Source organism: Streptomyces sp. NPDC054866, assembly GCF_053610745.1.
The window spans coordinates 119,548-221,684 of record NZ_JBSGZA010000006.1 but is presented as its reverse complement, the minus strand read 5'-3'; the positions used below and the strand labels follow the sequence as shown (position 1 = coordinate 221,684).

Below are 102,137 nucleotides of genomic sequence, written 5' to 3'. Positions count from 1 at the left end.
TTTTAACACCACAACCCCCTCCTTCTTCATATTTCTGCTTTACCCTCTTACCCGTCGTCGCCGCGGTGGGGGGGCGCCCCCCCGGCTCCCCCCCGCCGGCCCGCCCCCATCTGCGTAGACAGAGCTAGCACTTCACCTGCGGGTGCGTCGTGGCTGGTCGCGCAGTTTCCCGCGCCCCTTCGGGGCGCCCCCAGCCCTTCACCTGCTCAACTGCTTGAACTTCCGCACCGCCAGCGGCAGGAACAGCAGCGAGATCACCACCGGCCACACCATCGCCATCAGCACCGCGTTCTGCTCGACCCAACTCGCCCCGCCCGCCCCGGGGTTGCCGAACAGTTCGCGGGCCGCCGTGCCCGTGGAGGAGACCGGGTTCCAGGCTGCGATCGGTGCGAGCCAGTCCGGCATCAGGGACGGTGCGACGAAGACGCTGGAGATCATGGTGAGCGGGAAGGCGACCGCGTAGAGCCCGCCGGCCGCCTCCGGTGTCGGCACCACGAGGCCCAGGAAGACGCCCACCCAGATCAGGCTGAACCGCAGGAGCAGCAGCAGCGCGAAGGCGGCCAGGGTCTCGGGCAGTCCCGCGCTGGAACGCCAGCCGATGGCGAGCGCGGTGAGCGCGAGGATCGTCAGCTCGGCGCAGGCCACGATGAGGTCGGCGAGTCCGCGCCCAGCGGCCACCGCCGATGGCGCCATCGGCATCGAGCGGAAGCGGTCGATGACGCCCTTGGTGGAGTCCGTGACGACCGCCATCGCGGTGTTCATGAAGCCGAAGGCCATGGTCATCACGAACATGCCGGGCATCAGGAACTGCTTGTAGTCGCCGTCCTCGCCCCCGCCGGGCACCTTCATCGCCTCGCCGAAGACGAATCCGTACAGGAGCACGGAGATGATCGGGAAGCCAAGCTGCCAGGCGATGGTGACGGGCTGGCGCTGGAAGTGGGTGAGGTAGCGGCGGGTGACGTTCCAGGTGTCGGCGAGCGCCCAGTAGAGGCGCCCGCGCGGGGCGTCGGCGGGCAGGGGGTCCGAAGTCAGTACGGCGCTCATGCCGCGGCTCCCGTCTTCTCGTCGATCTTCTCGTCGATGTCGGCGGCCGCTTGCCCGGCCGCGTCGTCCGTCTCGCACTCCGTGCGGTGTCCCGTCAGGCGCAGGAACACGTCGTCGAGGCTCGGCCTGCGCAGTCCGATGTCCTCCACCGCGACGCCCTGGTCCTGCAAGGTCCGCGCGACGTCCGTCAGGGCGCCGACCCGGTCGGTCACGGCCGCCTGGACGCGCCGCTCCAGGTCGATGGCCTCGGGCACACCATCGGCGACCCGGGCGACGGCCCGCAGAGCCGCCGGGAGGTCGGCGGCCTCGCGCACCACGACCTCCAGATAGCTGCCGCCCACCGTGTTCTTCAGGCCGTCCGGGGTGTCGTCGGCGATGGCGCGGCCCTGGTCGATGACGGTGATCCGGGAGGCCAGCTTGTCGGCCTCCTCCAGATACTGGGTGGTGAGCAGGACGGTCGTGCCGTCCGCGACCAACTTCCGTACGGTGTCCCAGACTTCGAGGCGGCTGCGCGGGTCGAGCCCGGTGGTGGGCTCGTCCAGGAAGAGGACGGCGGGCGAGAGGATCATCGAGGCGGCGAGGTCGAGCCTGCGCCGCATGCCGCCGCTGTACTGGCCCGCGCCCTTGCCGGCCGCGTCCACCAGGTCGAACTGCTCCAGGAGTTCCTGGGCGCGCCGCGCGGCCCGCTTGCCGCCGAGGTGGAAGAGGCGGCCGAACATCTCCAGGTTCTGCCGTCCTGTGAGGATCTCGTCGACCGCCGCGTACTGGCCGGTCAGGCCGATGCGACTGCGCACGACATCCGACTGGCGCACGACGTCGGCGCCGGCGACCTCGGCGCGGCCGCCGTCGAGCCGCACCAGTGTCGAGAGGATGCGCACGGCGGTGGTCTTGCCCGCGCCGTTCGGGCCGAGCAGTCCGTGCACCGTGCCGCGCTCCACGTGCAGATCGAAGGCGTCCAGGGCCTTCTTCTCGCCGTAGCGCTTGTCGAGCCCCTCGGCCCGCACCGCGTATTCGTTCGTCTCGCTCACTGCTGCCCCTCCAGCCCTTCCGGTCCCCGTCGTCCGAACCCATCTGGGTACGCCGTACTCAATAGAGAGTACACCGTACTCAATTTTTCGGGTACACCGTACCCAATTACTGATCCGGCGATTAGGCTGAGCGTCATGACGAGCACGAACGGCAGCGACACCCAGCGCACCGGCAGCGACATCGCCCGCAGCCTGGAGCTGCTCTGGGGCGAGGGCGAACGCCCCACGCGGGGCCCCAAGCCCGGACTCACCCTGGACCGGATCGTCACCGAGGCGGTGCGCCTCGCGGACGCCGAGGGGCTCACGGCGGTCTCGATGCGCCGCCTGTCCACGGAGCTCGGCACCGGCACGATGTCCCTGTACCGCTACGTCCCGGGCAAGGGCGAGCTCCTCGACCTGATGCTGGACCGGGTGTACATGCCGGCCGCCGACGCCGAGCCCCCGAGCGGCGGCTGGCGCGAGGCCGTGGAGACGTACGCCCGCGAGACCCTCGTCCTCTACCGCGCGCACCCCTGGCTGCTCCAGGTGAACCAGGCCCGCCCGGTGCTCGGCCCCGGCTCGGTGGGCGGCCTTGAGCTGACCCTGGCCGGCATCAAGTCGATGGGCCTGACCGACCCCGAGCTGATCGGCGTGATCGTCATGATCGAGGGGTACGTCACCGGGGTCGCCCGCACGCAGGTACACGAGGTCGAGGCGGTGAAGAAGAGCGGCCTGACGGACCAGGCGTTCTGGGAGGCGCAGACCCCGACCCTCGGCCGGATCATGAGCAGCGGCCGCTACCCCCACCTCGCCGGGCTCTCCGACGACGCGTTCGGCTCGCAGTTCGACCACTTCGAGTTCGGCCTGCAACGCCTGCTCGACGGCCTGGACGTGCTTGTGGCCCGGCGCGAGGCGGAGAACTCCTCCGACCGGAAGGCATGACAAAGCAGGCGATCAGTGTCTTGATGGACGGATGACGCAGACACCCGCGAGCCCTGCGAACCCCGGAGCGAGCGCCGCGCTCGCCCCCTTCGTGAAGCAGTACACCGTCCTGCTCACGAGCCGGAAGAAGGACGGTACGAGCGTGGGCACGCCCGTCAACATCGCCGTCGAGGGCGACCACGCGTACGTGCGCACCTACGCCACGGCCTGGAAGGCCAAGCGCATGCGCCGCTACCCCGAGATCGAGATCGCCCCGTCGACGGTGCGCGGCGTACCGACCGGACCCGCGGTCAAGGCGCGGGTGCGGCTCCTCGATCAGGGCGGCGAGGAGAACAAACACGCGGCGAAGCTGATGCGGCGCAAGCACCCGGTGCTGCATGGGGTGTTCGTCCCGCTCACGCACAAGGTGAAGCGGGACAAGACGCTGCATTACGAGGTGCGGGTACTGGGCGAGCAACCCGAGTAGCAACGGGTGCTTGCACCGCATCAGCCCGCACCGCTACTTCCGGCGGAACACCCGCTTCAGGCCGAAGAAGGCGGCGAGCACGACAGCGGCGGCCAGCGCGCCCACCTTGAGGTCGCCGTCGAGCCCGGAGCCCCCGTCGCCGCCCGCCTCGCCCGAACTGCCGCTGCCGGACGAGGAGTTGTGGCCGCCGCCCGCGCCCTCGACCTCGACGGGCTCGACGTCGCCCTGCGAGCCTTCGGTGCCGTACATGAGGGTCGTCCCGTCCAGGGTGTACGTCGCGGACTCGCCCTGCCGTTGCAACGGGACGCTCAGCCGCCCCTCGCGCTCGGGCTTCTGGCCCTCGCCCTTCCACGTGTACGAGACCCCACCGAGATAGCCCCGCAGCGCGAGCTGCTTCCCGTCGGGCGAGAAGGCGCCGTCCGTTGTCCAGAGCCCGGTGTCGCCGAGCCGCTTGAAGACGTTGACCCCGGAGGCGGACATCTGCTCGGGCCCTTCGTACAGGCCGCCGCCCTCCTCCTTCTTGTCGGCGATGTAGATCCTGCCGGTCTTCGGGTGCACCATCAGCGCCTCGGCGTCGCGCGCCCCGTCCTCGTAGTTCACCGTGTACTGGGTGGCGCGGACGGTCTGGTCGGCCAGCTTCTTCGGCTCGGGCAGCTTGTAGATCCACACGTGGGACCAGGTGCCGCCGAGGTTGTCGCCGATGTCGCCGACGTAGATGTTGCCGTCGCTGCCGACGGAGACGGCCTCCACGTCGCGGGGGCTTCCGACGCCGGTCATGGTGACGGTGGCGACGGTCTTGCCCGTCCTGCCGTCCACCGCGTAGAGCAGGGCCCCGTTCTTGTCCTGGTCGTTGTGCGTCCAGTAGACGCCCGGGTGGGCGCGGGATGCGGCGAGGCCGCTCGACTCGATGATGCGGGGGTCCTTGATGGTGAACCCGTCGTGGCTGTCGTCGGCGGCGGCAGGGCCGGAGACACTCAGCAGGACCAGGCACCCGGCGGCGACGGCACCCATCGAAGAACGCAGTGAACGCATGGGCCAAGCCTGCCACCCCGGCGCCGGGGGGCGGACGTCTCCCGGGTGTTGAGCCTCACATCGCAGGCCGGGGCGTTGATCCGCGATGATGAGCGGATGCTCAGGTTCATGTTCGTCGGCGACTCGATGACGATCGGCAGCGCGGGGGAACACACCTGGCGCTACCGGATGTGGCAGCACTTGCGGGCCTCGCTCGGCGAGCGGGACTTCGCCGTGGTGGGCCCGCGCCGCGCGCTGCACGACAAGGCCTCCGGCGAACCCGTCTCGTACGCCTATGCCGGTATGGACCCGGACTTCCCCCGCCACCACTTCGCGGGCTGGGGCGAGGGCTGGCTGCACATGGCGCCGCAGATGGCGGACGCGGTGCGGCAGGACCGCCCCGACGTGCTCCTGATCTCCCTCGGCCTGATCGACCTGGGCTTCTACACGAACGCGGAACAGACGGCGGAGAACGTACGCCGCTGCATCGCGGAGGCCCGCTCGGTGAACCCGCGCGTCCGCCTCGTCCTGCTCCCCGTGATCCCGAACATCCGCGCCCGCACGGACGCCCCGTTCGCCGCGGAGGTGGCGCGCTTCAACGTGCTCCTCGCCAAGGCGGTGGCGGACCTCGACACGGGTGCGTCGCCGCTGCTCCTGGCCTCGACACCGCCGTCGTACGACATCGACGGCGACACGTACGACGGGACGCACCCCAACGCGAGCGGCGAGCACAAGCTGGCGGCGGCGTTCGCCGACGCGATGCACCAGGCGTGGGGTCTCGGGGCGCCGTACGAGACGGCGCCCCCGCCCCTGACTCCGACTCCGACTCCGACTCTGAACGAGCTGTCGGCTATCGGCTGAAGTTGGCCTTCAGGGCCTTGAGCCCGGCGATGTCCCACTTCGTGTACTGCCCGGCGTACTTGTCGGCGCGGGCGTCAGTGCCGCCCCTGCCCCGCGCGTGGCCCCCGTTGGGGGAGCACATGACCGGGGTGTCCTTGTAGCGGTTGGTGACGCATTCGTAAGGGTCGGCGGTGTGGTTGGCGTCCGAGCCGTCCACGTTCGGATGGTCGAGTCCTATCGAGTGCCCGACCTCATGGCTCACCAGGTTCGAGATGAGCGTGGGGTGGATCGACCAGTCGCCCGGCTTCCAGTACTCGCTGTCGACCCATATCCACCCGCCCCACGCGCTCTTGTTGCTGCTCGCCGTGCAGGGGAAGGCCTGGGAGAAGCCCGGCTTGTTGCCCGGCTTGAAGGGCCGGTACTTCAGCCCCACCGTGATGGTGTGACGCGGGGTGGTGGTGCAGGCCTTCTGCTCGGGGTGATAGCCACTGGCCACCGTGAACTTGGTCCCGGTGATCGAGGTCAGCTGCGCGGCGGTGTCCTTCAACTGCGCCCGCAGCTTGGCCTCGGCCTTCTTCGTCTGCGCGGCGGTGAGCTTGGTGGCCGCCGCGTTGGGCTTCACGATCTTGATCACGTACGGCTCGGGGCTGAGGGACTGGATCCCGCGGCCGGACAGAATCCGCCACCCGGTGCCCTTGTAGACGTCCCCCGCGGCATACGCCGGATTGCTCAACGCCACGAGACCCGCGGCGGCGGCAAGCACACCGAAGGAACGGGCGATCTTTTTCATGGTCATGAACGGCATGATCGCGGAAGGCGCCAACACATCCCCAACGGGGGTGCGCCGCCCGGCGATACGGCATGATCGCCCCATGAACTACCAGGAGCGCAGGCTCCAGCGAGTCGTCTGGACCTACACGGGCTTCACCATCATCGGCATCGCCGTCGGCTTCGGCTTCGCCGTCCTGCTCGGCTTCGGGGACACCGCCCGGTCCGTCTCCGTGGGCGCGTGCGCCATCCTCGGCGTCGGCGCCGCGGTGGCGTATCTGCTCCGATCGGCGGACTGACGGGGCTCGGACCGTATCCCTTCGGCTGCCGCGTCAAGACGGAAGACGGATGCCCGCCCCACGGCCGTCTTCCTAGCGTTCAGGCATGACGGTCGAGAGCACTGACGAAGCGCCGCCCCGGTCCGCACGAACCGCGCCCCGCCGCGCGGGCGTACTCCCCGGCGAACGGGCCCTCGCGCCCGACCTCGCCCGCGGGCTCATGCTGCTGTTCATCGTGCTGTCCAACACCGCGTTCCACCTGACGGCGGCCCGGCACGGACCTTCCGGATGGCAGCCGGTGGACGGCGGATGGGCCGACCACGCAGTGCAGTTCGCCATGATCATCACGCTTGACCTGCGCGTCTATCCGCTCTTCGCGTTCCTCTTCGGGTACGGGATGATGCAGCTGTTCCTGCGGCAGAGGGCCGCGGGAACCTCGGAGCGCGACGCCGTGCGGCTGCTGCGCCGGCGCAGTCTCTGCCTGATCGTCATCGGGCTGCTGCACTCCACGCTGTTGATGGCCGGGGACATCGTCGGCTTCTACGGACTCCTCAGCCTCGCCCTGGGCTGGCTCTTCCTGCGGCGCGGTGACCGCGCGCTGAAGTGGTGGATCTGGATCGCCACCGCGCAGTTCGTGCTGCTTGCCGCCGAGCCCCTCGTATCGGCGGCGCTGGCGGGCGAGTTGGGCACGCTGGGCGACGCGGGCGCGGAACCCGGGGCGGACGCGTACGCGGCGGGCGAGGGCAACTGGCTGACGGCGGCGGGCACTCGCTTCATGACCGGCCTGTTCGTCACCTTCGCCGCGGCGCCGCTGTCGCTGGTGGGCGGCGCGTACGTCATCTTCCTGCTCGGCTTCTGGGCCGCGCGCAGGGGTGTGCTCGAAGAGCCGGGGCGCCACCTGCCCCTCCTGCGGTGGACCGCGGTGATCGGCATCGCGGTGGGGTGGCTCGGCGCGCTGCCCGCGGCGCTCGCCCACGTCGGGGCGATCACCGTGCCGGACGACGCGCAGAGCGAGGGCGGGGCGCTGACCCTGCTGCGGGACGCCACGGGGAACGCGGCGGGTCTCGGGTATGTGGCGGCCGTGGCGCTGTTCGTGGAGTGGTGGACGAGGCGGGGGTCCCGCCGGGGGACGAGGGTCACGGCGGTCGCCGCCGTCTCGGCCATCTCCGCCGTGGGCAAGCGCTCCCTCTCCTGCTACCTCGCCCACTCCCTGATCTTCGCCCCGGTCCTCGCCGCCTGGGGGCTCGGCCTCGGCGAGCATCTGACGAGCGCGACCATGGCGCTGTTCGCGGTGGGGGTGTGGCTGGTGACGGTCGCGGGGGCGTACGCGATGGAACGGGCGGGCCTGCGGGGGCCGGTGGAGGTGGCGCTGCGGCGGGTCATGTACCGCTCGCCCTCCTCCTCCCGTGCCACCAGCGGCCCCATCACATAGCCCCCGTCACGTCACGTGGCGCGGGTCAGGCGGTTCGCCAGGGTCGACATCGTGTACGTACCGATGCCGAGGACGACTTCGAGGGCGTTCCGCTCCGTGTAGCCGTGGGCGAGGAACGCCTTCAGGTCGTCGTCCCCCACGCCGCCCGCGGTGGCGAGCACCTCCAGCGTGAACTGCCTGATGGCCTCCAGCCGTTCGTCGTCCAGCGCCTCCCCCTGGCGCAGGGCGGCGATCAGCTCCGTGCTCGCGCCCAGCTTGCGCAGCTTGGCGGTGTGCATGGTCACGCAGATGTGGCAGTCGTTGCGTACGGCGATGGTCATGATGACGGTTTCCCGTGCCACGGGCTCCAGCGTCGACTGCCCGAAGGAAGCGCTCAACTCCAGGAAGCCGTTGAGCAGTTCGGGCGACTCGGCGAGCAGCGCCACCGCGCTGGGTGTCTTCCCGAAGGCGGCGGCCGTGCGCTCCATCGCGGCGCGGGACTCTGCCGGTGCGGTCTCCACGGTGTGCTCGGTGAACAAGAGGTACCCCCTACGATGGACAACGTGGTTGACGATAAGAAGGTAAACCAGGTTGTCGAACAAAGCAAGGGCGAACAGAGCGAGGGCGAGCCGCCGGAGAGCGACAGCGACGGGCCCGGCTTCGAGCTGCCGCTGCTCCTCTTCGCCGGGTTCCGCACCCTGATCGACCGGCTCCACGCCGAGCTGGCCCGCCAGGGCCACCCGGACGCCCGCCCGGCCCACGGCTTCGCGATGCAGGCGATCGGCTTGCGGGGCGCGAGCGCCAGCGACGTGGGCCGCCGCCTCGGCGTCTCCAAGCAGGCCGCGGGCAAGACCATCGACCGCCTCATCACCCTCGGCTACGCGGAACGCACCGACGACCCCGCCGACGCCCGCCGCAAGCTGGTCCGCCTCACCCCGCACGGCATCGACGCGTTGCGGCGCTCGGCGGCGATCTTCGACGAGCTGCGGGCGGAGTGGGCGCGGCAGCTTGGCGCGGGGCGCCTTCACGCGATGGAGGACGACCTGCGCGCCGTCGTACCGCCGGACGCGTTCCGCCTTGACGCGGCGGGCTGGCTGGGCGGCTCGTGACCTTGTCTCCGTGCGTATCGTTGTACTGCGCGGCTGCACTCGACCGGGGGCGGCCGGGGAGGAGCGCCACGATGACCGTCGTAGAGACCGACAGGATCGCCATGGCCGACGACAACGCCAAGAGCTTGGACGCATGGTTCGAGTTGATCGAGCGGATGGTCCCCGAGGGAATCAAGGCAGAAGTTGTCGAGGGGGCTGTCTCGATGGTGCCGCAGCGGAATGTGCACTGGCAGATCATCCGGAGAATCCTCTACGCGCTGGACGACAGGTTCAGCCGGGATGTGCTGGCGATGACGGACGTACGCATCGACTTCCCCGGCTACCAGAACGGCTTCTGCCCAGACATGGCGAAGTTCCGCGACGGAGCGGGAGTAGACGAAGAAGGGCGCTGGCGCCACGAGGACGTGGAGTTCATCGCCGAGGTCATTTCCCGAGGCACCGGAATGAACGACTACGGCCCGAAGAAGGCCACCTACGCTGAAGCCGGTGTCCCCGTCTACCTCATCGCCGATCCCTACCAGGGCCGGTGCCACGTCTACACCAACCCCAAGGACGGCGAGTACCTCACTGAGGCGAGGTCCGACTTCGGCGACGACGTCGACCTGACCGGCACCATCATCGACCTCACCCTCAAGACCGCCGAGTTCCCCCGCGACTGACCCGACTCCCCTTGCCTAGAGCCCACTCCAAGCCGTTGGCTGAGTACCCATGAAGTACACGCAGCTGGGACGCACAGGACTCAAGGTCAGTCGACTCGTGCTCGGGACCATGAACTTCGGGCCACTGACGAACGAGCCCGACAGCCACACGATCATGGACGCCGCGCTCGACGCGGGCATCAACTACTTCGACACCGCCAATGTCTACGGGTGGGACGAGAACAAGGGCCGCACCGAGGAAATCCTCGGCACGTGGTTCACGCAGGGCGGCGACCGGCGCGACAAGACCGTCCTCGCCACCAAGATGTACGGGAACATGGCCCTCGACGGAAAGCCGGCGTGGCCCAACCACGACCTGCTCTCGGCGGTCAACATCCGCCGGTCCGTAGAGGCATCGCTAAAGCGGCTGCAGACCGACTACATCGACATCTACCAGTTCCACCACATCGACCGCCGCACTCCCTTCGAGGAGATCTGGCAGGCCATCGACGTCCTCATCACCCAGGGCAAGATCCTCTACGCGGGTTCGTCGAACTTCCCCGGATACAAGATCGCCCAGGCCAACGAGATCGCTTCGCGGCGCGGCAGCTACGGCCTCGTCAGCGAGCAGTGCCTCTACAACCTCGCCCAGCGCAGCGCCGAGATGGAGGTGATCCCGGCCGCCCAGGACTACGGCCTGGGAGTCATCCCGTGGTCGCCGCTGCACAGCGGACTGCTCGGCGGCGTACTGAAGAAGGAGGGCGAGGGCAAGCGCCGCGCCAGTGGACGGGCCGCCCAGGATCTCGCGAAGCCCGAGGTGCGCGCGCAGGTCCAGGCGTACGAGGACCTGCTCGACAAGCACGGCCTCGCGCCGGGCGAGGTGGCGCTGGCCTGGCTGCTCACGCGGCCCGGCGTGACCGGGCCGATCGTCGGGCCGCGTACGCCTGAGCAGCTCACCAGCGCGCTGCGCGCCGTCGAGCTCGAACTCTCGGGTGAGCTGCTCGACGCCCTGGACGAGATCTTCCCGGGGCCGGGGCCGTCGCCGGAGTCCTTCGCCTGGTAGCAGGCGACACCTGACGGGCAGCGGCTCTACGCGGCCGCGGTCATCGCCTCACTGGCCGACCGCGGCCGCCACGGCCACCACGACGAACATCACTACGAGCACACCGGCCATGATCCGGTTCCTGGTTTTCGGGTCCACGTAGTCGAGGTTAACCGGCTCCGCCCAGCGGCCATCGACCGACCACCTCATAGCGGGGCCGCTCCCCCGGCACCCCGCTCACGGGCAGGTTGCTCCGTACGAGGGTCAGCTCGGCCACGGTCCACTCCGTGCCCGCGAAGTCCGCGAGGGCGTCGGCGTACGGGCGCAGGGACGGCTCTCCGTGGCCGCGGGCCAGCGTCAGGTGCGGGCGGTAGTGGCGGTGGTCCTCCATGGTGATGCCGGACTTGCGGGCCGCGGCGTCCGCCCTTCGGGCGAGGAGGCGGAGGGTGTCCGTGTCGCCGCGGGCCCCTGCCCATAGGGCTCGGTCGCCGAAGTGGCCGCCGGCGTGGAGGGCGAGGGGGAAGGGGGGTGTGTGCTTCGCCCCTCGGGACAGCCGCTCGGACAGCTCCGGGACGGTGGCGTCCTCTACCTCGGACATGAAGGCGAGGGTGAAGTGCCAGCTTTCGCGGCGCGTCCAGCGGAGGGCTTCGGCGCCCGGCAGGGACTTCAACTTCTCCACTGCGTGGGCCAGTTCGTCGGCTGCGGCGGGGGGTGGCAGGAGGGCCGCGAAGAGTCTCATGGGGTGAGTGTCCCGCCTCCGGCGGTTCTTTCCCCAACCCCGCCCCTTCCCGAAAACCCGCTCGGCGCGGGGGCCTTGCTTGCCCTCATCACCGGCTTCGCCGAGTTCGTCCTCAAACGCCGGACGGGCTGGAAATCCAGCCCCTCCGGCGTTTGAGGAGCGGGGTCTGGGGCGGAGCCCCAGTTTCGGGAAGGGGCGGGGTGGGGGAGAGAAAGCCGCATGGACAGCCACATAACCATCCGCCCCGCCGGCCCCGCCGACATCCCCACCGTCCTCGCCCTCTTCGACGAAGCCGTCGCCTGGCTCGTCTCGCAAGGCCGCACCGGGCAGTGGGGCGACAAACCCTGGTCGACGAACCCCAAAACCATCGCCCTGGTCGAGAAGTATCTGACCACCGGCTCCGCCTGGATCGCGGAGATCGGCGGGCAGCCGGTCGGCACGCTCACCCTGACCGATGGACCGGGGTCGTACATCGCGCCCGTGGACGAACCGGAGCGGTACATCCATCTCCTGGCCTCCCGGCACGGCACGGGCGCGGGCGCCGCCCTCCTCGCGCACGCGGCGGAAGAAACCCGGAGACAGGGGATCTCCCTGCTCCGGGTCGACTGTTACGCCGGCGGTGACGGCAAGCTCGTCGCGTTCTACGAGCGCAACGGCTTCACGCGGACCGAGGCCTTCGTCGAGCAGGACGGCACCTGGCCGGGCCAGATCCTGGCCCGGCGGGTGTAGCCGAACAGGAGACAGCTCACGCCGCCGTCGCCAGCTGCTCCCGCGGCACGAACTGCACGTGCTGCTGCCCGCGCCGCAGATCCACCTTGAGCCGCAGGTTCGCGGCGCGGGCCAGCATCAGGCCGACGCCCACCGCGGCCACGGCGCATATGAGGCCACCGGCGGCCATGCTGACGCGCACCCCGTACGCGTCGGCGAGCCAGCCGAAGAGCGGGCCGCCCAGGGGCGTGCCGCCGGTGAAGACCATCATGAAGAGGGACATGACCCGGCCCCGCATCTCCGGGTCCGTGGCCATCTGGACCGAGGAGTTGGCGGTGACGTTCACCGTCAGGCCGAGGATGCCGATCGGGACGATCAGCGCGACGAACATCCAGAGGTCGGGCGCGAAGGCCGCCACGATCTGCAGCACTCCGAAGGCGATCGCCGCCCCGGCGAGCAGCCGAAGGCGTGAAGTCCCTCGCCGCGCCGCGAGCAGCGCGCCGGCCAATGAGCCGATCGCCATCAGCGTGTTGAAGAGGCCGTACATCCCCACGCCGCCGTGGAAGATGTCGTCCGCGAAGGCGCTCAGCCAGATCGGGAAGTTGAACCCGAAGGTGCCGATGAAGCCGACGAGGACGATCGGCCAGATCAGCTCGGGGTGCTTGGAGACGTAGTTCAGGCCTTCCCTCAGCTGTCCCTTGCCGCGCGGCTTGCGCGGGGTGGGGTGCAGCTCGCGGGTGCGCATCAGCATCAGGCCGGTGAGCGGCGCGAGGAAGGACAGGCCGTTGGCGAGGAACGCCCAGCCGGGGCCGACGGCGGCGGTGAGGCCACTGGCCACCGCGGGGCCGATGAGGCGTGCGGACTGGAAGTTCGCCGAGTTCAGCGAGACGGCGTTGCGGACCTGGTCGGGTCCGACCATCTCGGACACGAAGGACTGCCGGGTCGGGTTGTCGACGACCGTGACGAGGCCCGTGAAGAAGGCCGCGAGGTAGACGTGCCAGACCTGGACGTTGCCGCTCAGGGTGAGCGCGGCCAGGAACAGGCCGCTGATGCTCATCGCGCCCTGGGTGCAGAAGAGCAGCTTCCGCTTGGCGAAGCGGTCGGCGATGACGCCGCCGTACAGACCGAACAGAAGCATCGGCAGGAACTGCATCGCGGTGGTGATGCCGACCGCGGCCGAGGATCCCGTGAGGCTCAGGACGAGCCAGTCCTGGGTGATGCGGGCCATCCACGTGCCGGTGTTGGAGACAACGGCGCCGGAGGCGAAGAGCCGGTAGTTGCGGATCTTCAGCGAGCTGAACATCGACGACTTCGCGGCAGGGGTCTTGTCGAGGGTGGTTGGTGCGGGGGCGGAGTCTGCTCCGGATCCCGTACTCAAAGTGCGTTCGCCTCCTTGGCGTCGTACGGCTCACGGCGGGTGGGCCGGCGTGAGTACTGCTTGCTGCTACAAGAACTGCCTACTGCTTACAGGTGCGCGAGCTTCTCCAGGACTGGCGCCGCGGCGCGCAGTCGCTCCCACTCGTCCTCGTCGAGGTGCTCGGCCAGAGTGGCCAGCCAGGCGTTCCGCTTGCGGCGGCTCTCCTCGAGCATGGCCTCGGCCGTCTCCGTCTGGGTCACCACCTTCTGGCGGCGGTCCTCGGGATGCGGCTGGAGCCGGACGAGACCCTTGGCTTCGAGCAGCGCGACGATGCGCGTCATCGACGGCGGCTGCACGTGTTCCTTGCGGGCCAGCTCACCGGGGGTGGCGTGGCCGCAGCGGGCGAGGGTGCCGAGCACCGACATCTCGGTCGGGCTCAGCGACTCGTCGACCCGCTGGTGCTTGAGTCGACGGGACAGGCGCATCACGGCGGAGCGCAGGGAGTTCACGGCGGCGGCGTCGTCACCATGGGAGAGGTCCGGCATGTTCGTTAGAGTAACTCATTACTCTAACTAAAGACCACCTGAATTCCCGTGCCAGGGGTCACAGAACCCTTTCGTCACCCATATGAGTGAGGCGACTTCGGAAAGCGAGACACGGGCCGCGGGACGCCAGGGACCCTGTCACGCATGGGATCGACAGTGCTCAGCCTGCGGATAGACGGTGAGCTGCTCGACCGGCTCAAGCAGCACGCCGCCAAAAGGGGAATGAGCGTCCAGGACTACGTCGCCGGGACGCTCACTCGCATTGACTTCGACGAACGCTTCCAGAGCGCCGTCGAGGAGACAGAGAAGTTCTACGGGGCGGCCTGACGGCCGCCCCACCGAGGCTTACGTGAGACCCAGCGCCGGCATCAGGTAGTAGAAGGCGAAGACGGCCGAGACTGCGTACATCGCGACCGGCACCTCACGCCCACGGCCCGCGGCCAGCCTCAGCGCGGTGAAGCTGATGAAGCCGATGCCGATGCCGTTCGTGATCGAGTACGTGAACGGCATCATCAGCATCGTCAGGAACGCCGGGATCGCGATGGTGAAGTCGCTCCAGTCGATCTGGCCGATCGACCCGGACAGGATCAGGAAGCCGACCGCGAGCAGCGCGGGCGTGGCCGCCTGGGACGGGACCATCGTCGCGATGGGCGTGAGGAACAGCGCCACCGCGAAGAGGCCGCCGGTGACGATGTTGGCGAAGCCCGTACGCGCGCCTTCGCCGACGCCCGCTGTGGACTCCACGAAGCAGGTGGTGGCCGACGAGGACGAGGCGCCGCCGGCGGCGACCGCGATGCCGTCGACGAACAGGACCTTGTTCATGCCCGGCATGTTGCCGTCCGCGTCGGTCAGCTTGGCCTCGTCGCTGATGCCCATGATCGTGCCCATGGCATCGAAGAAACAGGACAGGAGCACGGTGAAGACGAAGAGGATGCCGGTGAGCAGGCCGACCTTCTCGAAGCCGCCGAACAGGCTGATCTGACCGACGAGCCCGAAGTCCGGTGTGGCGACCGGGTTGCCCGGCCACTCGGGCGTCGTCAGGCCCCAGGAGGGGATCGTCGCGACGGAGTTGATGATCATCGCGACGAGCGTCATGACGACGATGCTGATGAGGATCGCGCCGGGCACCTTGCGGACGAGCAGGCAGAGCGTGAGCAGCGCGCCGAGGGCGAAGATCAGGACGGGCCAGCCGTTGAGGTGTCCGTCGGCGCCCAGCTGCAGCGGGACCGTGGTGTGCGCGGCGTCCGGCATGCGCGAGACGAAGCCGGAGTCGACGAGGCCGATCAGCATGATGAAGAGGCCGATGCCGATCGCGATGCCCTTGCGCAGGCCGAGCGGCACGGCGTTCATCACGCGTTCCCGCAGGCCGGTCGCCACGAGGAGCATCACGACGAAGCCCGCGAGGACGACCATGCCCATCGCGTCGGGCCACGACATGCGGGGCGCGAGCTGGAGGGCGACCACGGTGTTCACGCCCAGGCCCGCGGCGAGCGCGATCGGGACGTTGCCGATGACGCCCATCAGGAGCGTGGTGAAGGCGGCGGTCAGCACGGTCGCGGTGACCAGCTGCTTGTTGTCGAGCTGGTGCCCGTACATGTCCTTCGCGCTGCCCAGGATGATCGGGTTGAGCACGATGATGTAGGCCATCGCGAAGAAGGTGGCGAAGCCGCCGCGGACCTCCCTGGCCAGGGTCGAGCCCCGTTCGCTGATCTTGAAGAAGCCGTCGATGCCACCCTGCGGGGGCTTCGGCGGCTCGTTGTTGGCGTCGACCGGGGCGGTGGCCGAGGAAGGCATGGGGGACCTCGTGGACTCAGAGAAGGGGGAGATCGTTGAGCGACGGCCGTTGATCGATTTGTTTTTTCTTACGAAAACAACCAGCCATTCACGAACCGTTTCAGTATGAATACATGAGGGGGAAATCGCTATCTCCGCGCGTAGACCCGTGCCGCACCTGGGCGCACCGGCCCCTTCCTGCCGCCGCCCCGGCGGCTCGTAAGCTATGGACATGGAGAAGTGGACCCCAAAGCACGACGCGCCGGAGCCCCTGGAGGGCCCCGTCGTCGCCACCATCACGGGCGGCACGATCCTCTGGTTCGTCCTCTTCCTGGTGCAGCTGCCGTTCTACGGCTGGTTCGACGACCGCGACGCCACCTGGTGGGTGTGGACCTGCCTGGCCGGCGCGGGCCTCGGCCTGATCGGCATCTGGTACGTGCGGGGCCGCGACGCCGCGCTGAAGCGGGACGCGGAGCGCAAGGCGGCAGCCGCCTCGGAGTGACACGCCCCGCCGGCGGATCCGTACGTACAACCACGGGAGTGTCCGTGTCCTACCGTGGTCGGATCTTTGGGCCACTCAAGGGGTGAAGCCCCCGCCCCGCCCGTACCGTCGATGCCATGACGCATATCGACGCGGGCGCCGAACTCGACCCGGTCCACCCGGCGGCACCACCCACCGGACGCGCGACGGGTCTGAGTGCCGCCGAGGTCGCAGAGCGGGTCGCACGCGGCGAGGTCAACGACGTACCCATCCGCAGTTCCCGGTCCGCCACCGAGATCGTCCGGGCGAACGTCTTCACCCGCTTCAACGCGATCATCGGCGTGCTCTGGGTGATCATGCTCTTCGTCGCGCCGATCCAGGACTCCCTCTTCGGCTTCGTGATCGTCGCCAACACCGGCATCGGCATCATCCAGGAGCTGCGCGCCAAGAAGACCCTGGACGGACTCGCGGTCATCGGCGAGGCCAAACCGACCGTGCGGCGCGACGGCGTGGCGGCCGAGCTCTCCACCTCCGAGATCGTCCTCGGCGACCTGGTCGAGCTGGGCCCTGGCGACAAGATCGTCGTGGACGGCGAGGCGGTCGAGACCGACAGCCTGGAGGTCGACGAGTCGCTCCTGACCGGTGAGGCCGACCCGGTCATCAAGAAACCCGGCGACAAGATGATGTCGGGCTCCTTCGTGGTCGCGGGCGGCGGCGCGTTCACCGCGACGAAGGTCGGCCGCGAGGCGTACGCGGCGCAGCTCGCCGAGGAGGCGAGCCGCTTCACGCTCGTCCACTCCGAGCTGCGCTCCGGCATCTCGACGATCCTCAAGTACGTGACGTGGCTGATGGTCCCGACCTCGATCGGCCTCATCATCAGCCAGCTCGTCGTCAAGGACGACAACTTCAAGGAGTCCATCGCCTACACCGTGGGCGGGATCGTCCCCATGATCCCGGAGGGACTCGTGCTCCTCACGTCGGTCGCCTTCGCGATCGGCGTCATCCGGCTCGGCCGCAAGCAGTGCCTCGTGCAGGAACTCCCCGCGATCGAGGGCCTGGCCCGCGTCGACACGGTCTGCCTCGACAAGACCGGCACCCTCACCGAGGGCGGCATGGACGTCACCGAACTGCGCCCGCTGAACGGCACGGACGAGGCGTACGTACGGAAAGTCCTCGGCGCCCTCGGCGAGTCCGACCCCCGGCCGAACGCGTCGCTCCAGGCGATCATCGACGCCTACCCCGACAGCGAGGAATGGCGCTGCACCGAGTCGCTGCCCTTCTCCTCGGCCCGCAAGTACAGCGGCGCCTCCTTCAGCGAGGGCGGCGGCGAGACCTCGACGTGGCTGCTCGGCGCCCCCGACGTCCTCCTCCCCGAAGGCGACCCGTCCCTCACCGACATCGAGGACCTCAACCAACAGGGCCTGCGCGTCCTGCTGCTCGCCCGCGCCGCCGGTGAACTGGACGACGCCGAGGTGGCCGCCGGAGCCGAGGCCACCGCCCTGGTGGTCCTGGAGCAACGGCTGCGCCCGGACGCGGCCGACACCCTGCGGTACTTCGAGGAGCAGGACGTCAGCGCCAAGGTCATCTCCGGCGACAACGCGGTGTCCGTGGGCGCGGTCGCCGGGAAGCTGAACCTGCCGGGCGCGGAGAACACCGTGGACGCCCGCAAGCTGCCCGCGGAACAGGGCGAGATGGCCGAGGCCCTGGACGCCAACTCCGTCTTCGGCCGTGTCACCCCGCAGCAGAAGCGCGACATGGTGGGCGCCCTCCAGTCACGCGGGCACACGGTCGCCATGACGGGCGACGGCGTGAACGACGTCCTCGCCCTGAAGGACGCCGACATCGGCGTCTCCATGGGCTCGGGATCGGAGGCGACGCGGGCGGTGGCCCAGATCGTGCTCCTGAACAACAGCTTCGCGACGCTGCCCTCGGTGGTCGCGGAGGGCCGCCGGGTCATCGGCAACATCACGCGGGTCGCGACGCTGTTCCTGGTGAAGACCGTCTACTCGGTCGTCATCGCGCTGCTCGTGGTCTGCTCGCAGGTGGAGTACTTGTTCCTGCCACGCCACTTGACGCTGCTCTCGACCCTGACGATCGGCGTCCCGGCCTTCTTCCTCGCCCTCGCGCCCAACAAGGAGCGGGCCAAGCCCCACTTCGTACGAAGGGTCATGCGGTACGCGATCCCGGGCGGGGTCGTCGCGGGCGCGGCGACGTTCTGCACGTATCTGCTCGCCCGGAGCCACTACTCGGGCGCGGGAGCGCGGGAAGCCGAGACCAGCGCGGCCACGCTGGCGCTGTTCCTGATCGCCATGTGGGTCCTCGCGATCATCGCCCGCCCCTACACGTGGTGGCGGCTCGGCCTGATCGGCGCGATGGGTCTCGGCTTCCTGCTGGTGCTGACCGTGCCGTGGCTTCAGGACTTCTTCCAGCTGAAGCTGGTCGGCACGACGATGCCGTGGGCGGCGGTCGCGATCGCGGCGGTGGCCTCACTGGTCATCGAGGTCATCTTCCGCTGGGTGGACCGCCGCTTTCCGGCGTAGGTATTTAGTTGACGTCGACGAAGTCGCTGGTCGACGTGACGGCCGGGGTGGTGGACGTACCAGCGAAGACGTAGCGGTAGTAGCCGTCCGCGGAGGCGGTCACGGTCGTCTTCAGCGCGCCGCTGGAGCCGGACGTGATCGTCTTGAGGGTGGTGTAGGAGGCCGCGCCCTTCTTCTTGTACTGGAGCTTCACGGACTGCTGGGTGTAGCCCGCGTACTTGGAGGTCTCCCAGTTGGCGCGGGTCAGGGCGCCGGTGACCGTGAGGGTCTTGCCCTTCTTGACCGGCTCCGGGGAGGCGTTGGTGGTGAGGCGGGCGTTGCGCTGGACGCGGGCGTCCGAGGTCATGGTGTCCGTGGTGGCGGAGTCACCGTCGTTGGCACCAGCGGTGGCCCAGACCTTCCACTTGCCGGCCAGGATGTTGCTGTAGAGGTCGGCCTGCGGGTCGGCTATGACGCTGACCGTGCAGGTGGAGGTGGTCGCGGAGACGACCGTGCACTTGCCCTCGAGGTCGTCCGGGATGAGGGCGCCGTCGATGCCGGTCTCGCTGTTGAAGTCCGTGCCGTGCCACAGGAAGGCACTGCCGCCCGCGATGCCCTCGGGGTCGGTCGCGGTGACGGCGATGGTGAACTTCTTCTTCTCGGTGGTGCCGAGCACGATGTCCTTGCCGCCGTTGACGGTGACCTTCGTGATCTTGGTGTCGCCGATGACCTCGTCGGACGGGGCGTTGGCGACGAAAGGCGCGAGCTTCGGGCCGTTCGGCTCGTCGGCCGCCTGGGCGACGGGAACGACGAGAGCGGACAGAGCCAGGGTGCCGGTCAGTGCGGCCACGGTGGCACGGATGCGCATGTGTTTCCCCAGTTGGGAGGGGGCTCCGCGGTGCGTTTGCGGCTTTCACGCGGAGCCCGGTGATCTAGGAGTCTGTTGACTCGGAAGATCAGACCCGCGACCGGGGCTTCTGGTTGTACGGGAAGTGAATATTGTGTGACCGAGTTCTGGAGGGCAGGATTCCACCGCAACGGCCCGGGCCCCGAAGGGGCGCGGGGAACTGCGCGGCCAGCCCCCGCGAGCCCGCGGACGAGTCAGTCGAACCAGCGGTCCCGCTCCAGCTCCTCCGTGCGGGAGGGGTCTTCGAGCAGCGCCGCGACCTCGAAGCGCCGCGGCCACTGGCCCGCCGCCCAGGCGAGACCAGCCGCGACGCCCTCCAGCGTGGCGGCGTGGACCGTGCCGTCCGGCATCCGGCGCCAGTCGAGCTCGACGCCGCCCGCGATCAGTTCCTCGTGCTCGACGTACGTCTCCGGGGTGGCCGGACCGAGCAGCGTACGGACCGACTCCGGCACCGGATGCTCTTCGCCATCGCCCGCGGGCTCCACCGCCGCCGTCTCGCTCAGCCTGCGCACCTGGAACAGCTCGGACAGGTCACTGGCCTTGCGGGGCTCCACCGGCAGCAGCGCCACGCCTCCGGTCAGCGGCAGCAGGTCGGGGGCGTCGGCGACGACCGCGTCCGCCACGTCGACGACCACGACCTCACCGTCCACGACGGCCCGCACCTCGTCCGGCAGGGTCACCTGCTCCGGGTCAAGATCGGCCAGGGCGCCGTACAGCGCGTGCAGTTGGGCCGCTGAAACGGTCCTCTCCGGGTCCGCGAGCCGGTCGAGCAGCTCGGCCGCGCCGCCGGGCTCCTCCAGGAGTGCGGCGACCGACGTACGGACGCCGAGCGCGCGAAGCACCTGCTCGTCGTCGAAACCGGCGGCGTCCGCGGCGTCGTAGAGCCCTTCGAGCAGCGGGTCGCCGCCCGAGGCCCGCAGACCGGCGGGACGTCGGCCGCCGAGGACGGGATTCCCGCGCAGCCACCACGCCGTGTACGACCGGACGCTCTCCGTCGTGCCGTCCGGGAGCAGGATCCGCAGCGGCTGCGTCAGGGCGTCCCGCAGCGGCGGGCGCGAGAGCATCGCCAGGGCCTGCGGCCAGCAGTCCTCGTCGACCAGATCCAGATCCCGTACGGCGATGATCTCGGTGGCGACCGGCGGGACGGGAGTCTCCGGCAGCCGGTCGAGGGTGTCCTCGCACCACACGTCGACCGCGTCGAGCAGCCCCGCGTCGTCGGGCTCGGCGAAGTCGCCCTCGCGCGGCTCCAGTTCATCGGGGTCGAGTACGACGTCGGTGGCGCGGACAAGGGCGAAGGTGGCGAGCACACCGCATGCGGCGAGGGGCTGCTCGCCCCAGCGCTCGGCGAGATCGGCGTCCACCGTGGCGAGTTCGTCCTCGCGCATGACCTGGGCGAAGGGGCTGCCGGGAAGGACGAGTTCACCGGCGGGAGCGAGGTCGCCCTCCTCGTCGGGGAGGGCGAGCGCGCCGAGCCAGGGCTCGTCGCCGGGCGCGAGGTTCGCCTCGCGGACGAGCGAGAGCACGATGTCCGCCAGTTCGTCGGCGTCCGGGGCGTCCTCGTCCCACGTGTCGTCGTCGAGGGACGCGGCGACGGCGGCGCGGACCTGCGGGGTCGTCAGGACGGCGCGGGGCGTGGCGGGCAGGGCGCCGAGCTTCTCCAGGAGGGGATGCACGGCGTCGGGGTGCGCGACCTTCAGGCCGAGGCGGACGAGGGCGGCGGGGTCGCTGTCGTCGCCGGTGACGGGCAGGAGGACCTGGCGGGGCCCGATGGTGGTACGTCCGTCGGCGAGGGGTACGGGAAGCCCGGTGAGCCGGTCGGGATCGACACCGGCGAGGGTGTCGTACAGCCTGTGCCACCACCCCGGCTCCCGCTCAAGACCCGCGAGGCGGTCGATGGCCTCGGTCAGCGGGACACGGGCGACCCCGAGGGTACGGAGCTCGGCACGCCGCTCAAGTCCCGCGGGCAGCAGACTCGGCAGCACATCGGCGAGCACGCGTACGGTGTCGGCTCCCGCGCCCTCCACAACCTCAGCGTCACGCGGTCGCAGCGCGACGGGGACCGTCCACTCGGGTACGTCGGGGTCCTCTTGGGGAACGGCCTCCACGGCGGGCGGCAGGAAGGCGGTGCGGGGCAGCCGGTCGAGGATGGCCTGGCGCAGGGCGCCGTCGAGCTCGCTCTTGCCGAGCGGGCCGGGGACGAGGCTGATGATGCCTTCGCCGACGGGCCGCCAGTCGGCGAGGAGTTCGGCGTACGCGTCGGCCGCGCGCTCCACGAGGAAGCCCGTGAGGGGGCCGGGCGCGGCGTGCCGCCGGGTGGTGTCGAGCGGGAACGAGGCGATGAGCAGGGCGGGCACCCCGAGCGGCTCGTCACTGGGGGTCGGCGCGTGCAGGACGGGGGCGCTACGGGGTGCTTGCGGGGCGCCTTCGCGGTCGGTGGGGACGGCCCACGTGACGGACCAGTGGGGCCGCAGCCGCTCTTCGACGGGCCGGTCGGCGAGGAGGCCCTGTTCCAGGGGCCCCTGGTGGCTGACGGTGCGCCAGCGGGTGGCGCCGTCGCGGCTGTCGGCGACGTCCACGTAGCCGGGTTCGGCGGTGCGGCGGAGGGTGCGGGGGGCTTGGTCGCCGACCTGGACCGTCACTTCCTCAAGGCCGGGGAGGGCGAGGAGGAGAGCGTCGTCGATGCCGTCGAGGAGCCGTACGACGAGGTCCTCGGCGGCGGCGTCGCGCAGGGGCAGGATGACGACGGTGTCGTACCCCTCCGGGGCGGTCCCTTCGGCAGCGAAGGGCAGCCGCAGCAGAGGAACGTGCCCGTCGCGCCTACGGATTTCATCCCCGAGCCCGGGGCTGAAACGGGCGGTGTCGGCGGCGAGTTCGCGCGCCTCGCTCAGGGACCAGCGGACGCCGCCGGTACGCCCCACGAGGGCGGGCTCGTCGGAGACGGCGAGTACGGCGGCGAAGCCGACGCCGAAGCGGCCGACGGCACCGTTGTTCTGCTCCTCGCGCTTGGCGGAGGCGCGGAGGGTGGAAAGTGACTCGACTCCGGTGGCGTCGAGGGGGGCGCCGTTGTTGGCGGCGGCGAGTACGCCGTCCCGGAGGGTGAGGGCGAGGCGTCCCGGGGCCCCGGCGCGGGCCGCGGCATCAGCGGCATTCTGGGCGAGCTCGACGATCAGCCGGTCCCGGTAGCCGCCGAGGGCGAGGTCCTCCTCGGCGTTGGCGTCCTCCCGGAACCGGGCCGGACTCGCCGCCCAGGCGTCGAGGACTCCCCGGCGGAGCCGTGCCGTGCCGAACGGGTCAGTACCCTCGGCCGCCGGCCGCACGGTCTTGCTCACGGTGTCGTCTCCCTCGCTCGGTTCGCGGGGCGAACGGTACCGCGTCCCGCCTTCCCCCCGACGCCCGGCGACCCCCTACCTGGCCGGGCACCACCGCTCCTGCGGGTCGCTTTGCGGGGGTGCGACGCGTACGCCACGAGTGGCCTGACGGCAACCTTCCCCGCGCTCCGCGCGGGATCTTGCCCGCCCACCCGCCCGATTACCCCGCGTGGCGGGGAAAGCGCATCACCTGCAACCCGGTGGTCGTCTTACCCGCGCTTCGCGCGGGCATCTCCCGCCCACCCACCCGATTACCCCGCAGCTCACCCCTGCCGGGCAAACGGGCGGGTGGGCGGGGGGAAATCCGCGCGCAGCGCGGGAAGAACGACCACCGGGCCGCACGCCAGGGGCAGGCCCCCGCACCACGGGGCAATCGGGTGGGTGGGTGGGGAGAGCCGCGCGCAGCGCGGGAAAGAACGACCCCAGCCGGCCCCGCCCGTAGGCGCAGCCCCGGCCACGGGGCAAGCCCCCTCCGCCCCCCCAGCGGGAGCTCAGGAGTGGCCGAGTTCTTCCGCCGCCGCCTCCAACGGCACCGAACCCGAGTCAGGGGCGGGCCGCAGCGGGAGGACGTCCACCCTGGTCTCGTCGAGGACGGGCGCGGCCGGCCGCGGCGGCTTCGGCATCACGGCCGCCTCGGAGTGACCCCCGCAGCCGTACGCCAGAGACACCACGTGCCCGTCCGCAGGACCGAACTCATTCGCGCACACACCGAACGCCTGCCCGAGCGATCCGCCGATCGGGGCAAGGAAGCCACAGCTGACGCAGGACGCGGGCGCCGCCTGCGCCATCGCCGTCTTCGCGCCGTGCGACTCCTCCCAGCGGTCGGCCGCGGCATGCAGACCGTAACGGGACAGGACACGCGCCCGGCGCATGCCGAGCTCGTCCGCGAGCGCCGCGATGGAGCCACGCGCCGGAGCCGCCGGCAGCTCGGCGGGCGACCCCGCCGTCACTTCCGCGTCCTCCGCCTCGACCAGCTCCGCCATCTCCTCCGAGAACACGGAGTTCGGCGGCGGCTCCTCCTCGCCCGAGTAACCGGGCTCCAGGCGCAGATCCTCCGCGTCCGTGGGGAGCAAGTCCCCCGGGCCCATGTCACCGGGGCGCAGCCGCTCGCTCCACGGCACCCACTCGGGGGCGAGCAGTGCGTCCGGGCCGGGAAGCAGCACCGTCTCGTCGAGCGTGACGACCTTGGCGCGCGAGGCGCGGGCCACCGTCACGGCCCAGCGCCAGCCCCGGTAGCCGAACTCCTTGCACTCGAACAGGTGCGTGACGACGCGGTCGCCCTCGACCACGACCTCGACATGCTCACCGACCACACCGGGCGCGGCGGCCTCCTCGGCCGCGTCCCGGGCGAGTCCCACCGCCTCGGCGCACAGGCGGTCGGGAGTACGCGGGGTACGCGGGGTACGGCTTCGCGTTGTCGCTGCGCTCACAGGTATCGCTTCTCCATTACGCCGTCTCACGAGTGCGCCACCCATACGCGGGAGTGCGGACGGAGCGGACCGGAGGGCCGCGTCGACGTCCGCGCCCGAACGTCCTCGGGCGCACCTACGTCATCCATTCTGCGGGATGACCGAGAGGCGCGCGGCCAAGAACAACCGCCGCAGGCGCGCTACGCACGCTACCTTCTCCTGGCCCCTGGGCCTACACCGGCGTGCCCGCCCCCCGCGGCCGGGCCCGGCCGCGCTGCCGCTCCGCGGCGGATTTTTCCCGCCCACCCACCCGATTACCCCGCGTACCCCGCTGTCGATGCGCACTAGCCCGGCCCAATAGAGGGCACTATGACGGGGTGGCTGCCGCAAGGTCGTCGTCCCATGGGATCAGCGGACGGGGTTCGGTGCTGAACCGGGCCGCCCGCTGGGTCGGCCGCGCCCTGCACCTGCCCTTCACCGGCACGGCCCGCGGCATCCGCAAGGCCACGCACGCGCACGGCGCGGGCGAGTCGGGGCTCGGCAAGCTCATCGAACTGCACGCCGTGAACGGCGCGGGCGACGTCATGATCACCATCGCGCTCGCCTCCACCGTCTTCTTCTCCGTGCCGACGGACGAGGCGCGCGGCCGTGTCGCCCTCTATCTCGCCATCACCATGGCGCCCTTCACCCTCCTCGCCCCCGTCATCGGCCCCCTCCTGGACCGCCTCCCGCACGGCCGCCGCTACGCCATGGCCGCAGCGATGCTGGCCCGCGCCCTCCTGGCCCTGCTGCTGTCCGAAGCGGTGATCACCGGGAGCCTGGAGCTCTATCCGGCCGCGCTCGGCGTCCTGGTCGCGTCCAAGGCGTACGGAGTCGTACGGAGCGCCGTGGTGCCCCGGCTGCTACCCAAGGGGTTCTCCCTGGTCAAAGCCAATTCCAGAGTCACGCTCGGGGGTCTGCTCGCCACCGGGATCGCGGCTCCGATCGGCGCGGGGCTCCAGGCGCTCGGACCACGCTGGCCGCTGTACGGCGCCTTCGTGATCTTCATCGTCGGGATGTTCCTGTCCATGTCTCTGCCGCCCAAGGTCGACTCGGCGAAGGGCGAGCACAAGGCGCTGCTCGCGGCCGACGAGGAGCACCTGCATCTGCACGCGCGCGCCGAAGCCGCGGCGGACACCTCCAAGAAGCGGCGCCTCGGACTGCGTACGGTCGGGCCCGCCGTCACGCACGCCCTCACCGCCAACGCCTCGCTGCGCTGTCTCTCCGGCTTCCTCATCTTCTTCCTCGCCTTCCTGCTGCGCGAGGAACCTCTCGGCGGCCAGAGCGCCGCGGTGTCCCTGGGGATAGTGGGTGTCGCCGCCGGAGTGGGCAACGCGCTCGGCACGGCCGTCGGCGCCGGGCTGAGATCACGGGCGCCCGAAGTCATCATCGTGACCGTCGTCGCCGTCGTCCTCGGCGTGGCGATCACCGCGGCGGTGTTCTTCGGGGCGATCGGCGTCGCCTGCCTCGGCGCGGTGGCGGGCTTCGCGCAGGCCATGTCGAAGCTCTCCCTGGACGCGCTGATCCAGCGGGACGTACCGGAAGAAGTGCGGACCTCCGCCTTCGCCCGCTCGGAGACCATCCTTCAGATGGCGTGGGTGGTGGGCGGCGGGGTCGGCATGGCCCTGCCGCTGATCGGGTCACTTGGGCTCGCGGTGGCCGCGGGGATCGTCGCCGTCGGCTGGCTGACGACCGCGCGGGGCCTGCTCTCGGCGGCCCGGCAGGGCGGGAAGCGCCGCTCGCGGGTGGCGTGAGCCCGGTAAATCGACGGGTGCGGCACGCCGCGACCCCCACGTGGCGGGACGGCACGGGGTGCCCGATAGCCTTCGCCCATGACCTCCCTGCTCCGCGGCGGAGCCGCACACGTTCTCAGCTCGGCACGCCGTCGCCGTTCCGTGGCCGCCCTTGGCGCTGTCTCCGCCGGACTTCTCGTCCTGTCGGCCTGCGACAAGCCGACGCCGCTCGCCACCATCACGGTCGGCAGCAACTCGGTGAACTCCGAGGCCTCCTGCTACAACGACGGCGAGGAGCTCAAGCAGTCCCAGCTGCAGGGCTGCCTCAAGGACACGGACGTCAAGTCCATCAAGGTCGACCCCGACGAGAAGGTCCGCTTCGGCGTCGACCCCGAGGTCGCCGAGAAGGGCTGGACGCTCCTGATGAACGGTCAGCCGCTCACCGAGGCCAGCAAGAAGACGTACGTCGTCATCCCCGGCAGCGTCTTCTTCAACCAGCAGTACGGCGGCGGCGCCAACGCCACCACCGTCAGCCTGCTCGAAGGCGGCAAGGGCTCGTCGGCCAAGGCGACCGGCCTGTGGTCGTTCAAGCTCAAGAAGGACGCCTGACCCGCGGCTCGATGCTCCCCCTCCGCGTGCTGGTAGCCACCGCGGTCCCCGCCGAACGGGACGCGGTGGCCGACCGGCTGCCTCCGTACGCCGACGCCATCGCCGTCGGTGTCGGCCCCGCGGCCGCCGCGGCGCACACGGCGGCCGCCCTCGCGCGCGCCCCGTACGACCTGGTGATCTCCGCCGGGATCGGTGGCGGCTTCCAGCCCGACGCGCCCCTCGGCTCCGTCGTGCTCGCCGACGAGATCACCGTGGCGGATCTGGGTGCCGAGACGCCCGACGGCTTCCTGCCCGTCACCGAACTCGGGTTCGGTGCCGTCACCCACAGGCCGCCGTCTTCCCTCGTACGGGACCTTGCCGCCGCCTGTGGCGCTCTCACCGGCACCGTCCTGACCGTCTCCACCGTGACCGGCACCGCCGAGCGCGCCGCCGAGCTGCGCCGACGCCACCCGCGGGCCCTCGCGGAGGCGATGGAGGGATTCGGGGTGGCCGAGGCCGCCGCCGCGTACGCACTTCCCGTCCTGGAGATACGCGCGGTCTCCAACGCCGTCGGGCCGCGGGACCGCGGTGCCTGGCGGATCGGCGAGGCTCTGGGCGCGCTGGGTGGCGCGTTCGGGAAATTCGCGCCCGTACTGGAGAGTTGGAAACGGCATGACTGAATCGCCCGCGCAGGACGCACCCGACGCGAACGCCCTCCGGATCGCTTACTCCCCCTGCCCGAACGACACGTTCGTCTTCGACGCCTGGGCCCACGGCCGCGTTCCCGGCGCGCCCGCGCTCGATGTGACGTTCGCCGACATCGACATCACCAACGGCATGGCCGAGCGCGGTGAGTTCGACGTACTGAAGGTGTCGTACGCCGTGCTGCCCTACGTCCTCGACGAGTACGCGCTGCTGCCGTGCGGCGGCGCGCTCGGGCGCGGCTGCGGGCCGCTGGTGCTGACCCGTGAGGCCGGGGTCGACCTCACCGGGAAGACGGTGGCCGTACCGAGCGAGAAGTCCACGGCGTACCTGCTGTTCCGGCTCTGGGCCGCGGACACCCTTGCCGACGGCGTGGGCGAGATCGTGGTGCTGCCCTTCGACCAGATCATGCCCGCGGTGCGGGACGGCAAGGTCGACGCGGGGCTCGTCATCCACGAGGCACGCTTCACGTACCAGAACTACGGGCTCAACTGCCTCGCCGACATGGGCGAGCACTGGGAGCGGACGACGGGCCTGCCCATCCCGCTGGGCGCGATCATCGCCAAGCGGTCACTGGGGGAAGAGCGCCTGCTGCGGCTCGCGGACGCGGTCCGTACCTCGGTGCGGATGGCCTGGGACGACCCGGAGGCCTCGCGCCCCTACGTCCAGGAGCACGCGCAGGAGATGGATCCGGCCGTCGCCGACCAGCACATCGGCCTGTACGTGAACGAATTCACGGCCGATCTCGGCGAGAACGGCTACGCGGCGATCCGCGGACTCCTGACGCGCGCCGCGGCGGAGGGGCTCGTTCCGCCCCTCGCGCCCACGGCGCTCACCTACGCCTGAGAACTACACGTCCAGCTACACGTCCAGCTGGTCCGCGACCGCCCGCAGCAAGCCCGCGATCTTCGCGCCCGACGCCTTGTCGGGGTAGCGGCCCTTCTCCAGCATCGGCGTGATGTTCTCGAGGAGGGTCGTCAAGTCCTGGACGATGGACGCCAGTTCGTCCGGCTTGCGCCGCTGCGCGGCCGCGACGGACGGCGTCGGGTCGAGGATCGTCACCGACAGCGCCTGGTCACCGCGCTGGCCCGCGACGACGCCGAACTCCACGCGCTGGCCGGGCTTGAGTGTGTCGACACCTGAGGGCAGTACGGAGGAGTGCACGAAGACGTCGCCGCCGTCATCGCGGGAGAGAAAGCCGAAGCCCTTCTCGCTGTTGAACCACTTGACCTTGCCGGTAGGCACCTGAAGTCCTCGTCCTCGTACTTGTCGTCGTACGCGTCTATGCCGCGGAAAACGGCTCTGGATAGCACTACAGCGGGTCGCCCGACCCGCCAGCACCAAGACTATTGGTCCGGAGGCCGGTGACAAGACGTCCCCGGATTCTTCCTTCGCGCTGGGAACTACCCTGGTGGGGTGCGTGACAAAACCCAAACGAATTCCGCCGGACCGGGCGATGGCCTCGTCCGTACCGGAGCGATCGTCTTCTTCGTCGGAGCCGTGGCCACTCTGGTCACGGTGGCCCCGCTGTTCCTCGGCACCGACCCCTTCCCGTCCATCGCGTACGCGGTGTGCATGCTGATGGGCGTCGGATTCCTCATCGCCGTGGCGGGAGTGCTGCGCGGTATCGCCGTGCAACGCCGCCAGGCCAAATCCGCGGCTACCTGACGGCGCCGCCCGCGGCGCCCGCGACGTGACCGTCGAGCCAGGCGGGGAACTCCGTCAGGTCACCGAGCACGACATCCGCGCCCGCCGCGCGCAGTTCCGCTGCGTCGCACGGCCCGGTCGCCACCGCGACGGACAGCGCGCCCGCCGTACGCGCGCCGCGTACATCACCGGTGTGGTCACCGACGTACACCGCCGCGTCGTGCTCGCGCAGTGCCTCCGCCTTGGCCTCGGCCCACAGCCAGCCGATCACCGCGTCCGCCTCGATGCCGAGGTGCGCCAGGTGGAGCTTCGCGTTCGGCTCGTGCTTGGCGGTCACCACGATCGCCCGGCCACCGTGTGAGCGGACCGCGGCGACCGCCTCACGGGCGCCGGACATCGCGAGCGTGGGGGCGATGGCGTATGTGGGATAGATCTCACGGTAACGGTCGCCCATCTCCTGGATCTGCTCCGCGGGGAACCAGTTGCGCAGCTCCTCCTCCAGGGGCGGGCCGAGCCGGGTGATGGCGAGATCGGCGTCTATGTACGTTCCGGTCTCGGCGGAGAGCGCCAGATAGGCCTCTTTGATGCCGGGGCGGGAGTCGATCAGGGTCATGTCGAGGTCGAAGCCGACCGTCAGGGCGCGTGAGGTCATGAGGCCATTGTGCAGAGGCCTGACCGGCGGGTGACCGGCGCTGAGGTCACCCTTACTCTTAGCCAAGCCTTACCAAGCTTCGCCGTTCAGCCCCTACCGATCCGAAACGAGCTCAGCCGATGCGTGTGCCAGCCAGACGCGCTGTCGCGATGACGGCGGCCGTCGTGGCCCTGCTGCTCGCGGTCCTGCTCAGCCTCTCCGTCGGCGCCCGTGCCATCGCGCCGTCCGCCGTCATCGACGCCCTGCTGCACGGCGGGCACAGCGACGCCGCCGAGGTCATCCGCGAGATGCGGGTGCCGCGCACGCTCATCGGCCTGATGGTCGGCGCCGCGCTCGCGCTCGCCGGCACGGTCCTCCAGGGCATCACCCGCAACCCCATCGCCGACCCCGGCATCCTCGGCGTCAGCCAGGGCGCCTCGGTGGGTGTGGTCATGGCGATCGCGTTCGCGGGCGTCCACACGCTGACCGGATACGTCTGGTACGCCTTCGTCGGCGCGGGCATCGCGTCCGTCGCGGTGTACGCGATCGCCGCGAGCGGACGGGGCGGGGCGACCCCGGTGAAGCTCGCCCTCGGCGGCGCCGCCATCAATGCCTTGCTGGTGTCCGTGACCACCGGGATCCTCACCACCAAGGCCTCCGCCCTGGACGAGTTCCGCTTCTGGCAGGTGGGTTCGCTCTCCGGGCGCGACGCGGAGATCGCCGGGCAGATCTGGCCGTTCCTCCTGGTGGGGCTCGTACTCGTGCTGTCCGTGGCGCGCGGGCTCGACGCGCTCGCCCTCGGCGAGGACGTGGCCAAGGGGCTCGGGCAGAAGGTCGCGACCGTGCGGATCGTCGGAGGGCTCGGGGCGACCGTGCTCACGGGGGCGGGCGTGGCGGCTGCCGGGCCCATCGCCTTCATCGGCCTCGCTGTCCCGCACATCGCTCGCGCGATCGTGGGGAGTGGGCATCGCTGGGTGCTGCCCATGGCCGCGGTTCTCGGGCCGGTGATGCTGCTCGTCTCCGACACCGTGGGGCGGGTGATCTTTCCGCCGAGTGAAGTGCCTGCCGGGGTGATGACCGCGCTCATCGGGGTGCCGTTCCTTGTGACGCTGGTGCGCCGGAAGGCGGTGGCGGCGTGACCTCGGTATCTCCCACCCACCCACTGCCCGGCGTCCGACCCGCCGGGTACGCGGTGGTGCGGTTCGGGAAGGCTGCCTTCCTGGTCCACCGGCGTGCGGCCGTAGCCGCGGTCGGGCTCGCGCTGCTCCTGGTGGCCAGCTGCCTCGCGTACCTCTGCATAGGCGAGTCCTTCGTACCGCCCGCCGAAGCCCTGAAGGTCGTCTTCGGGCAGCCGTCGCCGGACGAGCTGGTCGTGGGAACGCTGCGCGAACCCCGCCTGGTCGTCGGACTCCTCGTCGGCGCCGCCTTCGGTGTCGCGGGCGGGCTCATCCAGACCGTCGCCCGCAACCCCCTGGCCAGCCCCGACATCATCGGCATCAGCCAGGGCGCGAGCGCCCTGACGGTCGGGGCGATGACCCTCGGGGTCACCTCCGCCACCGTCCTGCCGTACCTCTCGGTGCTCGGTGGCGTCGCCGCGGCCGCCCTCGTGTACGTCTTCGCCTGGCGCGGCGGCCTGCACGCGACCCGCTTCGTGCTCATCGGCATCGGCTTCGCGATCGCCCTGCGCTCCATCACCACGCTCTTCATGACCAAGGGCGACTATCTCGTCGCCCAGCAGGCGCAGATCTGGATGACGGGCTCCCTCAACGGGCGCGGCTGGACGGAGGCGACACCGCTCGCCCTGACCCTGCTCGTCCTGCTCCCGTTCGTGTTCTGGGCCGCCCGCGCCCAGCGCTCGGTGACCATGGACGACGACACGGCGACCGCGCTCGGGGCGCGCCTCGGTCACGTACGCCTCGGTCTCGTGCTGCTCGGCGTCGTCCTCGCATCCGTGGCGACCGGCGCCGCCGGGCCCGTCGACTTCGTGGCACTGCTCGCCCCGCAGATCGCCCGCCGCCTCACCCGCACCGCGCAGATCCCGCTGCTCTGCTCGGCGCTGATCGGCGCGCTGATCCTCGTCCTCGCCGACCTCCTTGCCCGGCGTCTCTTCTCGCCCACCGAACTGCCGGTCGGCGTCCTCACGGCGGCCGTCGGAGCCCCGTACCTGATCTGGCTGATCGTGAGAAGCCACAGCGTCCGCAGCCGTTCCGTCCGCAATGGAGGCACCTCGTGACCGCCGCCCGCCTCAGCGCCCGCGAGCTGACCCTCGCCTACGAGGACCGCGAAGTCGTGCACGAGCTCGAACTCGCGGTCCCCGACGGCAAGGTCACCGTCATCGTCGGCCCCAACGCGTGCGGAAAGTCGACCACCCTGCGCGCGCTCGGCCGCCTCCTCAAGCCCAGGAGCGGCGCGGTCCTGCTCGACGGCGACGCGCTCGCCAAGCTGCCGACCAAGAAGATCGCCCAGCAGATCGGGCTGCTCCCGCAGACGCCCGTCGCGCCCGAGGCGATCACCGTCGCCGACCTCGTCGCGCGCGGGCGCCAGCCGCATCAGCACTGGTGGCAGCAGTGGTCCGACGAGGACGAGCGGGCCGTGACGGAGGCGATGGAGCGTACCGACGTCGCCGCGCTCGCCGAGCGGTCCGTGGACGAGCTTTCGGGCGGCCAGCGCCAGCGGGTGTGGATCGCGATGGCCATCGCTCAGGAGACGGACATCCTGCTCCTGGACGAGCCGACGACGTATCTCGACATCTCGCACCAGGTCGAAGTGCTCGATCTGGTGCGCCAGTTGGCCGCCGACGGGCCGGACGGCGAGCGCGGCAGGACCGTGGTCGTCGTGCTGCACGACCTCAACCAGGCCGCCCGGTACGCCGATCACCTCGTCGCCATGAAGACGGGCCGGATCGTCGCCGAGGGCGCGCCGGCCGACGTCGTCACCGAGGATCTCGTACGCGAGGTGTTCGGTCTGGAGTGTGTGGTGGTGCCGGATCCGGTGACCGGGTCGCCCCTGGTCGTGCCCGGGGCTCCGTGGGCCGCCGAATCGAACTCGAAATCCTCGTCCGATCGAAAGGTGGCCCAGAAGCCATGACCGTGACCGTGACCACCAGGACCAACTCCGCGAACCGCCGCCGCGCCCTCGCCGCCGGGGCGCTCGCCCTCAGCGGGGCGCTCGCGCTCTCTGCCTGCGGCTCGTCGGACTCCTCCGACGACTCCGGCTCGGGTTCCGGTAAGACGCACGTCGTCAAGACCGCCATGGGCGACGTGAAGGTCCCGGTCGCCCCGAAGCGTGTCGTCGTCCTCGACACGGCCGAACTGGACTCCGCGATCACGCTGGGCGTGAAGCCGGTGGGCTCCACGCACGTCGAGGCGTCGTCGGGCTTCCCGAGCTACCTGCCCAAGGACAAGGTCAGCGGCATCAAGGACGTCGGCGAGATGCTGAATCCGAACATGGAGGCCATCGCGGCCCTCGATCCGGACGTCATCCTCACCAGCAAGATCCGGCACGCCGCGAAGTACGAGCAGCTCAAGCAGATCGCGCCGACCGTGATGACGGAGAACACCGGCCACCCCTGGAAGGAGAACTTCCAGGTCCACGCCGACGCGCTGGGCAAGAAGGCCGAGGCGAAGAAGGTCGTCTCCGCGTACGACGCCCATGCCGAGAAGGTCACCACCGCGGTCGGCGGCCCGGCGAAGGCCAAGGCGACGGAGGTCAACGTCGTGCGCTTCGTGGAGGGCGCGGACATCCGCATCTACGGCGAGCAGACGTACATCGCCACGCTCCTCAAGGACGTCGGTCTTGGCCGCCCGGCCATCGCGGCCAAGGCCAAGGACGGCTTCTCGTACGACGTGTCGCCCGAGAAGATCGACCTCGCGGACGCGGATGTCATCTTCCGTTCCACGTACGGCGATCCGAAGAAGTCCAAGCAGACGCAGACCGTCGGCAGCAGCCTGTGGAAGAACATGGGCGCGGTGAAGAAGGGCAACGTCCACACCGTCGACGACGAGCTGTGGATCCAGGGCATCGGCTACACGGCGGCGAACAAGATCCTGGACGAGATGCAGAAGTCCCTGACGAAGAAGTAGCCGCGGCTCCGGGGGCTTCCGGGCCGCGGCTGTCGGTGTGGCGGTGGCTACTTGGGGTCGGCGTTGAACTTCGAGGTCGACCAGAAGTAGCCGAGCACGGTCAGTCCCAGGCACCAGCCGATGGTCAGCCATCCGTTGTTTCCGATCTCGCTGCCCAGGAGCAGGCCGCGCAGGGTTTCGATGGCGGGGGTGAAGGGCTGGTACTCGGCGATCGGCTGGAACCAGCCCGGCATTGACCCGACGGGGACGAAGGCGCTGGAGAAGAGGGGCAGCAGGATCATCGGCATGGCGTTGTTGCCCGCGGCTTCGGCGTTCGGGCTGACCAGGCCCATGCCGACGGCGACCCAGGTGAGCGCCATGGCGAAGAGGACGAGCACTCCGAACGCGGCCAGCCATTCCAGGACGGTGGCGTCGGTGGAGCGGAAGCCGATGGCGACGCCGATGCCGCCGACGAGGACCACGCTGGCGACCGACTGCAGGACGCTGCCGATGACGTGTCCGACGAGTACGGAACTGCGATGGATGGCCATGGTGCGGAAGCGGGCGATGATGCCTTCGCTCATGTCGGTGGAGACCGAGACGGCGGTGCCGACTACGGTGCCGCCGATGGTCATCAGCAGGATGCCCGGGACGATGTAGGCGATGTAGTCGGCGCGGTCCGCGCCGCCTCCGCCGATCCCGGCGCTCATCACGTCGCCGAAGATGTAGACGAAGAGCAGCAGGAGCATGACCGGGGTGAGCAGCAGGTTCAGGGTCATCGACGGGTAGCGGCGGGCGTGCAGGAGATTACGTCGCAGCATCGTGGACGAGTCGCGGACGGCGAGGGAGAGGGAGCTCATCGGACGTTCTCCTTGGGCTGGTTGGGGACGTGGGCGTCGCTGCCGGTCAGGGCGAAGAAGACGTCGTCGAGGTCGGGGGTGTGCACGGTCAGTTCGTCGGCCTCGATGTCGGCGGAGTCGAGCCAGTCGAGGATGGAGCGGAGCTCGCGCTGGGTGCCGTCGCTGGGGATCTGGAGCGACAGGGCTTCGTCGTCGCGGGTGACTTCGTGCAGCGCCGCGGCGGCCGACTGATAGGCGGTCGGGTCGGTGAAGCGGAGGCGTACGTGGCCTCCGGGGATGGCCCGCTTGAGTTCTTCGGCGGTGCCTTCGGCGGCGATCTTGCCGTCGTTCAACACGGCGATGCGGTCGGCGAGTTCGTCGGCTTCTTCCAAGTACTGGGTGGTGAGGAAGACGGTGACGCCGTCGGCGACGAGTTCGCGGATGATGCCCCACATGTTGTGCCGTGAGCGGGGGTCGAGGCCGGTGGTGGGTTCGTCGAGGAAGATGATCCGCGGGTTGCCGACCAGGGTCATGGCGATGTCCAGGCGGCGCTTCATGCCGCCGGAGTAGGTGGAGGCGGGCTTCTTGGCGGCCTCGGTGAGGTCGAAGCGTTCGAGGAGTTCGGCGGTGACTCGTCGGCCTTCCTGCTTGGGCAGGTGGTGCAGGTCGGCCATGAGGAGCATGTTCTCCTCGCCGGTGATCAGGCCGTCGACGGCGGAGAACTGACCGGTGACACCGATCGCGGCACGCACGGCCTGCGGGTTGGCGGCCAGGTCGTGACCGCCGACGTGCAGGTCTCCGCCGTCGGCGGTGATGAGCGTGGAGAGGATCTTCACGGCGGTGGTCTTGCCGGCGCCGTTCGGGCCGAGCAGGGAAAAGACCGTTCCTTCGGGGACGGCCAGGTCGATGCCGTCGAGGACGGTCTTGTCGCCGTAGGACTTGCGCAGCCCGGTCGCCGCGATGGCGGGATTCTTCATGGTGGGTGTGCTCCTCAGGGTCTGCGGGGGGGGTCGGATGCCGCGGGGGTCAGATGCTGCGGGCGGTGATGTCCCCGTAGGCGGTGGTCGCGTGGATGTTCAGGTCGGCGGCGACGCCGTCGGCGTTCTGGAGCGTGTTGCGGATCCGGCCGTACGAGGTGCCCGCGTCCAGGGAGGCGGAGACTCCGCGGGCGGCGCCGACCGAGATCTCGCCGGACTCGGTCCGCAGGGTGACCTGGCCGTGCACGGCCTCGGCGATGTGGAGGTCGCCCTTCTGCGTACTGATCTCCGCGGGGCCGCCCAGGCGGCCGACCGAGACGTCACCGGCCTGGAGGGAGAGGCGGGCGCTGGCGGTCTCGTCGAGCTTGACCGTGCCCTGCGCGCCCTCGAAGACGACGTCGCCGAGCCGTCCGACCCCCCGGAAGTCGGCGCTGGCGGCCTTCGCCTCGACGCGGGAGCCGGCGGGCAGCTGGACGGTCACCTCCACGGATCCGGAGCCGCTGCCGAGGACCCGGTTCTTCGCCGGGGCGGCCTCGATCCGCAGGACACCGTCGGCGTACTCGACCGTGGTCTCCTCCGCCGCCGTCACGTCGCGGCCCTTCGAGGCGTTCGCGGGCCGGACCTCGACCGCGGTGTCGGCACGGTCGGCGGCGATGAACCGGATGTGTCCCGCGGGGATGTCGAGGACGGCGGAGACCGGGGCGGGGGTGTCGAAGTTCTGCATCGTGCTCTCCTTCAGGTCGTTCAGGTCGTTGTTTCTGACATGAGAAAAGCTACGTTGCGTTCACAGCCTCGGCAACATACTAGTTGCGCTAGATATGAGTACTGGCTGGTCATAGGCAGTTAATCGTTGCAACGCTCCTGAAAGTAATGCAACAACAGCCATGCGCTCGTTGCAATAGATTGAGAGTGAACGCTAAGGTGAGGGCATCCGAGGAGTACGAAGGAGATCGCGATGCCGGGCGGCAGACTCACTCAGCAGGAACGTCAGCAGATCGCGCTGGGGCTGGCCGAAGGCCTTGCCTACGCGGAGATCGCCAGACGTCTCGACCGTCCGACCTCGACGATCACGCGTGAGGTGATGCGGAACGGCGGCCCCACCGCCTACCGCGCCGACCTCGCCCACCGCGCCACCGAACGCCGCACCCACCGCCGCAGGCAGACCGCGCCCCGGGAGGCGGACGCGGCCCCGCAGCCTCACGGGCGCGACGCCGAGGCCGTGCGCGAGTTCGAGGAGACGCTGACGACCGTCTTCATGCAGTCGGGAATGCCCAAGATGATGGCCCGGGTGCATGCCTGCCTCTGCACCACCGACACGGGCAGCCTCACCGCGTCCGAACTCGTCCAGCGACTCCAGGTCAGCCCGGCGTCCATCTCCAAGGCGATCACGTTCCTCGACGGCCAGGGCCTCATCCGCCGGGAACGCGACGAACGCCGCCGCGAGCGCTACGTCGTGGACGACGACATCTGGTACCAGTCGATGATCGCCAGCGCCCGCTCCACCGCCCAGGTCGTGGAGACCGCACGGCAGGGCGTCGGCATCCTCGGGCCCGGCACCCCGGCCGCCACCCGCCTCGAGAACATCGCCCGCTTCCTCGACTTCGTCAGCGAGAGCCTCGCCCGCGCCGCGGACCAGGCCCGCGAGATCCTCCACGCGAAACCCGAGGCGGCGGCGGGCGACACCGCGGAGCCGGATTCAGACCGCGACTAGGCCGCCCTTCACGGCCGTTGCCGCTGCGATCTCCACAACAGGTAGAGCGCGGAGGCGACGGCCGCGCCGCGTACCACCCACGGCCAGGTCTCGGCCATCGCGTCGCTCATGTGACCTTCGGGGATGTGGTCGCCCCAGCGGCCTTCGTTCCTGCCCCACAGCCAGGTGATCCCGGCGGCCACGGAAAGCCCCGGCAGACCGATGACGGCCCACTTCGCCTCGGCGCGGCTGAGCCTGCGCGAGGCGTAGGCGAGGAGCCAGCCGCCGCCCAGGGCAAGCCAGTTGCCGAGGATGGCGCCGACGGTGAGGAGGGCCGCGGCGAGCAGGAGGAGGGGGTTGGTGAAGCGGGGGGTGGTGGGGGCGACGGATGCGGTGGCGGGGCGGCGGAGGCGGAGGCGGCGCCGGGGGGCGGGGTGGCCGTCATCGACGTCTTCCTCGTCGACGTCCTCGTCGACGTCGAAGTCCTCTTCCTCGCCCTCGTTCTCTTGCTCTTGCTCTTCCTTTTCGAGGCGCTTCTTCGGCGGGGGCTTGAGGATCTCCGGGATTTCTACGCCGCCGGTGAAGCCCGGCACGGTGTCGGCGAGGCCGAAGGGGCTGCTGTCCACTCGCCACCAGTCGGGCTCGGAGCCGCTCTCACCGAGCTCGTCCGTGCCGGCGAGGTGCGGCGGGGAGGGCAGGTCCTCCTGGGGCGGGTCCGGTTCCTCCGCTGCTGCGGGGCGGGGCCGGGGGCGGGGGCGGGGGCGGGGGATCACGCGGCGCGGGCGTTTGGGGCGTTCCTTCGGCTCCGCTGTGCGCTGGGTGGGGACGGCGGGGCGGGGCTCGGCCGTCTCCTGTACGTCACCGGAGCCTGCGGCTTCGACGAGTTCTTCGGGGGTGCCGAGGCGGTCGAGGATGCGGCGTATCGCGGCCGGGGTTTCGGCCGTGGTCTTCGCCCGGCTGCGGTCGATCTGGTTCCGCAGGTCGGAGACCAGGCGCATGCGGGTGCCTGACGGCAGCTGGCGTTGCTGGGCCAGGTCGCCGACGCGGCTCAGATAGTCGTAGACGAGCTGATCGCTCTCGATCCCCACGAAGTCCCCTCCGGGGCGGCCGCGTTGGCTGACCGCCCGTTGTACCCGGTGGGTCGACGGTATCGCGTCCCCCGGGCTCGGGGAGGCCCGAGGGCCACAGCCACCCGCAGCGTTCCCTGAACGAACAAGCTTTCCCGCCCACCCACCCGATTGCCCCGCAGCGACCAGCGAACATCCGCAGACGGCCACGCACGCGAGGGGACGTGCCGGTATGTCTGCCCGGAGCACGGCTCCCGAAGGCTCCGGAGCCGAAGTAGCCCCACGGCCACCGGACGATAGCGAGGACGGACATACCGGCGCGGCCCCGCACCCACAGACGAACCGTTGCCGTGCCCCGGACGCACCCGCAGTCGGCAGCGCACGCGAGGGGACGTGCCGGTATGTCTGCCCGGAGCACGGCTCCCGGAGGCTCCGGAGCCGAAGTAGCTACGCGGCCACCGGACGATAGCGAGGACGGACATACCGGCGCGGCCCCGCACCCACACACGGACCGGACCCGCAGCGCACCACGCACCCGCAGTCGGGAACGCACCGCACCCACCCACGGCCAGCACCGCACCCGCCCCCCCGGCCCACACCCACAGACACCAGGAACCCCCAGCCCCGCCTCCCAACCCGCTACCGTGGCCCTGATGAGCACCGACGAGCAGCCCCAGCGCCCAGCGGACAGCCCCCGGTCCCTCGCCGAGGCACTCCGGTCCCGTGACGACGCGTCCCTCGGTGCGCTGCTCCACGCACGCCCCGATCTGCTCACGCCCGTCCCGAACGACCTCACCCAGCTCGCCACCCGCGCAGCCACCCGCGCCTCCGTCGTCCGTGCCCTGGAGCGGCTCGACCGGTTCGCCCAGCAGGTCGCCGAGGCACTCGCCGTGGCTCCGGAACCCGCCACGTACGACGAGCTCCACGCCCTCGTCGCCGGAGACGAGGGTGGCGACGCCTCCGCCACCACCGCTCTCACCGCCGCCCTCGCCACCCTCCGCGAGCAAGCCCTGATCTGGGGCTCCGACGACCGCCTCCGTCTGGTCCGCACCGCACGCGAACTCCTCGCCCCCGCCCCGCAGTACCCCTCCCCCACCGGCCTCGGCCCGACCGTCGCCGAGGCCACCGCGGGCATGTCGCCGAACCGTATGCAGGACATCGTGGCGGCGGCCGGGCTGCCGTCCACGCACGACGCCGTCTCCGCGGTCCGCTCGCTCACCGAACTCTTCACCGACCGCACGCGGATGTCCGCGCTCCTCGACGAGGCGCCGACCGAATCCGTCGAGGTGCTGTCGCGGCTCGTCTGGGGGCCGCCGTACGGTCAGGTCACCGCCGATCCGGCCCGCCACCTGCGCTGGCTCCTGGACCGGGGGCTCCTGCTCCCCACCGCGCCCGGCACCGTCGTACTCCCCCGCGAGGCGGCCCTGCACCTGCGCGCCGGCCGCGCCCACCGGGTGCTCGAACCGGCGCCGCCCGCCGTCGAGCCGCTGCGCGAACACCGTCCACAGGCTGTGGACGCGGCGGCGGCGAGCCAGGCGTACATGGCGCTCGACACGGTCGAGGAGCTCCTGAAGGACTGGGACGAGGGCGGCCCCACCGTGCTGCGCGCGGGCGGCCTCAGCGTGCGCGACCTGAAGCGGACGGCGGTGGCCCTCGACGTACCGGAGCCGGTGGCGGCGTTCTGGGTCGAACTGGCCTACGCGGCGGGCCTGGTGGCGTCGGACGGCGAGGCGGACGAGCGGTACGCGGCGACGCCCGCCTACGACGACTGGCAGGAGCTGCCCCCCGCCGAGCGCTGGTCGGTCCTCGCCACGGCCTGGCTGACGGCGACCCGCACGGCGGGCCTGATCGGCGGCCGTGACGGCAAGGACCGCACACTGTCGGCGCTCGGCCCGCACCTGGACCGCTCGTCGGCGCCGGAGATCCGCCGCCGGGTGCTCACGCTCCTCACCACCCTGCCGGACGGCGCGAGCCCCACCCCCGAGTCGATCCTCGCGCGCCTGCGGTGGGAGCGCCCGCCGCGCGGCAGCTCGTCTTCCGGCACATCGCCCAGCCACACCGCACCCCTGGAGCTGCGGGCCCGCATCGCCCAATGGACGCTGAACGAGGCGGAGTTGCTCGGTGTCACCGGGCGCGGGGCACTGTCCGCGCACGGACGGGCACTGCTCGGCTCCGAGAGCGAGGAGACCCCGGCAGGGACGGGCGCCCACCCCTCCCCCGCCGAACTCGCCGCCTCCGGCGCCCGCGCCGCCAGGCTCCTCGCCCCGCTGCTCCCCGAACCGCTCGACCACGTCCTGCTGCAGGCCGACCTCACGGCCGTGGCCCCCGGCCCGCTGGAGCGCCCTCTCGCCGAGACCCTCTCCGTGCTCGCCGACGTCGAGTCGAAGGGCGGCGCGACGGTGTACCGGTTCACGCCAGGCTCCGTGCGGCGGGCGCTCGACGCGGGGAAGTCCGCGTCCGACCTGCACGCTTTCCTGGCCTCGCACTCCCGCACACCGGTACCGCAGCCGCTCGCGTACCTCATCGACGACGTGGCCCGTAAACACGGCCACCTGCGGATCGGCGCCGCGTCCGCGTACGTACGCTGCGACGACGAGGCCCTGCTGAACGAGATCCTCGCCGACAAGCGCTCCCAGAGCCTGCGCCTGCGCCGCCTCGCACCGACCGTGCTCGCCGCGCAGGCCGACCCCGGGGCGCTCCTCGAAGGCCTGCGCGGGATGGGCTTCGCGCCCGCCGCGGAGAGCGCCGAGGGCGACGTACTGATCACGCGGGCGCACGCCCACCGCTCGCCGCCCCGCACCAAGCCGGAGCCGGTCCACGACGGGCCGCCGCTGCCCGACACCACCCTGATCGGCGCGGCCGTACGCGCCATCCGCGCCGGCGACCTGGCATCGACCGCACCCCGCAAGGCGACCCCGGAGAAGGGCGACGCGCTGCCCCGCACCACGGCGGCCGAGACCCTCGCCACCATGCAGGCCGCGGTCCTGACCGGCGAGGCGCTGTGGATCGGCTACGTCAACGCCGAGGGCTCGGCAAGCCAGCGCGTGATCGCCCCGATCCGCGTGGAGGGCGGCTTCGTCACGGCGTACGACCACACGGCGGACGAGGTCAAGACGTACCCCCTGCATCGGGTCACGGGCGTCGCGGAGCTGGCGGACGACTGAGGGCGGCCCCCGGGCTGTGACATAGGCGGGCCCGTGGGCCGGACCGTATGCGCGCGCCATGCGGCACACTGGACGTTTGGCTTACCGAAAGGGTGCGCGCGTGAATGGTCCCCTGATCGTCCAGTCGGACAAGACTCTCCTGCTCGAGGTCGACCACGAGCAGGCGGAGGCCTGCCGCCGTGTCATCGCGCCCTTCGCGGAGCTGGAACGTGCTCCCGAGCACATCCACACCTACCGCGTGACGCCGCTCGGGCTGTGGAACGCCCGTGCCGCGGGGCACGACGCCGAGCAGGTCGTGGACGCCCTGGTGGAGTTCTCCCGCTATCCCGTGCCGCACGCGCTGCTCGTGGACATCGCCGAGACGATGGCGCGCTACGGCCGGCTCACGCTGTCGAAGCACCCCACGCACGGCCTCGTCCTGACCACCACCGACCGGCCGGTCCTGGAAGAGATCCTGCGCTCCAAGAAGGTGCAGCCGCTGGTCGGGGACCGGGTCGACGCGGACACCGTCGTGGTCCACCCCTCCGAGCGCGGGCAGATCAAGCAGACCCTCCTGAAGCTGGGCTGGCCCGCCGAGGACCTCGCCGGGTACGTCGACGGCGAGGCGCACCGTATCGACCTCGCGGAGGACGGGTGGGCGCTGCGGCCGTACCAGAAGCAGGCGGTCGAGGGGTTCTGGCACGGCGGCAGCGGTGTGGTCGTGCTGCCGTGCGGTGCGGGAAAGACGCTGGTCGGGGCGGGTGCCATGGCCGAGGCCAAGGCGACGACGCTGATCCTGGTGACCAACACGGTCTCCGCGCGGCAGTGGAAGAGCGAGCTGATCAAGCGGACCTCCCTCACCGAGGAGGAGATCGGCGAGTACAGCGGGACCCGGAAGGAGATCCGGCCCGTCACCATCGCCACGTACCAAGTGCTGACGACGAAGCGGAAGGGTGTCTATCCGCACCTGGAGCTCTTCGACTCCCGTGACTGGGGGCTCATCGTCTACGACGAGGTGCACCTGCTGCCCGCCCCCGTCTTCAAGTTCACCGCCGACCTCCAGGCCCGGCGGCGGCTCGGCCTGACGGCCACGCTGGTGCGGGAGGACGGCCGCGAGTCGGACGTCTTTTCGCTGATCGGCCCCAAGCGGTTCGACGCTCCGTGGAAGGAGATCGAGGCGCAGGGGTACATCGCGCCCGCGGACTGTGTCGAGGTGCGGGTCAATCTCACGGACTCGGAGCGCCTCGCGTACGCGACGGCCGAGGCCGAGGAGAAATACCGCTTCTGCGCCACCACCGCCACGAAGCGGAAGGTGACGGAGGCGCTGGTGCGCAAGCACGCCGGTGAGCAGACCCTCGTCATCGGCCAGTACATCGACCAACTGGACGAGCTGGGCGAGCACTTGGACGCGCCGGTCATCAAGGGCGAGACGACGAACGCGCAGCGCGAGAAGCTGTTCGGCGCGTTCCGGGAGGGCGAGATCTCCGTCCTCGTCGTCTCGAAGGTCGCGAACTTCTCGATCGACCTGCCCGAGGCTACGGTCGCGATCCAGGTGTCGGGGACGTTCGGCTCCCGGCAGGAGGAGGCACAGCGGCTCGGTCGCGTGCTGCGTCCGAAGGCCGACGGTCATGAGGCCCGCTTCTACTCCGTGGTGGCCCGGGACACCATCGACCAGGACTTCGCGGCGCACCGGCAGCGGTTCCTCGCGGAGCAGGGGTACGCGTACCGGATCGTGGACGCGGACGAGCTGCTGGCCGACAACTGAGGACCAGGGCTGCGGCCAGCAGGGGGTAGGGCGAGGCCAACGGCTGTTGCCAGTGAGGGAGTTGCAGGTCCAGGGCGCCCTGGTGGGGGACCAGCCACAGGGTGCGGGCCGTGAAGAGGGTCGCCACCGCCGCGGTCAGGCGGGGGCGGCCCTCCGCCACGAGCAGGGTCACGAGCGGTACGCACCAGATCCAGTGGTGGGACCAGCTGATGGGCGAGACCAGGAGCGCGGTGGCGGCGGTGAGGAGTACTCCGCGGGGTTCGCTGGGGCTACGGGCGGCCAGCCACAGCCCGAGGGCGGCGACGAGAACGGCGGGGACGGCCCACAGGAGGCCGGGGTGCGGGTCGTGCGCGGCTCTGGCCACAAGCCCCTGAAGCGACTGATTGTCGACGATCCACGCTTTGCCGACACGGCCCGTCTCGAAGACCCGGCGGGTCCAGAAGTCGACGCTGGCGGCGGGGAGGGTGAGCGCGCCGAGGACGAGGGTCCCGAGGAGGGCGCTGACGGCTGTGAACCCTTCACGCACGCGCCCGCGGAGGAAGAGGTACGCGATGAAGACGGCCGGGGTGAGCTTGATCCCGGCGGCGATACCGATGGCGAAGCCCTTGCCGAGGGAGCCGGGGGGCCGGGTGAGGTCCCAGAGGATGAGGCAGGCGAGGGCGAGATTGATCTGCCCGAAGAGGATCGTCTGAAAGACGGGTTCGAGCCAGAGGGCGAGGGCGGTGCAGGCGAGGAGGGGGGCGATGCGGGTGGGGAGCTGGGTGAGCCGGCAGGAGAGATGAATGAGAAGGGCAAGGAGACAGACATTGCCGACGACGAAGGTGAGCTTGAGGGCGGGGAGGGGGAGCCAGGTGGTGGGTACGAAGAGGATGGCGGCGAAGGGCGGGTACGTGGCCGGCAGCTCCCACTCGGTGACGGTGAACCCGTAGAGATCACTCCCGCCCACGACGGCGGCGCCTTCGGCCCGGTAGACGAGGGTGTCGGCCATGGGGATGCGCTGGGCGAGGCAGAGGACGGCGAGGACGGCAAGGGAAACGCCAAGAAGAGCCAAGGCTTTGACGTAACGTGACACCCCGATAACAGACGGTTCCTTCACGGCGGCGACCTTAGTGGATCACGGGGTCGCTGCGGGGCAATCGGTCGCGTATCGGATGCGGGGTGAACGGGCGGGTGGGTGGGAGAGGCTTGTTCGTTCAGGGGGGGGCACTGCGGGGTGCCGGGCGGGTGGGCGGGGAGGCCCGTTCGGCAAGGACGCACCGCGGAGTCACAGGCACCGCGAGGAAAACCGGTGGCCCCACCATGGAGCGGGGCATAAGATGCCCGGTCTGCCCGCGTGCCTCGCGCCCGCCCCCGCCCGGTCGGCAACCGGCCGGCCCCAGACCCCGCTCCCCCGCCGGAGGCAACCGTGCACGCCACCCCCGACCCCCTCTCCCGAGAGCGGAACCACCTGGCCGCATCCCGCTCGGCCCTCCGAGCCATGCGCGAGGACGCCGAAGCGCTCGACATCCGCGACGTCACCGCGAACTGGGTCAACGCCGCCGTGCTGCAGAGCCAGATCGACGAGCGGATCAAGTCCCTCGCCGATCTCTCCCACACCCCGCTCTTCTTCGGGCGGCTCGACTACCTCCACGCCCCCGGCGCCGACCAGGCGGAAGGCGCCGACGGCGAGCAGTTCTACATCGGGCGGCGGCACGTCCACGACGCCGACGGCGACCCCATGGTCATCGACTGGCGAGCCCCGGTCTCGCAGCCCTTCTACCGCGCCTCCAAGAAGGCGCCGATGGACATCGCCCTGCGGCGGCGGTTCGGATACACGGGCGGCGACCTCACCGCGTACGAGGACGAGCACCTCAGTGACGCCGACGAGGCCGAGCGGACCAGCAAGCTGCTCCAGCAGGAGATCGAGCGGCCCCGCGTCGGCCCCATGCGCGACATCGTCGCCACGATCCAGCCCGAGCAGGACGAGATCGTGCGCAGCGGTCTCGGCGGATCCGTGTGCGTACAGGGCGGGCCGGGCACCGGTAAGACAGCCGTGGGCCTGCACCGCGTCGCCTATCTGCTCTACGCCCACCGCGAGCGCCTCGCCCGGACCGGGACCCTGGTCATCGGGCCCAACAAGTCCTTCCTGCACTACATCGAGCAAGTACTGCCCGCCCTGGGCGAGTTGGAGGTCAAGCAGGCCACCGTCGACGACCTCGTCGCCCATGTGGAGGTGCGGGGGACGGACGACGCCGCCGCTGCCGTCATCAAGGGCGACGCCCGCATGGCCGAGGTGCTGAGGAAAGCCCTGCGGTCGCACGTGAGCATGCCCGAGGAGCCTGTCGTCGTGGTGCGCGGATCCCGCCGCTGGCGCGTTCCCGCGTACGAACTGGAGGAGGTCGTAGGGGAGTTGCTCGCCCGCGACATCCGGTACGGGGCCGCCCGCGACGCCCTGCCTCAGCGCATCGCGCACGCTGTGCTCGTCCGGATGGAGCAGGCCGGCGAGGCCCCCGACGACCGTGTGCAGGACGCTGTCGCCCGCAACTCCGCGGTGAAGGCCGCCGTCAAGGCCATGTGGCCGCCCGTCGATCCCGCGAAGCTCGTGCTGCGGCTGCTCTCCGATGCCGAGTTCCTTGCTCTGCATGCCGAGGGGATTCTCGATCAGGACGAGCAGAAGCTCATCCTCTGGGCCAAGCCCGCGCGGAGCCTCAAGGCCGCCAAGTGGTCCGCGGCCGACGCCGTGTTGATCGATGAGGCGAGCGATCTCGTCTCTCGGACGCATTCCCTCGGGCATGTCGTCCTCGATGAGGCGCAGGACCTCTCCCCCATGCAGTACCGCGCCGTCGGGCGGCGCTGCACCACCGGTTCCGCGACCGTCCTCGGCGACCTCGCCCAGGGCACCACCCCCTGGGCCACCCGGAGTTGGGGACAGGCCCTCGGGCACCTGGGGAAGGGCGAGGCCGTGGTGGAGGAGCTCACCGCGGGGTTCCGTGTGCCTCGGGAGGTCATCGCGTTCGCCTCCCGGCTGCTTCCCTCCATCGCGCCGGGCCTCGCCGAGGTGAAGTCCGTCCGTGAGTCGGCGGGTTCGCTCGTGGTGCGGCGCACGGCGGATCTCGACGCCGCTTCCCTCGAAGCCTGCGCCGAGTCACTGCGGCGGGAAGGTTCCATCGGGCTCATCGCCGCCGACGCCCGCGTCCCCGCGCTCGCCGAAGCACTCGACGCCGCCGGGATGACGTACCTCTCGCCCGGCGAGGAGACCACCCCCGACACCCGGCTCACGCTCGTGCCCGCCTCCCTCGCCAAGGGACTCGAGTACGACTACGTGGTCCTCGACGAGCCCGCCGCCGTCGTCGACGGCGAGCCCGACGAGCGGACCGGCCTGCGGCGGCTCTACGTCGCCCTGACCCGTGCCGTCTCGGGGCTCACCGTCGTGCACGCCGCCGGGCTGCCGGAGCAGCTCGCCGCCTAGGCGGGCTCCTTGGAGCCGGACGGCAGGTGCGTGACCACGAGCACTATGCCCGCGAGCGTCACGACGCGCGTGGCCGCGTCCAGGCCGTTCCAGTCCTCCGACTGCCACATGGCGAACCATTCGCCGCCGATCCCGATGAAGCCCGCCCCGAACAGGACGAGGATCATCAACAGGCCGATCGTGCCCGCCCGTCGGGCTCTGCGCAGCCCCTGGGGGCGGCGCAGGGCCCCGGCCCACAGGACCGTCGCCGCGAGGAGGATCAGCGCGGCCAGGCTCTCCCAGACGATGATCCCGACGTACGCGGTGTCCTGCAGCGCGGTCGATCCCACCGCGCGCCACATCAGGTCGTCGTCCTTGAAGGTGGTGTCCATCGCCAGGACATGGCGTACGAACTGCTGGTTGGTGTCGAAGTCGGTGATGTTCCCGAACGCGACGAGCGTGATGTAGAGCGCCACCGTCCCGGTGAGCAGTGTCGCGGCGACGGGCAGCGCCCCCGCCGCGAGCATCCGTTCCGCGGGACGCTTCTGGTCTGTGGTGTGCGCCTGGTCTGCGGGACGCTTCTGGTCTGTGGAACGTGTCTCGTCTGCGGGACGTGTCTGGTCTGCTGGTGTCGGCATGAAGTCCCCTCCTTTTTCGTCCAGTTGTATCGCGTCCCGCACGAAGGACGATCAGGCGTCCCGCCCGGGGGACGATCAGGCGTCCACCGCTGCCCGCCACCGGGCGACGGCCGCGGCGGACACCGGCGCCGACCAGCCGTCGGGGCGTGAGGCTCCGCCGATGTGGAACGCGTCGACGCCCGCCGCCCTGAGCCGCGGCAGATGGTCGAGGCGGAGGCCGCCGCCCACCAGGATCTGCTGCTCGTAACCCTGCTCGCCGGACCGCGCCGCCTCGGCGAGCAGCGTGGGCAGACCGTCGTCCACGCCGCTCGCCGCGCCCGCGGTGAGGTAGGTGTCGAGGCCGGGCAGGTCCGCGAGCTGCTTGCGCAGGGCATCGCGGTCGGAGGTCCGGTCGATGGCCCGGTGGAAAGTCCAGCGGCAGCCGTCGAGCGCGCCCACCACGGCCTCCACCGCGGCCAGGTCGGGGCCGCCCGTCTCGTCGAGGAAGCCCAGTACGAACTCGTCGGCGCCCGCGCCCCTGAGCTCGTGCGCGCGGCGTACGAGGGCGTCGACGTCGCCCGCGTCGAAGCCGTCCGCGAGGCGCAGCATCACGCGCAGGGAGATGTCCACGGCGGCGCGGATCTCGGCAAAGGTCTCGCGGGACGGGGTCAGGCCGTCCGCGGCCATGTCGGTGACCAGCTCGAGGCGGTCCGCGCCTCCGGCCTGGGCGGCGACGGCGTCCTCGGCGTCGAGGGCGATCACCTCCAGGACTGCACGCTTGCTCATGGATGTCTTCCTTCGGGTCCGGGGGCCGCGGGTGCGTTCGGCGTCGAAGCCGTCGCGCACAGGTCTAGTCCAATTACCCAGCCTACGCGCAGATCACCCCGGCGCGACCCAAGCGCACCGGGGTGATCGCAAAGACATGTACACGTCGATCTTGCCGAGGGTTCGGCCGAACGGCCCCCGGGCGTTCAACTCAGCGGCTTGAACCCCCTCAGGCGCAGGCTGTTGCCGACCACGAAGACCGAGGAGAACGCCATCGCGGCGCCCGCGATCATCGGGTTCAGGAGTCCTGCCGCGGCCAGCGGCAGCGCGCCCACGTTGTAGGCGAAGGCCCAGAACAGGTTCGACTTGATCGTGCCGAGCGTGCGGCGCGAGAGGCGGATGGCGTCCGCCGCCGCGCGCAGGTCTCCTCGTACGAGCGTGAGGTCGCCCGCCTCTATCGCGGCGTCCGTGCCCGTGCCCATCGCCAGGCCCAGGTCGGCCTGGGCGAGCGCGGCCGCGTCGTTCACGCCGTCGCCGACCATCGCCACGCTCCTGCCCTCCGCCTGGAGGCGCTTGACCACGTCGACCTTGTCCTGCGGCATGACCTCGGCGATCACGTCCTCGGGGGCGATGCCCACCTCGGCGGCCACCGATGCCGCGACCGCCTTGTTGTCGCCGGTCAGGAGGATCGGGGTGAGGCCGAGGTCGCGCAGGCGGCGGATCGCCTCCGGGCTCGTCTCCTTCACCGCGTCGGCCACCTCAAGGACCGCACGCGCCTCGCCGTCCCAGGCGACCGCGATGGCCGTACGCCCGGCCGCCTCGGCCTCCGCCTTCGCGCGCTCAAGCTCCACGGGGAGCCGGATCGCCCACTCGGCGAGGAGCGCCTCACGGCCGACCAGGACCGCGTGGCCCTCGACGATGCCCTGGACGCCGAGGCCCGCGACGTTCGCGAAGTCCTCGGGGGCGGGGAGCGTGCCGACCTGCTCGGTGGCGCCCGTGGCGACGGCCTGGGCGATGGGGTGCTCCGAGGAGTGCTCCAACGCGCCTGCCAGGCGCAGGACTTCGGCCTCGGTCGTACTGACTGCGACATGCGTGGCGAGCAGGGTCATCTTGCCGGTGGTGACGGTGCCGGTCTTGTCCAGGACGATCGTGTCGACCTTGCGGGTCGTCTCCAGGACCTCCGGGCCCTTGATCAGGATGCCGAGCTGGGCGCCGCGCCCGGTGCCGACCATGAGGGCGGTCGGGGTCGCGAGCCCCAGGGCGCAGGGGCAGGCGATGATCAGTACGGCGACCGCGGCGGTGAAGGCGGCCGTGAGCCCGGAGCCGTTGCCGAGCCAGAATCCGAGGGTGGCGACGGCCAGGGCGATGACGATCGGCACGAAGACCGCCGAGATCTTGTCGGCGAGGCGCTGGGCCGCCGCCTTGCCGTTCTGCGCGTCCTCGACGAGCTTGGCCATGCGGGCGAGTTGGGTGTCGGCGCCGACGCGGGTGGCTTCGACGACCAGGCGTCCGCCCACGTTCAGCGTGGCTCCGGTGACCGCGTCGCCCTTGGCGACCTCGACCGGCACGGACTCGCCGGTGAGCATGGAGGCGTCGACGGCGGAGGCGCCCTCGACGACCTTGCCGTCGGTGGCGATCTTCTCGCCGGGCCGGACGAGGAAGCGGTCGCCGGTCTTCAAGTCGCTTACGGGGATGGTCTCTTCTCGCCCGCCGCCCCGCAGGACGGTGACGTCCTTGGCGCCGAGGTGGAGCAGCGCCTTGAGGGCGGCGCCCGCCTTGCGCTTGGAGCGGGCCTCGAAGTACCGCCCGGCCAGGATGAAGGCGGTGACGCCCGCCGCGGCTTCCAGGTAGATGTTCCCGGCGCCGTCCGAGCGGGAGATGGTCAGCTCGAAGGGGTGCGTCATGCCGGGCGTACCGGCCGTACCGAAGAAGAGCGCCCACAGGGACCAGATGAAGGCGGCCGACGTGCCGACCGAGATGAGCGTGTCCATCGTCGCCGCGCCGTGCCGCGCGTTCGTGTACGCGGCCTTGTGGAAGGGCCAGGCCGCGTACGTCACGACCGGCGCCGCGAGGGTCAGGGACAGCCACTGCCAGTACTCGAACTGGAGGGCCGGGATCATCGCCATCGCGATGACGGGGAGCGAGAGCAGGACCGCGGTGATCAACCGCTCGCGCAGGGGCCGCAGTTCATCGCCGGCCTGCCGCTCGTCGGCGTCCGGGTCCGTGCCCGGCTCCTCCGTACGGGCCGGGGCGGGCTCCTGCGCGGTGTAGCCGGTGGCTTCGACGGTGGCGATCAGGTCCTGTACGGCGATGTCCTGGCCGCGGTAGCTGACCTTGGCCTTCTCGGTGGCGTAGTTGACGGTCGCCTCGACGCCGTCCATGCGGTTGAGCTTCTTCTCGATCCGGGCGGCGCACGAGGCGCAGGTCATGCCACCGATGGCGAGTTCTACTTCGGCGGTGGACGCCACCTCGGGGGTGCCGGGTGTGGTGGACATGGCTGCGGGCTCCTTGTGACGGGGGCGGATCCGGGGTACCCGGGGCGGGTACCTCTGACGCAATCCATTTATACCCCTGGGGGGTATCGAACGCAAGAGAGACCCGGGGCGGGTCCGGGGTCGCGTCCGGGCTTGACTTAATACCCCCAGGGGGTATCTTCGGTGGCATGGAGGGCGGAGAGCCACTCCATCCACCCGTCCCTTGGGAGCCTTGGGAGACTTGGGAGCCGTCATGAACACCGGACTGAAGATCACCGCCTTCGCCGCGGCCGTCGCCGCGACCTTCGGCACCGCGTACGGAGTGGGCCAGGGCGTCGACCCCGTGACCTCGGAGAAGAAGCCCGCGAGCGAGCACGGGGGGCACGCGGACGGGGGCGAGAAGGAGAAGCCAGGGGGCAAGGACCCCGGCGCGGGCCACGCGGAGACCGTGCCCGGGGGCCTGCAGATCTCCGAGCGCGGCTACACGCTCGACCTGACGACGTCGCGCATCGACGCGGGGAAGCGCGAGGAGCTGCGTTTCACGGTCGTCAAGGACAGCGCGGGTAAGGCGGGCAAGGATGGCCATGGCCGGGGCGAGAACGTCACGGCGTACGAGAGGGAGCACGGCAAGGAGCTGCACCTCATCGTCGCGTCACGTGACCTGACGACCTACCGCCACCTGCACCCGACCCGCGCGGCGGACGGCACATGGTCGACGCCGGTCGAGCTCCCTGAGGCGGGCGGCTACCGCGTCTTCGCCGACTTCAAGCCCGCGGGCGCGAAGGAGGGGCTGACGCTGGGGGCGGACCTGGCGGTGGCGGGTAAATACACTCCGAAGGCGCTGCCCGAGACGGGCACGCGGGCGTCGGTCGTCGACGGCTACGAGGTCTCCCTCAAGGGGAAGTTGAAGCCTGGGAAGGCGGCTGATGTGACCCTGAACGTGGAGAAGAACGGCAGGCCGGTCACCGATCTCCAGCCCTACCTCGGCTCGTACGGCCACCTGGTCGCCCTGCGCTCCGGTGACCTCGCGTACCTCCATGTGCATCCCACCGGTGAACCGGGCGATGGCAGGACCCGGCCGGGTCCCGGGGTGTCCTTCTCGGCGTCGGCGCCGAGTGTGGGGTCGTATCGGCTGTTCCTCGACTTCAAGCATGAGGGGAAGGTGCGGACGGCGGAGTTCACAGTGCGGGCCGGCTCCGCCGGGGGGTCAGCGGAGTCGGGTCACGCGCACTGAGGGGTACGGGACCTTGCCGACTCCGGGTACGTCGTGCTCCCGAACCCACCACTCCCGCCGTGCGCACCTGCGGGTGCGTGGTGGCTGGCCGCGCAGTTCCCCGCGCCCCCAAAAAACCACTCCCCGCCGTACACACCTGCGGGTAGGCGGTGCTTGCTCGCGCAGTTCCCCGCGCCCCTGACGGGGCGCCCCCGCCGTACACACCCGCGGGCGCATCGTGGTTGCTCGCGCAGTTCCCCGCGCCCCTGACGGGGCGCCCCCGAAGGGGCGCGAGGAACTGCGCGCCAAGCCACAACAGACCGACGGACAAACACGGCGGACACCACTCCCAGGGGCGCGGGGAACTGCGCGACCAGCCACAACCGACCGACGGGCGAAGACGGCGAGCACCACCCCTAGGGGCGCGGGGAACTGCGCGATCAGCCACAACCCACCCGCAGACACGCACGGCGAGCACCACCCCTAGGGGCGCGGGGAACTGCGCGGCCAGCCACCACCCACCCGCAGACACACACCCTCGGCCCCGCCCCCCGTCCCCGCCCCGCATGGGGGCCGCCGCCGGGGTCTAGTCGAAGATCGGCAGTTCTGATTCCTTCGCGCCCGCCAACTCATACCGCGTCCCCACAAGCGGCCGCCCCGTAAAGAGGCGGATAAGCGTCGCCGCGTCGCCGATAAAGCGCGCCGGCGGCCTCTTGCCGTCAGCCACCCCCAGGGAAAGCGGCTCATCCAAGCCGTCGACATCCGCGTGCAGCGGCAACGCGGACGTCGTCCTGCTGTACTCCCCCAGCAACGTCAACGCATCAGGCAGCCCCGCCCCGCCATACGCACCAGGCAGCCCCCACGCCTCACGCACATCCCCCGCATGCACCCACTCCCCCAGCGCCACGCCATCGAGCCGCCCCTTGAACGCGACCATGACCGCGCCCGCCTCCGTCATGCCGCGCTCCAACTCGTCCACGATGCGGGAGTTGGACCAGTCGGCGCGCTCGGCGATGTCGCGGTCGTTGCTCTCCGCGCTGTAGACGCCCTCCTCGAATCGCTTCTCGACGACTCGCGTCAGCGCGGCACTGCAGTGTGCGAGGACGTGCCGCACCGTCCACCCGGGACAACAGGTCCTGATCGCGTACGCGGAGTCGTCGGCGTCCCTCAACAGCGGGATCAGTACGTCGCGTTCGGTGCGGAGCAGCCGTCCGGGGCGCTCGGGGTCGTACGCCTCGTCATGCGTGGTCGTAGTCATGGCTCAAGCCAACCGTCCGCCGCCGCACATGGCAACGGACGGGCCGGAAAGATCCAGCCCGTCCGGCGTTTGAGGACGAGTACGGCGGAGCCGACGACCAAGGCCGCCGCGCTCCTCCGCGGCAGCAGAGGCGCTCAGCATACCCCCTAGGGGTACTCAAGCGTTACAGTCGCCCCATGCCCCACGACCACAAGGAACTCCGCGCCCGCTGGCACGCGACCCTGCTCCGCGCGAGCGAGGGAACCCCCGACCCCGCGCCCTACGCGGACAACCTGCTCGCACGCTGGGCCGAGCCGCAGCGGCGGTACCACACCACCGCCCACCTCACCGCGGTCCTCGACCACATCGACGTACTGGAAGAGCACGCCGACGACCCCGACCTCGTGCGGCTCGCGGCGTGGTTCCACGACGCTGTGTACGCGCCGGACCGCTCCGAGAACGAGGAGCGCAGCGCCCGCCTCGCCGAACGCGCCCTCCAGGAAAGCGGGTTGAAGCCCGCGGCCACGGCGGAGGTGGCCCGTCTCGTCCGCCTCACCGTCACCCACGACCCCGCCGACGGCGACCACAACGGCGAGACGCTGTGCGACGCCGATCTGGCGATCCTGGCCGCCGCCCCGGACGCCTACGCCGCGTACGCCGCCGCCGTCCGCGAGGAGTACGCCTTCGTGCCGGACGAGGACTTCCGCGCGGGCCGGGCCGCGGTGCTCCGCCAGCTCCTCGCGCTGCCACGGCTGTTCCGTACGCCGTACGGTGCGGCCGAGTGGGAGGGCCCGGCGCGGGCGAACCTGGCGACGGAAATGGAGCTGCTCAGCGCCTGAGGCTCCCGTACGCTGCGCGCATGCTTTCCATGGGTGGGGACCAGGTCGAGGAAGCCGTGGCGCACGCGGCGAAGGTGCTGCGCACCGCGGTGGGGCTCGACTGGAGCGTCAAGGCGGGGGGACTCGACTGGAGCTGCCTGGAGACGGCCGAGCACATCGCCGGCGATCTCGTCGCGTACGCGGGGCAGTTGACGGGCCGGGCGACCGACACGTGGGTCCCCTTCGAGGTCGCCTTCGACGAGGGATCGGGTCCCAAGGACGCGATCAGCGTCATCGAGTCCACGGGCGGCCTGCTCTCGGCGGTGGTCCGGACGACTCCGCCGGGCGTCAGGGCGTACCACCCGTACCCCTCCGGCAGCGCGGACGAGGTGGGCTTCGCGGCGATGGGCGTCGCGGAGGTGCTGCTCCACACGTACGACATCGCGCAGGCCCTCGGCGTGGACGCGGAGCCGCCGGCCGCACTGTGCGAGGCGGTCCTTGCCTGGCTCTTCCCGCAGGTCCCGCCCGCACGTATGCCTGCCGAGCAGTGGGAGACGCTGCTCTGGGCCACGGGGCGCGGCTCCCTGGCGGGGCGCCCCCGCCTCGACAAGTGGCGCTGGCACAACGCCCTCTCGATCCCGGCCGACCGGGTCGCTCTGCGGGAGGTGTCCCCCGCGGCGGCGGCCGATCTCGCGGCGGGCGGCACGGGGGGCCTGACGTGGATCGAGGGCGGGCCCTTCGACGGGACGCGGAGGGCCGCGGAGATGGTGACGAAGGCGTACGCGTCCGGGGTGCACCGGCCCGAGTGGGGCATGTTCGCCCTGGTCCGGGTGGAGGACGAGGTCGCGGTCGGCGGGATGGGCTTCCACGGGCCGCCGGACGAGGAGGGCGTGGCGGAGGTCGGCTATGACCTGGCGGTCGGCGCGCGGGGGTACGGGTACGCCTCGGAGGCACTGGCCGCGCTCTCCGCCGTGGCCCTGACCCGCCCCGGTGTCACGGCCCTGCTGGCCGTGATCGAACCCGAGAACACCCCTTCCCAGGCAGTGGTGACGAGGGCGGGCTACACCCGGATCTCGGACCGCGAGGAGAACCGGGCCTACTTGCGCCGCGCCTGAGGTCTGCCTGCGGCGCGGTTGCGGGTAGCCGGTTGCCCTGCGGCGCGGGAGCCCTGAACAGCCGCCGCTTCGCGGCGATGTTTCCCGCCCACCCACCCGATTACCCCGCAGCGCCCCCGCCAGGGAATGCCACACCCCACCCCAGCGTTCCCCACTGTTATGCCGACCTCTGACCCGAACCCCGCCGAGCCAGGCGCCGGCCGGAAACGAATGCCCGTAGCCGTCTACATCCTCGGCCTCGCCGTCTTCGCCCTCGGCACGAGCGAGTTCATGCTCTCGGGGCTCCTGCCCCCCATCGCGGACGACATGGACGTCTCCATCCCCCGCGCGGGCCTCCTCATCTCCGCCTTCGCCATCGGCATGGTCATCGGCGCCCCCCTCCTGGCGGTGGCGACCCTGCGGCTCCCCCGCCGCACCACCCTCATCACCCTCATCACGGTCTTCGGCCTCGGCCAGGTCGCCGGCGCCCTCGCACCGACCTACGAGATCCTCTTCGCGTCCCGCGTCGTCAGCGCCTTCGCCTGCGCGGGGTTCTGGGCGGTCGGCGCGGCCGTCGCCATCGCGATGGTGCCGGTCAACCAGCGCGCCCGCGCCATGGCCGTGATGATCGGCGGCCTCTCCATCGCGAACGTGCTCGGCGTTCCCGCGGGCGCGTTCCTCGGCGACAATTTCGGCTGGCGGTCCGCCTTCTGGGCGGTCGGCGCCGCCTCCGCCATCGCTCTCGTCGGCGTACTGACGCTCATTCCGCGCATCCCGCTCCCGGCCGAGAAGCCGCGCCTGAAGCGGGAGTTGGCCATCTACCGCGACCGGCAGGTCTGGCTCTCCGTCGCGATCACCGCGCTCGCGGCGGGCGGCGTCTTCTGCGCGTTCTCGTACCTCTCCCCGCTCCTCACGGACGTGGCCGGTCTCGACAAGGGGTGGGTGCCGACCGTCCTCGGCCTCTTCGGTCTCGGCGCGCTCATCGGCACCGCGATCGGCGGCCGCGTCGCGGACGCGCACCTCTTCGGCGTCCTGCTCAGCGGCATCGCGGCCTCGACGGTCTTCCTCGTCGCCCTCGCGCTCTTCTCCGGCACGGCGGCCGTGGCGATCGCCCTCTCGTTCCTCCTCGGCGTCTCCGCCTTCTACACCGCCCCGGCCCTCAACGCCCGTATGTTCAACGTCGCGGGCGCCGCCCCCACCCTCGCGGGCGCGACCACGACGGCCGCGTTCAACCTGGGCAACACGGGCGGCCCCTGGCTCGGCGGCACGGTGATCGACCTCGACCTGGGCTACGCCTCGACGGCGTGGGCGGGCGCGGGGATGACGGCCGTGGCGATCGTCGCGGTCACGGCCTCCCTGCGGCTGCACCGCAGGACACCGAGCCGCGTGATCACGGCTTCGGCGGGCGACAGCGCGCAGGCGGAGGCCACCGTCGAAACCACCCGCCAGGGCACGCGGGGCCCCGCCTAGGGTGACCGCATGATCACGGTTCATCTGAAGTACGAGATCGATCCCGACCGCATCGAGGACTTCGAGGAGTACGGCCGCCGCTGGATCGTCCTGGTCAACCGCTTCGGCGGCACCCACCACGGCTACTTCCTGCCCAGCGAGGGCGACAGCGACATCGCGTACGCCCTCTTCTCCTTCCCGAGCCTCGCCGCGTACGAGCGCTACCGCACCGACAGCGCGACCGACCCCGAGTGCCAGGAAGCCTTCGAGCTCGCGCGCCGGACGCGGTGCATCCGGCGCTACGAGCGGCGGTTCCTGCGCCCCCTGGAGTGAGCCGGCCCGCGTGACGCGGGCCGCCACCCGCTTTACGCGGGCCGCCCCTTGGGCCTCCGCAGCCCCGCCTCCGTGAGCCTGCGCACCAGTTCCTTCGAGCCGATCTCGACGGCCCCGGCCCGCACCGCGTCCTCGTAACGCTCCGACGGCACGTCGTAGTGGTCGCGCTCGAAGGCGCGCGGCGGGCAGCCGATGCCTGCCGCGAACGCGTGCAGTTCCTCGTACGAGACGTCGCTGACCAGGTGGGACCACATGCGGCCGTGGCCCGGCCAGGTCGGCGGGTCGATGTAGACCGTCACGCCGTTGCCGTCCCCGTCAGGCCGCCGACCGGGGCCACGACGACGCCCGCCTTGCCGCACACCCAGTGCGGGTCGGGGCCCAACTCCGGTTCCACGTCCAGGGCGTGCGGGTCGCCCGAGCCGCAGACCGGGCAGAGCGGCCAGCGGCCGTAGCGCTCCAGGAGCGCGTCCTGGACGTCCTGGGCGACGAGGCCCGCGACGTACTCGACGCCCTCGGGCCACTGCTCGACCCACCAGCGGCGGTGCGCCACCGACTCCTCGACCAGCGAGACGACCTCGGCCTGGGCGACCTCGCGCGCCACGAGGTCGGCGAGGACAAGTGCACGAGCGGCGTGCAGCGCCTGCTCCAGGGGGTCGATCGCGTCCATGCAGCCATTGTCCACCCCACGCGCAACTCGCCGAAGATCCAGCCGAAGATCCAGCCGATGATCCACCCGAGACCCGAGGTGAGATCGGGACCAAAGGGGTCTTGACCCATCCGGAGTCCGAAAATATCTTTCAAGCGTGACCAATGATGTGAAGGAAATTTTCGCGGGCGCCGCGCCCCCCGCCCCTGCCGCCCTCGCGGCCAAGGTGCGGACCCTCGCGCCGTCCATGACCCGCTCCATGCAGCTGGTCGCCGAAGCCGTCGCCGGCGACCCCGCGGGATGCGCGGCCCTCACGGTCACCGGCCTCGCCGAGCTCACCGGCACCAGCGAGGCCACGGTGGTCCGCACCGCCCGCCTCCTCGGCTACCCCGGCTACCGCGACCTGCGGCTCGCCCTCGCCGGACTCGCCGCCCAGCAGCAGTCGGGCCGCGCGCCCGCCGTCACCGCCGACATCGCCGTCGACGACCCGATCGCGGACGTCGTGGCGAAGCTGGCGTACGACGAGCAGCAGACCCTCGCCGACACCGCGGCCGGACTCGACACCGTCCAGCTCGGCGCAGCCGTCGCCGCGCTCGCCGCCGCGCCCCGCGCCGAGATCTACGGCGTCGCCGCGTCCGGGCTCGTGGCCCAGGACCTCGCGCAGAAGCTGCTGCGCATCGGCCACATCGCCCACGCGCACTCCGACCCGCACCTGGCCGTCACGAACGCCGTCACCCTGCGCTCCAAGGACGTGGCGATCGCGATCACGCACTCCGGGTCGACCGGTGACGTCATCGAACCGCTGCGGGTCGCCTTCGAGCGCGGGGCGACGACCATCGCGATCACCGGGCGCCCCGGCAGCCCCGTATCGCAGTACGCGGACCACATCCTCACCACCTCGACCGCGCGCGAGAGCGAACTCAGGCCCGCCGCGATGTCGTCGCGCACGAGCCAACTCCTGGTCGTGGACTGCCTGTTCGTAGGCGTAGCCCAGCGGACGTACGAGACGGCAGCCCCCGCGCTCGCCGCCTCCTACGAAGCGCTCGCGCACCGGCACAGCCCGCGCGGCGGCAACCGCTGAGCAGGCCCCGCTGAGCAGGCCCCCGTAACGCCCGCACCCACCACCCGCCACCCCCCGCCGCACACGAAAGAGCCGCACCTCATGACCTCCACGACCGACGCCACGGACTCCCCCGCCCCCGGAGGCGGCGAGACGTACGGCGAACTCCGCGCCCAGCTGGACACGCTCACCACGGAGGCGTTCCGGCCCGAGCTCTCCGAGATCGACCGGCAGCCCACGCTGGAGATCGCGAAGATCATGAATGGCGAGGACGCCACCGTGTCCGCGGCCGTCGCCGAGCGGCTCCCGGCGATCGCCGCCGCCATCGACGGCACCGCCGAGCGCATGGCTCGCGGCGGCCGGCTCATCTACGCGGGGGCGGGAACGGCCGGGCGCCTCGGGGTGCTCGACGCCTCCGAGTGCCCGCCCACCTTCAACACCGACCCGGCGGAGGTCGTCGGCCTCATCGCGGGCGGCCCGAGCGCCATGGTCACGGCGGTCGAGGGCGCGGAGGACAGCAAGGAGCTCGCCGCCGAGGACCTGGACGGTCTCGGCCTCACCGGGGACGACGTGGTCGTGGGCATCTCCGCCTCCGGCCGCACCCCGTACGCGATCGGGGCTGTGGAGCACGCGCGTGCCCGCTACGGCGCCCTCACCATCGGCCTCTCCTGCAACGCGGACAGCGCTCTCGCGGCAGCCGCCGACCACGGCATCGAGGTCGTGGTGGGCCCCGAACTCCTCACCGGCTCCACCCGCCTGAAGGCGGGCACGGCCCAGAAGCTCGTCCTCAACATGCTGTCGACGATCACGATGATCCGCCTCGGCAAGACCTACGGAAACCTGATGGTGGACGTACGCGCGTCGAACGAGAAGCTGCGTGCCCGCTCGCGCCGGATCGTCGCGCTGGCCACAGGCGCATCGGACGAGGAGATCGAGACGGCCCTCGCCGCCACCGACGGCGAGGTGAAGAACGCCATCCTCACGATCCTCGGCGGAGTCGACGGCCCCACGGCCGCCGACCTTCTCTCCTCCTCGGACGGCCACCTCAGGGCCGCCCTCGACTCCGCGCGCACGACCCGCACCACCTGACCCCCAGCCGCTGAAGAACAGCGCCACCCTGCACACAGCAAGGCACCGCACCATGGCACCTGAGAACAAGAACCGCGCCACAGCCGCCGCGATCCTCCCCCTCGTCGGCGGTGCCCGGAACGTCACCTCCATCGCCCACTGCATGACGCGCCTGCGCCTTGGCCTCGCCGACCGCTCGCTGGTCGACGACGAGGCCCTGAAGGCGCTGCCCGCCGTGATGGGCGTGGTCGAGGACGACACGTACCAGATCGTGCTCGGCCCGGGCACGGTCGCCCGCGTCACGCCGGAGTTCGAGGCCCTGGTGGCGGAGGGCGGCGCCGAGGTTTCCGCCGAACACGGCCCCACCGCCGAGGAGTTGGCGGCGCAGGGTGCGGCGATCAAGGAGGCTAGGAAGGCGAAGAACTCAACCCCCTTCAAGCTCTTCCTGCGCCGCATCGCGAACATCTTCGTGCCGCTGATCCCGGCCCTCATCGGCTGCGGCATCATCGCGGGCATCAACGGCCTCCTGATCAACCTGGAGTGGCTGCCGGGCATCACCCCGGCGCTCGCCGCGATCGCCTCCGGCTTCATGGCGTTGATCGCGGTGTTCGTGGGCTTCAACACGGCGAAGGAGTTCGGGGGTACGCCGATCCTGGGCGGCGCGGTGGCGGCGATCATCGTGTACGCGGGTGTGGCGAACATCGAGGCGTTCGGCCAGAAGCTGTCGCCCGGGCAGGGCGGCGTACTGGGCGCCCTCGGCGCCGCGGTCCTCGCCACGTACATCGAGAAGTGGTGCAGGAGGTGGGTCCCGGAGGCACTGGACGTCCTGGTCACTCCCACCCTCACGGTCCTGCTCTCGGGCCTGGTCACGATCTTCGGCCTGATGTTCCTGGCGGGCGAGGTCTCGACGGGCATCGGCACGGCGGCGAACTGGCTCCTGGACAACACGGGCGCGTTCGCGGGCCTGGTACTCGGCGGCCTGTTCCTGCCCCTGGTGATGCTGGGCCTGCACCAGGCCCTGATCCCCATCCACACGACCTTGATCGAGCAGCAGGGCTTCACGGTCCTGCTCCCCATCCTGGCGATGGCGGGCGCGGGCCAGGTGGGCTGCGCGATCGCGGTCTACAAGCGCCTGCGCCACAACACCTCCATCCGTACGACGATCAAGTCAGCACTCCCCGCGGGCTTCCTGGGCGTGGGCGAACCCCTCATCTACGGCGTCTCGCTCCCCCTCGGCCGCCCCTTCATCACGGCATGCGTGGGCGGCGCGGCGGGCGGCGCGTTCATCGGGTTCTTCTCGATGATCGGCGAGAAGGTCGGCTCCACGGCGATCGGCCCATCGGGCTGGGCCCTGTTCCCCCTCCTGGACGGCAACAAGGGCCTGGGCCTAACGATCGCGATCTACGGCGGCGGCCTCCTCGTGGGCTACGCGGTGGGCTTCTTCGCGACGTACTTCTTCGGCTTCAGCAAGCAGATGCTGCTGGACTTGAACGCCGACACGACCACCCACGAGCAGGTCGTCGCGGGCTCCCCCGCCCCGGCCGCGGACCCGGCCGACCCGGCCAAGTCACCCGCGGCGGTCTGACACCGTACGCGTGAGGGCGGCATCCGTGTCGGATGCCGCCCTCACGCGTGCACAGCACTGCGTACCGGCATCGGCCCGCATCACTCGATCCCGCGAAGCCGCGCCACAACGGCTATCATGTCGCAAACGACATATTACCGTTCCCGTATGGAAGCCTTGTACACGATCGAGATGGAGCCGGACGTCCGCGCCTGGCTCGAACTCCTCACGGATCGACATCATCGCAAAGTCGAGGAGTACGCGGAGCTGCTCGCCGACATGGGCGCGTCCACACCCATGCCGTTCGCGCGCCCGCTGCGCGACGGGGTGTACGAGCTCCGCCCGACCCTGGACGGCCAAGACACGCGCATCACCTACTGGTTCGCGCCGGACCGCCGCATCGTGCTTCTCACGGTCTTCCACAAAACCCGGATGCACGAAAAGGATCAGGTCGACCGTGCGGTACGGATCCGTAAGGTGTGCGAGAGCGAGCACGGCCCGGCCCATCTGACGTATGACCGCGCCAAGGACGGAGACGCGAAATGAGCCACACCCGCTGGAGGCTGGCCCGCGAGAGGAAGCTCCGCGAGGGGTACGCCGAGTCACCGGAGGCCGAGGCCGACCGCGCCGAGATTCGCCTCGCCATGGCCTTCGCCAAGGCTGTGTACGACCGTCGCAAGGAGCTGGGGCTTTCGCAGACTCAGCTCGCCGAGCGGGCCGGACTCACCCAGGCCAAGATCTCCCGCATCGAAGGCGCGGACGCGGTACCCACCCTGCCCCTTCTCCGCCGCGTGGCCACCGCGATGAACGCCTCCTTGAACATCGCCCTGGACGCCGACCACGAGGAAGTCACGTTCATCGCCCACTCGGCGGCCTGAGGCGGCCTGAGGTATACGCGCCTACGCCCGCGCCCCCACCGGCCGCCGCAGCAGATAGACCCCCGCGGTCGACACCAGCGCCGCCATGACCGCGATGAACACCAGGCCCGCGCCCTCCAGACCCATCGGCCCCGTCAGTACGCCCACCCCGATGACCGGCAGCGAGATGCCCGTGTACGCGACCACGAACAGCGTCGAGATCACCGCCGCGCGGCGGTCCGCGGGAGATGCCTCGGCGACTGCTGACAGTGCCCCTCGGAACGCGAGGCCCTGACCGCACCCGCCGACCAGTGCGCTGAGCACCACCAGCGCCAGCAGATCCCAGTGCAGCGCGCCCGCGAGCAGCGCGAGGCCGGCGAGGAGGGCGGCGCAGCCCAGTGGCAGTGATCGCCTGAGCCCGACCCGGCCGGTCGCCAACTGCCCTGCCGTGGAGGCGAAGAAGGCCAGCGCGACGACCGAGCCGCTCACGGCGTGGTTCTCCACGTCCAGGGACTCCGCGAGGAACGCCGGGCTCACCGACGTGAACACCCCGAACAGTGCGAACCCTACGAACGAGGCGATCCCCGCAGGCACGAACACCGCCCGCACCTGCGGTGGCACGCCGGGCCGCCGCGGCCGTACCGTGCTCAGAGGCCGCGGCTCCCGCACGGTCTCCGGAAGCCGCAGCAGGACGACGGCCGAGACGGCGACCAGCGCGAGGTGCACGGCGAACGGCAGGTACAGCGGCCAGGCCGCGTACTGCGCGAGCACCCCGGCGAGCAGCGGCCCGCAGCCGAGTCCGCCCATGTTGGCGGCCGTCGCCACGAACGTGGCCCGCGAGGCGCCGACGTACGGTGCCGAGTCCATCACGTACGCCGTGGCGGCCCCGGTGAAAAGACCGGCGGACAGTCCCGAGAGCAGCCGCCCCGCATACAGCCAGCCCATCCCGACTGCGCAGAGGAAGCAGACCGCGCTCACCGCCGCGCACCCCAGGCCCCACAGCAGCACCGGGCGCCTGCCCACGACGTCCGATGCGTTGCCCGCGAGCAGCAGCACGCCGATCACCGCGAAGGCGTACACGGCGTACACGACGGTGACCGTCAGCTCGGAGAAGCCGAACTTGTCCTGGTAGAGGCCGTAGAGGGGGGTCGGCAGCGTGGTGCCGGCCATACACACGGCGAACACCGCCCCGCTGAGGAGGCACTGCCGCCAACGTCGTTGATCAACGTCCATGCCGCCGACGCTAACCCCGCACACCGCCCGCCGCCCGCGACCCGCGCAGGGATGTCCGCGGGCTCCCCCGGAATTGTCCTTGATCGGTAACGGACCGGCCCCCGGTGCATCCCCTGACCCCGGTTCCTCGTCCTGCCAGGTGGCCGCGCGGGACCGGGGCGCGGCGAGGGACGGGACGCAAAGGGGCGGACAATGGCGCGGCACAGCGGTGGGCGGGGCTGGTACGGCAAGATCATCGGGGCGGCGCTCGGGGTGACGCTGCTCGCCACCGGCGCGGGGGTGTGGAGCGCTCAGGCCGGTACCTCGGAGAGCTCCTCACCGGCAGCGAAGAAGCCCGCCGCCGTCAAGCCGGTCTCGGCGACCATCGCGCACTCCTCGGAGGCCGGGAAGCGCGGCATCAACCTCACCATCGACGACGGCCCCGACCCCAAGTGGACGCCCGAAGTCCTCGCCGTCCTGCGGCAGTACGACGTGAAGGCCACCTTCTGCATGGTGGGGACGCAGGCCGAGGCGCACCCGGCCATGGTGAAGAAGGTGGTCGCGGCCGGGCACCGCCTGTGCGACCACTCGGTGTCGCACAACACGGGCATGGACAAGGACTCCAAGGCCTACCAGTCCCAGCAGATCCTCGACGCCGAACGCATGATCACCAAGGCGTCCGGAGGCGTACGGCCCATGTACTACCGGGCCCCCGGCGGGGCGTTCACCCCGTACAGCCGCAAGCTCGCCGCCGACCGGGGCATGCGCCCCCTGGGCTGGAACGTGGACACCAAGGACTTCGAGCGCCCGGGCACGGACGCGATCGTCGCGACGGTCCAGCGGGAACTGCCCAACGGCCCGACGCTCCTCTTCCACGACGCGGGCGGCGACCGCACCCAGACCGTCGAGGCCCTGCGCACCCTCATCCCCCAACTCAAGCAGCAGAGCTACACCTTCGGCTTCCCGGTGCGCTGACCTTCACGGCAGCCGCCGCTCCCGGTTGAGCTGCCGCACCCTCTCCCGCAGCACCTCGCCCGGCGGCGCCTGCCCGACCTTCTCGGGCGGACAGTCCCACTCCCGGCCCCCGCCGAGCGGCCGCAGCTGTACGAGACCGCCCTCGCACCCCATGACCTGCCCGACGCTGCCGTCCCGGAAGTCGACGGCGTACGTCCCCGCCTCCGGCACGCTCGGATCGTCGTCGTTCACCGCGTGCCCTCCAGCACGGCGGCGAGCCGCAGCGCGGTGTCGAGGTTGCAGCGTCCCAACTCCACCAGCGGCAGCGCGCCTTCCGCCGCCGCCGTCAGCGGATCCATCCGCAGGGATGGCAGCGTGACCCCGGCCCCTTCGAGCCCCGCTCTCAACTGCCGCACGACCTCCTCCACCGCCCGCACCCGTTCCTCCGCCGTCAGCGCCATGGTCTCTGCCTCTCACACTGGGTGTTGCTGTTTCCTCACTAAGCGTGTCCGGTGCTGCGTAGCCTGAGAAGCAACGGCTTCCCAACAAACCGGCTTGTTGGAAGAGGAGTTGCCCATGACCGGCCGCCGCAAGGACCTCGACCCCTCATCGAACCCCCGCGCCCTCCTGGGCTGCGAGCTCCGTCACGCACGGGAGCGGAAGGGGATCAGCCAGGAGGCGCTGGGCGCGCCGCTGTTCGTGAGCGGCTCGTTCATCGGCCAGCTGGAGGCCGGGACGCGGCGGATGCATCTGGAGTACGCGCAGCACTTCGACGAGGTTCTGGGTACGGAGGGCTTCTTCGCCCGGAACTGCAAGGCAGTGGCCAAGTCGAAGTACCCGGATCATTTCGCGGAGGCGGCTGAGGCGGAGGCGGTTGCTACGGCGATCCGGGAGTACGTGCCTCAGCTGATTCCGGGGCTGCTACAGACCAAGGCGTACGCGCGGGCGGTGTTCTGCGACGGCCGCCCGACCGCGACTGATGACGAGATCGACGAGTTGGTGACTGCTCGACTGGAGCGGGCGCATCTGCTCGACGATCCAACAACGCCCCTGTTGTGGACTGTCCTTGACGAGGCCGTGCTGCGCCGAGAGGTTGGCGGGCCAGCCGTGATGGCGGAGGTTCTGCGCCACGTCGCGGCACTGGGGCGCAGGCGTCGGGCCATCGTGCAGGTGCTGACGTTCTCGGCAGGTGGGCACATGGCAATGGGAGGCTCTCTCAAGCTGATGACCTGCGAGAACGCACCTCCGCTCGCCTACTTGGAAGGCTTCGGAACAGGGCGGCTTGAGGATGATCCGGCCACCGTCACCCAGTACGAACTGGCTCACGATTTGATTGCGGCCAGCGCCCTCTCACCGCGAGATTCCCTGGCCCTGATTGAGTCTGTGGCAGAGGATTACTCGCATGAAGAGCAACGGCCCTGAGTACGACCTGAGCAACGCCTCGTGGCACAGGTCCAGCTATAGCGACGCAAGCGGCGGGAACTGCCTGGAGATGGCCCGCTGGCGCAAGTCCACGTACAGCGGCGGCAGTGGCAGCGACTGCCTAGAAGTGGCCGACGGGCACCCGAACCTCGTCCCCGTCCGCGACTCCAAGAACCCCACCGGCCCGAAGCTCGTGTTCCGGGCCGCCAGCTGGTCCGCGTTCGTCGCGAACCTCAAGGACAACTGACCCCGAGGCTCAAGCCACAAGCGGCGAGCCCTCTTTTCAAGGAACGGGAGGCGGGTCTCAACCCGCCCTCCCTCCCTTGGAGTTGGCACAGCCGATCACTTTCGGGCTTCGACTTGCCACGCAACGTGACGACGCTCTAGCGTGCCCGATTAACGAACAAGAACAACCCCCGCCCGGTGCTGCGAACACCTGCGGGGGTTTAACCACCGATCGAAAGCAGAATTTTCGACCCATGGCTGACGCCAAGCTTAGTGCTGCCTTCCACCCCGTGCACGCGACCCCGCACCCGATGGCCAATCCGGGCTACGGAAAGCGTTCGGCGCCCGAACAACGGCCCCGCACGAACGACGACTTCACCCACCTCCCGCCCCGCGAGGCAGCCATCGCAGCCTGCCTCGACCGGCTGCCGGACGGCACGGACATCTCCGTAAAGACCCTGGCCAAGCACCTCCCGTACGGGCAATGCGCGCTACGCACCGCCCTCAACAGGCTAGAGATGGCGGGCCACTTGAGGCGCGGCCGGGAACACGTGCGCGGATCCGACAGCGCCCGCTGGATCACCCGAACGTGGTTCTCCCGCACCGCGCGGGACGACACCTGGTGGGCAGCCTTCACGCGCGGCGACGTGCCGGAACCAGAGCCGGACAGACGGCCCCAACGCCCCACCCGCAGCCGCGCGTTCATCCTCCTCGCGGCCCTGGGCCGCACGGCCCCCGCACTCTCCCTCTCGTACATGGACTGCGTAGCCCTGGAGCCCCAACTCACAGAGTGGTTCACGCGGGGAGCCACGGAGCCAGACATCCTCCGTGCCCTGACCGCCGGGCTGCCCAGCCCCGTACACAGCCCGGTGGCCCTCGTCCGCAGCCGCCTCACGACGAAGCTCCCGCCGGAACCAGTCCTCCGCCCCGTACTCCGCGTCCTGGAATGCGGGAGATGCGGAACGCCCGGCCGCCCCGAAGCCCTTCCCGGCGGCGTCTGCGGTCCCTGCCGGGGCGAACCAGGCCCGGCAGCCCGCCCGGCGCCACTGCCACCCGCAGCGGTCCGCACCCACGCGGCGGCAGCTCGCGCCGCAGCCACCAGTCCACAGTCAGGCCAGGCATGACCGCTTCCGCCGTTGCCGGGCGGACACCCAGGCCGTACAGTTTCCTGTACGTACAGGAAGTCGTACATACCCGAGGAGGCCCCCCCGATGCGCACCATGACCTACACAGAGTCGCGAGCGAAGTACGCCGAGACGCTCAACGCCGTCACGGACGACCGCGAGGAAGTCATAGTGACCCGCGCGGGCCGGGAGCCGGTCGTCATCGTGGCGCTTGAGGAGTACGAGTCACTGAAGGAGACGGCCTACCTGCTGCGGAGCCCCGAGAATGCCCGTCGCCTGCTGGCCTCCATCGACCGCCTGGAGAGCGGTGGCGGCACAGTCAGGGAGCTCGCGGAATGAAGTTCGTCTGGGACGAATCCCCTTGGCAGGACTACATCTGGTGGCAGACGCAGGACCGCAGGATCCTCAAGCGAATCAATACACTCCTTCAGGACATCGCACGCAACGGTAACGAGGGCATCGGTAAGCCCGAGCCCTTGAAGCACGGCTTTCAGGGCTACTGGTCACGCCGCATCACCGACGAGCACCGCCTCATCCACAAGATCGTCGAGGACGAGATCCGTATCGCCTCCTGCCGGTACCACTACGAACGCTGACCCCATCGCGCGGACACTGATCCCGCCCCTCCCCGGTCGCCTTCGCGACATACTTCCCCGGCTCCGAAAGGCCCCGCTGACCGAGTTGCGCCGCTGACACGCCGGGCGCCCGACCGTCGACCACACGGTCCTGACTCCGCACCGGCCGGCGCAGTGTAAATGCGGCCATTCCTCCTCTGTCCGAAAGGCCCCCGCTCTCTGAGCGGAAACCTGAGACCACCTTCCGGTGCCTACGTGCCGTATCGAAGATGACACCGAACGTCATCGATGCGTCACCGAAGCGGCACAACCGGAGGGGACCCTTCATGACCGACCTCAACGAGCCCAACGACCCCAACGCGCCCAACGAAGAGCAGATCATCGAGGCCTGGCGGTCCGCCGCCCACATCACCCTCGCGCCGGGTCCCACGGAGGTCGCCGAGGCCGCCCCCGAGCCGGACCAGGAGTGGACGCTGCCGGGCGGCAGGGCCTGGGTGTACCTCGCCGACCCCGGACAGGGGCTCACCAAGCCGGTGATCCTCGCCGACGGCTTCAGTACGGGACCGAGCGACCTGGACTTCCTCTACGAGGGCCTGGAGCGGGGCGAGTACGCGCTCATCAGCGAACTGCGGGCGCGCGGCAGGGACGCCATCATCCTCGGCTTCGACGAGCGCAGCGCCTCGATCCTGGACAACGCCGTGGCCGCACGCTCGGCGATCCAGGAGGCGATCGCGCGCCGCACCGGCGGGCACCCGCTGGCCGTCGGCGGCTTCAGCATGGGCGGCCTTGTCACGCGGTACGCGCTCGCCAAGATGGAGCACGAGGGCGGGGAGGAGAACGAGCACCAGACCGAGCTGTACTTCTCCTACGACAGCCCGCACCGCGGCGCCTGGATCCCGATCGCGCTCCAGTCGTTCGCGCACTACATCCGGCGGCTCAACGCGGCCTTCTCGAACCAGATGAACAGCCCGGCCGCGCGCCAGCTCCTGTGGCAGCACATCTCCGAGTGGGACGACACCCCCGAGACCGACAAGGAGCGCATCGAGTTCATCGCCGAGCTGGAGCGCGTCGGCGGCTGGCCGAGCCGCCCACGGAAGATCGGCGTCGCCAACGGCGTGCGCACGGGCGTGGCCAACGGCATCGCCCCGGGTGAGCGGGCGTTCCGCGGCAAGGGCCTCGCCATCACCGGCACCCACCTCTACACGCAGCCCGCGGGCGAGGAGAAGCTCGTCGCACAGCTGCGGGTGGTGACCCTGCGCAAGCCGCAGATCCACACCTCGGGCATGCCCGAGATCGACGGCGCCCCCGGCGGCACCCTGGAGGGCTTCGGCATCCTCGCCGACGAGCTGAACAAGATCCCCGCGATCATCGGCCTCGGCTCGGAGGCCGAGATCCGCGAGCACTGCTTCGTCCCCTCCGTCAGCGCGGTGGCCCTGCGCGACATCGACACCCACGAGAAGCTGCACGACCCGTTCCCGGAGCAGTCCGAGGACAGCGAACTGGACGAGTACCTCTGCGCCACCCACAACGAGGGCCACACCCTGATCACGGAAGAACTCTGCACCTGGCTCCTGGAGCGCCTGCCGTAGCCCGCAGCAGATAGCAGAACGCCGGAAACGCCCGAGGGCGGCACCCCTTCGTGAGAAGGAGTGCCGCCCTCGGTACGTACGGGACGTAGATCAACCAGAGGTCGATCAGAAGTCCATGTCACCGCCCGGCATGCCGCCGCCGGCCGGGGCAGCGCCCGCCTTCTCCGGCTTGTCGGCGATGACGGCCTCGGTGGTGAGGAACAGCGCGGCGATGGACGCGGCGTTCTGCAGGGCAGAGCGCGTGACCTTCGCCGGGTCGAGGATGCCCTCGGCGATCATGTCGACGTACTCACCGGTCGCGGCGTTCAGGCCGTGGCCGACGGTCAGGTTGCGCACCTTCTCGACGACGACACCGCCCTCAAGGCCGGCGTTGACCGCGATCTGCTTCAGCGGGGCCTCAAGGGCCAGCTTCACAGCGGCGGCACCGGTGGCCTCGTCGCCCTCGAGCTCAAGCTTCTCGAAGACAGCGGCGGCCTGGATGAGGGCCACGCCACCACCGGCGACGATGCCCTCTTCGACGGCGGCCTTCGCGTTGCGAACGGCGTCCTCGATGCGGTGCTTGCGCTCCTTGAGCTCGACCTCGGTCGCGGCACCGGCCTTGATGACCGCAACACCGCCGGCGAGCTTCGCCAGGCGCTCCTGCAGCTTCTCGCGGTCGTAGTCGCTGTCCGAGTTCTCGATCTCGGCGCGGATCTGGTTGACGCGACCCTGGACCTGGTCGCTCTCACCGGAGCCGTCGACGATCGTGGTCTCGTCCTTGGTGATGACGACCTTGCGGGCGCGGCCGAGCAGGTCGAGACCGGCGTTCTCCAGCTTGAGGCCGACCTCCTCGGAGATGACGGTGCCACCGGTGAGGATGGCGATGTCGCCGAGCATGGCCTTGCGGCGGTCACCGAAGCCCGGGGCCTTGACGGCGACGGACTTGAAGGTGCCACGGATCTTGTTGACGACCAGGGTCGACAGGGCCTCGCCCTCGACGTCCTCGGCGATGATCAGCAGCGGCTTGCCGGACTGCATGACCTTCTCGAGGAGCGGAAGGAGGTCCTTCACGTTCGAGATCTTCGAGTTGACGATCAGGATGTACGGGTCGTCGAGCGACGCCTCCATACGCTCCATGTCGGTGGCGAAGTACGCCGAGATGTAGCCCTTGTCGAAGCGCATGCCCTCGGTGAGCTCAAGCTCCAGACCGAAGGTCTGCGACTCCTCGACGGTGATGACGCCTTCCTTGCCGACCTTGTCCATCGCCTCGGCGATGAGCTCGCCGATCTGGGTGTCGGCGGCGGAGATGGAGGCGGTCGAAGCGATCTGCTCCTTGGTCTCCACGTCCTTGGCCTGCTCGAGCAGGGCGCCCGAGACGGCCTCGACGGCCTTCTCGATGCCACGCTTGAGGGCCATCGGGTTGGCACCGGCGGCTACGTTGCGAAGGCCCTCGCGGACCAGCGCCTGCGCCAGGACGGTCGCGGTCGTCGTGCCGTCACCGGCGACGTCGTCCGTCTTCTTCGCGACCTCCTTGACCAGCTCGGCGCCGATCTTCTCGTACGGGTCCTCGAGCTCGATCTCCTTGGCGATGGAAACACCATCGTTGGTGATCGTGGGGGCACCCCACTTCTTCTCGAGGACGACGTTGCGACCCTTGGGGCCCAGGGTCACCTTGACGGCGTCGGCGAGCTGGTTCATGCCGCGCTCGAGGCCGCGCCGTGCCTCCTCGTCGAACGCGATGATCTTGGCCATGTGAAGTGGTCCTCCCGGACAGGGGTGGCATGCTTCCGGATCGCGCCAGCGCCCGCGACGGACGGCCTGCAAGCCTTGTGGTTCCTTGCCCCACCCGGCCTGCGGGCCTCACCGACCCGATCCAAGTTCTGTCACTCTCACTCGGAGAGTGCTAAGCCCAATGATTAGCACTCGACCCCTGCGAGTGCAAGCGCCTCTCGTGGATCCCCGACGTACGAGGGGGCGCGCGTCCAGGGGGTGCGCGGCGGGCCGGAGCCGAGGACGCACGAGGGGCCCGTACCCCTGTCGGGATACGGGCCCCTCGTCACTCGCTAAGTCGCTGGCCGATCGCGCCGAGATCAGACGGCGAGCTTGACCATGTCCGCCTGCGGACCCTTCTGGCCCTGCGAGATCTCGAACTCCACTCGCTGACCTTCTTCAAGGGTGCGGTAGCCGTCCATCTGAATCGCGCTGTAGTGGACGAAAACATCCGCACCACCGTCGACCGCGATGAAGCCGTACCCCTTCTCCGCGTTGAACCACTTGACGGTGCCCTGAGCCATGCCTAACTCCCCTATTACTGGCCCTTGCACGGGCCCGCACTTCGCGGACCCGGGTCAGACCTCACCCCCCCAATGGGTTGTGGAGGCGTGCGCCGGAACGCGTCGACCGCGGCTGAATGTATCTGTCCAACTGCCCTCTGCAACAGGTCAATCGGACGAGAATTCTGGGCACGCCTGATCGGTTATATGCGGAGAATTCGCCGGAATTCAGGGCAAGTCGGGCCAGACAAATGCCACGAGAAGGGCAAATGGGCAGTGCACTTTGGCTACTTCTTGTCGCCCTCGGGGCGACTTCGTATATGCGCTCGGCACAAACGGGGAAGCTCGCTTCCCAACTGTACCGCGCTCAACCACATGGAATTGCCCCCTCCACTTCTCTCGCGGAGGGGGCAATCAGGATTACGCAGGGTGTTTGGGAAAAGGATCAGCCGCCGGCGACGGCGGGGATGATCGAGACACCGGCGCCGTCCGGCGTCGCGGTCTCAAGGCCCTGCTCGAAGCGGACGTCGTCGTCGTTCACGTACACGTTCACGAAGCGCCGCAGCTTGCCCTGGTCGTCCAGGACACGGGCCGCGATACCGGCGTGGTTCTTCTCCAGATCGGCGATGACCTCACTGAGGTTCGCCCCCTCGGCGGCGACCTCGGACTGGCCGCCGGTGTAGGTGCGAAGAATGGTGGGGATGCGGACCTTGACGCTCATGGGATTCACCTCTTGATGCGGGGAGGAAGCGCCCCTGCAAGGGGCGCGGGGAACTGCGCGAGGACGGACCACGACCGCCCGTCGGCGACGGCGATCAGGCCCTACGGCGGCTAGTCGGCGAGCCCGGCGGCGCGGAACGCGTCGAGGCTGGGCTTGATCGTCGCCGTCGCCTGAGAGGTCTCGGCAACAGCGTCGAGGGTCTTGAGGCCGTCACCCGTGTTCAGCACGACCGTGGTCAGGGAGGGGTCGATGAGCCCCGCCTCGATCAGCTTCTTCGTGACGCCGACCGTCACACCCCCGGCGGTCTCCGCGAAGATCCCCTCGGTCCGAGCGAGCAGCTTGATCGCATCCACGACCTGCTCGTCGTTCACGTCCTCCACCGCACCGCCCGTGCGGCGCGCGATGTCCAGGACGTACGGCCCGTCGGCGGGGTTGCCGATGGCGAGCGACTTGGCGATGGTGTCCGGCTTCTGCGGGCGAACGACGTCGTGCCCGGCCTTGAAGGCCGTGGACACCGGCGAGCAGCCCTCGGCCTGGGCGCCGAAGATCTTGTAGGGCTTGTCCTCGACAAGACCCAGCTTGATGAGCTCCTTCAGCCCCTTGTCGATCTTCGTGAGCTGCGAGCCCGACGCGATCGGGATGACCAGCTGGTCGGGAAGGACCCACCCCAGCTGCTCGCAGATCTCGTACGCGAGCGTCTTGGAGCCCTCGCCGTAGTACGGCCGCAGGTTCACGTTCACGAAGCCCCAGCCCTCGCCCAGCGGGTCGCCGATGAGCTCGGAGCAGAAGCGGTTCACGTCGTCGTAGTTGCCCTCGATGCCGACGAGCTCGCCGCCGTACACCGCGGCCATGACGACCTTGCCCTGCTCCAGGTCGTGCGGGATGAACACGCAGGAGCGGAAGCCGGCGCGGGCCGCGGCGGCGCCGACCGCTCCGGCGAGGTTGCCAGTGGACGAGCAGGACAGGGTGGTGAAGCCGAAGGCACGCGCCGCCTCGATGGCCTGCGCGACGACGCGGTCCTTGAAGGAGTGCGTGGGGTTGCCGGAGTCGTCCTTGACGAACAACTTGCCCTGCTCGACGCCGAGTTCACGGGCGAGGTTGTCGGCCTTGACGAGCTTGGTCCAGCCGGGGTTGATGTTCGGCTTCTCGGCCACGTCCGCGGGGACGGGCAGCAGGGGGGCGTAGCGCCAGATGTTGTCGGGGCCGGACTCGATCTGCTTCCGGAGCGCCTCGGGGTCACCGGTCGGCAGGTCGTACGCGACTTCGAGCGGGCCGAAACAGGCCTGGCAGGCGAAGATCGGGCCGAGGGCGTAGAGCTCGCCGCACTCGCGGCAAGAGAGGCCGGACGCGGGGCCGAGGTCCACGGAACCCGTGGTGGTGGAGGGGGTGGTGTCGTTCGTTGCGACAGTCTGCGCAGCCATGGAGGCGAGGCCCTTTCTCCTCATCTTCCTCGCGGCGCATCTCGCCGCGAGACGGAATTGGCACCTTCCCCACCGAGACCTCGCGAGCGCGGTCGGCGGGATGGTTGCCGGGGCTTCAACGGGCCGTATCCCTCTGCCCCTCTGGATGAGCGGTATGGCGCCGGGGCTTCATGGGCCCGGGGCATTTGTTACGCGATGACCCCCGACATGCGATGGTCATCCGCGTTGTTCAAGACTGTAACCGACGGCCTGGACCCTTGAGATAGTCGTCCGAACCGCGAGATGGATCACATGTAGGCCACACACAGGAGGAGCCACCCGTGCTGGAAGAGGCCGAGCGCTGGCTGACCAGGCGTTCCTGGTCCGTTGCCGACCGTCCGCTCAGCGCACTCGTCGCCGCCAAACGGGCGTCGGGGGCCTCGGTGAGTGTCGTCCTGCCCGCGCTCGACGAGGAGGGGACGGTCGGCGAGATCGTCGCCGAGATCCGCCGTGAGCTGGTCGAGAAGGTCTCGCTCGTCGACGAGCTCGTGGTGATCGACTCCGGCTCGAAGGACCGTACGGCCGAGGTCGCGCGGGAGGCGGGCGCACGGGTCGTGCACCGGGACGAGATCCTGCCGCGCGTTCCGGCCGTGCCCGGCAAGGGCGAGGTCCTGTGGCGCTCGCTCCTGGTGACCGGCGGTGACATCGTCGCGTTCGTCGACGCGGACCTGAAGGAGTTCTCGGCGGACTTCGTCACCGGGATCGTGGGCCCGCTCCTGACCGAGCCCGACGTGGACTTCGTGAAGGCGATGTACGACCGCCCCCTGGCCGGTACCGCAGGTCAGGGTGGCCGGGTGACCGAGCTGATGGCGCGCCCGCTGCTCAATATGCACTGGCCCCAACTGGCGGGATTCGTCCAGCCGTTGGGCGGCGAGTACGCGGCGCGCAGGTCCCTCCTGGAGCGGCTTCCGTTCCCCGTCGGTTACGGAGTGGAGCTGGGCCTGCTGGTCGACGCGCTGCACACCGTGGGCCTTGACGCGCTCGCGCAGGTGGATGTCGGCGTGCGCAAGCACCGGCACCAGGACGGGCAGGCGCTCGGCCGGATGGCGGCGGCGATCTACCGGACGGCACAGCTGCGGCTCGCGCGCGGCCATCTCGTACGGCCCGAGCTCACTCAGTTCGAACGGGGCGAGCACGGGTTCGAGCCGCGGACCCATTCGGTGGACACGGAGGAGCGCCCGCCGATGTGCGGCATCGCGGAGTACACGGCACGCCGCGTGGCGTAACCACCCCAAGCCGGGCATTTTGTCTACATTCCCCACTTATGTGGCTCAGACGGGTAATGCGAAAAGTACGCCGCATCGGTGCCATGGCCGTGCCCGCCGCCGCGGCGGCGGCCGACAAGGGCAGGGGCGGCGAATCGGACACGATGCTGTACGCGGGTCTCGCGATCGCGCTGTGCGCACTGAGCGCGCTGGCGGTGGCGGCGGCGAGGAGCAGAAGCGGTTACAGACGCGACTAGGCGTCGCTCCCTGAAGGCGCCGTTCCCTGAACGTATACGGCCGGGCCCTTGCGGGTCCGGCCCCACGTTTGAGGCCTTCCCGGAAGGGCTAGGTTCGGCACATGGTCTCCGAGCACGCCGCCGCCCAGGTCCTCGTCGCGTCCAACCGCGGCCCCGTCACGTACACCCTTGAGGAGAACGGGGAACTGACGTCGAAGCGGGGCGGAGGCGGACTCGTCTCGGGCCTGAGCGCGATCGGCGACGAGGCGGACGCCCTGTGGGTCTGCGCGGCCCTCGGCGACGGCGACCGGGAGGCCGTGCGGCGCGGGGTCGGCGAGCCCGGCGTGCGGATGCTCGACATCGACGCGGGCTCGCACGAGGGAGTGCACGCCGACGCGTACAACGGGATCGCGAACTCGGTGCTGTGGTTCGTCCACCACATGCTCTACCAGACCCCGCTCGAACCGGCCTTCGGCCCGGAGTTCCGGGCGCAGTGGGCGTCGTACGAGACCTACAACCGGGCCTTCGCCGAGGCGCTCGCCGAGAACGCCGCGGCGGGCGCGGCGGTCCTCGTCCAGGACTACCACCTGTCCCTGGTGCCGGGGATGCTGCGTGAGCTGCGCCCCGACCTGCGCATCGGCCACTTCTCGCACACACCGTGGGCGCCGGTGGACTACTTCCGGATGCTGCCGGACGACGTCGCGGAACAGCTGCTGCGCGGCATCCTGGGGGCCGACCGGGCGGCGTTCCTGACGGGCCGGTGGGCGGACGCGTTCACGGAGTGCTGCGTCGCCGTCCTCGGCGGTACGACCGGTACGCGGATCGGGGTGCACGGGCTCGGGGCCGACGGGGACTTCCTGCGGGAGCGGTCGCGGCGGGCGGATGTGGAGGAGCGGCTCGTCGCGCTGCGGGAGCAGGTGGGTACCGGCCGGAAGGTGATCGTCCGCGTCGACCGGACGGAACTGTCGAAGAACATCGTGCGGGGACTCCTGGCGTACCGGGAGCTGCTGGCATCGCGGCCCGAGTGGCGGGAGCGGGTGGTGCACGTGGCCTTCGCCTACCCGTCGAGGCAGGACCTCGCGGTGTACCGCGACTACACGGCGTCCGTGCAGGCGCTGGCCGACGAGATCAACTCCGAGTACGGGGTGGAGGGTTGGACCCCGGTGGTCCTCCACGTGAAGGACGACTTCGCCCGGTCGCTGGCGGCGTACCGTCTCGCCGACGTGGCGCTGGTGAACCCCATCCGGGACGGGATGAACCTGGTGGCCAAGGAGGTGCCGGTGGTCTCCGATGACGGGTGCGCGCTGGTTCTCTCGCGAGAGGCGGGGGCGTACGAGGAGTTGGGCGAGGAGGCTCTCGTCGTCAACCCGTATGACGTGACGGGCACTTCCGCCGCGCTGCACGCGGCTTTGACCATGCCGGTCGGCGAGCGCGCGGAACGCACGAAGCGGCTCGCCGCGGCGGCTACGGCGCTCCCCCCGGCCCAGTGGTTCCTGGACCAGCTGCGGGCACTACAGGCTTGATTTATCCCCAACCCCGCCCCTTCCCGAAAACCATGCCTGCGCCCCGGACCTACCTGGGGCTCCGCCCCAGACCCCGCACAAGATGGCCTCAAACGCCGGCCGGGCTGGATCTATCCAGCCCGGCCGGAAACTTCCAGCCCGTCCGGCGTTTGAGGACGAACTCGGCGAAGCCGGTGATTGACGGCAACCAAGGCCCCCGCGCCAGAATTCGTGCCGGTCAGGCCAGCTGTGCGGCGATGCTTCCGAGTAGCTCCACCACGCCCCCCGGGCCATCCACCACCAGGTCCGCCCGCTCGGCAAGCTCCGCCACCTCCGCGCTGCCGCTGCACACGAGCAGGCCCCGCACCTGGTCCGAGCGGAGCTTCTCCACGGCCGCGTAGGCGGGCAGGTCGCCCAGGTCGTCGCCCGCGTACAGGACGGTCTCCGCGCCCACTTCGCGTACGTACTCGGCGAGGGCCACGCCCTTGTCCATGCCCGGCGGGCGCAACTCCAGGACCAGGCGGCCCGGTTCGACGATGAGGCCGTGGCGGGACGCCAGCTCGGCGAGGGGCTCGCGCAGTGCCTCGAAGGCCGCCTGCGGATCCTGCGCGCGGCGGGTGTGGACCGCGACGGCCCGGCCCTTCTCCTCTATCCACGTGCCGCGCCAGGCACCGATCGTGTCCAGGAAGCCGGGCAGTTCGGCGCGCACGGCCGCCACGCCGGGGTGCGGCTCGGCCGCGTGCACGGCGGAGGAGACGGCGTCCCAGCGCTCGGCGCCGTAGTGCCCGAGCACGACGAGGTGTTCGAGGGCCGGGACACCCGCCAAGCCGCCGTAGCGCACCGCCACGCCCGCGGGGCGCCCGGTGACGACGGCGACGGAGAGCACCTTCGGCGCGAGCGCGGCGAGGGCGGGGACGGCGCCGGGGTGGGCGCGGGCCTGCTCGGGGTCGGGCACGATCGGGGCGAGCGTGCCGTCGAAGTCGAGCGCGATCACGGCTTTCCCGGGCCGGGCGAGGAGCGCGGCGAGGCCTTCACGCCCGGCCGGAGTCACGGGCTCGGGCAGCTCGGGAGAGTACGGCGAGTACACAGGGTCACCCATGGGCCCGACCCTACGCTCAACGCTCCCCGCGCCGGGACTCCCTGACGCGCCGAAGCCGGTTGACGGTGACCGGATCGTGCGCGAGGGCGCGGGGATCGTCGAGCAGGGCGTTCAGGAGCTGGTAGTAGCGGACCGGCACCAGGCCGAGCTGCTCGCGCACGGCCCGCTCCTTGGCGCCGGGTCCTGTCACCCAGTCGCGGCGCTCCAGGGCGAGGATCGCGCGGTCGCGCTCGGAGAGGCCGGTGTCGGGGAAGCCGTCGTCCGTGGCGTTGGCATCGGTCATGCCCGTCACGCTATTCCGAGTTCTCCTCGGTCGCCGCCTTGGTCTGGATCTGGCTGAGGATCGACGCCGGATTACCGTGCTCGTCGACGGCCTTGCCGATGTACTTTTTGACCTCGACGGAGACCTGCGCCCAGGACGTCTTGCCCACGGGGTACAGCTGCGAGGTGGGCAGTTCGTCGAGGAACTCGGCGAGCGCCTTGTCGTTCTTGTTGCCCGTCATCTCCTCGGCGGCGGAGTTCGTGACGGGCAGCAGGTCGTACTCGCGCGAGAAGTCCAGGACGTTCTTCGTGCTGTAGGCGAAGTCGAGGAACTTGCCGATCTCCTCGCGGTGGCCCTTCTGCTTGAAGGCCATCATCCAGTCGGCGACACCCATGGTGGCCTGCGCGTGGCCGTTCACGCCGGGCATCGGCACCATGCCGTACTTCACGCCCTTCTTCGCGGCCATCTGCATCAGCGTGGGGTGGCCGTTGAGCATGCCCACGTCGCCGCGCGTGAAGGCGGCGAAGGCCTCTGCGCGGTCGAGCTTGGCGGGGGGCGTGGCGCCCGTCAGGCCCTTGCCGACGAGTTCGTCCTTCAGCCAGCTGAAGGTCTTCACGTTCTGCGCGGAGTCGATGTCGTACGTGCCGACGTTGTCGGTGTAGCCGCCGCCACCGCTGAGCAGCCACTGCATCGTCTCGGCCTGCGCCTCTTCCTTGCCGAGCGGCAGGGCGTAGGGGATCTTCACGCCGCGCGCCTTGAGCGTCTTGGCGGCGGCGGCGAGCTCGCTCCAGCTCTGCGGCGGGGTGAGACCGGCGTCCTTGAAGATCTTCTCGTTGTAGAAGAGCAGGCGCGTGGAGGAGGCGAAGGGCATGCCGTACTGGACGCGCTTGAGCTCGCCCGCCTCGGAGAGCGGGGCCATGAAGTCGGCCTGGGTGGAGATGGAGACCAGGTCTTCGGTGCGGTAGAGCTTGTCCGCCGCGGCGTAGTCGGCGTACGCGCCGATCTGGGCCATGTCGGGGGCGTCGCCCGCCTTGACCATTTCCTTGACCTTGCGGTCCACGTCGGTCCAGGAGTAGACGTCGACGTCGACCTTGATGCCGGGGTTCTGGGCCTCGAACTTCTTGGCGAGCTTGTCCCAGTACTTCTGGGAGCTGTTGTCCTTGGAGTCGCCGTAGTCGGCGGCCACCAGCTTGAGGGTGACGTCGCCGGAGTCGCCCGGACCGCCGCAGCCGGCGAGTACCGCCGCCATGCCCAGTGCGGCTATCGCCGCGGTCAGTCCTGTCGCGCGCCGCTGCACAGCTGTTCCCACCCTCGATGATCTACGTGAACTGCGATTTTCCCTCGCGTATGGACACGAGGTCTACACCACCCCAGTATCGCTTGTGCAACGGCGTACCAATGACGTCCCACCGGCAAGGAGCCTTGACGCATGTCGCGTACCGCAGCAGAGATAGCAACTCAGCCCGCCTGCTGGCACCGGGCGGCCGAGGCCGCTCTCACCTTCGAGGGATTCCCGGCGCCGGGCGAGCGGGTGGCCGTCACCGGGTGCGGGACGTCGTGGTTCATGGCCATCGCGTACGCGGCGCTGCGCGAGGCTGCCGGGCAGGGTGAGACGGACGCGTTCGCGTCGTCGGAGTTCCCCGCGGGGCGGAAGTACGACCGGGTGGTGGCCATCACCCGGTCCGGTACGACGACGGAGGTCCTTGAGCTCCTCGGCGAGCTGAAGGGCGTGGTCCCGACCACGGCCCTGACGGCCGACCCGAAGACTCCGGTCATGGACGCGGCCGACTCGGTGGCGGTTCTGGACTGGGCGGACGAGGAGTCGGTCGTCCAGACCCGCTTCGCGACGACGGCCCTGGCCTTCCTGCGGGCGGGGCTCGGTGAGATCCCCGGTGTGAAGTCGGTGGCCGACGCGGCGGTGGACGCGGAGCTCGCGGTGTCGGAGCCGTTGCCTCCGGCGGTTCTGGCGGCTGAGCAGTGGACGTTCCTGGGTCGTGGCTGGACGTACGGCCTTGCCCTCGAGGCGGCGCTGAAGATGCGGGAGGCGGCGGGGGCGTGGACGGAGTCGTACCCGGCGATGGAGTACCGCCACGGGCCGATCTCCATCACCGGCCCCGGCCGGGTGGCGTGGATGTTCGGTGTACTGCCGGAGGGTCTTGCGGGGGATGTCGCCCGGGTGGGCGGGGAGTTGGTGGCCCGGGAGGAAGCGGACCCCCTGGCGGACCTGATCCGGGCCCAGCGGCTCGCGGTGGCGCTGGCGGAGTCGCGGGGCTTCGACCCGGACCGGCCGCGGAACCTGACGCGGAGCGTCATTCTGGGCTGAGGGGGCGGCTGGGCGCCGACCCTGAACCGCCGCCGGCATCCTCGGGTGGGTGGGCGCCGACCCTGAACCGCCGCTTCGCGGCGGATGTCTCCCGCCCACCCACCCGATTGCCCTGCGGGGTAATGGGTGGGTGGGAGGGAGAGATCCGCCGCGAAGCGGCGGGCTTGTCTGTGTGGAGGGCTCCCCGTGCAGCGTCGGGATTGCCGGGGGGCCGAGCCCCCTGCAGCCGTATGGCGCAAAGGGGCACCCCGTCCCGAAAGGGACCTTTGGCCGCGGGCAACCCCCCGAAGTGGACTAGACCTCTCGCGGCGTAGGCGCGACACTGTCCCCGTGAGACACGTCATCGCCCTCGATGTGGGCGGCACCGGAATGAAGGCCGCCCTGGTCGGGGCGGACGGCGCGCTCCTGTACGAGGCGCGGCGGGCCACCGGCCGGGAGCGCGGGCCCGAGGCCGTGGTCGAGTCCATCCTCGGCTTCGCCGCCGACCTCCGCGCCCACGGGATCAAGGAGTTCGGGGAGCCCGCCGCCGCGGCCGGCGTCGCGATCCCCGGGATCGTCGACACCGACCGCGGCATCGCGGTCTACGCCTCGAACCTCGGCTGGCGCGACGTCCCCATGCGGGAGCTGCTCAGCCGCAGGCTGGAAGGCGTACCCGTGGCCCTCGGCCACGACGTCCGCACGGGCGGCCTCGCGGAGGGCCGGATCGGCGCGGGCAAAGGCGCCGACCGGTTCCTGTTCGTGCCGCTGGGCACGGGGATCGCCGGAGCCATCGGCATCGGCGGCGGCATCGAACCCGGCGCCCACGGCTCCGCGGGCGAGATCGGGCACATCATCGTGCGCCCCGGAGGACCGCCCTGCGGCTGCGGCCAGCGCGGCTGTCTGGAGCGGCTCGCCTCCGCGTCCGCCGTCAGCGAGGCCTGGGCGGCGGCCAGCGGCGACCCGGAGGCGGACGCCGCGGACTGCGCGAAGGCCGTGGAGTCGGGCGACCCGCGGGCCCTGGAGGTCTGGCAGAACGCCGTCGACGCGCTCGCCGACGGCCTCATCACGGCCCTCACCCTCCTGGACCCGCACACCCTGATCATCGGTGGCGGTCTCGCCGAGGCGGGGGAAACCTTGTTCACACCCCTGCGGGCGGCCATGACGGAACGGATCGTCCAGTTCCAGACCCAGCCCCTCATCGTCCCCGCCGCTCTGGGGGACACCGCCGGGTGCCTGGGCGCGGGCCTGCTCGCCTGGGATCTCCTCGGCGAACCCGAGCCGACCGGCCCCGACACCACCGACCCCGACCCAGACTCCACGGAGGTAACCGCCTGATGGCCGCTAGCAAAGTTCTCGCCGGTGCTCAGGTGGTCCTGCCCACCGGGACCCTTCCCAACGGCCGCGTGATCGTCGACGGCACGCGCATCGTGGGGAGCGCTCCCGCGGACGCCGAGACGATCGACCTCAGCGGCCACTGGGTGGTCCCCGGCTTCGTCGACATCCACAACCACGGCGGCGGCGGTGCCTCCTTCACCTCCGGCACCGTCGAGGACGTACTCAAGGGTGTCCACACGCACCGCCTGCACGGCACGACCACGGTCGTCGCCTCCACCGTCACCGGCGAGATGGACTTCCTCGCCCAGCGGGCGGGCATGCTCAGCGAGCTTGCCGAGCAGGGCGACATCGCGGGCATCCACTTCGAGGGGCCGTTCATCTCGCCGTGCCGCAAGGGCGCGCACAGCGAGGGCCTGCTGCGCGACCCGGACCCCGCCGAGGTGCGCAAGCTGATCGACGCGGCACGCGGCCGGGCGAAGATGCTCACGCTCGCCACCGAGCTGCCGGGCGGCATCGACTCCGTACGGCTGCTCGCCGAGCACGGCGTGATCGCGGCCATCGGGCACACGGACGCGTCGTACGAGCAGACCGTGCAGGCCATCGACGCGGGCGCCACCGTCGCGACGCACCTCTACAACGCGATGCCGGGTCTCGGGCACCGCGAGCCCGGCCCGATCGCCGCGCTTCTGGAGGACGAGCGGATCACGGTCGAGCTGATCAACGACGGGACGCATCTGCACCCGGCCTCGTTCGAGCTCGCCTTCCACCACGCGGGCGCCGCCCGCACCGCGCTCATCACGGACGCGATGGACGCGGCGGGCTTCGGCGACGGCCGGTACATGCTCGGCCCGCTGGAGGTCGAGGTGAAGGACAGCGTCGCGCGCCTCGTCGACGGCGGCTCGATCGCGGGCTCGACCCTCACCCTGGACCGTGCCTTCAAGCGCTCGGTGACCGTCGACGGGCTGCCGGTCGACGACGTCGTGCGGGCCATCTCCGCCAACCCCGCCAAGCTCCTCGGGATGTACGACGAGGTCGGCTCGCTGGAGCCCGGCAAGGACGCCGACCTGGTGGTCCTGGACGCGGAGTTCGACCTGGTGGGCGTCATGCGCAAGGGCGAGTGGGTGGTCGAGCCCGGTTAGGCCCAACTCGGTTGGCCCGGACCTCTGGGCCAACCGCCTTCTCTTTGACATGATCAGCCCCGAAAGCAGTCATCTCGTGGCCATCGGGGAGAGGTGAGTGACGAGTGATCCTCACAGTCACGCTGAACGCCGCCCTGGACATCACCTACCGGGTCCCCGCCCTCACCCCGCACGCCTCGCACCGCGTCACCGAGGTCATCGAACGGCCCGGCGGCAAGGGCCTGAACGTCGCCCGCGTCCTCGCGGCCATCGGCCACGACGTGACGGTCACCGGCTTCGCGGGCGGCGACACCGGCCGCGTCCTGCACGAGCACCTCTCGCGCGAGCCCCGCGTCACGGACGCGCTCGTGCCCGTCGAGGGCGCCACCCGCCGCACGCTCGCCATCGTCGACGCGACGACCGGCGACACGACGCAGCTGAACGAGCAGGGAGCGCCGGTCTCACCCGCCGAATGGGCCGCGTTCCAGGAGTCGTACGAGGACTTGCTGCGCCGGGGTGCCGCGGCGGTGGCGCTCTGCGGAAGCCTGCCGCCGGGGGTCCCGGTCGGCGCGTACGCGACGCTCGTACGGGCCGCACGCGCGGCCAAGGTCCCCGTGCTCCTGGACACCAGCGGCGAGGCGCTGCGCCGTGGCGTCGCCGCACGCCCCGACATCGTCAAGCCGAACGCCGACGAACTGGCCGAGCTGACCGGCTCCCACGAGCCCGCCCAGGCGACCCGTGACGCCCGCCGCAGGGGCGCGCACGCCGTGGTGGCGTCCCTGGGCGCACAGGGCCTGCGCGCCGTCACGCCTGAGGGCACCTGGCAGGCGGCCCCGCCAACCCGCGTGCGCGGCAACCCGACGGGCGCCGGTGACTCGGCGGTGGCGGGTCTGCTCTCCGCCCTGGTGGAGGAACTCCCGTGGCCGGACCGCCTCGCGCGCGCCGTGGCGCTGTCCGCGGCGACGGTCGAGTCCCCCGTGGCGGGCGAGTTCGTGCCCTCGACGTACGAAGACCTGCTCGCGCGGGTCGCGGTGACCGGGGAGGCCACCGCGGCGTGAGAACGCGCGTCACCGCGTGGGCGACGCACAATGCGACGCACAACGGGCCGTGCCGGCCCAGGAATTGGGGACATTCATCGTGCCACTCGTATCCACCGGGGAGCTGGTCTCCGACGCGCGCGCGGCGGGGCGCGGGGTCGCCGCGTTCAACGTGATCACGCTGGAGCACGCGGAAGCGATCGCCGCGGGCGCCGAGCGGGCGGGCACCCCCGCGATCCTCCAGATCTCCGAGAACGCCGTGAAGTTCCACGGCGGCAACCTCTCCGCGATCGCAGCGGCGGCGGCAGCGGTGGCCAGGAGTTCCTCGTCCCCGCTCTCCCTGCACCTGGACCACGTCATGGACCCGGACCTCCTGCGGGCCGCGCACCCCGAGGGCTTCAGCTCGGTGATGTTCGACGCGTCGAAGCTGCCGTACGACGAGAACGTCAAGGCGACGGCGGACGCGGTGCGTTGGGGCCACGAGCGGGGCATCTGGGTCGAGGCGGAGCTGGGAAAGGTGGGCGGCAAGGAGGGCGAGGCCCCGCTGGACGCACACGCGCCGGGCGTACGGACGGATCCCGAGGAGGCGGCGGCGTACGTGGCCGCCACGGGAGTCGACGCCCTCGCGGTGGCGGTCGGCTCCTCCCACGCGATGACGTCCCGCACGGCAACGCTGGACCACGAGTTGATAGCCGCCCTCGCCACGGCAGTCCCCGTACCACTGGTGCTGCACGGCTCAAGTGGCGTACCGGACGCGGAGATCCGGGCGGCGGTGGCATCCGGCATGGTGAAGATCAACGTCGGCACGGCCCTCAACACGGCGTTCACGGGCGAGGTGCGCGCGTACCTCGGCGCCCACGAGAAGGGCGTAGACCCCCGGAAATACCTCGCCCCGGCTCGCGAGGCGATGGCCGGGACGGTAGCGGGGTTCCTGGGGCTGCTGAAGTAGCCCCAGGGGGAGCCCTGGACGGGCGTGGAGGGCTCAGCCCTTGCTGCCCTCCACGAGCCACATCTTGTCGATGTTCGCCCCGGTCGTCCCGCACAGGTCGCTCTGGGCGCAGGTGAGCGTGACCGAGTTGGTTCCCTTGGTGAGCTGGACCACCGCCCAGGTGTTGGTCCAGCCCTTCTCCCAGTCCCCTTCCTCCGCGTGGGCGAAGTTCTTCATGTTCAGGGGACGGGTCTGCTTCTTGCCGTTGACCAGGATGGTGGCGTTCGAGTCCTTGCCGGGGACGCCGTAGTTCACGTGGAGGCTGTACGAGCCGGACTCGGGGATGCCGTTGACGGTCCACGTCACCTGGGCGCCGACCTTGTCGAACCCGGAGACGTAGACACCGCCGTCGGACTCGGCGCCCTCTATGTCCGAGGCCGTGGTCGTGCCGCCCTCCAGCTTCAGGGCCTTCGCGTCCGTCTTCGGGAGTTCGACCGGGTCCTCGGGCTTCTTCGTCGGCTTCTCGCTGGGCTTGACCGACTCGGCCTGGGTGGAGCCGCTGCCCGCTTCCTTCTCGCCGCCCTCGTCGCCGCCGCCCGACAGCATCGCGGCGGTGATCCCGATGGCGACGACCGCGACGACCGCGATCGCGGCGATCAGGAGGCCCTTCGTGTTGGGGCCGCCGCCGCGGCCGCCGGAGCCTCGGGACGCCGGGGTGTACTGCGGCGTCGTGGGGGCCCCGCCGGGCTGCGTCTCCGGAGCGGCGTAGTGCGCGTTCGGCTGGCCGTAGGCCTGCTGCTGCGGCGGCACCTGCTGGCCGTACGTGGGCGCGGACTGCGTGCCGTAGGCGTTCGGGCGGCGGTCGCCGACCGCGCGCACCTGGTTGTACGAGGACCGCTGACCGGGGTACCCGTAGCCGCCCCCGCCGCTGGGCGGGGTGGCGCCGGCCGCCTGTCCGTCTTCGTACAGATAGCCGAACGGATCGTCGTCGCCCTCCGGCGGGTTCGGCGTGTGGTCGCCGTTATTGCCGGGCGTCATTCCCAGGTCACTCCCTCATATCGCTGACCGGGGGAGCCTACCCGCTCCCGGTGAGCCCAAGGGGTGGCGTCCGCCTCATCCGGCCCGCCTGTGCTGCTTGGCACGTGACCGTTTCTCCACGTACATCCGCTGGTCAGCGGAGTGCAACACCTCGTCAGCCGACATCCCGCAATGGGCCCATCCGATGCCGAAACTGGCACCGACCCGCACCGCACGGCCGTCCACCCGGATCGGCGGGATGATCGCGTTCCGCAGCCGGACCGCGAGGTCCTGCGCGTCGGCGCGGCCGAGCCCGTCGGCGAGGACGACGAACTCGTCACCGCCGAGCCTGGCGACCGTGTCCCCGTCACGGACACCGCTGGTCAGCCGCCTGGCCACCTCGATGAGCACGGCGTCACCCGTGTGGTGCCCGAAGCGGTCGTTGATCGACTTGAAGCCGTCGAGGTCGCAGAAGAGCACGGCGAGGCCCTTGGTGCCGTCGTCCGTGTCCCCGTGCCCCTCGGGCGGCGCGACGGTGTGCACGTGGTGGTCGAAGCCCTCGCCGCCCTGCTGGAGGGCGTGCGCGTTGTTCGAGCCGTAGTCGAAGCTGTGCTGCCCGTCCGCGTCGTACACGCCGTCGTACGCCGCGTCCAGCGAATCCACCGCGCTCGGCTGGCCCGCGTGCGGCCGGCGACAGAGACGGGCGCTGAGGCGGGAGCGCAGCTCGGCGGAGTTCGGCAGGCCGGTGAGGGAGTCGTGCGAGGCGCGGTGCGCGAGCTGGAGCTCGCGGCGCTTGCGCTCCTCTATGTCCTCGACGTGGGTGAGGAGGAAGCGCGGCCCGTCGGCGGCGTCCGCGACGACGGAGTTGCGCAGGGACACCCAGACGTACGTCCCGTCGCGGCGCGCGAGGCGCAGCTCGGCGCGGCCGCCCTCGGCGGAGGTCCGCAGGAGCGTGCCGATGTCCTCGGGGTGGACCAGGTCGGAGAACGAGTAGCGGCGCATCGCGGACGCGGGGCGGCCGAGCAGGCGGCACAGGGCGTCGTTCGTGCGCAGGATGCGGCCGTGCTGGTCGCCGCCCATCTCGGCGATGGCCATGCCGGAGGGGGCGTACTCGAAGGCCTGGCGGAAGGACTCCTCGCTGGCCCGCAGCGCCTGCTGCTCGCGCTCCAGGCGGACCAGGGCGCGCTGCATGTTGGCGCGAAGGCGGGCGTTGCTGATCGCGATGGCGGCCTGGAAGGCGTACATCTGGAGGGCCTCGCGGCCCCAGGCGCCGGGCCTGCGGCCGTTGCGGGGGCGGTCCACTGAGATCACGCCGAGCAGTTCGCCGCCGGCGGCGCCCGTCGCGTACATCGGGGCGAAGAGGCGGTCCGCGGGGTGCCACTCGTCCTCGAAGCGGGGCTCGGGGCCGTCGGTGTACCACTGCGGGACGTCGTCCTCGTCGAGGACCCAGCCCTCGGTGTACGAGATGAACCTCAGGGCGCCCCAGGGCTCGCCCATGGAGAGCCGCTTCTCCCAGGCCTCGCGGGAGCCGACGCGGCCTGTGATGAGGGCCTCGGCGGCGGTGTTGCCCGCGAAGGCGGCGACCACGAGGTCGCCGTCAGGGCGCACGAGATTGACGCACGCCAGCTCATAGCCAAGGCCGTTGACCACGCCGTCGGCGACGGTCTGCAGCGTGTCCGCCAGGCTCCGGGCCGTGTTGAGATCCGCCACCACCTGATGCAGCTGCCGCAGGGTCGCAAGACGGACGTACGGCTCCGACTCGGTCTCCATTGCTCGCTCTCCCCGAGACCTCGACAGCAACTCCAGGATTCGCAGCGCCCTTAGTGTTCTCGTCGTACCTGAGTTCTCTCAGTGTCCGATTGCCACCGTCACTGAATCACAGCGAGCAGCTCACCCGGTACACAGGGTCAACAAAATATGGGTCCTGTGACTCAAGTCACAGATGGGAAGCCTTCGTTGGTCCAGTCCACTTGGCCGTCGCACACCTTTTGAGGGTGCCACGCAGCATCGGCCTTCGGTCCTAGGCCCGGTCTCGGACCTCGGCCCGATGTGGCGACAGGGGCGGCGGGGCTAGCGTCACTCCCGTGGTTCCCGTACTGAAGACATCTCCGGAGAGCGCTTCCGCGACTCCCCCTGCCCCGCCCTCCCCCCGCGCCCCGTCCCCCGACGGGCATCCTGTGGGGGTGAGCAACGAAGAGTTCCGCGCCGCCATGTCCCGGCTCGCCGCGGGTGTGGTCCTGGTGACCGCCTGCGAGCCGTCCCTCGACGCGGACGACCCCCAGGCGCCGGTCGGCGAGGACGTCGGCATGACCGCGACGGCCTTCCTCTCCGTGTCCCTCGACCCGCCTCTCGTGCTGGTCAGCCTGCGTGAGGGCTCCCGGATGGACGACCTGCTCGCCGAGCAGCCGCTGTGGGGCGTCTCGGTGCTCTCCGAGAGCCAGCGCCACATCGCGGGCCGGTTCGCGATGAAGGGCAGGATCAGCGACCGGCTGCTCTTCGAGGACATTCCCTACGTCCGGGGGGAGACGTCCGGGGCGCCGTTGATCGGCGGCGCGCTCGCGACGCTGGAGTGCCGGACCGAGCAGACGGTGACAGCGGGTGACCACACCCTTGTCATCGGGCGAGTACTTTCGGCTGCTCTGCCGAGCGCCGACGGGGGCCCGTTGACGTACTTCAAGGGGAAGTACCGACAGCTGGGCTGAGGCTTTCGGGACCGAGCCGATGGTTTTGGGTTGAACAGTCTTTGCTTCCGGGACTGTTTGCTCAGCAGCCGGGAAGGCGGGGGCTCAGCTGCCGAGGAGCCGGGGCTCAGCCCCAGCCCTCCCCCGAGCGGCCGCGCTTGGTCTGGCTGCGCTGCTTCTTCTCGCGCAGCCGCCGTTCGTTGATCCCCCGGGGGATCTTCGTGGCGCGGCGGGGCCGGGGCGGCGGAGCGGTGGCCTCCGCGAGCAGCGAGGCGAGGCGGGTGGCCGCCATCTCGCGGTTGCGCCACTGGGAACGGTGCTCGGAGGCGCGCACGCTGACGGCGCCGCCGACGAGCCGTCCCGCGAGCCGCTCCAGGGCGCGCTCCTTCCACACCGGGGGCAGCGCCTGGGTGTTGGCCAGGTCGAACCGCAGCTCCACCTGCGAGTCGCTGGTGTTGACGTGCTGACCGCCCGGCCCGGACGACCTCGAGAAGCGCCACATGAGCTCGGCCTCGGGCAGGGAGACGGAGCCGCGGATGACATAGGGACCGGACATGGGTCCTATGGTCCCGTGTCTGTCCGGTCCACGTCACCCGTATTTACGGCGCGCCACGCTTGCGTCGGGAGTGACGCGAGGGACGAGTAAAGAAAGTAAAAGGAACTGGAACCTCTGGGACCCCGGTCGACGTTCATAGGGGTGACGGTAGCTTCGTCCCCAGTACGAAGCCCGTTCGTACGCAACGAGGGAAGGGACTCCCAACAATGGCAGTAAGCCTGTCCAAGGGTGGCAACGTCTCGCTCACCAAGGAGGCTCCGGGCCTGACCGCCGTCACCGTGGGCCTCGGCTGGGACGTCCGCACCACCACTGGCACCGACTTCGACCTGGACGCCTCGGCCATCGCGGTGAACCCGCAGGGCAAGGTCTTCTCGGACCAGCACTTCGTCTTCTTCAACAACAAGGTGACGCCGGACCAGACCATCGAGCACACCGGTGACAACGTCACGGGTGAGGGCGAGGGCGACGACGAGCAGATCAAGGTCAACCTGGCGGGCCTCCCGGCCGACATCGACAAGATCGTCTTCCCGGTCTCGATCTACGACGCGGAGAACCGCTCGCAGAACTTCGGCCAGGTGCGGAACGCCTTCATCCGCATCATCAACCAGGCCGGCGGCACGGAGATCGCCCGCTATGACCTGAGCGAGGACGCCGCCACCGAGACCGCCATGGTCTTCGGCGAGCTGTACCGCAGCGGCGCGGAGTGGAAGTTCCGCGCGGTCGGCCAGGGGTACGCCTCCGGCCTCGTCGGCATCGCGCAGGACTTCGGCGTCAACGTCTGAGGTCCGCAGCCCAGTTAGCAGTTCCCGAGGGCCCTCGGCGGAATCTCCGCCGGGGGCCCTCGTGGTTGCCGCGACGGCTCCGGGGCCGGAGGATCGGCAGCACCACCCACCACTTGAGGGAGTGTGAGGGCCATGGCGACCGTGGTGCTGGTCGGGACGCTCGACACCAAAGGCGCGGAGTACGCCTGGCTGCGCGACCGGCTCAGGGAGTACGGCAGCGACACCTTGCTGATCGACGCCGGCATACTGCCCGCGCCCCCGCAGACCCCCGCCCCCGACGTGCCGGCCGACGCCGTGGCCCGCGCGGCCGGACACGACCTGGCGAAGCTGCGCGGTGCGGGCGAGCGGGGCGCGGCCGTGGCGGCGATGGCGGACGGCGTGACCGAGGTGGTGCTCGACCTGCACCGGCGGGGCAAGCTGCACGCGGTGCTCGCCGCCGGGGGCAGCGGCGGCTCGTCGATCGCCGCGCAGGCGATGCGCGCGCTGCCGGTCGGGGTGCCGAAGGTCCTGGTCAGCACGATGGCGGGCGGTGACGTGGCGCCGTACGTGGGCAGCAGCGACCTCACCCTGATGCACAGCGTCGTGGACATCTCCGGCATGAACGCCGTCTCCCGGCAGGTTCTCGGCAACGCGGCCGCGGCAGCCGCGGGCATGGCACGCCGCTTCGAGCGCGACCACGACGAACTGGCGGGCCAGGGCCGCAAGGTGGTCGCCGCGACGATGTTCGGCGTGACGACGCCCGCGATCGACGCGGCCCGCGCCCGCCTCGACGCGCTCGGCTACGAGGTCCTGGTCTTCCACGCCACGGGCGCGGGCGGCCGTGCGGTGGAGAAACTGGCGTCCGACGGCCTCCTGGACGGCGTACTCGACCTGACGACCACCGAACTCGCCGACGAGCTGGTCGGCGGCGTCCTCTCCGCGGGCCCCGAGCGCCTCACCGCGGCGGGCCGCGCGGGCATCCCGCAGGTGGTCGCCCCCGGCGCCCTCGACATGGTCAACTTCGGCCCGGAGCCGACGGTCCCGCCCCGCTTCGCGGACCGCACCCTCCTGGTCCACAACCCCACGGTCACCCTGATGCGCACGACTGCCGAGGAGATGGCCGCGCTCGGCGCCACCCTCGGCCACCGGCTCACCGCCGCGCGCGGCCCCGCCGAGTTCTTCTGGCCGCTGCGCGGGGTCTCGGCGGTGGACGTCGCGGGCGGCCCGTTCGAGGACAGGGCGGCGGACGCGGCCGGCCTCGACGCGCTGCGGACGACGGTGCGGGGCAGTGACGTACGACTGCATGAGGTGGACGCGCACATCAACGACGCGTCGTTCGCGGAGGCGATGGCCGACCGCCTGCACGAGCTGATCAGCTCACGCGCGCTGAAGCAGACGCCCTGAAACCCCTGACCCACTCAAGGAGCACCCCATGACGCAGATCACCCGCAAGGAAGCCCTGGCGCGCCTCAACTCCCAGGTCGCTAAGGGCAATCCGGTGATCGGGGCGGGAGCGGGCACGGGCCTCTCCGCCAAATGCGCGGAGGAGGGCGGCGTGGACCTCCTGATCATCTACAACTCGGGCCGCTACCGGATGGCGGGCCGCGGCTCCCTGGCGGGCCTGCTCCCGTACGGCGACGCGAACGCGATCGTGGTGGACATGGCCAGGGAGGTGCTTCCGGTGGTGAAGGACACCCCGGTCCTCGCCGGGGTGTGCGGCACGGACCCGTTCCGGGACATGGGCCGCTTCCTGGACGAGCTGAAGCGGATGGGCTTCACCGGCGTCCAGAACTTCCCGACGGTCGGCCTGTACGACGGCACGTTCCGCACCAACCTCGAAGAGACCGGCATGGGTTACGGCCTGGAGGTCGACATGGTCCGCGAGGCCCACGCCCGCGACCTCCTGACGACCCCCTACGTCTTCGACCCCGACCAGGCGGCGGACATGGCACGGGCCGGAGCGGACGTCCTCGTCCCGCACGTCGGCCTGACGACGAAGGGCGCGATCGGGGCGGGCACGGCCATGACCCTCGACCAGGCGGCGACGGCGGTCCAGGAGATGCACGACGCGGCCAAGCGCGTGAACCCCGACATCCTGGTCCTGTGCCACGGGGGCCCCATCGCGGAACCGCAGGACGCGGCGCACGTCCTGTCCCGCACCACGGGCATCGTCGGCTTCTTCGGCGCGTCCTCGATCGAACGCCTCCCCACGGAGCGCGCGATCGTGGACCAGACCCGCGCCTTCAAGTCCCTGAAGACGGGCGGCTGAACGGGTCGGCGGCTACCCTGCGCCGCATGATCCTCGAACCGCTCACCCCCGCGGAGGACGGCGCGCTCCCCGGCGAGCTGCTCACCGAGCTCACCGCCCTGTACGCGTCGAACCGCGTCTTCCACGCCCTCTCCGGGGACTTCCCCGACCCCGACGACATCCGCCCCGAGCAGGTCGCCGCCGCGCTCGCGGACGAGCTTGCCGTGCCGGGGGCGCAGGTGCTCGTCGCGCGGTCCGAGGGCCGGGTCGTCGGCATCGGCATCACGCTGGACCACCATCCCGACCCCGCCGACCCGGACCCATGGATCGGCCTGCTCATGGTCGACGCCCGACAGCAACGCAAGGGGTACGGACGGGAGTTCGTGCGCAAGATCGAGGAGCGGTTCCGGGGGAACGGCCGCGACGGGGCACGGATCGCCGTCCTGGAAGGGAACGAGGCGGCGCTCGCCTTCTGGGGCACGCTCGGGTACGAGGTCATCGACCACCGGCGCGACCTGGACGCGGGCCGCCCCTGCGCCGTACTCCGCAAGCCGCTGCCGTGACGCCTTACGGCCGGGCCGGCTTCCCGTCCCCGTACAGCCACGGGCCCCAGATGGCGCGCACCTTCTTGCGCGCCGCATCGCCGCCCGCGTGCTTCTCCACGTAGCGCGTGAAGTCCTCGGTGTCCGCGTTGCCGTGGCGGTGGGCCTTCGTCCAGCCCTGCACGATGTCGTAGAAGGTGTCGTCGCCCACAGCCTGGCGGATCTTGTGGATGACCATGCCGCCCCGCTCGTACACCGGACTGTCCGAGATGTTCGCGGCGGACGGCGGCTTGGCGGGCGGGAAGGCCCAGATGGCGTCGTTGTCCTCCTTGGCCTCGTAGTAGTCGCCCGCGTAGACCTGGTCGAAGATCTCCTGCGCGCTGTCGCCGTCGTTGTCCTCCTGCCAGAGCCACTCGGCGTACGTCGCGAAGCCTTCGTTCAGCCACATGTCCCGCCAGGACTTGGGCGTCACGGAGTTCCCGAACCACTGGTGGGCCAGCTCGTGGACGATGAGCTGGGGGTCGGGGGCGCCGGGATAGGTGGGGCGGGTCTGGGTCTCCAGGGCGTAGCCCGCGTCCCCTTCGCGGGTGACGATCGCGCCGGTCGACGAGAAGGGGTAGGGGCCGAAGTTCAGCTCCTGCCACTCCAGGATCTCGGGGATGCGGGCGAGCGCCTTCGCACTGGCCTTGGCCTCGGAGGGTTCCACCGCCGTGAGCACCGGGATGCCGGACTTCGTCGTCGACTTCTTCACCTCGTACGGCCCGATCGCCACCGTCGCGAGATAGCTCGCCATCGGCTCCGCGCTGTGCCAGGCGAAGGTGGTGCGGCCGTTCTTGGTCGACTCGCGGGTCAACTCACCGTTGGAGATGGCCTTCAGGCCCCGGGGGACGGTGACGCGTATGTCGTACGAGGCCTTGTCCGACGGATGGTTGTTGCCGGGGAACCACGCCATCGAGCCGGACGGCTCGCCCAGCGCGACGGCACCTTCCTGCGTCCGCAGCCAGCCCTCCTTGGAGTCGTCCGGGTCGGTGATGGTCTCCGGGCTGCCGGAGTAGCGGACGATGGTGCGGAACGTCTCGCCCTTGTCGAGGTCGTCCGCGGGCCGGATCGTCAGCTCCTGCCCGTCACGGTGGAAGGAGGCGTCCTTCCCCTCGACGCTCACACCCTTCACCTCCAGGCCCTTGAGGTCGAGGTTGAAGGCGCTGAGGTCCTGGGTCGCGCGCGCCGTGACCTCGGCCGTGCCGGTGAGGTGACGCGCGTCGGGGTCGTACCCGATGGCCAGGTCGTAGTGAGCGACGTCGTAGCCGCCGTTGCCCAGCATGGGGAAGTACGGGTCACGCACACCGTCGGCTCCGGGCGTGCCGTGCACTCCGGAGCCGCTGCAGGCGGTGAGGACGAGGGCGGCGATGGCGGCGATGGCGGCGGCCGATGTGCCGCGGGGCGCCGTGGATCGTGGGTGCACGGATGCGATCTTATGCGGCATATGTTCGGTGGGGCTTTCCGGTGGAGCTGTCAGGTGCAGCCCTCGCGGGCTTCAACGGGTCTCCACCGGGGCCCCACCGGGAACGCGGCCCGGCAGGGCGGGCCAGTAGTGCTCGGCGAACAGCCTGCCGACCAGCTCGCCGCGGCTGGAGACGCGGGCTTTGGTGAAGACGGCCTTGAGGTGGTCGCGGACCGTGTGCGGGGAGATGAACAGCGCCGCGGCGATCTCCGAGGTGTTCATCCCGCGCGCGATGAGCTGCGTGATCTGGAGCTCCCGCGAGGTCAGGCCGTACGCGTCCGCGACCAGGACCGCCAGGTCGGCGGGTGCCGCGGGCTCGATGACGAGGGCCACGGGGCCCGGACTGCCGCCGGGTCCCGTGAGGCAGGAGGCGTGGCAGACCAGCCAGCGGCCCTCGGTGGTCCGGATGCGCACGCGGGCGTTGCCGTGGCGGGCGCGTCCTTCGGCGACGGCCCGCGCCTGAAAGGCCGTGCCGACCACCCAGATGGGCAGCTTCAGCCCCAGCGCCGAGGGGAAGGAAGGGCCCTTCGGCAGCAGGGCGATGTGCTGCCGCGCCTCGTCGTTGGCGGACATGGCCTCGCCGGACGCGTCGAAGAGGATCAGGCCCGGCGCGGGCGCGTCCGTGCGGGACGCGGACTCGGACGCGGACTCGGACTCGGACGCGGGCGGCCGGGCGAACCCGCGCAGGCGTGCGGCGAGCGGGCGTGACAGGCCGGCGAGCAGCGCGATCTCGTCCGGGCGGAACGCGTCGGTGGTGCGGAACAGGCTCACCAGGCCCCATGGCCTGCCGCCGATCCGCAGTACGGCACGCAGCTCGTCGTGCACGCCCTGGCCCAGCAGGAGGCGCCGGAAGCGGGCGCTGCGGGCGGGCAGGCCGCCGGTGGCGGCGCGCAGCCCGGCCGCCGGTACGGTCGCGCGGGCCAGCTCGCGGAACGGCACGATGTTCTCCTCCAGGAGCTCGCTCTCCCAGTAGGCGTAACAGCCCTCGCCCGAGCCGAGGTTCTGCACCAGCATCGGCGCCGTGATCAGGCCGGTCTCCGGGTCGGCGGCCGTCCACACGGCGGAGTGGAACGGCACGAGCCGCCGCAGCCCGGCCGAGGTTCGGCTGAACAACTCACCGGTGTTCAGGGCCTGTTCGGCGGCCGAAAGCACCGCCCGGCGTTGATCGGTCATGCGCATCCCCTCCGCTGATCAGCCTGCCCTGTCCACCACGCGGCACCAACCCCTCGTTTGAGGGGGGCTGTTCCCGGCCGATCACCCACGCGCGCGGGATGGGGCTCTCGGGCGGCGTTGGCGAAGGTCGGTCGCACACGTCCAGCACGACCACGGGAGAGGGAAACGATGAACATCGCGATCATCGGAGGGGGCGCGGCAGCGGTCGGCCTCCTCGACGCACTGGCCACGCTGACCGCGACGGAGGGCGGGAGCGGCACCATCACGGTCTTCGAGCCTTCGCCGCGGCTGTGGCGCGGGCGGCCGTACGGACCGGACCTGGATTCGGTGCTGGTGAACGCGCCGCCCGCCATCATGTCGATCCGGAACGGCGACTTCGGCCACTACGCGGCCTGGCTCGGCGAACGGGGCGAACGGGGCGCCGACCACCTGGACGAGCTCCTGGGCCAGCCGCTGGTCCCGCGTGCGCTCTACGGCGAGTATCTGGAGCACACCGCGGAGAAGGCCGTGGCGGCCCTGAGCGAGCAGGGCTGGCTCGTACGCGTCGTGGCTGCCCGCGTGACCGGGGTGACCCACTCGGGACCACGTCTCGCCATCCATACACACCACACACACCACACGCAGCAGTACGAGGCCACCCACGTGGTGCTGTGCGTGGGCGGAGGAACGCCGCCTGACCTGTACGGCCTCGTCGGCAACCCGGGCTTCACAGCCGACCCCTATCCACTGGCCGCCACGCTCGAACAGGTCCCGGCCGGGAGCGACGTGTCGGTCATCGGCAGCGGCCTGACCGCCGTGGACGTCGTCGTGTCGCTCGCCGCACGCGGGCACGCGGGGCGGATCACGCTGCTTTCGCGTGGCGGAATGCTGCCGCACGTCTGGCAGCGCCCGTACGACCTGCGCCCGCGGCACGTGACGACCGAGCGCGTGGCTGAGCTGCACAAGGCGCGGGGGCGCGTCACGCTCGACGACCTCATCGGGCTGCTTCGCGCGGAACTCGTGGACGCCGGCGAGGACTTCGAAGCGCTCATGGCCGATCTCGGCGGCGCCGGGGCCGAGGACCCGACCCTGCGTCTCCGGCGACAGCTCGCCACCGTCGACGACCCCCGGCTGGGCCGCCGGGTGCTTCAGCAGGCGGCGCACACCGTCGGCCCGTACGCGTGGCGGCTGCTGCCCGAAGCCGACCGGGCCCGGCTTCGGCGTCATCTCCGCACAGCCACCGGCGTGGCATCGCCCATGATTCCGGGGAACGCGGCGGTCCTGGCGCGGCTCCTGGATTCGGAGCAACTGACCGTCGAGCGCGGGCTACGGGGGATCGAGCTGGTGGACGGCCGTTTCCGTGTCCACGGCGGCGGCGAACGCACCACGGACCTCGTCATCAACGCCGTGAACCCGCCGCCGCAAGCGGTCCCGGCCGCCGCCGAGCGCCTGGTCTGGTCCCTGGTGGACTGCGGCCTGGCCACGCTCCATCCGGCGGGCGGTCTGATCCCCGCCGATCCGCGCGTGCATGTGGTCGGAGACCTGACCGGCGGCGGCTCGTTCATCACGTCGAGCATCCCCGGCGTCGCCGCCCAGGCGTCCCGCACGGCCCAGGCCCTCCGGGCCCCCTGAGTACAGGTCCTACAGAACCGCGATGCCCAACGGGCGTTCCCCTGCCGGGAGTCGGCGGGTTTCGCCGCTCTTCAGGTCGATGACGGTGATCCCGTTCCAGAATCCGTCGCGGGTGAAGCCGCCGGTGACGTAGGCGGTGCCGCCGTCCTCGGAGACGGCGACGTCCTCGTGCGGCCCTTCGAGCGGGAAGACCCTCTCCTCGCCGTCCTTCGTACGTATGGTCAGCGAGGGCCCCTTGTCCGACGACGGGTCGATGGGTCCCGTGCCGACCGCGAACAGCGTGCCGTCGTCCGTGATCCGCGCGCCGTGCTGATGGGTGTTGGCCGTCATCTTCTCGATGTCGGACTCGCCGGTGCGCGGGTCGAGCACGACGAGCTTCTCGCCCTCGAAGGGCAGCAGGAGCTTGCCGTCCGAGGGGCGTACGGCGGCGTAGTGCGGCTTCAGCCAGGAGCCGAGGCCGCCTTCCGTGCCGTACGGGGCGACTTCGATGCGGCGGGGCTTCAGGGAGTCGGCGCGTACGACCGTCACGTCGAAGGAGTCGTGGTTGGTCGCGTAGACCTCGCGGCCGTCCTTCGACACGTCCACGTCGAAGGGGCGCCGACCCACCGGCACGGTGTCCGTGACCTCGCGCTTCTCGGTGTCGATGACCTCCAACGTCCCCTTCCCGTCAGGCACGTTGACGCCCACATAGGCGTGCTCGCCGTCCGGGGAGAGTGCGATGCCCATGCCGCCGCCGCGGTACTCGCCGGTCGTCGTGGGGCCGCTGTCGGTCTCGTACGGGATGCGGTCGACGCGTTCGCGGGTGCGCGTGTCGACGACGGCCACGGCGTCCGCCGTGGCGACCCAGGCGCGGCCGTCGTCGCCCACGGTCAGGCCGTAGGGGGCCGTGCCGACCTTCACGGACTGGATGGGGCCGCGCTCGGGGTCGACGAACGTGACGGTGTCCGAGCCGAAGTCGGCCACCAGGAGGGTGCCGTCGGGGGTGCGCTGTTCCGCGGGCAGGGTGGCCGTGGCGGTCGCGCGGGTGGTCTCGGTGCCGGGGGCCGCCTGGCTGTCTCCTGCGGTGCCGCAGCCCGCGAGGAGGGCGGCACCCAGGAGAGCGACGGCCGCCGTCCGGGGAGCCTTCACGAGGCGGCCCCCCTCAACAGTGCGGCGACCTCCGCGAAACCGCGGCGCTCCGCGTGCGCGAGGGGCGTGACGCCGTCCCGGTCGGCGAGACCGGGCGTCGCGCCCGCGGCGAGCAGCAGCGCCACGATCTCCTGGTGCGCGCGACCGCCGTCACCGAGGATCACGGCCTCCAACAGGGCGGTCCAGCCGAGGTCGTTGACGTGGTCGACGTCGATGTCGGTGACGCGCAGGACTTCCCGTACGTACGCGACGTGTCCGCGCTCCGAAGCGGGGATCACGGAGATCCCGCCGAAGCGGTTGCGGAGCTTCAGGTCGGGCCCCGCGGGAAGCAGGACGTGCAGCATGGCGACGCTGCCGGTCACGCCGGTCGCCAGCCAGGGGCTGTCGGCGCGGTGGTCCTGGGCGTCGACGTCGGCGCCCGCGGCCACCAGGGCCCGTGCAGCCTCGACGTGGTCGCCGGTGACGGCGAGCAGCAGCGGTGTGCGCAGCTCGGTGTCGCGGGCCTCGACGCGGGCTCCCGCGTCGAGGGCGGCTCTCACTTCGTCGGCGTTCCCGGCCCGTGCGGCGTCGAGCAGCCGCTGGTCCTCTGCGGTCCTTGCCATGATCGTCCTCCTCGTCGTCGTACGGACGGTCGTACGGACGGTCGTACGGACCGGAAACAGCCTCAGCATCGCGGCTTCAGTGCGGCTCAGCGCGGCCTCAGCGGCCGAGCGACGCGACGCCCGCCTTCGCGAACTTCTCGTCCAGGTCGCCGCTCGGGGCGCCCGCGACACCGATGCCCGCGATGGGCGCGCCCTTGGCGGTCACCGGAGCGCCGCCCGCGAGGAACAGGGTGCCGGGGATGTCCTTCAGGTTCGGGGCCTGCTCCAGGCGCTTGGTCAGCTCGGAGGTGGGCGCGTTCCAGGAGACGGCGGTGTACGCCTTCTTCACGGCGGACTCGGGGGACTGCGGTCCCGCGCCGTCACCGCGCAGCTCGACGATGGTGTTGCCGTTGCGGTCGACGACGGCGACGGAGACGCGCTGGTTCTCCTTCTCGGCGGCGTCGAGGGTGGCCTGGGCGGCCTTGGTCGCGGCGTCGATGTTCAGGTGCGTCGACTGCGTGAGGTTCTTGCTGCCCGCGTCGGCGGTGACGGCGGCCTTGGGAGCGGCGGCCGGGGACTCGGCGCTCGCGGAGACGGCGCCGAAGGTTCCGGCGCCGAGGACGGCGGCGGTGGCGGCGATGGTCAGGACACGGGTGCGGCGGGAGAGCTTCTGCATGGGGTGCTCCTCAGGCGAAGGTGGTGGTGAAGGTGAAGGTGATGGTGAAGGCGGAGATCCGGGGAGAGGTTGTTGTTTCCTCTCTGCGATCAATCCTCCGGCCGCATCCGGGGCCCACCCCTCGACGTACCGGCTGCTACCTGCCCGCGGCTCGGCCGACACGAGGGTCAGCCGATCGGTTGACCCCCTGGTGATCCCGACGGGCCACAATGAGGTTGTTTGCGCAGTTCAGCAGCGAGTCGGAAGCCGGAAGGAGCGAAGCCGTGGAGCAGGCCGAAGGCGCCCCGCAGGACCCCGACTCGCGCTGGCTCGCGGCCGTCATGCACACGGCGTTCTTCCTTCTCCTCGGCTCGTCGCTGACCCGGTTCCTGATGCGGCACCCCGGCGAACCGCGCACACCGTGGATCATCGCGCTCTCGGTCTCCCTCGCGCTCCTCTACGTGCTCGGCCCCACCATCGGCGCCCGCCCCACCGCCCCGCGCCGCCTCACCTGGCTGATCCTCGTCGTGGCCGTCTGGGTCGTGCTCGTCATACTCGCGCCGAGCTTCGCGTGGTGCGCGGTGCCGCTCTTCTACACCGGCCTGCGTACGCTGCCACCGCGCGCCGCCCTGTTCCTGGTGGCCGTCCTGACGGCCTTCGTGGTCGTCGCGCAGTTGCAGCTCGCGGGCAGCTTCGACCCGAACCTGCTGCTCGCGCCGCCCGCCTGGGCGGCGGTCGCGACCGCCGTCTTCCTCTACATGCAGCGCCAGGCGGCCCGCCAGCGCACGCTCATCGACGACCTCATCCGCACCCGCCGCGAACTGGCCGCCATCGAGCGGCGCGAGGGCACACTCGCCGAGCGCCAGCGCATCTCCATGGAGATCCACGACACCCTCGCCCAGGGCCTGTCCAGCCAGCAGATGCTGCTCCAGGCCGCCGACCGCGTCTGGGACACGGACCCGGCCAAGGCCCGCACCCATGTCCGTACCGCCGAGTCGATCACCGAACGCGGCCTGGCCGAGGCCCGCCGCTTCGTGCACGACCTCGCGCCCGCCGACCTCGCCGACGGCGGCGGCCTCGACGAGGCACTGCGGACGCTGGCCGCGCGCACCGCGCGGGACGCGGGCCTCACGGTCCGCTTCCACGCCGAAGGCACGCCCGCCCCGCTCCCCGACCGGACGCAGTCCGCGCTCCTGCGCATCGCCCAGGGCGCCCTGGCCAACGTGACGGAGCACGCCCACGCGACGACGGCGGCGCTGACGCTCACACACCTGGACGACCAGGTGGTACTCGACGTCGCGGACGACGGCCGCGGCTTCACGCCCACCGACCAGCCGCCCGCCCCCGACCGGCGGGGCCACGGGCTGCCCGCGATCCGTGCCCGCGCACGGCAGCTCGGCGGGACACTGACGATCGAGTCGGCACCGGGCGAGGGCACGGTGCTCTCGGTGGCGATCCCCTTGACGCCGGAGGAGACCCCATGACGACCCCCGCACCCCCGGTCCGCCTCCTGGTCTGCGACGACCACATCGTCGTACGCGCCGGACTGCTCGCCCTGCTGGGCAGCGCGCCGGACATCGAGGTGGTCGGGGAGGCGGGCACGGGCGAGGAGGCGATCGCGCTCGCCGCCAAGCTGGCCCCGGACGTGGTCCTGATGGACCTGCAACTGGGCGAGGGAATGGACGGGGTAGAGGCAACACGCCGCATCACGTCGACGGGCACCCCCGCGCCGCCCCACGTCCTGGTCCTGACGACGTACGACACGGACGCCGACATCACCCGCGCCATCGAGGCGGGCGCGACGGGCTACCTCCTGAAGGCCGAACGCCCAGAAGAGCTCTTCGCCGCGATCCACGCCGCCGCGCAGGGCCGCACCACGCTCTCCCCGCCGGTCGCGTCCCGCGTGATGGCCCGCATGCGCAAGCCGCTGCCCACCCTCACCGACCGCGAGCTCGACATCCTCGCGCAGCTCTCCCAGGGCCTCGGCAACCGCGAGATCGCCCGCGCGCTGTTCATCAGCGAGGCCACGGTGAAGACGCATCTGGGCCGGATCTACGACAAGCTCGGGGTGGATACGAGGGCGGGCGCGGTGGCGGTGGCGAAGGAGCAGCGGCTGCTGCCGTGAGCGGCGCCGTCCCGCCCCTCCGGGGCCATGACACCATCGACCACGTGCTCGACATCGGCTACGCCCTCTCCCACCGCTTTCCCGACCCTCCTCAGTTCGACTACCGCAACGCGGACGTTCACGCGCTGCGGCACGACCTGTTCTGCGGGGACGTGTATCTCGCGGACACGAAGGCGGACCGGGAGCTGTCCACAGCCTGGGGATGGGTTCCCGTCCTGGACTTCGCGTGGGCGCTGTGCGACATCGTCGAGCAGGTGGACCAGGATCCGCGAGGCAGCCGGGCCTCCCGCCCTCAGTACGCCGAGCTCGACTTCACGGAGTCGACGGACCGCATGCTGTTCACGCGGCGCTTCGGCTGGGTGGACATCGAGGCGGACTGGATGCGGGCGGAGGACCCTCCTCTCACGTTCTCCCACTCCGAGTTGCGACGCGAGGCGCGGGACTTTCTCCAGGACCTCCTGGCGGACCTCATCGACCTCCACGAGTCCCTGGGGGACAACCCCACGATCTGGACGCTGCAGTCCCGCTTTCCCCGGGCGTAGGCGCCCAACGGACCCCCCCCCCGCAGCCTCCTCGCGCCGAACGGGCTCTCCCACCCACCCGCCCGATCACCCCGCATCCACCCCTGAACGAACAAGCTTTCCCGCCCACCCACCCGATTGCCCCGCGGTGTCGAGGGGGGCGCAGAAGGGGTGGGTGGGGAACGGGGGGGGACATCGATGGGGCAGCACCGCACCCCACCCTGGGGAGCCCCGGCCCGCACGCGCCCGCAGTCGGCGACGCGGGTGGGTGGGGAACGGGGGCATCACCCCGCCCCACCCTTGGGAGCCCCGGCCCACACGCGCCCGCAAGTCGGCAGCGCACGGGAGGGGACGTGCCGGTATGTCTGCCCGGAGCACAGCTCCCGAAGACTCCGGCGCCGAAGCACCCCCACGGCCACCGGACGATAGCGAGGACGGACATACCGGCGCGGCCCCGCACCCACACACGCACCAGCCCCGCAGCGCACCAAGCACCCGCAGCCGGCCACGCACGCGAGGGGACGTGCCGGTATGTCTGCCCGGAGCACAGCTCCCGAAGACTCCGGCGCCGAAGCACCCCCACGGCCACCGGACGATAGCGAGGACGGACATA

The 102,137-nt window shown here is 70.8% G+C and carries 101 protein-coding genes, 1 pseudogene and 1 riboswitch; of the genes and pseudogenes, 59 read left to right on the top strand and 43 right to left on the bottom strand.

Going from position 1 to position 102,137, the window contains the following annotated elements; translation table 11 throughout:
- Window positions 1-198: 198 nt before the first annotated feature.
- Together ACWGI2_RS29175 and ACWGI2_RS29170 are read right to left on the bottom strand one after the other, a co-directional pair.
- Window positions 199-1,044, bottom strand: a complete 846-nt coding sequence (locus tag ACWGI2_RS29175; RefSeq protein WP_453698525.1) for an ABC transporter permease — start codon at window positions 1,042-1,044, stop codon at window positions 199-201.
- Window positions 1,041-2,072, bottom strand: coding sequence for an ATP-binding cassette domain-containing protein (locus ACWGI2_RS29170; protein WP_453698523.1), 1,032 nt, complete (start codon window positions 2,070-2,072; stop codon window positions 1,041-1,043). The genes ACWGI2_RS29175 and ACWGI2_RS29170 overlap by 4 nt, the downstream gene beginning before the upstream one ends.
- Window positions 2,073-2,207: 135 nt before the next feature.
- On the opposite strand from ACWGI2_RS29170, the gene ACWGI2_RS29165 reads away from it, so the two are divergent.
- Together ACWGI2_RS29165 and ACWGI2_RS29160 are read left to right on the top strand one after the other, a co-directional pair.
- The gene (locus tag ACWGI2_RS29165; protein ID WP_453698522.1) at window positions 2,208-2,993 is read left to right on the top strand and encodes a TetR/AcrR family transcriptional regulator; all 786 of its coding nucleotides are present in this window, start codon (window positions 2,208-2,210) and stop codon (window positions 2,991-2,993) included.
- A 31-nt stretch (window positions 2,994-3,024) separates the two neighbouring features.
- The gene (locus ACWGI2_RS29160; RefSeq protein ID WP_453698520.1) at window positions 3,025-3,459 is read left to right on the top strand and encodes a PPOX class F420-dependent oxidoreductase; all 435 of its coding nucleotides are present in this window, start codon (window positions 3,025-3,027) and stop codon (window positions 3,457-3,459) included.
- Between the two features lie 33 nt (window positions 3,460-3,492).
- Here ACWGI2_RS29160 and ACWGI2_RS29155 read toward each other — a convergent pair whose 3' ends face one another.
- Complete coding sequence (locus tag ACWGI2_RS29155; protein WP_453698518.1) at window positions 3,493-4,491, bottom strand: WD40 repeat domain-containing protein; 999 nt, start codon at window positions 4,489-4,491, stop codon at window positions 3,493-3,495.
- Window positions 4,492-4,587: 96 nt separating this feature from the next.
- Between ACWGI2_RS29155 and ACWGI2_RS29150 the strand changes: the two genes are divergently transcribed.
- Entirely contained in the window at window positions 4,588-5,331 is a 744-nt protein-coding gene (locus ACWGI2_RS29150; RefSeq protein WP_453698516.1) for an SGNH/GDSL hydrolase family protein, read from the top strand.
- On the opposite strand, the gene ACWGI2_RS29145 is transcribed toward ACWGI2_RS29150, so the two are convergent.
- The gene (locus tag ACWGI2_RS29145; protein WP_453698514.1) at window positions 5,321-6,106 is read right to left on the bottom strand and encodes a hypothetical protein; all 786 of its coding nucleotides are present in this window, start codon (window positions 6,104-6,106) and stop codon (window positions 5,321-5,323) included. The two genes, ACWGI2_RS29150 and ACWGI2_RS29145, sit on opposite strands and share 11 nt — an antisense overlap.
- Window positions 6,107-6,182: 76 nt before the next feature.
- Here ACWGI2_RS29145 and ACWGI2_RS29140 point away from each other — a divergent pair, with 76 nt between their 5' ends.
- Window positions 6,183-6,377, top strand: coding sequence for a hypothetical protein (locus ACWGI2_RS29140; protein ID WP_453400646.1), 195 nt, complete (start codon window positions 6,183-6,185; stop codon window positions 6,375-6,377).
- Between the two features lie 85 nt (window positions 6,378-6,462).
- A complete protein-coding gene (locus tag ACWGI2_RS29135) occupies window positions 6,463-7,788 on the top strand; it encodes a DUF418 domain-containing protein (RefSeq protein WP_453698513.1) in 1,326 nt (441 codons plus the stop codon).
- A gap of 11 nt (window positions 7,789-7,799) precedes the next feature.
- Here ACWGI2_RS29135 and ACWGI2_RS29130 read toward each other — a convergent pair whose 3' ends face one another.
- Window positions 7,800-8,306 (bottom strand): carboxymuconolactone decarboxylase family protein, encoded by a 507-nt coding sequence (locus ACWGI2_RS29130; protein WP_453698511.1) that lies wholly within the window; start codon window positions 8,304-8,306, stop codon window positions 7,800-7,802.
- Window positions 8,307-8,321: 15 nt separating this feature from the next.
- On the opposite strand from ACWGI2_RS29130, the gene ACWGI2_RS29125 reads away from it, so the two are divergent.
- The 3 genes from ACWGI2_RS29125 to ACWGI2_RS29115 all read left to right on the top strand — a co-directional run bounded on the left by ACWGI2_RS29125 (window position 8,322) and on the right by ACWGI2_RS29115 (window position 10,577).
- Window positions 8,322-8,876, top strand: coding sequence for a MarR family winged helix-turn-helix transcriptional regulator (locus ACWGI2_RS29125; RefSeq protein ID WP_453698510.1), 555 nt, complete (start codon window positions 8,322-8,324; stop codon window positions 8,874-8,876).
- 71 nt (window positions 8,877-8,947) lie between these two features.
- The gene (locus tag ACWGI2_RS29120) at window positions 8,948-9,535 is read left to right on the top strand and encodes a Uma2 family endonuclease (RefSeq protein WP_453400650.1); all 588 of its coding nucleotides are present in this window, start codon (window positions 8,948-8,950) and stop codon (window positions 9,533-9,535) included.
- A gap of 49 nt (window positions 9,536-9,584) precedes the next feature.
- Window positions 9,585-10,577: an aldo/keto reductase gene (locus tag ACWGI2_RS29115; RefSeq protein ID WP_453400651.1), complete on the top strand. Its 993-nt coding sequence runs from the start codon at window positions 9,585-9,587 to the stop codon at window positions 10,575-10,577.
- A gap of 148 nt (window positions 10,578-10,725) precedes the next feature.
- Here ACWGI2_RS29115 and thpR read toward each other — a convergent pair whose 3' ends face one another.
- A complete protein-coding gene (gene thpR / locus ACWGI2_RS29110; RefSeq protein ID WP_453698509.1) occupies window positions 10,726-11,295 on the bottom strand; it encodes an RNA 2',3'-cyclic phosphodiesterase in 570 nt (189 codons plus the stop codon).
- A 219-nt stretch (window positions 11,296-11,514) separates the two neighbouring features.
- Here thpR and ACWGI2_RS29105 point away from each other — a divergent pair, with 219 nt between their 5' ends.
- A complete protein-coding gene (locus ACWGI2_RS29105; RefSeq protein ID WP_453400653.1) occupies window positions 11,515-12,024 on the top strand; it encodes a GNAT family N-acetyltransferase in 510 nt (169 codons plus the stop codon).
- A gap of 16 nt (window positions 12,025-12,040) precedes the next feature.
- On the opposite strand, the gene ACWGI2_RS29100 is transcribed toward ACWGI2_RS29105, so the two are convergent.
- Together ACWGI2_RS29100 and ACWGI2_RS29095 are read right to left on the bottom strand one after the other, a co-directional pair.
- Window positions 12,041-13,381 (bottom strand): MFS transporter, encoded by a 1,341-nt coding sequence (locus ACWGI2_RS29100; RefSeq protein WP_453698507.1) that lies wholly within the window; start codon window positions 13,379-13,381, stop codon window positions 12,041-12,043.
- An 86-nt stretch (window positions 13,382-13,467) separates the two neighbouring features.
- Window positions 13,468-13,905 (bottom strand): MarR family winged helix-turn-helix transcriptional regulator, encoded by a 438-nt coding sequence (locus ACWGI2_RS29095; RefSeq protein WP_160505713.1) that lies wholly within the window; start codon window positions 13,903-13,905, stop codon window positions 13,468-13,470.
- A 144-nt stretch (window positions 13,906-14,049) separates the two neighbouring features.
- Here ACWGI2_RS29095 and ACWGI2_RS29090 point away from each other — a divergent pair, with 144 nt between their 5' ends.
- Complete coding sequence (locus tag ACWGI2_RS29090) at window positions 14,050-14,232, top strand: ribbon-helix-helix protein, CopG family (RefSeq protein WP_160505714.1); 183 nt, start codon at window positions 14,050-14,052, stop codon at window positions 14,230-14,232.
- Between the two features lie 18 nt (window positions 14,233-14,250).
- Here the strand turns inward: ACWGI2_RS29090 and ACWGI2_RS29085 are convergent, their stop codons facing one another.
- Window positions 14,251-15,699 carry an NCS2 family permease gene (locus ACWGI2_RS29085; protein WP_453698505.1) on the bottom strand — a complete coding sequence of 483 codons (1,449 nt, stop codon included), beginning with the start codon at window positions 15,697-15,699 and terminating at the stop codon, window positions 14,251-14,253.
- Window positions 15,700-15,910: 211 nt separating this feature from the next.
- Between ACWGI2_RS29085 and ACWGI2_RS29080 the strand changes: the two genes are divergently transcribed.
- A complete protein-coding gene (locus ACWGI2_RS29080; protein WP_160505716.1) occupies window positions 15,911-16,180 on the top strand; it encodes a DUF2530 domain-containing protein in 270 nt (89 codons plus the stop codon).
- Between the two features lie 116 nt (window positions 16,181-16,296).
- Window positions 16,297-18,699 carry an HAD-IC family P-type ATPase gene (locus ACWGI2_RS29075; RefSeq protein WP_453698503.1) on the top strand — a complete coding sequence of 801 codons (2,403 nt, stop codon included), beginning with the start codon at window positions 16,297-16,299 and terminating at the stop codon, window positions 18,697-18,699.
- A 4-nt stretch (window positions 18,700-18,703) separates the two neighbouring features.
- On the opposite strand, the gene ACWGI2_RS29070 is transcribed toward ACWGI2_RS29075, so the two are convergent.
- From ACWGI2_RS29070 to ACWGI2_RS29060, 3 genes are all read right to left on the bottom strand, one after another.
- Window positions 18,704-19,546 (bottom strand): calcium-binding protein, encoded by an 843-nt coding sequence (locus tag ACWGI2_RS29070; RefSeq protein ID WP_453698502.1) that lies wholly within the window; start codon window positions 19,544-19,546, stop codon window positions 18,704-18,706.
- A gap of 233 nt (window positions 19,547-19,779) precedes the next feature.
- Entirely contained in the window at window positions 19,780-22,914 is a 3,135-nt protein-coding gene (locus ACWGI2_RS29065) for a sacsin N-terminal ATP-binding-like domain-containing protein (protein WP_453698501.1), read from the bottom strand.
- A 530-nt stretch (window positions 22,915-23,444) separates the two neighbouring features.
- Window positions 23,445-24,383 carry a DUF3027 domain-containing protein gene (locus ACWGI2_RS29060; protein WP_453400659.1) on the bottom strand — a complete coding sequence of 313 codons (939 nt, stop codon included), beginning with the start codon at window positions 24,381-24,383 and terminating at the stop codon, window positions 23,445-23,447.
- Between the two features lie 386 nt (window positions 24,384-24,769).
- Between ACWGI2_RS29060 and ACWGI2_RS29055 the strand changes: the two genes are divergently transcribed.
- The 4 genes from ACWGI2_RS29055 to ACWGI2_RS29040 all read left to right on the top strand — a co-directional run bounded on the left by ACWGI2_RS29055 (window position 24,770) and on the right by ACWGI2_RS29040 (window position 28,270).
- Window positions 24,770-26,155, top strand: a complete 1,386-nt coding sequence (locus tag ACWGI2_RS29055) for an MFS transporter (RefSeq protein WP_453698883.1) — start codon at window positions 24,770-24,772, stop codon at window positions 26,153-26,155.
- 78 nt (window positions 26,156-26,233) lie between these two features.
- The gene (locus ACWGI2_RS29050; protein ID WP_453400660.1) at window positions 26,234-26,743 is read left to right on the top strand and encodes a DUF2771 domain-containing protein; all 510 of its coding nucleotides are present in this window, start codon (window positions 26,234-26,236) and stop codon (window positions 26,741-26,743) included.
- Window positions 26,744-26,754: 11 nt separating this feature from the next.
- Window positions 26,755-27,402: a futalosine hydrolase gene (locus tag ACWGI2_RS29045; protein WP_453698499.1), complete on the top strand. Its 648-nt coding sequence runs from the start codon at window positions 26,755-26,757 to the stop codon at window positions 27,400-27,402.
- The gene (locus ACWGI2_RS29040; protein WP_453698498.1) at window positions 27,395-28,270 is read left to right on the top strand and encodes a 1,4-dihydroxy-6-naphthoate synthase; all 876 of its coding nucleotides are present in this window, start codon (window positions 27,395-27,397) and stop codon (window positions 28,268-28,270) included. The genes ACWGI2_RS29045 and ACWGI2_RS29040 overlap by 8 nt, the downstream gene beginning before the upstream one ends.
- Window positions 28,271-28,285: 15 nt before the next feature.
- Here ACWGI2_RS29040 and ACWGI2_RS29035 read toward each other — a convergent pair whose 3' ends face one another.
- A complete protein-coding gene (locus tag ACWGI2_RS29035) occupies window positions 28,286-28,669 on the bottom strand; it encodes a cold shock domain-containing protein (RefSeq protein WP_160505725.1) in 384 nt (127 codons plus the stop codon).
- Window positions 28,670-28,840: 171 nt separating this feature from the next.
- On the opposite strand from ACWGI2_RS29035, the gene ACWGI2_RS29030 reads away from it, so the two are divergent.
- Complete coding sequence (locus tag ACWGI2_RS29030; protein WP_160505726.1) at window positions 28,841-29,092, top strand: hypothetical protein; 252 nt, start codon at window positions 28,841-28,843, stop codon at window positions 29,090-29,092.
- Here ACWGI2_RS29030 and ACWGI2_RS29025 read toward each other — a convergent pair.
- Window positions 29,085-29,723 (bottom strand): HAD family hydrolase, encoded by a 639-nt coding sequence (locus ACWGI2_RS29025; RefSeq protein WP_453698497.1) that lies wholly within the window; start codon window positions 29,721-29,723, stop codon window positions 29,085-29,087. The genes ACWGI2_RS29030 and ACWGI2_RS29025 overlap by 8 nt on opposite strands.
- Before the next feature lie 119 nt (window positions 29,724-29,842).
- Between ACWGI2_RS29025 and ACWGI2_RS29020 the strand changes: the two genes are divergently transcribed.
- The 4 genes from ACWGI2_RS29020 to ACWGI2_RS29005 are packed head-to-tail and all read left to right on the top strand — an operon-like array spanning window position 29,843 to window position 33,784.
- The gene (locus ACWGI2_RS29020) at window positions 29,843-30,841 is read left to right on the top strand and encodes a FecCD family ABC transporter permease (protein ID WP_453400664.1); all 999 of its coding nucleotides are present in this window, start codon (window positions 29,843-29,845) and stop codon (window positions 30,839-30,841) included.
- Window positions 30,838-31,935 (top strand): FecCD family ABC transporter permease, encoded by a 1,098-nt coding sequence (locus ACWGI2_RS29015; protein WP_453698496.1) that lies wholly within the window; start codon window positions 30,838-30,840, stop codon window positions 31,933-31,935. Before ACWGI2_RS29020 ends, ACWGI2_RS29015 begins: the two co-directional genes overlap by 4 nt.
- A complete protein-coding gene (locus ACWGI2_RS29010; RefSeq protein ID WP_453400666.1) occupies window positions 31,932-32,789 on the top strand; it encodes an ABC transporter ATP-binding protein in 858 nt (285 codons plus the stop codon). The genes ACWGI2_RS29015 and ACWGI2_RS29010 overlap by 4 nt, the downstream gene beginning before the upstream one ends.
- Window positions 32,786-33,784 carry an ABC transporter substrate-binding protein gene (locus ACWGI2_RS29005; RefSeq protein ID WP_453698495.1) on the top strand — a complete coding sequence of 333 codons (999 nt, stop codon included), beginning with the start codon at window positions 32,786-32,788 and terminating at the stop codon, window positions 33,782-33,784. The genes ACWGI2_RS29010 and ACWGI2_RS29005 overlap by 4 nt, the downstream gene beginning before the upstream one ends.
- Window positions 33,785-33,831: 47 nt before the next feature.
- Here the strand turns inward: ACWGI2_RS29005 and ACWGI2_RS29000 are convergent, their stop codons facing one another.
- Genes ACWGI2_RS29000 through ACWGI2_RS28990 form a run of 3 tightly spaced genes read right to left on the bottom strand, consistent with a single transcriptional unit; the run spans window position 33,832 to window position 36,303 of the window.
- On the bottom strand, window positions 33,832-34,623 hold the full coding sequence (locus tag ACWGI2_RS29000; protein WP_453698494.1) for an ABC transporter permease: 792 nt from the start codon (window positions 34,621-34,623) through the stop codon (window positions 33,832-33,834).
- Window positions 34,620-35,579: an ATP-binding cassette domain-containing protein gene (locus ACWGI2_RS28995; protein WP_453698493.1), complete on the bottom strand. Its 960-nt coding sequence runs from the start codon at window positions 35,577-35,579 to the stop codon at window positions 34,620-34,622. The genes ACWGI2_RS29000 and ACWGI2_RS28995 overlap by 4 nt, the downstream gene beginning before the upstream one ends.
- A gap of 49 nt (window positions 35,580-35,628) precedes the next feature.
- A complete protein-coding gene (locus tag ACWGI2_RS28990; RefSeq protein WP_453698492.1) occupies window positions 35,629-36,303 on the bottom strand; it encodes a DUF4097 family beta strand repeat-containing protein in 675 nt (224 codons plus the stop codon).
- Window positions 36,304-36,534: 231 nt separating this feature from the next.
- On the opposite strand from ACWGI2_RS28990, the gene ACWGI2_RS28985 reads away from it, so the two are divergent.
- The gene (locus ACWGI2_RS28985; RefSeq protein WP_453698490.1) at window positions 36,535-37,290 is read left to right on the top strand and encodes a helix-turn-helix domain-containing protein; all 756 of its coding nucleotides are present in this window, start codon (window positions 36,535-36,537) and stop codon (window positions 37,288-37,290) included.
- Between the two features lie 8 nt (window positions 37,291-37,298).
- Here the strand turns inward: ACWGI2_RS28985 and ACWGI2_RS28980 are convergent, their stop codons facing one another.
- A complete protein-coding gene (locus ACWGI2_RS28980; RefSeq protein WP_453698488.1) occupies window positions 37,299-38,357 on the bottom strand; it encodes a hypothetical protein in 1,059 nt (352 codons plus the stop codon).
- Between the two features lie 632 nt (window positions 38,358-38,989).
- On the opposite strand from ACWGI2_RS28980, the gene ACWGI2_RS28975 reads away from it, so the two are divergent.
- Complete coding sequence (locus tag ACWGI2_RS28975; RefSeq protein WP_453698487.1) at window positions 38,990-41,500, top strand: helicase-associated domain-containing protein; 2,511 nt, start codon at window positions 38,990-38,992, stop codon at window positions 41,498-41,500.
- Window positions 41,501-41,600: 100 nt separating this feature from the next.
- Entirely contained in the window at window positions 41,601-43,244 is a 1,644-nt protein-coding gene (locus ACWGI2_RS28970; RefSeq protein WP_453400674.1) for a DNA repair helicase XPB, read from the top strand.
- Here the strand turns inward: ACWGI2_RS28970 and ACWGI2_RS28965 are convergent.
- A pseudogene (locus ACWGI2_RS28965) lies at window positions 43,150-44,232 on the bottom strand (glycosyltransferase 87 family protein); the annotation flags it as partial. The gene ACWGI2_RS28970 and the pseudogene ACWGI2_RS28965 sit on opposite strands and share 95 nt — an antisense overlap.
- A gap of 417 nt (window positions 44,233-44,649) precedes the next feature.
- On the opposite strand from ACWGI2_RS28965, the gene ACWGI2_RS28960 reads away from it, so the two are divergent.
- Window positions 44,650-46,692, top strand: coding sequence for a HelD family protein (locus ACWGI2_RS28960; protein ID WP_453698485.1), 2,043 nt, complete (start codon window positions 44,650-44,652; stop codon window positions 46,690-46,692).
- Here the strand turns inward: ACWGI2_RS28960 and ACWGI2_RS28955 are convergent.
- The 3 genes from ACWGI2_RS28955 to ACWGI2_RS28945 form a co-directional block, all read right to left on the bottom strand.
- Window positions 46,689-47,198 carry a DUF2165 domain-containing protein gene (locus ACWGI2_RS28955; RefSeq protein ID WP_453698881.1) on the bottom strand — a complete coding sequence of 170 codons (510 nt, stop codon included), beginning with the start codon at window positions 47,196-47,198 and terminating at the stop codon, window positions 46,689-46,691. The genes ACWGI2_RS28960 and ACWGI2_RS28955 overlap by 4 nt on opposite strands.
- A 186-nt stretch (window positions 47,199-47,384) precedes the next feature.
- Complete coding sequence (locus ACWGI2_RS28950) at window positions 47,385-48,074, bottom strand: copper homeostasis protein CutC (RefSeq protein ID WP_453698484.1); 690 nt, start codon at window positions 48,072-48,074, stop codon at window positions 47,385-47,387.
- Between the two features lie 185 nt (window positions 48,075-48,259).
- On the bottom strand, window positions 48,260-50,548 hold the full coding sequence (locus ACWGI2_RS28945) for a heavy metal translocating P-type ATPase (protein ID WP_453698482.1): 2,289 nt from the start codon (window positions 50,546-50,548) through the stop codon (window positions 48,260-48,262).
- A 232-nt stretch (window positions 50,549-50,780) separates the two neighbouring features.
- On the opposite strand from ACWGI2_RS28945, the gene ACWGI2_RS28940 reads away from it, so the two are divergent.
- Window positions 50,781-51,761, top strand: coding sequence for a hypothetical protein (locus ACWGI2_RS28940; RefSeq protein WP_453698481.1), 981 nt, complete (start codon window positions 50,781-50,783; stop codon window positions 51,759-51,761).
- A gap of 565 nt (window positions 51,762-52,326) precedes the next feature.
- On the opposite strand, the gene ACWGI2_RS28935 is transcribed toward ACWGI2_RS28940, so the two are convergent.
- Complete coding sequence (locus ACWGI2_RS28935) at window positions 52,327-52,998, bottom strand: maleylpyruvate isomerase family mycothiol-dependent enzyme (RefSeq protein WP_453698479.1); 672 nt, start codon at window positions 52,996-52,998, stop codon at window positions 52,327-52,329.
- 176 nt (window positions 52,999-53,174) lie between these two features.
- On the opposite strand from ACWGI2_RS28935, the gene ACWGI2_RS28930 reads away from it, so the two are divergent.
- From ACWGI2_RS28930 to ACWGI2_RS28915, 4 genes are all read left to right on the top strand, one after another.
- The gene (locus ACWGI2_RS28930) at window positions 53,175-53,816 is read left to right on the top strand and encodes an HD domain-containing protein (RefSeq protein WP_453698477.1); all 642 of its coding nucleotides are present in this window, start codon (window positions 53,175-53,177) and stop codon (window positions 53,814-53,816) included.
- 20 nt (window positions 53,817-53,836) lie between these two features.
- Entirely contained in the window at window positions 53,837-54,910 is a 1,074-nt protein-coding gene (locus ACWGI2_RS28925) for a GNAT family N-acetyltransferase (RefSeq protein ID WP_453698475.1), read from the top strand.
- A gap of 210 nt (window positions 54,911-55,120) precedes the next feature.
- Entirely contained in the window at window positions 55,121-56,359 is a 1,239-nt protein-coding gene (locus ACWGI2_RS28920) for a Cmx/CmrA family chloramphenicol efflux MFS transporter (protein ID WP_453698473.1), read from the top strand.
- Window positions 56,360-56,368: 9 nt separating this feature from the next.
- A complete protein-coding gene (locus tag ACWGI2_RS28915; RefSeq protein WP_453400683.1) occupies window positions 56,369-56,671 on the top strand; it encodes an NIPSNAP family protein in 303 nt (100 codons plus the stop codon).
- A gap of 32 nt (window positions 56,672-56,703) precedes the next feature.
- Here the strand turns inward: ACWGI2_RS28915 and ACWGI2_RS28910 are convergent, their stop codons facing one another.
- Window positions 56,704-56,970 (bottom strand): DUF4031 domain-containing protein, encoded by a 267-nt coding sequence (locus tag ACWGI2_RS28910; protein ID WP_453698471.1) that lies wholly within the window; start codon window positions 56,968-56,970, stop codon window positions 56,704-56,706.
- The gene (locus ACWGI2_RS28905) at window positions 56,967-57,338 is read right to left on the bottom strand and encodes a hypothetical protein (protein WP_453400684.1); all 372 of its coding nucleotides are present in this window, start codon (window positions 57,336-57,338) and stop codon (window positions 56,967-56,969) included. The genes ACWGI2_RS28910 and ACWGI2_RS28905 overlap by 4 nt, the downstream gene beginning before the upstream one ends.
- A gap of 136 nt (window positions 57,339-57,474) precedes the next feature.
- On the opposite strand from ACWGI2_RS28905, the gene ACWGI2_RS28900 reads away from it, so the two are divergent.
- The 5 genes from ACWGI2_RS28900 (at window position 57,475) to ACWGI2_RS28880 (ending at window position 61,887) form a co-directional block, all read left to right on the top strand.
- A complete protein-coding gene (locus tag ACWGI2_RS28900) occupies window positions 57,475-58,398 on the top strand; it encodes a MurR/RpiR family transcriptional regulator (protein ID WP_453400685.1) in 924 nt (307 codons plus the stop codon).
- An 81-nt stretch (window positions 58,399-58,479) separates the two neighbouring features.
- Window positions 58,480-59,466 (top strand): N-acetylmuramic acid 6-phosphate etherase, encoded by a 987-nt coding sequence (murQ, locus tag ACWGI2_RS28895; protein ID WP_453400686.1) that lies wholly within the window; start codon window positions 58,480-58,482, stop codon window positions 59,464-59,466.
- 52 nt (window positions 59,467-59,518) lie between these two features.
- Complete coding sequence (locus ACWGI2_RS28890; protein WP_453698469.1) at window positions 59,519-61,030, top strand: PTS transporter subunit EIIC; 1,512 nt, start codon at window positions 59,519-59,521, stop codon at window positions 61,028-61,030.
- Between the two features lie 147 nt (window positions 61,031-61,177).
- A complete protein-coding gene (locus ACWGI2_RS28885; RefSeq protein ID WP_453698467.1) occupies window positions 61,178-61,555 on the top strand; it encodes a type II toxin-antitoxin system RelE/ParE family toxin in 378 nt (125 codons plus the stop codon).
- Window positions 61,552-61,887 carry a helix-turn-helix domain-containing protein gene (locus ACWGI2_RS28880; RefSeq protein WP_453400689.1) on the top strand — a complete coding sequence of 112 codons (336 nt, stop codon included), beginning with the start codon at window positions 61,552-61,554 and terminating at the stop codon, window positions 61,885-61,887. Before ACWGI2_RS28885 ends, ACWGI2_RS28880 begins: the two co-directional genes overlap by 4 nt.
- Window positions 61,888-61,908: 21 nt before the next feature.
- Here ACWGI2_RS28880 and ACWGI2_RS28875 read toward each other — a convergent pair whose 3' ends face one another.
- Entirely contained in the window at window positions 61,909-63,099 is a 1,191-nt protein-coding gene (locus tag ACWGI2_RS28875; protein WP_453698465.1) for an MFS transporter, read from the bottom strand.
- A gap of 192 nt (window positions 63,100-63,291) precedes the next feature.
- Here ACWGI2_RS28875 and ACWGI2_RS28870 point away from each other — a divergent pair, with 192 nt between their 5' ends.
- Entirely contained in the window at window positions 63,292-64,053 is a 762-nt protein-coding gene (locus ACWGI2_RS28870; RefSeq protein WP_453698463.1) for a polysaccharide deacetylase family protein, read from the top strand.
- Between the two features lie 3 nt (window positions 64,054-64,056).
- Here ACWGI2_RS28870 and ACWGI2_RS28865 read toward each other — a convergent pair whose 3' ends face one another.
- Together ACWGI2_RS28865 and ACWGI2_RS28860 are read right to left on the bottom strand one after the other, a co-directional pair.
- Window positions 64,057-64,284: a hypothetical protein gene (locus ACWGI2_RS28865; RefSeq protein WP_453400692.1), complete on the bottom strand. Its 228-nt coding sequence runs from the start codon at window positions 64,282-64,284 to the stop codon at window positions 64,057-64,059.
- Complete coding sequence (locus ACWGI2_RS28860) at window positions 64,281-64,493, bottom strand: hypothetical protein (RefSeq protein ID WP_453698461.1); 213 nt, start codon at window positions 64,491-64,493, stop codon at window positions 64,281-64,283. Before ACWGI2_RS28860 ends, ACWGI2_RS28865 begins: the two co-directional genes overlap by 4 nt.
- Before the next feature lie 115 nt (window positions 64,494-64,608).
- On the opposite strand from ACWGI2_RS28860, the gene ACWGI2_RS28855 reads away from it, so the two are divergent.
- The 6 genes from ACWGI2_RS28855 to ACWGI2_RS28830 all read left to right on the top strand — a co-directional run bounded on the left by ACWGI2_RS28855 (window position 64,609) and on the right by ACWGI2_RS28830 (window position 68,967).
- Window positions 64,609-65,454 (top strand): helix-turn-helix domain-containing protein, encoded by an 846-nt coding sequence (locus ACWGI2_RS28855; protein ID WP_453698459.1) that lies wholly within the window; start codon window positions 64,609-64,611, stop codon window positions 65,452-65,454.
- Complete coding sequence (locus ACWGI2_RS28850; RefSeq protein ID WP_453698457.1) at window positions 65,435-65,701, top strand: DUF397 domain-containing protein; 267 nt, start codon at window positions 65,435-65,437, stop codon at window positions 65,699-65,701. The genes ACWGI2_RS28855 and ACWGI2_RS28850 overlap by 20 nt, the downstream gene beginning before the upstream one ends.
- A 232-nt stretch (window positions 65,702-65,933) precedes the next feature.
- Window positions 65,934-66,803, top strand: coding sequence for a hypothetical protein (locus ACWGI2_RS28845; protein WP_453698455.1), 870 nt, complete (start codon window positions 65,934-65,936; stop codon window positions 66,801-66,803).
- A gap of 87 nt (window positions 66,804-66,890) precedes the next feature.
- Complete coding sequence (locus ACWGI2_RS28840) at window positions 66,891-67,142, top strand: type II toxin-antitoxin system Phd/YefM family antitoxin (RefSeq protein ID WP_344520846.1); 252 nt, start codon at window positions 66,891-66,893, stop codon at window positions 67,140-67,142.
- Window positions 67,139-67,399, top strand: coding sequence for a Txe/YoeB family addiction module toxin (locus ACWGI2_RS28835; RefSeq protein WP_453400697.1), 261 nt, complete (start codon window positions 67,139-67,141; stop codon window positions 67,397-67,399). Before ACWGI2_RS28840 ends, ACWGI2_RS28835 begins: the two co-directional genes overlap by 4 nt.
- A 305-nt stretch (window positions 67,400-67,704) precedes the next feature.
- Entirely contained in the window at window positions 67,705-68,967 is a 1,263-nt protein-coding gene (locus tag ACWGI2_RS28830; RefSeq protein WP_453698453.1) for an esterase/lipase family protein, read from the top strand.
- Window positions 68,968-69,072: 105 nt separating this feature from the next.
- Here the strand turns inward: ACWGI2_RS28830 and groL are convergent, their stop codons facing one another.
- From groL to thrC, 4 genes are all read right to left on the bottom strand, one after another.
- A complete protein-coding gene (gene groL, locus ACWGI2_RS28825; protein WP_055551550.1) occupies window positions 69,073-70,698 on the bottom strand; it encodes a chaperonin GroEL in 1,626 nt (541 codons plus the stop codon).
- Window positions 70,699-71,036: 338 nt separating this feature from the next.
- The gene (locus ACWGI2_RS28820) at window positions 71,037-71,240 is read right to left on the bottom strand and encodes a cold-shock protein (protein ID WP_005315736.1); all 204 of its coding nucleotides are present in this window, start codon (window positions 71,238-71,240) and stop codon (window positions 71,037-71,039) included.
- Between the two features lie 424 nt (window positions 71,241-71,664).
- Window positions 71,665-71,940, bottom strand: coding sequence for a MoaD/ThiS family protein (locus ACWGI2_RS28815; protein ID WP_190083788.1), 276 nt, complete (start codon window positions 71,938-71,940; stop codon window positions 71,665-71,667).
- A 110-nt stretch (window positions 71,941-72,050) separates the two neighbouring features.
- Entirely contained in the window at window positions 72,051-73,361 is a 1,311-nt protein-coding gene (gene thrC / locus ACWGI2_RS28810; RefSeq protein WP_453698452.1) for a threonine synthase, read from the bottom strand.
- Window positions 73,362-73,378: 17 nt separating this feature from the next.
- Window positions 73,379-73,513: riboswitch (SAM riboswitch) on the bottom strand.
- Between the two features lie 168 nt (window positions 73,514-73,681).
- Here thrC and ACWGI2_RS28805 point away from each other — a divergent pair.
- The 3 genes from ACWGI2_RS28805 (at window position 73,682) to ACWGI2_RS28795 (ending at window position 76,364) form a co-directional block, all read left to right on the top strand.
- Window positions 73,682-74,626, top strand: a complete 945-nt coding sequence (locus ACWGI2_RS28805) for a glucosyl-3-phosphoglycerate synthase (RefSeq protein WP_453698451.1) — start codon at window positions 73,682-73,684, stop codon at window positions 74,624-74,626.
- Between the two features lie 83 nt (window positions 74,627-74,709).
- Window positions 74,710-74,862 (top strand): hypothetical protein, encoded by a 153-nt coding sequence (locus tag ACWGI2_RS28800; protein WP_453698450.1) that lies wholly within the window; start codon window positions 74,710-74,712, stop codon window positions 74,860-74,862.
- A gap of 101 nt (window positions 74,863-74,963) precedes the next feature.
- Window positions 74,964-76,364, top strand: a complete 1,401-nt coding sequence (locus ACWGI2_RS28795; RefSeq protein ID WP_453698448.1) for an alpha,alpha-trehalose-phosphate synthase (UDP-forming) — start codon at window positions 74,964-74,966, stop codon at window positions 76,362-76,364.
- A 217-nt stretch (window positions 76,365-76,581) separates the two neighbouring features.
- Here the strand turns inward: ACWGI2_RS28795 and otsB are convergent, their stop codons facing one another.
- From otsB to ACWGI2_RS28780, 3 genes are read right to left on the bottom strand one after another with little or no spacing between them, the layout of a single operon-like run.
- On the bottom strand, window positions 76,582-77,442 hold the full coding sequence (otsB, locus tag ACWGI2_RS28790; RefSeq protein WP_453400704.1) for a trehalose-phosphatase: 861 nt from the start codon (window positions 77,440-77,442) through the stop codon (window positions 76,582-76,584).
- Between the two features lie 16 nt (window positions 77,443-77,458).
- Window positions 77,459-77,725 (bottom strand): DUF3263 domain-containing protein, encoded by a 267-nt coding sequence (locus tag ACWGI2_RS28785; protein WP_453400705.1) that lies wholly within the window; start codon window positions 77,723-77,725, stop codon window positions 77,459-77,461.
- 10 nt (window positions 77,726-77,735) lie between these two features.
- Complete coding sequence (locus ACWGI2_RS28780; RefSeq protein WP_453400844.1) at window positions 77,736-79,001, bottom strand: extracellular solute-binding protein; 1,266 nt, start codon at window positions 78,999-79,001, stop codon at window positions 77,736-77,738.
- A gap of 132 nt (window positions 79,002-79,133) precedes the next feature.
- Here ACWGI2_RS28780 and ACWGI2_RS28775 point away from each other — a divergent pair, with 132 nt between their 5' ends.
- The 5 genes from ACWGI2_RS28775 (at window position 79,134) to ACWGI2_RS28755 (ending at window position 84,445) form a co-directional block, all read left to right on the top strand.
- Window positions 79,134-80,027 (top strand): SIS domain-containing protein, encoded by an 894-nt coding sequence (locus ACWGI2_RS28775; protein ID WP_453698447.1) that lies wholly within the window; start codon window positions 79,134-79,136, stop codon window positions 80,025-80,027.
- Window positions 80,028-80,357: 330 nt separating this feature from the next.
- Window positions 80,358-81,341: an ROK family protein gene (locus ACWGI2_RS28770; RefSeq protein WP_453698445.1), complete on the top strand. Its 984-nt coding sequence runs from the start codon at window positions 80,358-80,360 to the stop codon at window positions 81,339-81,341.
- Window positions 81,341-82,480, top strand: coding sequence for an N-acetylglucosamine-6-phosphate deacetylase (nagA, locus tag ACWGI2_RS28765; RefSeq protein ID WP_453698443.1), 1,140 nt, complete (start codon window positions 81,341-81,343; stop codon window positions 82,478-82,480). Before ACWGI2_RS28770 ends, nagA begins: the two co-directional genes overlap by 1 nt.
- A gap of 104 nt (window positions 82,481-82,584) precedes the next feature.
- Window positions 82,585-83,517, top strand: coding sequence for a 1-phosphofructokinase family hexose kinase (locus ACWGI2_RS28760; protein WP_453698441.1), 933 nt, complete (start codon window positions 82,585-82,587; stop codon window positions 83,515-83,517).
- Window positions 83,518-83,596: 79 nt separating this feature from the next.
- Complete coding sequence (locus tag ACWGI2_RS28755) at window positions 83,597-84,445, top strand: class II fructose-bisphosphate aldolase (protein ID WP_453698440.1); 849 nt, start codon at window positions 83,597-83,599, stop codon at window positions 84,443-84,445.
- 33 nt (window positions 84,446-84,478) lie between these two features.
- Here the strand turns inward: ACWGI2_RS28755 and ACWGI2_RS28750 are convergent, their stop codons facing one another.
- Both ACWGI2_RS28750 and cdgB read right to left on the bottom strand, forming a co-directional pair.
- Window positions 84,479-85,462, bottom strand: a complete 984-nt coding sequence (locus ACWGI2_RS28750; RefSeq protein WP_453698439.1) for a carbohydrate-binding protein — start codon at window positions 85,460-85,462, stop codon at window positions 84,479-84,481.
- 75 nt (window positions 85,463-85,537) lie between these two features.
- Complete coding sequence (gene cdgB / locus ACWGI2_RS28745) at window positions 85,538-87,211, bottom strand: diguanylate cyclase CdgB (protein ID WP_453400712.1); 1,674 nt, start codon at window positions 87,209-87,211, stop codon at window positions 85,538-85,540.
- 407 nt (window positions 87,212-87,618) lie between these two features.
- Here cdgB and ACWGI2_RS28740 point away from each other — a divergent pair, with 407 nt between their 5' ends.
- The gene (locus tag ACWGI2_RS28740) at window positions 87,619-88,143 is read left to right on the top strand and encodes a flavin reductase family protein (protein ID WP_453400845.1); all 525 of its coding nucleotides are present in this window, start codon (window positions 87,619-87,621) and stop codon (window positions 88,141-88,143) included.
- A 106-nt stretch (window positions 88,144-88,249) separates the two neighbouring features.
- On the opposite strand, the gene arfB is transcribed toward ACWGI2_RS28740, so the two are convergent.
- Window positions 88,250-88,687: an alternative ribosome rescue aminoacyl-tRNA hydrolase ArfB gene (gene arfB, locus ACWGI2_RS28735; RefSeq protein ID WP_453698880.1), complete on the bottom strand. Its 438-nt coding sequence runs from the start codon at window positions 88,685-88,687 to the stop codon at window positions 88,250-88,252.
- Window positions 88,688-88,884: 197 nt separating this feature from the next.
- Here arfB and ACWGI2_RS28730 point away from each other — a divergent pair, with 197 nt between their 5' ends.
- From ACWGI2_RS28730 to ACWGI2_RS28715, 4 genes are all read left to right on the top strand, one after another.
- Window positions 88,885-89,460, top strand: a complete 576-nt coding sequence (locus tag ACWGI2_RS28730) for a TerD family protein (RefSeq protein ID WP_249589187.1) — start codon at window positions 88,885-88,887, stop codon at window positions 89,458-89,460.
- Between the two features lie 132 nt (window positions 89,461-89,592).
- Window positions 89,593-90,843 carry a Tm-1-like ATP-binding domain-containing protein gene (locus ACWGI2_RS28725; protein ID WP_453698438.1) on the top strand — a complete coding sequence of 417 codons (1,251 nt, stop codon included), beginning with the start codon at window positions 89,593-89,595 and terminating at the stop codon, window positions 90,841-90,843.
- Window positions 90,844-90,871: 28 nt separating this feature from the next.
- The gene (locus ACWGI2_RS28720) at window positions 90,872-91,708 is read left to right on the top strand and encodes a phosphoenolpyruvate hydrolase family protein (protein WP_453698436.1); all 837 of its coding nucleotides are present in this window, start codon (window positions 90,872-90,874) and stop codon (window positions 91,706-91,708) included.
- A gap of 26 nt (window positions 91,709-91,734) precedes the next feature.
- A complete protein-coding gene (locus ACWGI2_RS28715; RefSeq protein WP_453698435.1) occupies window positions 91,735-92,250 on the top strand; it encodes an N-acetyltransferase family protein in 516 nt (171 codons plus the stop codon).
- Window positions 92,251-92,254: 4 nt separating this feature from the next.
- Here the strand turns inward: ACWGI2_RS28715 and ACWGI2_RS28710 are convergent, their stop codons facing one another.
- Together ACWGI2_RS28710 and ACWGI2_RS28705 are read right to left on the bottom strand one after the other, a co-directional pair.
- Complete coding sequence (locus ACWGI2_RS28710; RefSeq protein WP_453698434.1) at window positions 92,255-93,712, bottom strand: M1 family metallopeptidase; 1,458 nt, start codon at window positions 93,710-93,712, stop codon at window positions 92,255-92,257.
- Window positions 93,713-93,763: 51 nt separating this feature from the next.
- Complete coding sequence (locus tag ACWGI2_RS28705) at window positions 93,764-94,903, bottom strand: LuxR C-terminal-related transcriptional regulator (RefSeq protein ID WP_453698433.1); 1,140 nt, start codon at window positions 94,901-94,903, stop codon at window positions 93,764-93,766.
- Window positions 94,904-95,071: 168 nt separating this feature from the next.
- Between ACWGI2_RS28705 and ACWGI2_RS28700 the strand changes: the two genes are divergently transcribed.
- Complete coding sequence (locus ACWGI2_RS28700; protein ID WP_453698432.1) at window positions 95,072-96,514, top strand: FAD/NAD(P)-binding protein; 1,443 nt, start codon at window positions 95,072-95,074, stop codon at window positions 96,512-96,514.
- Window positions 96,515-96,523: 9 nt separating this feature from the next.
- Here ACWGI2_RS28700 and ACWGI2_RS28695 read toward each other — a convergent pair whose 3' ends face one another.
- From ACWGI2_RS28695 to ACWGI2_RS28685, 3 genes are all read right to left on the bottom strand, one after another.
- Window positions 96,524-97,642: a YncE family protein gene (locus ACWGI2_RS28695; RefSeq protein ID WP_453698430.1), complete on the bottom strand. Its 1,119-nt coding sequence runs from the start codon at window positions 97,640-97,642 to the stop codon at window positions 96,524-96,526.
- Window positions 97,639-98,244, bottom strand: coding sequence for an ankyrin repeat domain-containing protein (locus ACWGI2_RS28690; protein ID WP_453698428.1), 606 nt, complete (start codon window positions 98,242-98,244; stop codon window positions 97,639-97,641). Before ACWGI2_RS28690 ends, ACWGI2_RS28695 begins: the two co-directional genes overlap by 4 nt.
- A gap of 97 nt (window positions 98,245-98,341) precedes the next feature.
- Window positions 98,342-98,899: a GlcG/HbpS family heme-binding protein gene (locus ACWGI2_RS28685; protein WP_453698427.1), complete on the bottom strand. Its 558-nt coding sequence runs from the start codon at window positions 98,897-98,899 to the stop codon at window positions 98,342-98,344.
- Window positions 98,900-99,219: 320 nt separating this feature from the next.
- On the opposite strand from ACWGI2_RS28685, the gene ACWGI2_RS28680 reads away from it, so the two are divergent.
- From ACWGI2_RS28680 to ACWGI2_RS28670, 3 genes are read left to right on the top strand one after another with little or no spacing between them, the layout of a single operon-like run.
- Entirely contained in the window at window positions 99,220-100,362 is a 1,143-nt protein-coding gene (locus ACWGI2_RS28680) for a sensor histidine kinase (RefSeq protein WP_453698879.1), read from the top strand.
- Window positions 100,359-101,003, top strand: coding sequence for a response regulator (locus ACWGI2_RS28675; protein ID WP_453698425.1), 645 nt, complete (start codon window positions 100,359-100,361; stop codon window positions 101,001-101,003). Before ACWGI2_RS28680 ends, ACWGI2_RS28675 begins: the two co-directional genes overlap by 4 nt.
- A gap of 44 nt (window positions 101,004-101,047) precedes the next feature.
- On the top strand, window positions 101,048-101,545 hold the full coding sequence (locus tag ACWGI2_RS28670) for a hypothetical protein (RefSeq protein ID WP_453698878.1): 498 nt from the start codon (window positions 101,048-101,050) through the stop codon (window positions 101,543-101,545).
- Window positions 101,546-102,137 lie beyond the last annotated feature (592 nt).

Bases quoted from the DNA above. Each gene is read 5' to 3' on its own strand.
- ACWGI2_RS29090 (WP_160505714.1), top strand. From the start codon at position 14,050: ATGGGATCGACAGTGCTCAGCCTGCGGATAGACGGTGAGCTGCTCGAC.
- ACWGI2_RS28815 (WP_190083788.1), bottom strand. From the start codon at position 71,940: ATGAGCGTCAAGGTCCGCATCCCCACCATTCTTCGCACCTACACCGGC.
- ACWGI2_RS29040 (WP_453698498.1), top strand. From the start codon at position 27,395: ATGACTGAATCGCCCGCGCAGGACGCACCCGACGCGAACGCCCTCCGG.
- thrC (WP_453698452.1), bottom strand. From the start codon at position 73,361: ATGGCTGCGCAGACTGTCGCAACGAACGACACCACCCCCTCCACCACC.
- ACWGI2_RS28860 (WP_453698461.1), bottom strand. From the start codon at position 64,493: ATGGCGCTGACGGCGGAGGAACGGGTGCGGGCGGTGGAGGAGGTCGTG.
- ACWGI2_RS29140 (WP_453400646.1), top strand. From the start codon at position 6,183: ATGAACTACCAGGAGCGCAGGCTCCAGCGAGTCGTCTGGACCTACACG.
- ACWGI2_RS28725 (WP_453698438.1), top strand. From the start codon at position 89,593: ATGGCGACCGTGGTGCTGGTCGGGACGCTCGACACCAAAGGCGCGGAG.
- ACWGI2_RS28975 (WP_453698487.1), top strand. From the start codon at position 38,990: ATGAGCACCGACGAGCAGCCCCAGCGCCCAGCGGACAGCCCCCGGTCC.
- ACWGI2_RS28995 (WP_453698493.1), bottom strand. From the start codon at position 35,579: ATGAAGAATCCCGCCATCGCGGCGACCGGGCTGCGCAAGTCCTACGGC.
- ACWGI2_RS29095 (WP_160505713.1), bottom strand. From the start codon at position 13,905: ATGCCGGACCTCTCCCATGGTGACGACGCCGCCGCCGTGAACTCCCTG.
- ACWGI2_RS28950 (WP_453698484.1), bottom strand. From the start codon at position 48,074: ATGAGCAAGCGTGCAGTCCTGGAGGTGATCGCCCTCGACGCCGAGGAC.
- ACWGI2_RS28730 (WP_249589187.1), top strand. From the start codon at position 88,885: ATGGCAGTAAGCCTGTCCAAGGGTGGCAACGTCTCGCTCACCAAGGAG.
- ACWGI2_RS28830 (WP_453698453.1), top strand. From the start codon at position 67,705: ATGACCGACCTCAACGAGCCCAACGACCCCAACGCGCCCAACGAAGAG.
- ACWGI2_RS28795 (WP_453698448.1), top strand. From the start codon at position 74,964: ATGGTCTCCGAGCACGCCGCCGCCCAGGTCCTCGTCGCGTCCAACCGC.
- ACWGI2_RS28685 (WP_453698427.1), bottom strand. From the start codon at position 98,899: ATGCAGAAGCTCTCCCGCCGCACCCGTGTCCTGACCATCGCCGCCACC.
- ACWGI2_RS28715 (WP_453698435.1), top strand. From the start codon at position 91,735: ATGATCCTCGAACCGCTCACCCCCGCGGAGGACGGCGCGCTCCCCGGC.
- ACWGI2_RS28955 (WP_453698881.1), bottom strand. From the start codon at position 47,198: ATGCTCGCGGCGGGGGCGCTGCCCGTCGCCGCGACACTGCTCACCGGG.
- ACWGI2_RS29005 (WP_453698495.1), top strand. From the start codon at position 32,786: ATGACCGTGACCGTGACCACCAGGACCAACTCCGCGAACCGCCGCCGC.
- ACWGI2_RS28905 (WP_453400684.1), bottom strand. From the start codon at position 57,338: ATGGACGCGATCGACCCCCTGGAGCAGGCGCTGCACGCCGCTCGTGCA.
- ACWGI2_RS29145 (WP_453698514.1), bottom strand. From the start codon at position 6,106: ATGACCATGAAAAAGATCGCCCGTTCCTTCGGTGTGCTTGCCGCCGCC.
- ACWGI2_RS29115 (WP_453400651.1), top strand. From the start codon at position 9,585: ATGAAGTACACGCAGCTGGGACGCACAGGACTCAAGGTCAGTCGACTC.
- ACWGI2_RS29025 (WP_453698497.1), bottom strand. From the start codon at position 29,723: ATGACCTCACGCGCCCTGACGGTCGGCTTCGACCTCGACATGACCCTG.
- groL (WP_055551550.1), bottom strand. From the start codon at position 70,698: ATGGCCAAGATCATCGCGTTCGACGAGGAGGCACGGCGCGGCCTCGAG.
- ACWGI2_RS29165 (WP_453698522.1), top strand. From the start codon at position 2,208: ATGACGAGCACGAACGGCAGCGACACCCAGCGCACCGGCAGCGACATC.
- ACWGI2_RS28700 (WP_453698432.1), top strand. From the start codon at position 95,072: ATGAACATCGCGATCATCGGAGGGGGCGCGGCAGCGGTCGGCCTCCTC.
- ACWGI2_RS29000 (WP_453698494.1), bottom strand. From the start codon at position 34,623: ATGAGCTCCCTCTCCCTCGCCGTCCGCGACTCGTCCACGATGCTGCGA.
- ACWGI2_RS28940 (WP_453698481.1), top strand. From the start codon at position 50,781: ATGAACACCGGACTGAAGATCACCGCCTTCGCCGCGGCCGTCGCCGCG.
- ACWGI2_RS28915 (WP_453400683.1), top strand. From the start codon at position 56,369: ATGATCACGGTTCATCTGAAGTACGAGATCGATCCCGACCGCATCGAG.
- ACWGI2_RS28720 (WP_453698436.1), top strand. From the start codon at position 90,872: ATGACGCAGATCACCCGCAAGGAAGCCCTGGCGCGCCTCAACTCCCAG.
- ACWGI2_RS28775 (WP_453698447.1), top strand. From the start codon at position 79,134: ATGTCGCGTACCGCAGCAGAGATAGCAACTCAGCCCGCCTGCTGGCAC.
- ACWGI2_RS29125 (WP_453698510.1), top strand. From the start codon at position 8,322: ATGGACAACGTGGTTGACGATAAGAAGGTAAACCAGGTTGTCGAACAA.
- ACWGI2_RS29075 (WP_453698503.1), top strand. From the start codon at position 16,297: ATGACGCATATCGACGCGGGCGCCGAACTCGACCCGGTCCACCCGGCG.
- ACWGI2_RS28705 (WP_453698433.1), bottom strand. From the start codon at position 94,903: ATGACCGATCAACGCCGGGCGGTGCTTTCGGCCGCCGAACAGGCCCTG.
- ACWGI2_RS28845 (WP_453698455.1), top strand. From the start codon at position 65,934: ATGGCTGACGCCAAGCTTAGTGCTGCCTTCCACCCCGTGCACGCGACC.
- thpR (WP_453698509.1), bottom strand. From the start codon at position 11,295: ATGAGACTCTTCGCGGCCCTCCTGCCACCCCCCGCCGCAGCCGACGAA.
- ACWGI2_RS28840 (WP_344520846.1), top strand. From the start codon at position 66,891: ATGCGCACCATGACCTACACAGAGTCGCGAGCGAAGTACGCCGAGACG.
- ACWGI2_RS29105 (WP_453400653.1), top strand. From the start codon at position 11,515: ATGGACAGCCACATAACCATCCGCCCCGCCGGCCCCGCCGACATCCCC.
- ACWGI2_RS29120 (WP_453400650.1), top strand. From the start codon at position 8,948: ATGACCGTCGTAGAGACCGACAGGATCGCCATGGCCGACGACAACGCC.
- ACWGI2_RS28875 (WP_453698465.1), bottom strand. From the start codon at position 63,099: ATGGACGTTGATCAACGACGTTGGCGGCAGTGCCTCCTCAGCGGGGCG.
- ACWGI2_RS29085 (WP_453698505.1), bottom strand. From the start codon at position 15,699: ATGCCTTCCTCGGCCACCGCCCCGGTCGACGCCAACAACGAGCCGCCG.
- ACWGI2_RS28690 (WP_453698428.1), bottom strand. From the start codon at position 98,244: ATGGCAAGGACCGCAGAGGACCAGCGGCTGCTCGACGCCGCACGGGCC.
- nagA (WP_453698443.1), top strand. From the start codon at position 81,341: ATGGCCGCTAGCAAAGTTCTCGCCGGTGCTCAGGTGGTCCTGCCCACC.
- ACWGI2_RS29150 (WP_453698516.1), top strand. From the start codon at position 4,588: ATGCTCAGGTTCATGTTCGTCGGCGACTCGATGACGATCGGCAGCGCG.
- ACWGI2_RS29070 (WP_453698502.1), bottom strand. From the start codon at position 19,546: ATGCGCATCCGTGCCACCGTGGCCGCACTGACCGGCACCCTGGCTCTG.
- ACWGI2_RS28945 (WP_453698482.1), bottom strand. From the start codon at position 50,548: ATGTCCACCACACCCGGCACCCCCGAGGTGGCGTCCACCGCCGAAGTA.
- ACWGI2_RS29020 (WP_453400664.1), top strand. From the start codon at position 29,843: ATGCGTGTGCCAGCCAGACGCGCTGTCGCGATGACGGCGGCCGTCGTG.
- ACWGI2_RS28820 (WP_005315736.1), bottom strand. From the start codon at position 71,240: ATGGCTCAGGGCACCGTCAAGTGGTTCAACGCGGAGAAGGGGTACGGC.
- ACWGI2_RS28710 (WP_453698434.1), bottom strand. From the start codon at position 93,712: ATGCCGCATAAGATCGCATCCGTGCACCCACGATCCACGGCGCCCCGC.
- ACWGI2_RS28935 (WP_453698479.1), bottom strand. From the start codon at position 52,998: ATGACTACGACCACGCATGACGAGGCGTACGACCCCGAGCGCCCCGGA.
- cdgB (WP_453400712.1), bottom strand. From the start codon at position 87,211: ATGGAGACCGAGTCGGAGCCGTACGTCCGTCTTGCGACCCTGCGGCAG.
- ACWGI2_RS29050 (WP_453400660.1), top strand. From the start codon at position 26,234: ATGACCTCCCTGCTCCGCGGCGGAGCCGCACACGTTCTCAGCTCGGCA.
- ACWGI2_RS29135 (WP_453698513.1), top strand. From the start codon at position 6,463: ATGACGGTCGAGAGCACTGACGAAGCGCCGCCCCGGTCCGCACGAACC.
- ACWGI2_RS29045 (WP_453698499.1), top strand. From the start codon at position 26,755: ATGCTCCCCCTCCGCGTGCTGGTAGCCACCGCGGTCCCCGCCGAACGG.
- ACWGI2_RS28880 (WP_453400689.1), top strand. From the start codon at position 61,552: ATGAGCCACACCCGCTGGAGGCTGGCCCGCGAGAGGAAGCTCCGCGAG.
- ACWGI2_RS28855 (WP_453698459.1), top strand. From the start codon at position 64,609: ATGACCGGCCGCCGCAAGGACCTCGACCCCTCATCGAACCCCCGCGCC.
- ACWGI2_RS29175 (WP_453698525.1), bottom strand. From the start codon at position 1,044: ATGAGCGCCGTACTGACTTCGGACCCCCTGCCCGCCGACGCCCCGCGC.
- murQ (WP_453400686.1), top strand. From the start codon at position 58,480: ATGACCTCCACGACCGACGCCACGGACTCCCCCGCCCCCGGAGGCGGC.
- ACWGI2_RS28850 (WP_453698457.1), top strand. From the start codon at position 65,435: ATGAAGAGCAACGGCCCTGAGTACGACCTGAGCAACGCCTCGTGGCAC.
- ACWGI2_RS28835 (WP_453400697.1), top strand. From the start codon at position 67,139: ATGAAGTTCGTCTGGGACGAATCCCCTTGGCAGGACTACATCTGGTGG.
- ACWGI2_RS29160 (WP_453698520.1), top strand. From the start codon at position 3,025: ATGACGCAGACACCCGCGAGCCCTGCGAACCCCGGAGCGAGCGCCGCG.
- ACWGI2_RS28800 (WP_453698450.1), top strand. From the start codon at position 74,710: ATGGCCGTGCCCGCCGCCGCGGCGGCGGCCGACAAGGGCAGGGGCGGC.
- ACWGI2_RS29155 (WP_453698518.1), bottom strand. From the start codon at position 4,491: ATGCGTTCACTGCGTTCTTCGATGGGTGCCGTCGCCGCCGGGTGCCTG.
- ACWGI2_RS28990 (WP_453698492.1), bottom strand. From the start codon at position 36,303: ATGCAGAACTTCGACACCCCCGCCCCGGTCTCCGCCGTCCTCGACATC.
- ACWGI2_RS28675 (WP_453698425.1), top strand. From the start codon at position 100,359: ATGACGACCCCCGCACCCCCGGTCCGCCTCCTGGTCTGCGACGACCAC.
- ACWGI2_RS28680 (WP_453698879.1), top strand. From the start codon at position 99,220: ATGCACACGGCGTTCTTCCTTCTCCTCGGCTCGTCGCTGACCCGGTTC.
- ACWGI2_RS28785 (WP_453400705.1), bottom strand. From the start codon at position 77,725: ATGACCGATGCCAACGCCACGGACGACGGCTTCCCCGACACCGGCCTC.
- ACWGI2_RS28985 (WP_453698490.1), top strand. From the start codon at position 36,535: ATGCCGGGCGGCAGACTCACTCAGCAGGAACGTCAGCAGATCGCGCTG.
- ACWGI2_RS28925 (WP_453698475.1), top strand. From the start codon at position 53,837: ATGCTTTCCATGGGTGGGGACCAGGTCGAGGAAGCCGTGGCGCACGCG.
- otsB (WP_453400704.1), bottom strand. From the start codon at position 77,442: ATGGGTGACCCTGTGTACTCGCCGTACTCTCCCGAGCTGCCCGAGCCC.
- ACWGI2_RS28920 (WP_453698473.1), top strand. From the start codon at position 55,121: ATGCCCGTAGCCGTCTACATCCTCGGCCTCGCCGTCTTCGCCCTCGGC.
- ACWGI2_RS28750 (WP_453698439.1), bottom strand. From the start codon at position 85,462: ATGACGCCCGGCAATAACGGCGACCACACGCCGAACCCGCCGGAGGGC.
- ACWGI2_RS28885 (WP_453698467.1), top strand. From the start codon at position 61,178: ATGGAAGCCTTGTACACGATCGAGATGGAGCCGGACGTCCGCGCCTGG.
- ACWGI2_RS29080 (WP_160505716.1), top strand. From the start codon at position 15,911: ATGGAGAAGTGGACCCCAAAGCACGACGCGCCGGAGCCCCTGGAGGGC.
- ACWGI2_RS28890 (WP_453698469.1), top strand. From the start codon at position 59,519: ATGGCACCTGAGAACAAGAACCGCGCCACAGCCGCCGCGATCCTCCCC.
- ACWGI2_RS28930 (WP_453698477.1), top strand. From the start codon at position 53,175: ATGCCCCACGACCACAAGGAACTCCGCGCCCGCTGGCACGCGACCCTG.
- ACWGI2_RS28870 (WP_453698463.1), top strand. From the start codon at position 63,292: ATGGCGCGGCACAGCGGTGGGCGGGGCTGGTACGGCAAGATCATCGGG.